Origin of the sequence: Chitinophaga sp. GbtcB8 (assembly GCF_019091455.1) — a bacterium.
In the GTDB taxonomy this organism is placed as follows: domain Bacteria; phylum Bacteroidota; class Bacteroidia; order Chitinophagales; family Chitinophagaceae; genus Chitinophaga.
This window is the reverse complement of sequence record NZ_JAGXJN010000009.1, coordinates 86,350-186,068: the sequence shown is the minus strand read 5'-3', so window position 1 is coordinate 186,068 and position 99,719 is coordinate 86,350. Positions and strand designations below refer to the sequence as shown.

The window sequence follows — 99,719 nt, the reverse complement described above, 5'->3', positions numbered from 1 at the left end:
CTTCCGCACCAGCGTGTACTTGTGATATGGAACACCCCGGCACACCGCATCCCATATTTGTCGAGGTAAGCAGCAATAACATCCCGCACCTGCTGCCCGCCTTTGAATTGCAGCAGCTCGTTCAGGAAGTTATCATCCTTTACCTGTTGCAGGTACTTAATTATTTCCGGGTAGGGACGGATCACATCTGCAACATCCAGCAGCGCCATACCCATTTCAGAAGTAACGTTGTTAGGTACAGACAGAGAAAGTGTGTCTGCTACATTTTTTTCACCTAACCACTCATTCTTTTTTTCATTGATCCATGCTGAAGCATGGATGCCGGCCATGATCACACTCAAATTTTTCTGATCAGACGCAAGCTGCCGCCGGTGCTGCGTATCTTCCAGGATGCAATCAAATACATCCTCTTCTGATTTCGTTTGGATCTTATTTTTTAAATCTGCTAACGATGTCTTACTACTCTGAATCAAATGAGCAACAATTGCCGGATCGTCTCCTGCTTCTGCCAGAATATCTGCAGACGACATACCTATATGGCTTTTAATGGGCCCTGGCTGGTTTTTGTCATTGGGGTCCAGTTTTATAAAATCGCGCTCTATGATGGTAGTAAGCGCGTCTTTTATAAGCGGACCGGAGTGCCCTAAAACACCCAGTAAATTTTGCCGGCCGGCCACCGAAGACAGGCCCATCGTAATATCTACAAACAGCCTTCCGGCAGCGGTTTTAAACATAGCCCGGTTACCTGTTAACATCCAAACAGAGATCCCCAGTGGTTTAATAGGATCTGTCACCATTTGCTGATGGCCCACAGATACATACACACGGTTCTGCTGGTCATTTGCTTCAGGAAGGGGAAAAAAAGTAGTGATTGGCCTGCTCTGGACAATATAAAATGTACCATCTGCCAAACACCATTCAATATCCTGCGGGGCGCCGAAATGTTCTTCGATCTTTCGGCCAATGCGCGCAAGCTGCAGGATCTGCTCATCCGTCAGCGCCTGCTTAGACTGCATCTCGGACGGTATTTCCTGTTGTTCGGTACCGCCATCCTTGAAAGCATAAATAGCTAATTTCTTGGTGGCTATCTTCTTGTCAATCACCTCAGCACTCCGCACTTTATAAATATCAGCATTCACCAGACCGGATACCAACGCTTCACCTAATCCAAAGCTGGCATCAATAGATAACACTTTCCTGTTGCCAGTAACCGGATCCGCAGTAAACAAAATGCCTGCCACCTGCGGGAAGACCATTTTCTGAATAACTACAGACAGATGCACCTTTGTATGGTCAAATCCATTTTGCAAACGGTAGGTTACCGCTCTGTCTGTGAACAGGGATGCCCAGCATTTGCTGATATATTCCAGGATAGCCTTTTTGCCGGTGATGTTCAGATAAGTGTCCTGCTGGCCTGCAAAGGAGGCGTTTGGAAGATCCTCTGCTGTGGCGCTGGAACGTACGGCATAAGCATTTCCTTCACCAAGCTGTTCAAGCTGCCGGGTGATCTCCTTACTGATGCCTTCCGGAATAGTTATTGCTTCGATCAGCTTCCGGATCTTTGCACTGGTTTCACCAATATCTTTCCTGTTATCTGCTTTCAGAACACTCAGCTGGTCCAGCAGTGAATTAAACGTTCTGTTATTTCCAATGATCTCTTTATATGCTTCCGTAGTAACGCAAAAACCGCCGGGCACCTGTATACCCTCAATCCTGGATAGTTCTCCCAGGTTGGCGCCTTTGCCGCCGGTCAGCGCCAGCTTTGTTTTGCCGGTTTCCTGAAAACCAAGTATGTAAGCGCTCATATTTTGTGTATTAATGATTATTTATTCTTGAGATCATCTATTGTTTCATTCATTATTTCAATTGCTTTTAAAAAGTAGGTTTCAAGGACTTTAGTTTCCTTGTTTGAAAAGGACCCTATAAGTTCTTCTGACTTACCCCGGAAGTCTTTGTAAAGCGGCGCAAAAAGCGCCATTATATTTTTAGTGATGGGCTCAATAATAACCTTCCGCCGGTCGTCTTCAGCAAACCGCCTTTTCACCAGCTTTTTCTTTTCAAACCGGTCTATTAAACCGGTAACCGCACCGGTTGTCAGGCCGGTTAAAGTTGCAAGCTCACCAGCTGTCATTTGCCCCTTTTCTATTAAAAATCCTAAATACTTATGGTCCGTCCCCGGAAGCCCCGCCTTCCGGGCAATGCCTTCGTGCATTTGAAGGGAGGAATATGCATATTGCTGGCTCAATCTTCTTATGAGGGTGATTAGTTCGCTATCCATATTTTATCTTATTAAATAAGTATCTTAGTAACAAAGATAATATTTACCGGGAAAGTATCAAACAATTTGGGGAAGAATCTGAAATGATGGGGAAGATTTTGGAATCAACACAGCCATACAAACAGCAGCCACGTAAAAATGCCTATTGAAATATTCTTCAGCATCACCCTTAAATGATGCAATGCATGGGTCAATTGATTTTCTACTGTCCTCTTGGAAATGCCCAGCTTTCCCGCAATCTGGTCATTGGTCAGGTGCTGCTGCCTGCTTAAAATAAAAACCTCCCGGCAGCGCTTAGGCAATTCCATTAAATGTTCATCAATATTATTCCTGAGCTCCAGGTAGCCCAGGTTCTCATCGCCCTGGTTACGGCAAACAAGATCAGCTGATTCTTCCAGCGTGGCGCTGTAGGTAACCGGGATGGCCTTTGCCTGCTTCATATATTTGTATACATGGTACCGTCCTGCAGCGCGCAGGTAAGCGGAGAATGAAAGGATCTGCAGCTGTTCCCGTTTCAGCCAGATGTTCAGAAAAATATCATGGGTGATCTCCTTACTGATGGTCTCGTCTTTCACGTAGCTGTATACCGTGGTGTACACGCTGGCCCAATATCTGTCAAATAACATTGAAAAGGCACTATGCCCACCCTGCAGAATGGCATTCCATAACTCGTGGTCTGATAATGTACGTGGAGACATAAGCGATACTAAATAAAGGTAAAAACTTTGGATTAGATTATAAAATGTTCCAGGGCAGAAATTTTTTTCTTAAACTTATGTGTGTGCCGCCTTAAAAAAGGCTCTTATTAATCAGAGGATCCATAAACTACCTGGATGACAACGGAGGAATACCTTTTATTATATGAAAAGTTCTTAGCCGGGAATTGCACGGAGCAGGAAAAGGAATTGCTTGCCGGTTATCTGGACGGCTTTGAGCTGGGGAAGTTTCCCTGGAAAGAGGAAATGGGCAATAAGGAACAGGTCAGAACAGAGATCTATAACAGGCTGCAGGTGGAAACAAAACCTGCAAAAAGGGTTTTATGGATGCCTGCTGCGAGGAGGATCACCGCTGTTGCCGCTATTCTATTAATAGTGCTCACAGCCGGATTATACAGGTTTTTCTTTCATCCATCTTCACAGATATCTATAGAAAAAAAAATAGCGCAGCATTCCGGTAATGGCATAAAACCGGGAAACAACCGGGCTGTGCTAACATTGGCAGACGGCTCAGAGATTGTATTGGACAGTACAAGGAATGGCCTCCTTACCAGTAAGAACGGTGTAGAGATCAAACAAACGCAGAAAGGCCAGGTGTTGTATACCTGCCTCCTGCCTGCATCCCGGGGCGTTTCCTGGAATACTATTTCCACGCCAATTGGCGGGCAATACCAGATCGTACTGGGAGATGGTACCCGGGCATGGCTTAATGCCGCATCGTCCCTGCGTTTTCCCATCACCTTTGAAGGTGCCGAAAGAGCAGTGGAAGTAACGGGAGAAGTATATTTTGAAGTGGCGCAGGACAAGTCGAAACCATTTAAGGTATCTTTTAACGGCAATACCATAGCGGTACTGGGCACTCACTTTAATGTGATGGCGTATAATGATGAGGCAAAGAGCAAAGTAACGCTGCTGGAAGGCGCAATAAGGATCAGTAACCATACAGGACAGCACGTACTTAAGCCTGGCATGCAGGCGCTCGTGGGGGATTCAAACAGTAACATCACTACCCGTAAAGCCAACCTGGAGGAAGCAGTAGCCTGGAAGAACGGTTATTTTATTTTTGACAATGAAAACATACAAAGCATTATGCGCAAGGTGGCGCGCTGGTACAATGTGACTGTCACCTACCAGGGAAATATGACAGGCAAGGAATTTACCGGGACCGTTTCACGTTTTGAAAATGTATCAGAAGTACTGGGCATGCTGGAAGCAACCGAAATTATCCACTTTAACTTACAGGGAAGCAATATAAAAGTAACTCCCTGAACTTATTCTAACAAACCAAAGGCTAAACATATCTATTGAACAACATGCTGCTACTTGCGGCATAATCAACAATTAACAATTCCAAACAGAACAATGTATGCAATTCTACCTACACTTCAGGGAAGAATGGGGTTTCCGCGTCCCGTTAAAACTCCCGCTTAAGCTAAGGCTCACACTTATTTTTTTCATGGCCGCCTTTATGCAGGTATGTGCATCCGGATTTGCACAAAGCATTACGCTAACGAAAAATAATGCATCGCTTGAAAATGTGCTGGAAGCGCTTAAAAAGCAGAGCGGGTACAACTTCTTGTATAATACACCCATGCTTGCCGGTGCAAAGCCTGTAACTATCTCGGTCAACAATGCGCCAATAGATGATGTATTGAAGCTGTGTTTTAAAGATCAGCCGCTGGATTATACGATCAGGAAGAGGACGATCATTGTAAAGCCCAAAACCGCCGCACCTGCGCCTGCGCCCCAGGCCATAACGGTAAAAGGAAGGGTTACCAATGAAAATAATGAGCCCTTACCTGGTGTAAGCATCGGTATCAAAGGAACGGCAAAAGGCACCACCACAGATGCTAACGGCAGCTATGTGCTGAACGTTCCTGAAGGCAATGAAACACTGGTGTTCACTTTTATTGGCTACGCTACCCGGGAGGTGCCGGTGAATAACCGCACCACACTCGATATACAGCTAACCGCAGAGAACAAGGCTTTAAGTGAGGTAGTGGTGGTAGGTTACGGCCAGCAAACAAAGGCAACCGTTACCGGCGCTATCACTTCCATAAAGAGTGCTGATATCATTGTTACCAAAAATGAGAACGTAATGAATATGCTTACCGGCAAGCTTGCCGGCGTGCGTATTGTACAAAGATCATCTGAGCCGGGAACCTTCAATAATACATTTGATATCCGCGGCCTGGGTGATGCATTGGTGATCATTGACGGTATTCCACGCGATAATATGTCAAGGTTAAACCCTGAAGATATAGAAAGCGTATCCGTGTTAAAAGACGCAGCAGCATCCGTATACGGTGTTCGTGCAGCCAATGGCGTAGTACTGATCACCACCAAGCGTGGCAAAGTGGGCGCCACCAGGATCAGCTACAGCGCTAACTTCGGGCTGCAAACACCTATCGGTTCCCCTAAAAGCACCAGCGCAGCCGACTGGATGACGCTTGCAAATGAAAAGTCCATGCACAATCAAAGCGGGGGAACTTTACGCTATTCTCCCGACGAGATAGAAGCCTACAGGAACGGCACCAAACAAGGTACGGACTGGTATGATGCTGTGCTGAGGAAAAGCGCTCCGCAAATGCAGCATACCATTAGTACAAGCGGCGGATCTGACCGGCTGCAGTATTATGCATCCATGGGTTACCTGTCACAGGAATCCTTTTTACGCAGCAACAGCAATAGTTATAAACGGTATAATTTACGGTCAAATGTTACGGGCCAGATCTCAGACAGGCTGAAGGTAGATGTACAGCTGAACGGAATTTATGATGAGTCAGATAAGAATTATGAAAGTACAGACTGGATCATACGCTCTATGGAAAGGTCAGCCGCTATCCAGCCTATTTATGCCAATGGCAATCCCGATTATTTGCAGAACGGTTTTGTGGACGGCTCCAATCCCGTAGCCATGGCCAATGCGGATGTAAGTGGCTACCGGAAATATATGAATAAATGGTTCCAGTCTGCCGTGAGCCTGGAATATGATGCGCCCTTTATTCCCGGCTTAAGGGCAAGAGGCATGTTCGGTTATGATTACCAGAACGTGGATAATAAAGCCTATAAAAGCACCTATAACCTGTATGATTATGATGATGCGGCCAGCAACTACAAACCGGTAACAAACCAGAGCCCCAGCACCATCCGCCGGGAATACTATACAAAACAATCTATCCTAAGCCAGCTCTCATTGAACTATAACCGCACCTTTAATAACATGCATAATGTAAGCGTGCTGCTGTTATATGAAGGACAGTCCCGCAAGGGCGATAACCTGTATGCCCAAAGGGAATTAGCGCTTCCGCTGGACCAGCTCTCCGCAGGAAATAGTAATAACCAGCTGGGAAGTATGTCAACCAATGCAGCTGATCTGTATGACTACGCCAATGTAGGATACGTGGGCAGGCTCAATTACAATTTTAAAGGTAAATACCTGGCTGAGTTCAGCTTCCGTTATGACGGGTCATCCAAATTTGATCCCTCCCACCGCTGGGGTTTTTTCCCTTCCGGTTTCCTGGGATGGCGTTTTACAGATGAGAATTTCTGGAAAGCGTTAAACATCAAATTTATTGACAACGCAAAACTCAGGGCTTCCTATGGTGTGCTGGGTGATGACAATGCATCTACCTACCAGTATTTAAATGGCTACACCTACCCTGCCGGCGGTAACTACAATGAATTGCCCGGAGGTACTCACTTTGACGGAACTTTTGTGAATGCCTCTGCCAGCACAGGAATAGCAAATAAAAATATTACCTGGTACACTGCTAAAACGTTTAATGTTGGCCTTGATCTGAATACAAAGAACGGTGTGCTGGGATTGGTGATAGACTACTTTCAGCGTAACCGCAACGGCTTGCTGGCCACACGCAGTGTAAGCCTGCCCTCTGTAGTGGGAGCAGCCTTACCCCAGGAAAACCTGAACGGGGACCTTACCAGGGGTATTGACATTGAGATCAACCACCACTACCACATTGGCGAGGTAGATTATTCATTGAGGGGAACATTCGGGTACACACGCACCCGCTTCACTCACCAGGAAGTGGGCATTTATGGCAGCGGTTATGATGAATGGCGCAATAACAATAATGAGCGCTATTCAGATATCGTATGGGGTTTCAAAGGTATCGGGCAGTTCCAGTCTTACGAGGAAATTGCCAACAGCCCGGTTAAGTATGATCAGAACACCCTGCCCGGGGATTATAAATATGAGGATACGAATGGCGATGGTATGATCTCTGACCTGGACCTGCAGCCCATCAGCTACAGCGGCCGCCCGCAGATGACCTTTGGCTTAACCATGAATGCTTCCTGGAAGGGGTTTGATGTTAGCCTGCTGTTCCAGGGCGCTGCAAAGGTTTGGGTAAATTATGTTGAAATACTGGCTGAACCTATTTGGGGATCTAACTATTCCAACGCGCTTGAAATGTTCATGGACAGATGGCACCCGGTTGATCCAGCTGCCAACCCCTATGATCCCAATACACAATGGGTAAAAGGGAAATACGCCTACACCGGCACAGTGCCCAGGGGTAACTCAACATTCGCGTATAGTAACGCCAGCTACCTACGCCTGAAAACAGTGGAGCTGGGATATACCATCCCGGAACATGTGATGAAAAGAATAGGCATCAAAGGTGCACGGGTATACGTAAATGCATACAATGTGCAAACATGGTCCGGGATGAAATTTATTGACCCGGAACATCCGAATGACAGCTACGGAAATGTATACCCCCTGAACAGAACCTATAACGTGGGTTTTAACATCGACCTTTAATAACACTGATCATGAGAACATTCAAATATATCATCTTATTCATAGCGGGTCTTTGGGCCGTTTCATGTACCAAGCTGGATATCTCGCCCACCAACATTATTCAGGATAACACCATTTTTGGCTCTGAAGACGGTCTTAAATCGTATATGGCCAGGATCTACAGCGAGCTGCCGGTGGAAGATTTCCGGTATGGCCCCGAGCGGCTTTTTCATCGCTTTTATGTACTGAGGGTACCTTCTTCCATGACAGGTGAAGCATTGTGCCGGGAAGTGAACGGCTCCATTACCGAAGCCACCTCCTCCGATAACGGGGATACCTGGGGCGATTTTTATGCATTGATAAGGGAGTGTAACTACTTCCTGCAAAACATTGGCAACTATGCAAACAAGTTTTCAGCAGAGAATGTGAATATGTATAAAGGGGAATGTTATTTCGTACGTGCATTTACGTACTATGCGCTGGCCAAACGTTATGGAGGCGTGCCGCTGGTAACCCGTGTGCTGAACTATCCGGATGAGTCCATCAAGGATATTGATATTGCCCGCTCATCCGAAGAAGATACCTGGAACCAGGTAGCCAATGACTTTGACAGCGCCATAGCGCTTTTGCCGGTAAAGAACCAGGCAGGCCGCGCTAATAAATATGCGGCCTATGCTTTTAAGGCCCGTGCCATGCTGCATGCAGGCTCAATAGCCAAATACAATACCAATAACTTAACCAGTGGAGGCATACGTTTATGCGGCATGAATGCCAGCCTGGCAAAAGATTTCTTTACCAAAGCATATGATGCATCACTGGCAGTAGATGGTGGCGGATATTCCCTGTACATGAATGACTGGGCGGCAAATGATCCGGAGGCACAGTACAGGAACTACCTGAACCTGTTTTCCAAACCCACCAGCTCAGAAGCCATTTTTGTGAAGGAATACGGTTACCCGGAATCCGTGCACGGATACGACGCTTACAATGTGCCCGCACAATATAAAGGCGCTAACGGATACTCTTCTGAAACCAATCCTACGCTGAACTTTGTTGAAATGTTTGACGGGATGGACAAGGACGACAAGGGCCATTTGAATGTATACAATCCTGACGGAACGTATAAGTTATACGACAATACCATGGATTTCTTTGCCACAGCAGAACCCAGGTTAAGAGCTACTGTAATACTTCCGGGCGATCTGTTTAAAGGTGTATCCTGCCAGATCTGGAGAGGCATTTATAAAGGCCCCTCCACCACTTCCATCAGCCGGCTTATTCCCGAAGGCAGTACCGTAAAATATGAAAATTCCGGCAGCGCCAATATGCTGGTTACTTCTTCAAGCGGCAGCCAGACAGCCTATACCCTGCATAACGGAACAAAAATGAACCCGGCAGGCGCAAGCGGTATTTTTTACGGCGACAGGACCTGCGCTATGTCAGGCTTTACCATCCGGAAATGGTTAAATGAAAGCTTAACCCAGGACCAGGTGCTTGAGAACAGATCAGACCAGCCCTGGATTGAAATGCGGTATGCAGAAGTGTTATTAACACGCGCAGAAGCAGCCGCGGAGCTGGCATCCCTGGGAACAGCCACCTTCCTGGGCGCTGCATATGATGCTATAGATAAAATAAGAACAAGGGCCGGTGCAACGCTGCTTACAGGCGAAGAAAAATCTTCTGCAAATACTTTCATCAGCGCCGTGCGTAAGGAACGCCGTAAAGAGCTGGCCTTTGAAAATAAGACCTGGTGGGATCTTAAACGCTGGCGGGTTATAGCCACTGAGCAATCAAACACCCGCTGGCGCACATTAATGCCCTTTTACGCAGATTTTGCAGGGAAGTACTTTTTTGACGCGCGGTATGACGAAACCGGCAATACCTATACATTTGATACCAGATGGTATTACCAGGAAATACCGGGTGCTGCTATTTCAACAAGCACCAAGATGATTCAGAATGCAGGGTATTGATCTTTTTCATTCATTCAATTCAGGAAAATGAAATCTTATTATATTATCATCATCAGCATGCTGGGCCTCTTATCCTTCACGGCCTGTACAAAATATGACAATTACGAAAAACCCAGCATGACGCTGAAAGGGGCCATCACAGACTCTGTAACAGGACAGGGCCTGCAAACGCAGCTGGGAGATAACGGGGTGCGCTTCAGAATGCGGGACCTTAGCTACAAGGCCAGCCCTACCCCCTGGTATTTTACCTGCAAACAGAATGGCGAGTTTGAATGCGCAATGGTGCCGGCCGGCACCTACAATGTAACACCGCTGGGCCCTTTTATTCCCCTTGTTTTAACTGACAGCAACGGGGATACTACCCGGAACGGAAGCATTACGGTTGATATTAACGGGAGTGTAACAAAAAACTTCACGGTGGTGCCGTTCCTGGTGCTGTCGTGGATCGGCAAGCCGGTTATTAATAATGATAAAACCATCACCGTGCAGTTTAAAGTGGAAAGAGGTACTACAGATGCCGCTTTTCAGCAGGAATGCACCAACATCTACCTGTATGTAAATTCATCCAGCTTTAATGTAGGGGATAATAATTATGATTCCCGGTATACGGTTGCGGTCAATAATCCCAATGATGTATTGGGTCAAACGCTTACCGTAACCACCCCCGCATTGCCTTACGCCAATACAAATTATTACCTGCGTGCAGGTGCCCGTATTAATTATAGCGTTGAAGGAACTAACCGGTATAATTATAATGAAGCCATTCAGGTGAAGGTGCCTTAGAATTGAAAACGGATAATCATTTTAAAAATTAACGAATGAAAAGAGTGTTGATCTTTTTCCATTGCCTTTGTATTGCTTTTGCTGTTAATGCACAGCAACCCGTACTAAAAGAGAAAACCGCGTTTCAGACCAGCAGCGCCTGGATGCCTGAAATAGATGTGCGCTCAGATGTTGCCATCATCTACGGGGCCAATGACCGGGGCCGCCACACTTTTGAGGAACGCGTACGCTCCTGGCGTGAGCGTGGTTATAATACGCATTTTATGACCGGCATTGCCTGGGGCCAGTATGGGGATTACTTCTTCGGCAAATGGGATGGGCAGCAGCACCTTGGCGTAGGCCAGGTACAGCAGAACGGGGATACTATCTGGCATGGCCATAATATGCCGTACATAGTGCCGGAAAGATCTTTTGTTGAATACATGAAAAAAGGAGTGATCAAAAAAGTGATAGACGCCGGCATCAGCTCCATTTATTTAGAAGAGCCGGAATTCTGGGCCAGGGCAGGTTACAGCGCAGTGTTCAAAAAAGAGTGGCAGGATTATTACGGCTTTCCCTGGAGGCCGCAGCATGAATCAGCGGAGAACACCTACCTCTCCAACAAGCTGAAATACCATATGTATTACAATGCTATCAAAGAAGTATCTGATTATGCAAAAGCATATGGTAAAAGCAAGGGCGTGAACGTAAAAGTGTACATTCCCACGCACTCGCTGGTGAATTACTCCTCCTGGAAAATTGTGAGCCCGGAAGCCAGCCTGGCCTCCCTGCCTGGCATTGACGGGTATATAGCGCAGGTATGGACCGGCACTTCACGGGAACCCGTCTATTACAATGGTGTGCAAAAGGAAAGGGTGTTTGAAAATGCTTTCCTGGAATACGGCTCCATGGTATCCATGACAGCGCCTACCGGCAGAAAGCTGTTCTTTCTTACAGACCCCATAGAAGACTGGCCGCGTGACTGGAGCGATTACAAGCGGAACTATGAAGCCACTTTCACCGCAGAGCTGTTATATCCCATGGTAGCGGATTACGAGGTAATGCCCTGGCCGGAGCGCATCTATACCCGGCCGTATAAAGTGGCCAACAGCGACAGCAGTGTATTGATACCCCGGTATTACTCCACCCAAATGCAGATCATGGTGAATGCATTGAACGATATGCCTTTATCAGCTAACCGCGTTTCAGGCGTGAACGGCATCGGGGTATTGATGGGCAACTCCCTGATGTTCCAGCGTTTCCCTACCCACAACGGGTTTGAGGACCCGCAGTTCTCTAACTTCTACGGACAAACGTTACCCTTATTAAAGCTGGGCATACCAGTGCAAACCGTGCATATGGAGAACCTTGCCTATGCCGCATCATTAAAGGGCATTAAAGTGCTGGTCATGAGCTATTCAAATATGAAACCCATGTCGGCGGATGTACATCAGCAGCTGGCAGCATGGGTGAAGAAGGGCGGCGTGCTGGTCTATTGCGGCCGTGACGATGATCCTTACCAGTCAGTAATGGAATGGTGGAATACCAAAGGCAATCAATACAAAGCGCCTTCGGAACATTTGTTCAGGCTGTTGGGTATAAAAGCGGATGCAGACGGCTCTTTCAAAGCAGGAAAGGGAATGGTGTACATAATGCGGCAGCATCCCAAAGACTTTGTGATGCAGGCCGGCGCCGGCAGCAAATATGTGAACCTTATAAAAGAAGCCTATGAAAAAGGCGCGGCAGCAGGTAAGCTTGAAATGAAGAATAACCTGTACGTGGAAAGAGGGCCTTATGACATCATTGCTGTGATGGATGAAAATACGGACACAACGCCTTACACAGTAAAAGGCCCTGTGATAGACCTGTTCAATCCTGTGCTGCCTGTGCTGAAAGAAAAAGTGGTAACACCCGGCACACAGGCATTGCTGTATAACCTGAACAGGGTAACAAACAGGAAACAACCCAAAGTGCTGGCGGCTGCCGCACGGATCTATAATGAGCAGTCAACAGCCAACAGCTATAGCTTTGTGGCCAAAAGCCCTGTAAAAACCCTGAATGCTATGCGGGTACTGCTACCGGCAGCCCCGCTGGCCGGCGGCACTGTTGTAAAAAATAGCACAGGAGAAACGTTGAAAGACGTAAAAACCGAATGGGACGCAGATTCCGGAACCTATTTCATGGAGTTTGAAAATAGCCCGGAGGGCATTAGCGTGCAGATAAAGTGGTAGGGAGAACATACTCGTTCTCCCCTGCTTTAAGCTGATACTTTTTCGTTTTCCATATAAGCGTACCCGTAGTTTTTGCGGGTAAAACGATCTTTATTCTCCACTTGTTTGCGGCCAGGGTATACGCCACGGCAACCTTTCCGTTGGGATGCGGCATCTCGCCGCTTACATTTGTTAAGTCGCCCAGGTGCGGTTCTATTTTTACTTTACGGAAGCCAGGTGCATCGCTGTCAATACCCAGCACCGTTCTGAAAAATTCAATATTGGGGCTGGCTCCCCAGGCATGGCAATCGGAACGGCTGTTTGGCAGATCGGATATTTCAGCCCAGGTGGTTAGGCCCATTTTGATGTTGTCACGCCACACATCCAGCCATTTGAGGTAATCATTTCCCAAGCCGCCTTTTACCAGGGCCTGGGGCAGGTAATACTTAAAATAAATGGTGCACTGGGTCAGGGAATTATCTTTTAAAAGGTTGTTACATACTGCAGGCAGGTCCTTTTGATCCACCAGGCCGGCCAATATGGCCAGCGAATTGGCATGCTGCGAATACACATCTTTTTCGTTGGTATCCGCATATAATTTCCTGGATGCATTCCAGTATTTGGTCTGGATAGTTTGTTTTAATTGTGCTGCTTTTTGCCGGTAGAGCGCAGCATATGCCGGCATACCCATTCCGGATTCCAGCTCAGCCGCCCATTGGTAAGCCATCAGCAATTGCAGGTCCAGGATGGCCGATGCACCATCGCTGCCTTTTGGGGCCATGGCAAAATCCCATCCTTTCCCTCCTACCCAGTCTATAAAATTCCAATAGGGTGTGCCTCTTAACGAACCATCTGCCCCCTGGTATTTGCTGAAAAAATCCAGCACAGCGCGTTCGCCGGTCAGCTTGTCCTTTAGAAAACTACTGTCTGACCGGTACATCCGGTGATCATGCAGCATACCAATGTACCATAAGGAAAAGGTGGATATGATCTGCGTACTATGCGTAGGCCAGCGGCTTTGCGTAGCGCCTTCTGTTATACGGGAATGGTCCATCAGGTTAATGGCATTACGCGCCAGCCGGTCGTCGCCGCTATTGTAGTAGCTGATCATGGCCTGTATGCGCGTATCCCCTATGTACTGCAATTGCTCATAATAAGGGCAATCCCAATAGGTTTCCATGGCACACAGGCGGGCAGTACGCCATCCTATCTCCAGGATCTTTTTTATTTCAGCATTGTCCGTATTAAAGGCTGCGTTAAACTTAAAAGGATAACCCGTAAATACGCCGGAAAGATCATCTATTACCAACGGCTCTTTTTCGGTATGGATTGTTACCAGGATATAACGGAAGCTCCGCCAGTAAAGGGTTGTATAAGACTGGCCGGTGCTGCCATCGGAGACCAGGCTGTCCTTCCGGCCTTTAAAGTCTTTGCCATCCACATCATTCCGGTTGCCTTTACGGTCGCCGTACTTTTTTACATCATCGAAAAGCGATTCAGCATAGCGCATGGAAATACCGGCATCCCTGCCCTTGCTAAAGTTCAGGTTGATGTATGCGTTGGTCAGGTAGGTTTGATCCAGCAGGAAAGAAACGGTAGTATCAGCAGGAATGGTAATGGATGTTTTTTCTGCCGGAAATGCAGGTGGCAGGGTAATGCCGGTTGTTTTACGCACAAGGGGCAGCCGCTGATAGGTGAGCTCCATCTGGGGCAATGAGGAAGGCACCAGCATCCAGCCATATCCATCACCCCCGCCCTTTAAACGGCCTCCGAATAAATTTGCGGCCTGCGGCCAGCTGCTGTCATTAAAATCAACAGCCATCCAGCCATGAACAGATTGCCGCATATCTACCATTTCACCCGTACTGGCGGCAAAAAAGCCCCAGATAGGCTGGTAGCCTTTATCCCGGGTACATTTCCAGGTATTGTTGGTATTCAGGATCTCTTCACTGGAACTGCTTCCCTGTACAATGAATGCGGTTCTTAGCGTGATCTGCGCCTCCGGGCGGTTATCCGCCTCATTATACACCAGCGCCGCCACTGTATTTTTGCCGGCAACCAGGTAGGGCGCAAGGTCCACCGTTTCATAATTCCAGTAATAGGTATCTCCGCGTGCCGGTCCTAAGGATACCAGTGTGCCGTTTACATACAATTTATAACGGTTAACGGCGGATACATGGATGATAAAGCTGGCAGGTTTAACGGCGAGATCAATATTTTTCCGGAAATAATAAACCCCATACCCGGTGCCCGGGTCATTGGGCGCTGCAATCCAGTTGGCATTCCATTGCCTGCTAACGGGAGATTGGGCGTAGCTGGTTTCAGCCAGTAAAAAACTGCAAAGCGCGAGTACCGCAGAAAAAACTCTATTCATTAATGCGTGGAATTAGAATGAGTTCCCAATATAAGGGTCTGTATATACTCCGCATCCTACACTATCCTGCTACCCTTTGAATAAACCGTTTTTTTTTATGATGATGGCCTTACCGGCCGAACGCAAATATCTGACCTGAATTTCTCCTTTTTAGGCTCAGCAGCTAACCGTTACCTTTAAAAAAGTAACCGGAATAGATGTAGTATTCCCTGCCCCGCTTTTGTTCTGACTGTTAAACAAAGCTTCTAATTCAGCCTGCAGCTCTGAGGCCTTGCCATTTTTTTCAGCAGCTTCAAAAGCATTCATAGTAGGACCGTAATAGTCCCTGAAATTTTTAACAAATTCCGCAGGTGAATAGGGAGCATTAAATGTAAAAGTTTCTTTAGAAAAGCTAATGTTCTCCTTTGTTATACCAGCGCTGTTAAATCGTTCAATCACATTGCTCTCCACACCCCATAACATGGGGCTTACAAAACCTTCCGGCGGCGGCGGTGTATAGGCGGAGCTGATCTTTAGGATCTGTGCTACCAGTGTCGGATCTCCCGGGATCCAGTTTCCCATAACTATTCTTCCGCCCGGGCGTGTAACACGCACCATTTCCCTGGCAACATCAAAAGGTTTTGGTGCGAACATAACGCCAAAAAAGCTCATGACCAGGTCAAAGCTATGATCTGCCAGCATATGCAGGTCAGTGGCATCGCCTTCCTGGATGGTGCAATTGCTAAGCCCTTCTTTCTTAATCCGGTTGTTTCCTGCCTCTACGAGATTCGCTGCAATGTCAACGCCTGAAACCTCTGCGCCCAGTCTTGCTGCCGGTATGGCCGTAGTGCCGTCTCCACAACCGAGATCAAGCACCTTAAGCCCGGGTTTAATTCCCAGGTCAGCTACCAGCGCATCACCGCTTTCCCGCATGGTTTCAGCGATACGGGTAAAATCACCCTTTTCCCACAAAGTTTTGTTTGGATTCATTGTAATGTAATTTTGGAGTTAATAATTCCGGAGTTAAATAAGATCTATTGGCAAGTATGGAATTTGTCCCTTGTTTAGTATCTATGCTACATTTTGTACGATCTAAGTTATACCATAAAATTAACTCAAACCAAACTATTTAAGATCTTTTCATGGTGAGTTGTTAAAAAACCTTTAAAAGTGGCACAGCTGAACCTTAAAATTACCTTATAACTTTCGCAACAAATCTATAGGATCAAGGCTTTCTGTAACTTTCCGCTTTAATTCAGGCGTGTTATGGCGAATGGAAGCAAATCACCGCATATCCTCAATACATCTACGAACCTGCTGGGCTTTTGTTTAATAGTGCTCACCTCTATCAAAGTCATGCATTTTAATAATGGTACCCTCATTGATGATAGTACCGGGGTTGCCGCGCTGTTATTAATGGCCAGCTGCCTGCTTTCGTTCCTGTCCATGCGTGCGGATCATGAGCGAAAGAGCGAACAGCTGGAAAAGGTGGCAGATTATGTTTTCCTGGTTGGGCTGATCTGCGTCAGTGTTACAACCGTGCTGGTATCTTTTAACCTCATTTCATAGTCTCCCCTCTCCTGCTTATTCTTCAATGCGCAGCTGCTCCTATATTGTGCCGTTCCCTCCCCCGAAATAAATAGGTAGAAGCCTGAATATGGTTTGTATAAGAAAGAACTGGGTTCGTATAATAAGCAAAATACCGATCCCTGCACCAGCTACTTTTGGCCCGTCTAACTAAAACAACCGCTATTTCAGCGGTTGTAAAAGTAGGATGAGCAAGAAGATCATATGAACCGGAAAATCATTGTACTATTCTTATTCAGCTTTGCATTAAAGGCTAATGCCCAGGATAACTGGACCTTAAAACAATGCATTGATTATGGCCTGAAGAATAACCGTAACAACACCATTTATGCCAATGAAAAGCGGGCAGCTGATGCAAAGACAAAGGAGGCGCTGGCCGATTACCTGCCGCGGATAAGCCTCACCTCTACGCTGGACAACAATCTTAAGCTGCAGCAAACGGTGATCCCCGCAGGGATCTTTGGGCCTAATGATGTAAAGGTATCCTTAAGCAAGCAATATAGCAGCAACGCTACTGCGCAGCTGGACCAGGTGATCTATGACCAATCCATGCTTACCGGCCTGAAAGCCAGTAAATACAACCGGCAGCAGGCAGACCTTAACATACAGCAAAGCCAGGAAGCCATCATTTATAACATCAGCACGGCCTGGTTCCAGATCTTCGTATACCGGCAACAGTTAGAGCTCCTGCAGGTCAATAAAGACACCTATGAAAAGCAGATAGCCATATACCGTTTGCAGGTAAGTAAAGGCATCGCATTGCAAAAAGACCAGGATAAAGTTACCGTTGACTATAACAATACTATTTCCCAGATCCGTGTGGCAGAAAGTAACCTGCAGCTGGCGCAAAATGAGCTAAAATATGAAATGGGTTACCCTATTAATGAGCCGCTTGCAGTAGATACTTCAGCAGGCGTAAAAATCCCCGCAGCACTCCCTGAAGATAGTGCCGGAACTTTTTCTCCGGCATCACGGGTTGATTACAGGCTCGCCCAGGTGAACATACAGGCGCTGCAAATAGAGCAGGCCCGTATAAGGGCAGAAGCGCTCCCTAAGCTAACCGCCTACGCCCGCTATGGTGCGGTTGGCTTTGGCAATAACCTGAAGGAATCCTATAGTACCCTGCTGCCGTTTTCCGCCGTAGGCTTAAAGCTCAGCATTCCCATTCTCGATTTCTATAAACGTAATGCCCAATACAAGCAGGCAGAGATTAACCGTATTAATGCAGAAGAAAAGCTAAAGCTGTCTGAAGGACAGTATAAAATGGAATATGGGAACAACCGCACCAGGCTCCTGCAGGCGCAGGCCAACGTGGAAAATGACCAGCGGAATATTGCCCTGGCAGAATCGGTGCTGAAGGTCACGGACCTCCAGTTCCAAAAAGGTATCACTGACCTTACTGACTGGCTGAATACGCAACACTCGCTCAGGGAAGCACAGAACAGCTACCTGAGCTCCCTGTACAATTATTACCTGGCTAAGATAGACCTTGAAAAGGCAGCAGGAACATTGAAAACCTTTTATAATTCACTTTAAAGCGCCATGAAACAAAAACTTATAGTAACCCTGGTATGTATCGGTATAACCGGGATGATCGTACTCAAACTGTTTTCCAATAAAAGGAAGATCAATGAGAAGAACCAGCCGGTATCTGTAGAAAATATCCGTATACCCGTAACCGTTGCAACCGCTACGGACAGCATACAACAGGTAAGCATCTTAAAAACCGGCATACTGGCTCCTTTTAAAGAGGCAAAGGTTTTATCGGTAAGCAGCGGAAATGTGCAGCACCTGCGCTTTAGCCTGGGCGACAATGTACGCCAGGGGCAAACGCTGGCGGTTATTGATTCCCGGTTGCTGCAGCTTGACCTGCAAAAATCGGCATCCAATGTGGCCAGGCTTCGCAGCGATCTGCTAACCTATTCTGAATTGCTGACAGGTAATGCTGCAACCCGGGAAAAGGTAGATGAGATCCGCCAGAACTATAATGATGCAGTGAACCAGTCGTCACAGCTGGAAAGGCAGATAGCCGATGCCAGCATCAAAGCACCCACCAGCGGTATTATTGGCGTTAAATCCGTTGAAGAAGGCATGTATGTAAGCGCCGGTACAGAAATAGCTACTATAGTAAACCTCTCTCAATTAAAAGTGCAGGTAAACCTTACCGAAACAGAAGTATACCAGGTAGCGCTGGGTGAAAAGATCAGGCTCACAACAGATGTTTATCCAGATAAGTCATTTTCAGGCACCGTTACTTTTATTAGTCCGCAGGCTAACCAGGCCTACAACTACCTGGTAGAGATCACCGCGGGCAATGATAAAGATGCCCCTTTACGTTCCGGCACTTCTGTTTATGCCGACTTCTCGAGAAAAACATCCCAAAAGATCCTGCTGATCCCGCGGGAGGCATTGAATGCAAGCACACAGGATGCTTCCGTATACGTGGTAAAAGATGGCAAAGCCGTTTTACGCAAAATAAAAGCCGGTAATGAATACGGCAGCTATATCCAGGTTATTGACGGCCTGCAGCCCGGTGAGCAGGTGATCACTTCCGGGCAGATCAATCTAAAAGATGGTTCTTTAATCAATGTCTCAAAATAAAGATCAGGAGTATGTCATTAACCGAAATTGCCATAAAGAGGCCATTATTACTCATAGTTATATTTACAGTCCTGGCTCTTTTCGGGGTGCAGTGTTACTTTAGCCTGAACTATAACCTGCTTCCCAAAATAGAAGTACCTACTGTTTCTGTAAGCACCCTTTATCCCGGCGCCGCAGCAGCGGAAGTGCAGACAACTGTTACCAAAAAGCTGGAAGATGCTTTTTCTTCTGTTGAGGGGCTTGACCAGATCAGCTCCACTTCCCAGGAAAGCGTTTCCATTATCACTATCTCTTTTAAAAATGGTACAGACATAGATAAGGCGGAACGTGATGTGCAGCGTAGGGCAGACCAAACCATTAACGACCTTCCTGATGATGCCGAAAGACCCCAGGTAAACAAAGTGAACCCGGAACAAACTCCGGTTATCAAAGCCGGCGTAACCGCTAACATGCCTCCCCGCAACCTGTACGATTTCGTAGACAACCAGCTTAGACCAGTGTTGCAAAATGTGCCGGGTGTAGGCCAGGTAAATATCATTGGCGGCGATGAGCGCGAGATCCAGGTTAACATTAACCAGGAAAAATTACATTCCTATGGTCTTTCTATTACACAAACAACACAGGCTGTTAGTAATGCCAATCTTTCATTTCCCGCAGGCAGCATTGAAACAAAGAACCAACAGCTCTCCATACGTTACGATGCCAATGTTAGCTCACTGGATCAGCTGCGTAATCTTATCATAAAACAAGCTCCCGGCCAGGGCGCCATCTATCTCAGGGATATTGCGGAAGTGGTGGACGCCACGGCCCAAACCACGGCTATCAATCATATTAACGGGATCCCCTCCATTGGTATACAGATCATCAAACAAACAGATGCCAATGCGGTGGATGTGAGCGCCGGGGTTAAAAAAACATTTACACGCATAGCGGAACAATACAGATCCCGGGATCTGAAATTCAATATTTCATCAGATCAGAGCATTTATACATTACATTCTGCAAACGCCGTAATAGTAGACCTGGGCCTGGCCATTCTGATTGTAGGAGTTGTAATGCTGGCTTTCCTGCACAGTATGAGGAGTTCCATGTTTGTACTGTTGGCGTTACCTTCATCCATTGTCCCCACTTTTATTGCCATGTACCTCTTGGGTTTTTCCCTGAACCTGATGACCTTAATGGCTATGTCTTTGGTAGTAGGTATCCTGGTGGATGATTCCATTGTTGTGCTGGAAAATATCTATCGCCATATGGAAATGGGCGCAGACAAGCGGAAAGCGGCCCTGGAAGGCCGTAATGAAATAGGTTTTACCGCCCTTTCCATCACCCTGGTGGATGTGGTGGTGTTCCTGCCGCTGGCGCTGGCCGGGGGAATGATCGGCTCCATACTCCGGGAATTTTCCCTGGTGGTGGTATTCTCAACCCTTATGAGCCTCTTTGTTTCATTTACCATCACACCCCTGCTGGTAAGCCGTTTCGGTAAGCTGGAAGCGCTGAAGAAAAATACGCTCTGGGGAAAGCTCAACCTGGGTTTTGAGTACTTTCTTAATAACCTAAAAGAATGTTATGGGAAGCTGCTGGAAATAGTGCTCCATAAAAAAAGATGGCTTTTGTCAGGTACTTTGCTGCTGATCATCGGGGCCATAGCACTGATACCCACAGGTTTTATAGGCGCTTCATTTATCCCGAAAACAGACCAGAGTGACCTGATCATCAATATGGAGCTGGAACCAACGGCCACCATCTATAAAACCAACATGCTTGCGCAGCAGGCCGAAAAAATAATTATGCAGCAGCCTGAAGTTGAAAAAGTATTTTCCAGCATCGGGTTTGTGAGTGGAAGTGTAGCCGGTACCAGCAGCAATGCCAATCTTGCAGAGCTTACCTTAACGCTGGTAGACAAGAAAAACCGCCACTTATCCGCAGAAGAATTTGGCACATACATGCAGCAAAAACTAAGCGCCGCTATCACCGGTGTTAAGTTCACCGCATCAGCAACCTCCATAACCGGAAGTGTGAGCAGCGCACCCATACAGGTGGCCATAAAGGGCGTAGACCTCAAAGAGGTACGCCAGGTGGCGGAAGCCTATCAGAAAATAATAACAGCAGTACCGGGCACACAGTTCGTAAAGCTCTCCGTTAAGGACGAAAAACCTGAGATAGATATTAAGCTGAACCGGGAAAAAATGAGCCTGCTGGGCCTCAATGCCAGCCAGGTAGGCGCTTCGCTTCAAAATTCTTTTAGCGGAAATGATCAAAGCCAGTATAAACAGGCGGGCAATGAGTACAATATTCTCGTTAGCCTGGACAAGTTTAACCGCTCTGATGTCAAGAACGTGCGTAACCTGCCCTTTGTTAACGCCGATGGACAAACGATCTTACTGAGCCAGTTTGCAGAAATAACAGAAGCCCTTGGGGAAACTACCCTGCAGCGTATAGACCGCCTGGGATCCATTACCGTACAGGCCAATGTGGCGGGGCGGCCTACCGGAACTGTTACCAGTGAGATCAAGGAGAAAGCCAGGTCTGTAAAAGTTCCGGATGGCATTAGTGTAGCCTACCTGGGTGATTCCAAAAACCAGGGCGATGCTTTTGGCAGCCTGGGGCTGGCGCTGCTTACCGCTATTATCCTCGTATATCTTATTATGGTGGCGCTCTATGAAAATGCTGTGTATCCCTTTGTGGTGCTGTTCTCCATACCAGTAGCCCTTATCGGGGCATTGTTAGCCCTGGCGCTAACGATGGAGACGCTGAACATTTTTACCATTATCGGGATCATTATGTTGTTGGGGCTTGTTTCAAAAAATGCCATCCTGATCGTAGACTTTACCAATAAGCTGAAAGAGGAAGGTTATAGTGTAAAAGAAGCCCTGGTAGAAGCAGGTAAGGAAAGGTTGCGGCCTATATTAATGACCACCCTGGCCATGGTATTTGGTATGCTGCCCATAGCCATTGCAAGCGGCGCTGCATCTGAGATCAAGAACGGTATGGCCTGGGTAATTATCGGCGGGCTTACCAGCTCCATGATCCTTACCCTGTTTGTAGTGCCGAGTATGTATTTCATTATAGATGGCTTAATAGCAAAAAGCGTAAAGCAGAAAGCACAAGCATAGAACAGAGAGCAAGGAACAAAACAGAAAGCACAAGGCACAAGGCATAAGACAAAAAAGCAGAAAGTCATTACAATGGCTTTCTGCTTTACGTTTTACTCCTCCGGATTAAGCGAGCCTCCTGAATAAACCGCAAAAAAGTCCTTTCTGTATACATCTCCCAAAGGAATTTCAGTTGTCCCGAGGTAAATATTGCGATGATCAAATGAATCTATATAGTTTATGTTCACCACGTACGACTTACTGACCCGTAGAAAAAGGCGTGCAGGCATCTTTTGGTGAATGGTCTTTAAATTCATGGCTGTAATAAGCTTCTGGCTGCCGGTATAGATCACCACATAATCTTTTAGTCCTTCTATAAACCTGATATCGCCAAAATTGATCCTGTGAAACCTCCGGTCTGATTTAACCAGTAAAAAATCGGCGGTATTAGCCTCTATAACATTCTTCTCCGTATCATCTGAAAGCAGCTTTTTGTAGATCTCTGCTTTATGGATCGCTTTTTCCAGCCGGGCTTTTTCTATGGGTTTCAGCAGGTAGTCGATAGCATCCAGCTCATAGCTTTTTAATGCATACTGCGGATAGGCCGTTGTGAAAATGGTCAGGGTTTGCCGGGGCAATTGCGCCGCAAACTCCAGCCCTGTAACCATCGGCATTTCAATATCCAGGAAAATGAGGTCTGCTTCGTTCTCTTTTAAAAAATTCAGGGCAGTGGGCGCATTGGAAAACTTCCCCAGTATTTCTATCCGGGATACCTCTTTTATCATTGCCTGCATTTCTTCCCTTGCCAGCGGCTCATCATCTACAATAATACAGTTCATATGGGTATAGTTAATTGGGTGTTATAGGTGGTGGTGGTGGAGCTGATCTCAAGTACATAGTTATCACCGTATAAAAGCTCCAGCCGTCTTTTTATATTTGCCAGCCCCAGCCCGCGGTTCTTCTCATCTGAAAGTATATAACCGGGATCTTTTGAATTAACGCAGCTGAAGCAAAGCTTATCTTCATTTATCCCGAATGTAATATTGATATAGGACGCTGCCCCGCTGATGTCCACGCTATGTTTTACGGCATTTTCTATAAAGATGGTGAACAGGCTGGGAGGTAAAAAGATCCTGTTAAGGGTTGAAGGGTCAATCTTTGTGCTGATGTTAACGGAAAGGTTATCTCTTCTGAGCTTTTCCAGGTCCAGGAAGTTCGACAAAAAATTAAGCTCTGACCGCAGCAGTATTTTTTCATCGTTGTTCTCATAAAGCTGGTAGCGCAGGAACTCAGAGAGCTTCATAATAACCAGGTTCGCTTTATCAGGATCCGTGCGCACCAGCGCCTTAATTCCATTCAGCATGTTAAAGAGGAAATGCGGGCTCACCTGGTTCCGTAATTCACTTAGCTCCATGGTTAAAGTAATATTCCGCAGCTCTGCCATCCTTTCACTATCCCGCATCCACCGCTGGAACAGCTTGATCATAGTGGATACCAGCGTGATCGATACCAGTATAATGGTGCCCTCGTAAGATCCCCGCACAAAGCGGGTTTCCCGGCGGTGAGCCGCTAATTGCTCCGGGGTAAAAATTGCATCCATTGCATAGGACAATGGTATTTCACACGCCACTACCAATAATACCAGAAGCGCCAGGTAAATAAGGTATTGTCCTTTAAAAAAAAACCTTGGCACAAGGATAGTCATGTTGAAATAACACATGAATGTCAGGGCCCCATACGCAAAAAACACCCTGTGATACCTGTAAGCGCCGGCTTCTTCTGAGAATTCGCTGGAAAATAAAAGAACAACCATCATTCCCGTCAATAGCACAACATGGCGTAACAGTCTGTAGCGATCGTCAACGATCAGCCGTATAATTTTTGTATTCCCTGGCTCCAGGTGATCGTTTTTCATGATACTTTAAGAAGAATTTAACTTTAACAAAGATAAAGCGATCTATCCCTGCAGCAATGGCAAATTATACGAAACCCCGCTGCTGTTATACCAAATCTTACCCTAAAAAGGCTTTAGTATAAAATGTAACCCGTTTGGTATAAAAACAAAAAACGGCGATCGTATTATTCCTTCCTTTGTTTTGTGTAGTACTGCAAAACGTTCTCACAACCTGTACAGCATTTATACAATAATTTTTTCCGGCCTTAATCAAACCTTAAAACAAAGGACATGAACATTAGAAAAAGGGTAGTAGTAACAAAGGGTATGCTGATCTTATCTGTAGCATCTTTTTCGCAAACAAGGGACAGCATTCCCACAAAAGCACGGGATAGTGTGAATGTACCCAGGCGGGTAGAAACCTATGCCGCCGACAAGTTTGCGATTTCCCGCCCCCTGAATATTGAATTTACTCATACATCGCCCTATAACTATACTTCAAAAAGAGGGGAAGAGCAGCTCCCTGAAAGCAGGGTTACCGGTTTTGAGCAGATAAAGGTGAGCGCAAATATAAACTTCATAAAAAAACAGACCTGGATGCTGGGCGCCACCCTGGGTTACCGGTATACCGCTTTGGAAGCTGATATTACCAAACCGGCGGTAGGCGGCATCATGCCGGTTGACGATGAGTTCCACTACCTTTTTTCATCGCTCAACTTCACCTATTTTTCAAAGCTGTTCAACAAACGGACCATCTATACTTCCAGCATTCTGTTTGACGGCAGCGATAAACATTTTGAAAGGGTTAAAGGCATGTTTACCGGAACCATGATCCTGAAGGCTAACCAGCGTACCAAGCTGATGGTGGGGTTACTCGTTAATATTGACCCCAGCTCTCAAACTCCGGTATTACCTACCTTTTCCTATGAGCATAAATTCAATAATGGCCTGGTTGTAGATATGATCCTTCCAAGAAGCCTGTATCTCAGAAAGTACGTTTTTACCAATGGAAGAATATCATTGGGCACAGAAATAGACAGAACTTCCTTTTACCTGTACAATATAGATGGTACTGATCAACGGTATGAGTACAGGCAATTAGACTTAAATTCAGGATTAATGTACGAGCATGTGATAGCAAAGTATTTCGTGCTCACTGTAAAAACCGGGATGAAAATAACGCCCTCAGGCCGCGTGTTCAGGAAAGAGGATTCATTCGGGGACCCGGTATTCCAGACCACTCCCGACCCGGCTTTTTATTTCAACGCAGGCATCTCCTTTAACCCTTTCACGGTGCTGGGAATAAAAAAGTAAGGCACATCATGATAAAAGTTTTCAAAACAGATGTAGTATATACGGAAAAGGCGAAACATATCGTCCATGATCTTCTGCAAAAATATCCATACCTGTGTATAAACTTTGACCTGGAAGACGCAGACAAGATCATGAGGATTGAAGGAACGTCCTTTAAGGCAGCTGATATCATTCACTGCCTTAAAGAACAGGGTCATTGCTGTGTGGACCTGCCCATTGATTTAGAGTAGTTTTAATCCAGGGTCAGCTCCAGCATTTCTTTTATTGACAGCACATCATCCAGGTTAGCCATCCCCCAGTCCTGCAATTGTTCCAGCAGCGGCAGCAGGGACTTTCCACGGTCAGACAAAGTATATTCTACTTTTTGCAGTTTGTGGTCATGCTGCACGCGTATAATAACATCATCCCGCTCCAGATCTCTCAGGTGCTCCGATAATATTTTCCTGCTGATATTAGGAATGATCCGGTGCAGGTCATTATACCGCATGGGCCTCTCCGCCAGGTAGCAAATAATGCAGGGCTTCCACTTGGAAGCAAACAATTTCAGGGTGGCGATTACAGAACATTGGTGGTTGAATAATGGAGGCGCTGATTTTTTAACCAGTAACCTTTTCGTAACTTCTTGACTGTGCATAAGATCCCATCTAAATTTGCAATTAAATCTACCGAATTTTATGAAATATCAGCTTGCACAATTGAATATAGGCAGAATGCTGGCCCCACTTGACAGCGAGGTAATGAAAGACTTTGTTTCAAACCTGGATGACATTAATGCACTTGCAGAAAACAGTCCGGGGTTTGTGTGGCGTTATACAAGTGAGGGTAATAACGCCACTTCCACCAGGATCTTTGAGGATGACTACCTGATCGTAAACATGTCTGTCTGGACCGATATGGATGCGCTTTTTGATTATGTTTACAAGTCAGCACATGTTGAAATTTTCAAGCGCAAAAAGGAGTGGTTTCAAAAATTAGATGCCATGCACATGGTCATGTGGTATGTACCTGCCGGCAAAATACCTACGGTGCAAGAAGCAGTGGAGCGCCTGGTTTACCTCAGGGAGCATGAAGCAACGCCCTATGCGTTTACATTTAAAAAAGCTTTCCAGGTTAGTGAGTACATATCATCTATAAAATAGTTATAAAATGCACGCTACCTTCCATACCTTAAAAAAGCAGGTGTAGCGTGCAATGATCATTTTACTTTCTGTTATTTTCTAATCAACGCTGCGTGTTTTCCTTTTTACAAGCCAGGCATCAACAGATAAAACTCCCGCACCGGTAATAACCAGGGATACCAAACCAGCAATGTACACCAGGTTTATTTCATATCCCGGAGGGCCAAACACAGGCCCCTGGGGTGTTAATCCGATGGTTTTAACGGAGCTGAAACCGTAGTGAATATGAATGGTGAACATAGCCACCAGCATGGTAACAATAAGCGGTATGGCGGCGATGCTTACAAAAAGCCCCAGGAAAATGGCCAATCCACCCAGGAGCTCTGTTAAGATCGAGAGCCAGGCCATCATATGAGGAAAAGGAACACCAATCTGGGATAATAGCTTCTCAAAACCCGCCGGCCCCCGGCTTAATTTTGCCCAGCCATGGGCCATAAATCCCAAACCGATCACTAACCGTAAAAATAAAGGAGCCAGCTGCCGGTAGTTCTTACCAGCTATTGAAAAAGTGTTGTTAAGCATGTTTGATAATTTTTAAGTACACGATACTAAACAGCCCAAGGCTTATTCAGAAGCCTGAACAATAGATCCATAAGATATTAAGGCTGGTATCAGATTAAAAACACGCTGTTCCTGAGATAAATGGGAATGGGATTGATCCTGAAGGCAGGAGGACTGCAAAACCGGTGAATGATCTTTTTAAAAAGATCAAAACACGTAAGAAAAGCTATAAAAAGAACCGTGGTTAAAGCGGTAGGAATATTATTGGAAATACGCTCAGGCGAAGGAACGATCCTGCTAAAGCTGGGGCCTGCACACATATCGTGCGCAGTGATCTTTGTGCCCCCTGTACTTTTTTGTTCTGCATGCCCTTTTTTGAGATAGGAGAAAAGCGCATTCCTGACCGGGCAGGAGCTGAGCACTAAAAAGATCAATACCAGCATCAGGCTTGTAAATGAATGCAGGCTTTGACGGATCTTTCCAGGTCCTGTTATTAACTGTGCAGCACGCGATCTTTTCTTATAATAGTACATGCTTATGGTTGGTTGCAGGTATACATTACCCATCAAAACTAGGAAAATAAAATTGTAACAGGCTACCGCTTAAAAAATACCCGTACCAATCAGCCCTTTCACCCTGCGCCTGCCACACTGCTGCAGTGTGAAACCTCAGGATAAAATTTCAATTACAAATTTTAATACTTATTTTTATAAGACCTTGCTCACCGTAAAGGAATGAACCGGCCCTTACGGTACGCTATTGAAAACCTTCATACAATCATTTACGCCAGTTATGATTGTGTAAAACCGTATTCTCTTGCCCTTCTGCCGGATAGATCGTACATACCATACAATAATTCCACTCCGGAAAAGAACGGTGTTATTAACCAATTACTTAACCTTCAACCCATGTGTAAACCAATTAGCCCTCTTACTAAGATTGCAGCACTGCTGTTACCCTTGCTTCAATTGTTCATCATGCCATCCATGGGCCAGGTAACCTGGCCGGCTACCCAGCTTCTGCCCTCCTTTCCTGCAACCGCGCAAACGCAGGACCTGATCATTCTCCGGGAAACCACCTCGCGCTGGGAAGGTGAAGGCTCTTCGCTGGGCCACCATACCGGCCGCTTAGAAACGGATGGCTGGCTTTGCCAAACCGGGATCGATGCGCCTAATGAGCATATGATCTTTGGCCCCTATGATACCAATACGCCGGCCGGCCCTAATGTAGCGGAGTTCCGCATGAAGATCGATAACAACACTGCAAACGACGATTCTGTGGTGGATATTGATGTAAGAAATGCTACGACCGGCCAGATCCTTGCCGCGCAAACCATTACCCGCAGGCAGTTCCCCATAGCCTCCAACTACACCAGCTTTACGCTGCCCTTTACAATGCCGGCAGCTAATCAATCACTTGAGCTGCGCATCTATTGGCGGGGAGCGGCTTATATAAAGGTAGACTGGGTTGGCCTGCAGCAAAACAACTCCTCCGCCGAAATGTACCTGTTTGCTTCGCTGAAAGGCATTGTTAACAGAACACAACCGCGTATCTTTTCTTATGAAGGAGATGCATTTGCAGAAGGGCAATACACCTGGCTGCAGTCATTAGGTTTAAGCTGGTCTGAGCCTGCAGACAAATGGGACCTGATCACTAAATACCGCAGTGAATTATCCGGGTTAATTGTTTACGATCCGGCACAGATCCACACCGTTAACCTGGCAACCGTGCTGGCCAAAGACAGGAAAGCCCTCATAGCCTCGCCGGATTTGCTGTCAAGGCTAACCTCCGCCCCCTATAATTTACCGGTGCTGCTGGATCTGCGCGGGCAGTATAGCAGTAAGCTGCAGGTATACCAGGCAATTTATAATACTTACTGGCCCAATATTGATCACCGTTTATTAATAGGGTTAAACCCGGAGGTGCATAAAGCGGCCATGCGGGAATATGCTACTGCATTGGGCGCCGCAGTTATATGGCTGGATCCCAATGTAGCAGCTGAAAGCACCTTGCTGAACAGCTTTTTATCCTCCATGCCGGCGGGCGCCAACTACATGGGCTGGTGGCCGGAAGAAGCCCCTGGGGTACAAAGGGCCTCCAGCTATGGCATTGCAACCGTTGCAAGTGACTGGGCTACCAACCTCACGGTGCATAGCGGTATGCCCAGAACCGTAAATCTTAAACCGATGCCTCCGAAACCGGCCCTGCAGAATAAGATCTACGTGGCTTTTATATTAAGTGATGGCGATAACTTACAGTATGTAGAGCACCTTATGCGTAAGCTGTGGAGCAATCCTGACCGTGGCGCAGTTCCCATAGGATGGACCCTCTCCCCCGCCATGCTGGATGCCATGCCCGGGGCGCTCAATTACTTATGGCAAAGCTCCACCAATAATGACAACCTGATCTCCGGGCCCTCCGGTTACGGTTACGCCTATCCCAACAGCTGGCCCTCTCAAAGCTCGCTGAACCAGTTTGTGGCTAAAACGGAAGACTATAACAAGCGTGCGGGCTTTAGGGTTATTACCATTTGGAATACTATTACCGGCGGTATAAATCAAAATGTTGGGGAAACCTTTGCCAGTTATGCGCCAACAACGCTTGGCCTTACTGCCCAGAATACAGGCGGCGGGCTTACCATTTACAATAACAGCCTGCCGGGCATGGCGCTTTCCTGCAATTACTGCACAAATGAGCAGGCCATGAAAGATCATATTGCCTCTGCTGCTGCCGGGTGGAATGGCAGCTCACCACGTTTCATTATCATACAGGCGCAGCCCTGGCAGGATGTAACGCCTACCAGCTTTAAGAACGTGGCTAATTCGCTTAATGCAGATTATATAGTAGTGCGCCCGGATCATATTTTTCAGCTGATCCGTGAAGCCAATGGCCTTCCCACTGATCCGGGGCCTGTGCCTTTGGTGAAGCTATTGCAGACCACAGGCACGCACGCCGGCAGGTAAGCACATACAGGCCTGTTCCCTGACTTTATGCCGTAGCCGGATCATAGTTCCGCTTACGATATTCTGTAGGGCGCAGGCCTGTTTTTTCTTTAAAGATCTTGGAGAAATAAAAGCTCGACTCAAAATTAAGCGCTATTGAAATTTCTTTAACAGGCACATTGCTGTTGCTCAGCAGGTCTTTAGCCTTTTCAATTTTCAGCTGCAGGTAATACTGGCCCGGCGATAGCCCCGTGTAATTCTTAAATAGTTTTCTGAACCAGGAATAACCCACATTCAATTCCTGCGCAGCCTGTTCCGGTGAGTAGGGATTGCTGATGTTTGACCGGAATAACAGTCTTGACCGGTTGATGATATTTTCCGCTTCCTTGTTTTCAGCAGTACTTTGCTTTAGGGCAGCATGACAAGCCCCTATCAAATGCAGCACCGCGCCCGATACCAGGGGCTGATAACCGGATCTTTCCTCCCTGGTTTTTTCAATAATGCAATTATAGATATTGAAAATGCTGTCATTAAAACCAATATAAAGGCATGGATTATCGGGCCGCAGGTAACCTGATGTTACCAGGTTGTCAATAATATCTCCTTTTATACCCACCCAGTACTCATCCCAGCCGGTATGGCTATCCGGTTTGTAGCGGTGCCTTTCATTCGGGAACAGCATAATGATAGTTCCGGCCTTAATAATGGTTTGTTTATAGCTATCGGATTCAAAAATACCCTGCCCGTTGGTAATATATATTACCTGGTACTCCTGCAAAACGCGCCAGCTGTTCCAGTTAAAGTTATGATGTGCCGGATGATCTTTAAAAGGGTAATCGTTCGTGGCTTCAATATGCGTGCACCCAGCATTTAAAACCGTTAATCCCCAGCTCTCATCTTCTTTACTAACCGGAAGATATTTATAATAATTGACCATAACACCCCGGTATTATAAATGTATAACATGCTCAAAGGCCCAGGCAGCCACCGTTGCCCGGTACCTGATAAAGCTAATAATGATTTCTGAAGTGACAAGTAAAAATATCAAAAAGTGCAGGCGATTTATCAAATTGTTGATGCTCACTATCCTACTTTTAATACGCTGAATATTTGTTCATAAACAGATCCTCTTTCCACGCATCGCAACCAAATACAAATGATACATATAGTTACGGGGCAATCGCCAATTATCCAGGCCTGATCCATTATTCATTATTAATCTAAAACTACGTTATGCAAAGTAAATTTTTACTTAATACAGGTAAAATGCTGACGGCGCTGCTAGCCGCGCTATTATTTTATCTGCCTTCCACGGCACAAACACCATTCGTACTATCGGCTAATGTGGTGGATTCAGTAAGCGCCGAACCCATCTTAGGCGCATTTGTTATGATCGTGGGTACTCATACCGGTACACAAACAGATACCAAAGGCCATTTTAATCTGAACGTTACTAAAGGAGCCACCCTTTCCATCAAATGCATGGGTTATAATGAGCGGCGGATTGTTGTGGGAGATAGCGGCCCTATAGTGGTTAAAATGACGGCAACATCCGAAAGCCTGAAAGAGGTGGTGGTGCTGGCTTATGGCGCGCAGCGCAAAGCCGATATTACAGCAGCCATTTCACAGGTAGATCTTACTAAGTCGCAGGGAATACCGGCATCCAATATAGGCCGCCTTTTACAAGGACAGGCGCCGGGCGTTGTAGCCAAGCAAACCACCGGCCAGCCGGGGCGTGAGCTGCAGGTGGAGATCCGCGGTAACAGCTCATTGGGCGCAACCAGCGACCCGCTTTATGTGGTAGACGGTTTCCCGGTAGGTACCAGTGTGGGCAACTCTTTAAACTCAAACGATATTGAAAGCATCACCGTATTAAAAGATGCCGCATCCACTTCGGTTTATGGATCAAGAGGCGCCAATGGCGTAGTGCTCATCACCACCAAAAGCGGTAAAAAAGATGGTTATAAATTAACCGTTAGCAGCAATACCGGCATGGCCAATGTGCCCGGTTCCAGGCGGGTACATGTGCTCAACGGCCCCGATTTTGCCCAGTTCCAGAAAGATGTATTTTCTGATAAGATCCGGTATTTCCAGCACCGGGAGCCGCGGCCTGACGAAATTCCGGAAGACTTCAGGAACCCGGAACAAACCACTACTTCTACCGACTGGTATAAAGAGATCCTGAACCAGAACGCGCTGTTTAATGATTATAACATCTCACTCACCAACGGTTCTGAAAAATCAAGCTCCTATATCTCTATGGGTTACCTGGATCAGCAGGGATCGCTGATCAATACAAATTTCACCAGGGTAACCGCAAGGGCCAACCTGGATGGCAGGCCCAATAAATTCATAAACTTTGGCCTGCACCTTTCCAGCGCTTACTCATGGGCTAAGAACAGCGATGCCATTGCAGGAGGTTTTGGCAGCAACATTGTTGACCAGGCACTGTTAATGGATCCCAGGGAACCGGTATACAATGAAGACGGCTCTTTTAACAGCTACATTGGCGGGCATGATAATATTTTCGGGTTCCCCAACCCGGTACAGCGTTTACAGCAGGAGCTGCATAAGCAATACAAAGCCAATCTTACCGGCAATGCTTACATTGATATTAAACCAATAAAGAACATCACCATCCGTACAAACCTGAACGGGATGTTTGATAATATGCGCAATCATGATTTCACCCCGTCAGGCGTAGCCGGCTTTAACAGCGCCCCGCCACGTTTGGCCACCGGCGGTGAATATTATTATAATACCCTGAATTATGGAATGGATAACCTGGTCACCTATAGCCCGCAGTTTAAAGACCATAAGCTGGAGCTGACCGTGGGTCACATCTTCCAGAAGAATACGCTCAATACCGGCAATGCCACAGGCAACCAGTATCCTGACGACCTGGTGGAGTATGTTTCTGCAGCCAACCAGCGAGATGGCAGCTCCGGCATGGAAGCATTTACCATCGAAAGCTTTTTGTCCAGGATTAACTATTCCTTTAAAGGTAAATACCTTTTAACAGCCGCTTTTAACCGCGAGGCCAGCTCCCGTTTCGGCAGCAATAACCGCTGGGGAAGCTTTCCCTCTGCATCCGTGGGCTGGCGCATTTCGCAGGAGAAGTTTTTTCCTAAAACCAAATGGCTGGATGACCTGAAGCTGAGGGCCAGCTATGGTATTACCGGTAATAACAATATTGGTAACTATACCTCGCAGGCAAACATCAATACCAGCAACTATGTGATCGGCAATACAGTAGTACCGGGTGCCACTATCGGCTCGTTCCCGAACGTTAACCTGGGCTGGGAACAGTCAAAACAATTGGATATTGGTGTAGACCTGAGCGTATTGCAGGGAAAGATCACTTTCACCGGCGAGTACTACCGCAAGCTTACCACCAATATGCTGCTAAATGTGGAAGTGCCGGCTGTTGCAGGTTTCGGCAACATCATCACCAACATTGGCAAGCTGCAGAATAAAGGCGTTGAATTTGGCGTAAACTACCGCGACCGGTTTGGCGATGTTACTTTCAATACCGGTTTCAACATGTCATTTAACCGCAATAAGGTATTAGCTATAGACGGCGACCGGAACTCACTGTTAACAGGCGCTTTTTATGATGGTTATAACATTAGCCAGGTGGGCCAGCCTATTGGTATGTTCTATGGCTTCCAGGTGCTGGGTATTTACCAGAACCAGGCGCAGATAGATGCTTCACCGCATAACCCGAACAATATTCCCGGCACCTACCAGTATTTTGATGGGAATGGCGATGGTGTGATCTCTTATGATACACAGGATATGGTGGTGATCGGTAACCCCAACCCCAGGTATACCTGGGGCTGGAACTGGAACGCCGGTTACAAACGTTTTGACCTGAGCATGCTGCTGAACGGATCACAGGGCGGGCAGTTATACCGCGCCGTTGAAATGAACCTGGCCAATATAGATGGTGTGTTTAACGTGCTTACTGATGTAAAGGACCGCTGGAGGTCAGAGCAGCAGCCAGGTACCGGCAAATGGCCCGGATCAAATACCTACTACTTTACCCGCGAATCAAATTCAAAATATGTGTACAGCGGCAGCTATATGTGGATCAAGAACATAACCCTGGGCTACACCATACCGCGGATCAGGAATACTTTTGATGCCAAAGTTTTTCTAAGTGTTGATAATGCATTCCTGTTCACCAGCTACCCGGGCAATAACCCCGAGGTGAACGCAGCAAGGACCAACAATAGCAACGATGTAATAAGCCCGGGCAGGGACGGCGAATCATATCCTGTTCCAAGAACTATATCCATCGGCACACGGATTAACTTTTAATCTTAAAACTGAACGTCATGAAAAATTTATATAAAATATCCATACTGCTGGGCCTTTTGGCTACCGCATCATCCTGTAAAAAATCATTTCTGGATCTGTCGGATCCTACCAAAAAGAACGCTGATAAATTTTATAAGGATGAAGACCAGGTAAAACAGGCTGTTAGCGGTGCATACAGCTCACTGCAGGATCATGTGAACAGCCAGTATATTTTTGCTGAAATGTCGTCAGACAACACCACCATCCAGCTAAACCCATCAGACAGGGGGCAAACGGACCGTGTGGAGGCTTTTGAATTCTGGAACGTAACCGCCACCAATGTAAACATTGCGGATATGTACAATCAATCGTACAACGCCCTTTACAACATCAACTTTGCATTGGCAAAAATTGAAGGCGTTACCGCTATCAGCGATGCTAAAAAGGCCCAGTATAAAGGTGAGCTGCAGTTTATGCGTGCTTATTATTACTTTAACCTGGTGCGTTACTTTGGCGGGGTAGTGTTAATTACTGAGCCCTTAGCCAACTCGTCCGACGCATTTAAAACAGCCCGTGCAACAGAAGCAGAAGTGTATGCGCAGATCATTAAAGACCTTACGGAAGCAGCTAACAGCCTGCCCGAAAAAAGCGCTTATGCTGCTGCGGATCTTGGCAGGGCATCAAAAGGTTCCGCATTAGGCTTATTGGGCAAAGTTTATCTGACCATGAAAGACTATGCGAAAGCTGAAAGTACGCTCCGGGAAGTATTAACGCTGGGGTACTCGCTTGTTGCAAACTATGCGGATGTATTTGCCATCAACAATAAGAATAACATTGAATCCTTATTTGAAGTGCAGTACCAGGGCGGCAATAACCTGGGTGAGTGGAGCAGCTTCATTTATACATTTGCTCCAAGAAATTCTGAAGGCGCTGTAACAGGTTTCCCTACCAGCCGCCCCGCGGGCTGGAACATCCCAACCAGGAACATTATCAGTGAGTTTGAGGCGAATGATCAACGCAAGGCAGTAGCTTTAAAAGAAGGTTATACAAATGCAGCAGGTACCTTTGTGGCCATTCCTTTTGTAAATAAATACAATCACCCGCACACCATTGAAGGCCGTACAGACGATAACTGGCCGGTGCTCAGGTATGCCGATGTATTACTGATGCTGGCCGAAGCCATTAATGAACAACGGGGCCCGGGCGATGCATACCAGTATCTTAACCAGGTAAGAAGAAGGGCCGGCCTTGCCGACCGGACGGCATTAAGCCAGGAGAGCTTCCGCACAGCGATCCGGCATGAGCGCCGGGTAGAGCTGGCATTTGAAAATGACCGTTGGTTTGATCTGAAACGCGCTTTCACCAGCACACAGATGGCAGCCATTTTAAATGCCCACGGGCAGGCGGAAAAAGCATCGCCCACAGTAGACAGGGGCGGTGTACCCTTCACCGCTAACGATTATAAGTTTGATGAATATGAAGCGCTGTACCCGATTCCTGACAGGCAGCTTTTCCTGGATGAGAACCTTAAACAAAATCCCGGTTATTAAATCCCCCGTTATGAAAACATTTCTTACGCTGGCCCTTATTTTTGCAGGTACGCTTGCTAACGCGCAGGGCCCGCAGCTAAACGTAAACTGGAATGAGAAGGTCATGGTTTCAGCATCAACGCCTACCCTGCAGGTGGTTGGCAACCCTATGCTGCGCCGCAAGGCAGCCATGCACGATGGCGCCTTTAATGCCCTGCGCGATCTGCAGGCCGACTATGTCAGGTATGTGCCCTGGTTTCCTTACCCCAGGCTGGCTGTGGCCGAACTGGAAGCACCCGGCAAAAGCGCTACTTCATGGGATTTTAGTTTGATAGACCCCATGACAATAGACTTCCTGGAAAACACCAAAGGGCACACGGTAATGATGAATTTCAGCACCATACCTCAATGGATGTTTAAAACGGAAAAGCCTGTCGCCTACCCCGATGATCCTAACCAGGTAAGCTGGGGTTACGGCGGTGGAAAAGAGCTGCGCGATACTACTTTAAAAGAGCTAACCGGTTATTATGTAAGGCTGATAAGCTGGTACACAAAAGGTGGTTTTACCGATGAACTGGGCAAGTACCACAGCTCCGGCTATCATTATAATTTCCCTTACTGGGAGGTATTAAATGAACCGGACCTGGAACATAACATGTCGCCGCAAACGTATACCAGATTATATGATGCCATAGTAAGCGCCCTGAAACCTTTAATGCCGAAAACTAAATTCGTGGGCCTGGCATTGGCCGCTGAAAGCCCGGGGTGGTTTGAATATTTCCTGAACCCGGCCAACCATAAACCCGGTGTGCCGCTTGATATGATCTCCTATCATTGTTATGCAGGAGCCAATCCCAACCAGCAATTTGATGCATATGAGTATACCATTTTTGACAAGGCAGAAAGTTTTATAAACAGTGTGGCTTATATTGAGAACATCCGCAAGCGCCTGGCGCCGCGCACGCGCACAGATGTAAATGAGCTGGGCACTTTTGTAAGTAGTGAAATGCGTAACCGGCCTATTGATCCATTGTTCTTTAACCTGTCTGCAAGTGTGTATGCCTATTTCTTCATAGAGCTGTCTAAAGCAGGTATTGATATTATTGGCGAATCGCAGCTGGTAGGTTTCCCTACCCAGTTTCCGGATGTAACCATGATCAATTATGAAAACAATAAGCCTAACCCGCGCTACTGGGTTTTAAAACTGATCAAAGATAATATTCCGGCAGGCAGCACCCTGGTGGGTACAAATGTAGCGGCCAATAACGGGAACGATATTTTAGCGCAGGCATTTGTAGTACAGGGTGTAAAAAAGGTGCTGCTGCTGAATAAGCGGAATAAAACGGTCAGCCTGCAGCTACCGGCGGAGTTTACAGGTGCTAAGGTAAGTACGGTGGACAGTGACTCCGGCGATAACGAAGCAATAGCCACTGTGATTAACGGTGAAGTTACCACGTTAAAACCTTTCGCAGTAAAGCTCATTACACTCAATAGATAACAGGTATACAGCCGGGCCGCAGAGCAGCAATACCAATGGCGGATAACCCGGCTGTTTTTACACCAGCCATCAGATAATACATACCAGGATGTTTAGAAAGTTTATACTATTTTCCATTTGCTTTTTAAGCCTTTTAACCATGGCCAATGCCCAGTTAAAAACAATGAAAGCAAACTTTTTTCACCCGCCGGACCGCTATAAACCAGGTGTATACTGGTATTTTATGGATGGTAACATGTCTGCAGCAACCATTACAAAAGACCTGGAATCCATGAAAAAGGCGGGCATCGGGAACCTGATCTTCCTGGAAGTAAATGTAGGTATCCCTGCCGGCCCGGTAACATTTCTGAGTAATGAATGGACCTCGCTTTTTGTACACGCTGAAAAAGAGGCCCGCCGCCTGGGCATTGAAATAACGCTGGGCATCGGCCCCGGATGGACCGGCAGCGGCGGCCCATGGGTAAAAGCCAGCCAGTCTATGCAGCACCTGGTATGCAGCCAGGTTACTGTAACTGCAGGCGAAAACAAAAAAATTGTTTTACCGGTACCCCCGCCTAAAACGCCCTTCTTCGGAGAGGACGGCCTTACACCTGCGGTTAAAAAAGAATGGTTAGCATACTATGAGGATGTAGCAGTTTTAGCTTTCCCCTTAATCACACAGGATACCCTTATAAAAGACTACGAAGAAAAGGCGCTGTACTATCGTGCACCCTACAGCTCCGGTGTGGTTAAACCATACCTGCCCTCCCCTTCCAATATGAACGATGATAAAAACGCGATTAATAAAAGCGGGATCATTGACATCAGCAGCAAAATGCAGCCGGATGGTACGCTGAACTGGCAACCGCCATCAGGCAAATGGACAGTGATGCGTTTTGTGAGCCGCAACAACGGGGCCATTACGCGCCCCGCGCCAGTACCGGGTTTGGGCCTGGAAGCGGATAAGTTTGATACCATAGCCCTGAACCAGCACCTGGAACATTATGTTGGTTACCTGCTGAATAAAATAGGTAAGCCAGATAAAAATGCGCCGGGCGGTTTAAAGCGCCTGCACATGGATAGCTGGGAAATGGGCGCGCAAAACTGGACCGCTTTATTCAGGAAAGAATTTATAAAGAGAAGAGGTTACGACCCGCTAAAATACTACCCCGTTTATGCCGGCAATGTTGTTGGCAGCCTGGAAGAAAGCGAACGTTTTTTGTGGGACCTGCGGCAAACCGCGCAGGAGCTTGTGTTGAAGAACCATGCACAGCATGTAAAAGCTTATGCCAAACGTCACCAGCTATCACTGTCCATTGAGCCGTATGACATGACGCCCACAGCCGATCTGGAGCTGGGCGCCATTGCCGATGTACCCATGGCAGAGTTCTGGAGCAAAGGTTTTGGTTTTAATGCAACCTATAGCGTTATTGAATCCACCTCCATCGGGCACGTAAATGGTAAATCGCTGATACCAGCGGAAGCCTTTACCGCAGAGGGTGAAGGCTGGAAACAGCATCCTACATCTATGAAAAACCAGGGCGACTGGGCTTTTGCAGCGGGCATTAACCGTTTTGTATATCACACTTTTCAGAACCAGTTCCTGGCTGATTCATTAAAGCCCGGCGCCACCATGGGCCCCTACGGCGTTCATTGGGACCGCGGGCAAACCTGGTGGCCAATGGTAAGCGCTTATCATGATTATGTTACGCGCTGCCAATACATATTACAGCAGGGCCGCACAGTAGCCGATGTACTTTATCTTACACCAGAAGGTTCGCCACTGGTATTTGTACCGCCTGCATCGGCCATTATAGGTGATACCATAGGTGACAGAAAAGGTTACAACTTTGATGGCTGCGCACCCGGCCAGCTAATGAAGGCCACTGTAAAAGACCAGCAGGTAGTATTCCCCGGTGGGGCCAGCTACCGCTTATTGGTGTTACCCATTTATGCATCCATGACACCGCAGCTGCTGACTAAAATAGGCGAGCTGGTTAAACAGGGTGCCACAGTGGTAGGCAATCCCCCCTTACGTGCGCCAGGTCTGACGAACTACCCCGCCTGCGATCAGCAGGTTGCTGCTTTAAGCAAAACCATCTGGGGAGCCGCTGTTCCACCGGATGATATGGTACAGCGGAAATATGGCCAGGGTACTATCATCTGGGGCAAAGCTACCAGCGCCAAACCGGATAATCTGTACCCGCATTATGATCTTACAGCAGGTATTCTCAGATCAAAAGGTTTGGCTGAAGATTTTACAGCAAACGGCGATCTGCGGTACACCCACCGTACTGCTCCTGGCTGGGATATTTACTTTGTATCCAACAAAACAAACAGTCCGGTTAAAACAATCGCGCAGTTCCGCACTGCAAAAGGCGCTCCTGAACTATGGAACGCCGTTACCGGTAAAACCAGCCCGGTAACCGCCTTTGAAAAAACAAATAACATCACATCCGTTGCCTTACAGCTGGATGCCTTTGAAAGCGCATTCATCGTATTTGCCAAAGAACATACCTGGCAGTCCAGCGGCATGGAAAATAACGTTTACCTACAAACGCTGCAAACACTAAACGGCCCCTGGGAACTAAGCTTTGACCCTAAATGGGGCGGGCCTGCGTTTACCGTGTTTGATGAGCTTACCGATTGGAGCCGCAACAGCAACGAAGGGATCAAATACTATTCAGGCGCGGCAGTGTATCACAAAAAATTTGATTTAGCTGAAACAACTGAAGGGCCTTTGTATCTTGAGCTTGGAGAGGTGAAGAACATGGCCCGCGTAACCTTAAATGGCAAAGATCTTGGCATTGTGTGGACCGCACCCTGGAAGGTAGATATTTCCGGGGCGGTGCAGCAAAAAAATAACGATCTTAAGATTGAAGTAATTAATCTTTGGGCTAACCGCTTAATTGGCGACGAGAAAAAACCATACGATGGTATTGTTGATGGAAAGTGGCCGGAATGGTTGCTGAAAGGCCAGCCCCGCACCAGTGGCAGGTATACCTTTACATCCACCAGGCAGTATAACGCAAATTCACCTTTGTTAGCCTCCGGTTTAATGGGGCCTGTAAAGATCACCTGTCAGTTAAAAAAGAAAAATTAATGAATAAACGTACGAGTGTAAAAGCCGGCTTGTTCGGTATAGGCCTGCAGGCCTACTGGGATCAGTTCACCGGGTTAAAGGACCGCTTAACCGGTTATATCAATGCAGTGGCAAAGAATATGGAAAGCTTTGACGCAGAGATCATTAACCTGGGCCTGATAGATACCCCGGAAAAAGCATTTGAAGCAGGGAGCACGTTTAAGTGCGCAGATGTGGATATATTGTTCCTATACGTTTCTACCTATGCCCTCTCGGCCACAGTGTTGCCCGTGGTAAGAAAAGCGAACGTGCCGGTTATTGTATTAAACCTGTCGCCGGAAGCAAGTATAGATTATGCCAGTTTTAATAAACTAAAGGACCGCACTGCCATGACGGGCGAATGGCTGGCGCATTGCTCATCCTGCTCCGTACCGGAAATAGCAAACCTGTTCACCCGTTGTAAGATCCCCTTTTACCAGGTAACCGGCATGCTTAACCACGACCCGCACGTTTGGAGCGAGGTAAAGGATTGGATAGATGCGGCAAGGGTAGCGCGTATCATGTATCACAACAGGCTGGGTATAATGGGTAATTACTATAGCGGCATGATGGATATTTACACGGATCTTACCCTGCAGTGCGCCACATTTGGCGGTCATATGGAAGTGATAGAAGTAGATGAGCTCTCCGGTTTGCGCGAATTAGTAACAGCAGAAGAGATAACAGCCAAATTGCAGGAAATTGAAAAAACCTTTGAAGTGCAGCCAGATTGTTCGCCCTCGGAATTGAACCGCGCCGCCCAAACCGCTGTGGCGCTGGATAAGCTGGTACACAAGTATCAGCTGGGCTCACTCGCTTATTATCATAAAGGAAGCGGCAACGCGGCTAATGAAAATACAGTCAGCTCCGTAATAGTAGGTAATTCACTGTTAACAGGTAAAAATATACCCGTGGCAGGTGAGTATGAGATCAAGAATGCACAGGCCATGAAGATCATGGATAGTTTTGGTACAGGTGGTTCCTTCACTGAATATTACGCTATGGATTATAACGACGATGTAGTGCTGATGGGGCACGATGGGCCCTGCCATCCGGGCGTAGCGGAAGGCAGGATCAAGCTTAAACCCTTACAGGTATACCATGGCAAGGTAGGCAACGGCTTGTCAGTAGAAATGTCGGTTTGTTATGGGCCGGTTACCTTGCTGTCAGTAGTAGAAACTGGCGATGGTGCGCTTAAATTGCTGATTGCGGAAGGCGAATCAGTGCCGGGCCCTATTTTGGAAATTGGCAATACCAACAGCCGCTACAGGTTCCCGGGTGGCGCCAGGAGTTTTGTTGAATCCTGGAACAAACAGGGGCCCGCACATCATTGTGCCATAGGCCGCGGCCATATTGCATCAAAGATCAAAAAGCTGGGTGAGATCCTGAAAGTAGCTACAGTGCAGGTTTGCTGAATCGTCATTGCGAGAAGCGGAGCGAGGGAACAGTGTGTAGGGCGACGAAGCAATGACGGGTATAAGATCATGTTAAATATCAAAAAGTCCTGAGGAATGCCGTTTATTAAACAAGTGAATACTATCCGTTCTTTAATATTGTTGACCAGCCTCACATTGAGCGCTTGTGTAGCTAAAAAACAGCTGTCATCAAATAATACAGTAAAACCTTTGTCCGGCCTTGAAGCTGTTTTCACCAACATCCCCGATACCGTGCAAACCAGTATTTACTGGTATTGGATCTCAGATAATATCTCTAAAGAAGGAGTGATCCGCGATCTTGAATCAATGAAAAAGGTTGGGATCAACAGGGCTTTTATCGGCAATATCTGGCAGGACGATGTACCTGCCGGGAAAGTAAAGATCTTTACACCGGAATGGTGGGATATCCTTCATGCAGCACTCAAAAAAGCAACGGAGCTGAATATAGAAATAGGCATCTTCAACAGCCCCGGATGGAGCCAGTCCGGAGGCCCATGGGTGAAGCCGGAACAGGCCATGCGTTATCTTACCACTACCAGCATCATGGTAAAGGGCCCGGCAAAGTTCAGCAGGAAGCTGGATCAACCTGTAAAAGATTTCCAGGATGTAAGGCTGATCGCCTATCCGGCAGATCCGCTCTTTGAAGAAAACATCGCCAATAAAAAAACCGTTCTGACAAGCGCACCAGCGCTGGATGGGTTAAATAAATTATTGGATGGCAATGATACTATCGGCATTGTATTAACACACTCCGCCCCTTACACTATAAACATAACATTAGAGCAGCCGTATACAGTACGCAGCCTGGTAATTGTGCCTAACCGCAACGAGATGAGCCTGAGTGGCGAGCTGCAGGCTAAGATCAACGGAGCTTACACCACCATAAAACACTTTACAATAGACCGCAGCAATAGCCAGCTCAATGTTGGCTTTAACCCTTACGGTCCGGGTGCAGTAGCATTACCGGTTACTACTTCGCAAAACTTCAGGCTGGTGTTGAACAAGTATTCAAACAACTGCGGTATTGCCGAGATCAGGTTATCGCCAAAACAGGTAGTTGAAGATTATATAGAAAAAACGTTTGCTAAAATGTGGCAAACACCGTTCCCTTACTGGAATGCTTACCAATGGGCGCCAGCGCTGGTTGCTACCGGTAATGAAGGGGTTATTGACCCGGCTAAGGTAATTGATATTTCCAGGTACCTGGCGGCAGATGGAACACTTACCTGGGACGTACCTGCCGGTAACTGGATGATAGAGCGGAGCGGCATGACACCCACCCAGGTACGCAATGCGCCCGCATCACCGGAAGGTACTGGCTTAGAAGCTGACAAGATGAGCAAAGAACATATCAAAGCGCATTTTGACGCCTACCTGGGAGAAATTCTCAGGCGCATACCTGCTGAAGACCGGAAAACATGGAAAGTGACTGTGGAAGACAGTTATGAAACCGGCGGCCAGAACTGGACAGATGATTTCATTGAAAAGTTTAAAAAAACCTATGCTTACGATCCGGTACCCTATATCCCAGTGATGCAGGGCAGCGTAGTTGGCAGCGCAGATCAGTCTGACCGTTTTTTGTGGGATGTAAGACGTTTGATCGCAGATAATGTGGCTTACGAATATGTAGGCGGGTTACGGGAAATAAGCCACCAGCATGGTCTGAGAACCTGGCTGGAAAATTATGGTCACTGGGGCTTTCCTGGTGAGTTCCTGCAGTACGGCGGGCAGTCTGACGAGATTGGCGGTGAGTTCTGGAGTGAAGGCATGCTGGGCGACATTGAGAACAGGGCCGCATCATCTGCCGCACACATTTATGGTAAAACAAAAGTATCTGCTGAATCCTTTACCTGTGCAGGCGCTCCATTTTCGCGCTACCCCGCGGTAATGAAACAACGTGCCGACCGCTTTTTCACAGAAGGAATAAATAACACGCTGCTGCACGTATACATTAGCCAGCCTGCTGATAATAAAGCGCCGGGTTTAAATGCTTTTTTTGGAAATGAGTTTAACCGGTTGAATACCTGGTTTTACGATATGGACATCTTTTTAAAATACATCAAAAGGTGTAACATGATGTTACAACAGGGTAAATATGTAGCCGATGTTGCCTACTTCATTGGTGAAGATGCTCCCAAAATGACCGGCACACAGGATCCTAAATTACCCAACGGTTACTCGTTCGATTATATCAATGCAGAGGTGATACAAACAAGGCTTAGCATCAGCAACGGCAAATTAACGCTGCCCGATGGTTTGTCGTACAGCATATTAGTGTTGCCGCCACTGACAACCATCAGGCCCGCACTTTTGAAAAAAATTAAGGAGCTGGTATTAGCAGGAGCAGTAGTGTTAGGACCCAAACCGGCTACATCACCCAGCCTGGAGAACTATCCGGCAGCAGACCAGGAAGTAGCCCGCCTTGCCGGCGAGCTTTGGGGAAACATTGATGGTAATACCGTTAAGATAAACAAGGTAGGCAAAGGAATGATATTAAGCGGCATGGATCTGCAGCAGGCGCTTAACCTGGTGAATGTTAAGCCGGACTTTAAAGTAACATCAACTGATCCGGTACTCTTTATTCACCGTGATCTGAAAGAAGGCCAGGTATACTTCATCTCCAACCAGGAAAACAGCAGCATAAACATACAACCGGAGTTCAGGGTAAGCGGCCTGGTACCCGAATGCTGGGATCCGGTGAGCGGTGGCAGGCAGGTAATTGAACAGTATTCCACAACAGCCGGATCAACTGTTGTGCCCATGCAGCTGGCCCCAATGGAAAGTGCATTTGTAGTTTTCAGAAAGAAAACATCCGGGCCGGTTAATACGCTTGCTAGTACAGCACCATCCCCGGCAGCTATTGCCATTAACACACCCTGGTCTGTAAAATTTGATGAGAAAATGGGCGGCCCCCTGAATGCAGTGAAATTTGATAGCCTTACAGATTGGTCTGTTCACCCGAACGACAGTATCCGTTATTACTCCGGAGCAGCGGTATATCGCAATAGCTTTACATGGCAGGGAACAGGTAAAGCCAGCCAGGTGTTCCTGGATCTTGGTATGGTTAAGGCCATTGCAAAGGTCAGGATCAATGATGTGGAAGTTGGCGGCGTATGGACAGCGCCCTATAAGGTTGATATAACGGCTGCACTTAAACCGGGAAAGAACACCATCACTATTAAAGTGGTAAACACCTGGGTTAACCGCCTTATAGGCGATAGTGAGCTGCCTGTCACTAAACGCAGCACCTGGACCATCCATAATCCTTATAACAATAAAAGCGCCTTGCAATCATCGGGCTTGCTGGGCCCTGTAAAGCTGGAAGTAAAGGACCGGTCCATACCCGGACAATATCAAAAATGATCTATTCTTTTCTCAGGCTTTCCACCGGGTTCGCCATGGCGGCCCTGATAGCCTGGTAGCTGACCGTTAATATGGCAATGGCTACGGATAAGCAGCACGCAAGTGCAAATACCCACCATTGGATACTAACGCGGTATTCATAACTCTGCAACCATTTATCCATACACCAGTAGGATAATGGAGCTGCTATTATAAATGAGATAATAACCAGCTTTACAAAATCTTTAGATAATAAGGTAGTAATGCCCGTTATGGATGCGCCCAGTACTTTCCGTACACCGATCTCCCGGATCCTGTTCTCTGCCATATACGCAGCAAGACCAAATAAGCCCAGGCATGAGATAAAGATGGTAAGTCCTGCAAATAAAGCGGCTAAAGTTCCCTGGCGTTTTTCATTATCAAATTTCTGCGCATAGGCATCGTCTATGAACTTATATTCAAATGGATATTCCGGATTGTATTTTCTGAAAATAGTTTCTGCCTGTGCCAGGTTTTTTGCAGTAGCATTATTCCCGTTCAGTTTTATCTGTATCACCCGGAAGGTCATAAAGCTGCTCTTGGCGCCGCAGATCAATATTGGCCGGGTGGGTTCATAAGGGCTGGTAAGAATAAAATCTTTAATAACCCCCACAATATGCCAGTTAACACCCAGGTCGCTTACTACTTTACCAATGGGGTCTTTGAACTTCATTACTTTCAGCGCCGATTCATTTATAATTAACCCGGTTGAATCCGTAGGAAATTTTTTCAGATCAAAATCACGGCCCTGTACAAATTGCAGCCCTGCCGTAACACCCAGCCCTTCATCAGATAAATACCGGTCAAAGGAGGTTTTGTCATTCGGGTCCTTTCCCTCCCAATCCTGGCCCCAGCCATTGCTCCACCTTTCTGTAAGCGGCGAGTTTGTTTTTGTAATGGATTTAGCAACACCGGATTCCAGCAGCTCATTTTTTATCAGGGTGTAGTTCTTAGCAGTGGTACCCGTCATAAAAGTGTACACAAGATTATCTTTGTTATACCCCGTTTCCCGGTTACGGGCATAGTCTATCTGCTGTTTTACAATAATAGTGCAGATGATCAGAACAATGGCCGATGTGAACTGCAATACCACCAGCACTTTCCTGGGTGTTACCAGTGCATTCGCTTTTTTAAAGGTGCCTTTCAATACCTTAACAGGCTGGAAGGATGAAAGGAAGAATGCAGGGAAGCTGCCCGCTAACAGGCCCGTGAACAGGATGAACCCTATAAATGCCATCCAGGTATAGATATTACCATAGTTCAGGGATAGCTTTTTATCTGTAAGCTGGTTGTAAGCAGGTAAGCTTACCAGCACAATAATAATAGCTACCATACCTGCCAGGAAGGCAATAAAAACAGACTCCCCGATAAACTGGGTGATGAGCGTACTTTTCTGCGCGCCCACTACTTTCCGTATACCTACTTCCTTTGCCCGTTTTTCACTCCGTGCGGTGCTCAGGTTCATAAAATTGATGCAGGCGATCAATAATATCAGCCCTGCGATAATGCTGAATATTTTTATGAATGTGCTGCGCCCCCCGTTGTCTTCCGCGCCATTTGTAAAGCTTGAATACAAACGCCAGCGCTCAAGCGGGTAAATAAACAGCTCCCATTTCATTGTTTTGGCCTCATCACTATAGTGCTGTTTCAGGTCTTTTACTTTACGGTCTATAACAGCGGGGGTTACATTTGGCTTCAGCAGTACATAAGTAGGGGTGCTGTTATCATTCCAGCCATAGTCCTGTCCCTCCTCATATTTTATATAGGACCAGGGCAATAAGTAATCAAACTGGAACCGTGTATTGGTGGGCGGGTCTTTTACCACACCCGTAACGGTGTAATTATCTTTATTCTCGATCCTTATAATTTTCCCTATTGCATCTTCATTGCCGAAGAAGCTTTTAGCGGTTTTCTCCGTAAGCACCACGGAATGCACATCGTTCAGGGCCGTGAGGGGATTGCCCTTCAGCATCGGGAAGCTGAACATCTGCAGAAAACCCGTGTCCACTACCATCCCCGACTTCACTATTTTCTTTTCTCCAACTGAAAAAAGCAAATTACCATATGAATCCGCTCTTACCGTACGCTCTATTCCAGGCAGGTCTTTTTCCAGGGCGCGGGCTGTTGGTGCGGATACCGTATTCCAGCATGCCACCTTACCCTCAATAGGCACACGGTTCCACACCTCATAGATCCGGTCTTTCTTCTGATGAAACCCGTCGTAGCTTTGTTCATCGTATATCCACATAAAAATAAGTATGGCAGCAGCCATACCTACGGCAAGACCTGTAATATTGATGGCCGAAAACCCCTTATTACGCAGCAGGTTCCGGTAAGCGACTTTGAAAAAATTTCTAATCATGATAGATCAATCATTCAGTGAACTATAACAAACAAGATGGCGGAGGACTGCGCGCCAAGATAATGCCGTATATTCATTTGATTGATTTACAATGCAGTAATTATATTATAAATGGGGGTTTGTTCGGTTTTGAAACAAAACCTGTCCGCTTTTGAACACGCGTTATAAGGATCCACTGTGCAGCTTTCAGGACTGAAAGCTGCCCTCAATATTTTCTGTCCACCATTGCTGAACATTATTAACGGCATTGAAGGTTTCCTCCGGTGTTTGATCTACCAGAAAGGAAACAGTGAAGTTTTGATCGTTCATAATTTTTTATTGATGGTTTTAAAATGGCGGCGAATGTGGTTTTTTATTGCTTCTGCAATTTCCATTTTTCCAGCAGCTCCGAATTAAACCCGCCTTCTTTAGGATTGGGTGTTCCTTTTCCTGTAACAATCAGGTTACGCAGGCTGTTGTTGATGTAATTGCTCCATGCATCAAAACAAATCTTGTAGCATTCATAGTCAGGTACTAAACCCAGGTGAGTGAACTGAAGCTGGGTTTTGCCATCCTTTTCCGTGATCTCAAAAATGATCTTTGTATCCCTCCACTCAGTTTTATCCTCCGTGAAATCAAAATAGTTGTCCAATACCAGCCATACTACCCTTTTATAAGGCACGACTTCTGTTAATTTCAGTTTTGTAACATGAACATCTTTAAAGTGATACAAAAACTCCTCATTGAGCTTTTCTGTATTGCCTTCAATTTCTTCAGACCACCAGCCACGGGGGTTGTTAACGGCGTTGAAGACTTCTTTGGGTGTTTGGTCTACCAGGAAGGTAGTGCTAAAGGATGTACTCATTGTCAGAATATATTTTGATGGTTAAAAACTTTACTTAGCAAAAGTATCGTCTAAATATTACATTCCGGGGGTGCCAAATGGAAATTCTGATGGGTTGATTTGGACAGTACAAGTTGTTACCTTTATAAAAAGGAATTGCAATGAAACACCTTACCATCATAGTACCCGAAGGAGAGAATAACCTGAGCAGCATAGTGGGCACCTACAAAATATTTACCCGGGCCAATGAGTACTGGAAGGCAAGCGGCAGGAGTGAATTATTTAAAATTGAATTAGCCGGCATTTCAGATGAGGTGGAGTTCTATGGAGGTCTGTTTGCCGTACGGCCACAAACTCATATTTCCAGTATTAAAAAAACCAATCTTATTGTTATCCCTTCCCTGAATCATAACTATCAGAAAGCAGTGAAGGGTAACCAGCTGCTGATTGACTGGGTAGCGAAACAATATAAAGAGGGCGCTGAAATAGCCAGCATATGCACCGGTGCATTTATGCTGGCTTCTTCAGGCCTGCTGGATGGAAGGGCCTGTTCTACGCATTGGGCGGCTGCGGATAATTTCAGAACCATGTTTCCCAAAGTGAATTTACAGCCGGATAAGCTCATCACAGATGAAAACGGGATCTATACAAATGGCGGCGCCTATTCCTTCCTGAACCTGGTGTTATACCTGGTAGAGAAGTATTTTGACAGGCAAACCGCCATTTTTTGTTCCAAAGTATTTCAGATTGAAATGGACCGCCAAAGCCAATCCGCATTTACCATCTTTACCGGTCAAAAGCTGCATGGCGATGAAATGGTGAAACAGGCCCAGGCATATCTTGAAAGTAACCTGCAGGAAAAAATATCCATTGAACAGCTATCTTCCAAATTTGCTGTTGGCAGGCGCAACTTTGACAGGCGGTTCATTAAAGCCACCGGGAATACGCCCATTGAATATTCGCAAAGAGTAAAAATTGAATCGGCCAAAAAAGCCTTTGAAACCAGCCGCAAAACAATTAATGAAGTAATGTATGAGGTGGGTTATTCTGACCTGAAGGCATTCCGCGAGGTATTCAGGAAAATAACCGGGATGTCGCCGCTGGAATACAGGATGAGGTATAATAAAGAAGCGGTGGTTTAAGCGTGCGCCGGCAGCACTGCTACCCTCCTCTTTTGCCAGCTTACATAAGAAACCGCCAGCACCGCTAAATATCCTAATGCGCCAAAGCTTTGTGCAAGCGGGTCACCAGAGGCTATATGCGCAATGGGCGCAGAAATAAAGATGATCACAAAACCAAAATAAGCCCATTCTTTTATTCTGCTGCTAATGGGCGCTAATAATGCAAGGGCCCCTAAAAACTTAGCCAATGCCACCTCTATCCTGAAATAATCCGGAAACCCTAAATGCCGGCAGATCACTTTTACTTCTTCCCTGGTCATATAATTGTATGCCGACAATATTATCATTCCGGCTACTATGCTGGTAGATACCCAGTAGGTAATTTTAGTTGTTTTCAAAGTCTTAAATTTATTGGTTATAAATAACCATGCTGCAATTAACAGCGCCACTATCATATAGTAACTACTAAGCGTTGTCCGCCGGGAATATCCAGGTCCCACAGGCTGGCAATGTCTTTTAAATCTACGCTAACCGTTTCAACCTTTAGCTTACCTGCTGCCGCCAGTTTAAACATCTCCGGCAATATTTTTTTAAGCAATTCCTGTACTTCAGGTTTTGTCCAGCTACCCAAACCAGAGCCGGTCAGCTGCAGGTCTACGCTTCGTAAATTCTCTGCGGATAATTGAATAAGGTCGCCTGCCATAGAGCCAATAGATACAAACCGCGTTTTATAGGTGAACATGCCCTGCCCCTTAAAAGCGGAGAGGATGAGCTCTGCGGTATGCCCCCATAAATAATCCAGGATAATGTCAATAGGCGTGCGGTTATGAATGGCTTTTATTTGTGCAACAAAGGCTTCATCCTCCTGTTCCAGCGTAATAATTTCATCTGCCCCCAATGCCAGCAGGGACTGTAAGGTCTGTTTATTCCTGCCCGTTACAATTATTCTTTTTGCGCCGTAATATTTTGCTACCTGTACCGCTATTTTCCCGGTAAAACCCGTAGCGCCGTTTATTAACACGGTTTCGCCCTTTTTCATGCATGCCCGGAAGCGAAGCCCCATAGCAGATCCAAACACCGCATTGGGCAGGGCCGCTGCAGTAACATCATCAATACCTGACGGTAAGGGCACCATGCGGTCTTTTTCAATCACGGCTTTCTCTGCTATCATACCGGTTGCGCCAACGGCATACACCCGGGTGCCGTTTTCCAGCACGCCTACTCCATCGCCGCCAATAATGGTTGCCTGCTCCGGATCATTTTGTACTGAATAATGCCTGCCGCTTGCCATTGATCTGTCAAGCTGTTTAATAGCGGCTGCTTTCATAAAGATTAACAGCTCATTTTTTTGGGCTACGGGTTCGGGAAAATCCACGTATTGCGGCATTCCGCCCCTTTGATACATAACTGCTGCTTTCATATTTGATAATTTTTATAATGCAAAGCTACCCGGCAATATACCGGCGGGCAATAACATTTGTTATCAAATACGGGGGCTTTACTTTTCTTTGGCCAGCTTACTTTTAATGCGGCTCAGGTGCACCGTGCTAACACCCAGGTAGGAAGCAATATAATGCTGGGGCACCCGCTGCACCACCTGTGGTTTTTCTTTTACCAGGTTCAGATAGCGTTGCTGTGGGGTATCTTTTATAAAGGAAAAGAACTGTTTCATGTAATCATAGGTGCGCTCAAATACGGTATCTATGATCATCTCCCGGAATACAGGCAGCTCACTTACCTCCGCAATGATCCGGTCTGCATCTTTTTTATGAATGTACCATAACACGCAGGGCTCAATGGTTTCAATGGTTACCGGGCTTGGGTATCCCTTCCTGAAACTTTCAATAGAAGAAACCATGTTATTTTCAAAGAAGAACTGGGTTGTAACATCCTTTCCATCGTTATTAAACCACACACGGATACACCCCTTTTCAATTAAGAACATATTCTTTGGAATATCGCCTTCCTTTAAAACCGCTGTTCTCGCAGAAACTTTCATGCGTTTAAAACAGCCGGTATAGTCGTTCCATTTATCATCGTCAAGCGGGAATTTATTTCTGAATTGCTCAAACATTATTAAATATACAAAAAGGTATTATACGCTCCACCCGCCGGCAAGCTGCTGAATGTCCCACAGGCGCCGGTATAAGCCGTCCCTGCGTATCAGCGCTTCATGGGTGCCGTACTGCAGCACCTGGCCGCTGTTAAGCACCAGTATGGCATTGGCCTTTTGGATGGTGGCCAGCTTGTGCGCAATTACCACAACGGTTTTTTCCTTTACCAGCTCCTGGATGGCCTGTTGAATGTATATTTCGTTTTCAGGGTCCAGGGAAGCGGTGGCCTCATCCAATAATATGATGGGGGCATTTTTCAATAAAGCCCTTGCAATGCTGATCCGCTGTTTCTGGCCGCCGGAAAGCCGGTTGCCCCCTTCTCCGGTGCGGGTTTGCAGCCCCTCCGGCATTTCAAAGCTAAAATCTAATACCATGGCTTTTTCAGCAGCCGCCAGTATCTCCTCCTCACTGGCATCCATACGGCCAAAACGGATGTTGTTATAAATAGTGTCGTCAAAGAGGTATACATCCTGGAAAACCTCGCTGATAAGCTCATAGATCGTATCCGGGCTCATTTCTTTCACATCAATGCCGCCTATCTTAACTGCGCCCGCATTTGCTTCCCAGAACCGCGCGATCAGCGAGGTAATGGTGGTTTTCCCTGAACCGGAAGGACCTACCAGCGCCAGCATACTTTTTTCAGGTAATGAAAAAGATACATCCTGCAATACCGGGTTTTGATCATCATAAGAAAAATGTACCTGCTCAAAACTAATGTCAAATTTTTCCGGAACCCGCTTACTGCCGGCTGTCTGTGCCGGCACAAACAGCAGCTCCAGCACCCTGCCCAGGCTTATGTTCATGTACCGTAATAATACATAGTCCATCATGATGATCTTCAAAGGTTCGTATAAGCGGTAACCCAGGATCAGAAAGGCGATCAGCGTGCTGCCGGAAAGGCCGCCCCCTGCCAGGCGCAGCATACCCAGGTAAACCATTGCCAAAAAGAACAGCTCAAAGAATATGGCAACGGTCAGCAAAAAAGGACCGGGAATGGCTTCTGTGCGTATGCTGGCTTTCCGGAAATCATTCAGCGCCTTTTCAAGGCTGGCAAAACGGCTGCCTGTTAACCCGTAAGACTTAATATGACGGATGCCCTGCACATATTCCAGGAACCTGGCGCCGGTTTCATTACGGGCCTGTATATGCTTTTTACCTTCCTTCACGATCAGCAGATCGGCCATCCGGATCATGCCCCAGCTTAAGGGTAATGCTGCCAGCAATATTAAAGCCATCCGCCAGTCCATCACCAGTAAGAACACCGAAAGAATGATGGTTGTAAATACAGCGCCCAGCAGGGCGCCAATGGTGTGGCCAAATATAATTTCAAAATTAGCCACATCCTGCAGGGCCACAGCGGCAATATCACCGGGATCGCGTTGTTTATAGGTACCCATGGAAAGCTTTTGCAGGTGCTGCCCCAATCTTATCCGCAGGTTAGTGGATAAGGTATAGGTCATCAGGTTGCTGGCTACTATATTCTTTGTTGCCAGGAACAATTGCAGCAGCAGCAATACGGTCATAATTATTACGTAGGTCCATAACCGTTGCAGGTCCGGCGCCGGGGAGAACAGCTCCTCTATGACCAGGAGCAAAAAGCCGGTGGGTATAGCTATCAGGATGCCTTGCAGCAGCTCCAGCAGCAGGCTTTTTCTTACGCGGTCCGGGGCTGCTTTAAAAGTATATAAGAGATTCTTTATCATTTTCTGCTTATTATCTGGTTAGCCGATGGCAAAATGTTTTGTGCGGGTGTGCGCTTCCCACATATTACGGTACAGGTCACAGGTGAGCAGCAGATCATCATGCTGGCCGCTGCCGGCAATGCTGCCGTTTTGCATTACAACAATCTGATCGCTGTTGGTAATGGTGCTGAGGCGGTGAGCTATGATCACCACTGTTTTGTTCCGGATAAGCCGGCCCAGCGCCTGCTGGATCAGCCATTCATTCTCCGGATCGCTAAAGGCCGTAGCCTCATCCAGTACAAGTATGGGTGCATTTTTAAGCATGGCCCTGGCCAGCTGTATCCGCTGCTGCTCCCCGCCGCTCAGGTGTATGCCATTGCTGCCCCATTTTGTATGATAACTCTTTGGCAGCCGGCTAATGAACTCATGACATTGTGCAGCCCTGGCAGCTGCAATTATTTCTTCCTCCGTTTTATCCATACCCATGCGGATGTTTTCATAAATGGTTTGCTCAAACATAAAGCTGTCCTGGAAAACAAAGGATACATGCGCCATCATTTCACTTACCGACACTTCCTTTATATCTGTGCCGCCAATGAAGATGTGCCCGCGCTGCACATCCCAGAAACGGGCTATCAGCTGGCCTATGGTTGACTTGCCGGAGCCCGAAGGGCCTACCAGCGCCGTGATCTTTCCCTGCGGTATCAGCAGGTTTATATGGTGCAGCACCTGCTGGCCTTCATCATAGCTGAAACATACATCCCGGAAACGGATGTTGTAATTTTTATTCAGCTTACCATTTCCCGGTACTTCCTGCTCCTGGCTGAAAAGGATCTCATCCAGCCGTTTTACCCCGTGGCTGATCACGGAGAGCTGTGATCCCAGGCTGCTCAGGGCAAGCAAAGGACGGATATATCCCACCCCCAGTATCAGGAACATAAAAAGCACGGGCAACCCGATCCCGTTCCGGGTATACAGATATAAACCAATGGCCAGCACAGGCAGCGTGGCATTGCTCATAAAGCTGATAAAAACGCCGAATGCCGGAGAGGTGCTTTTGATCCAGCTCATTACCATCTTCCTAAATCCATTCACTGCATTGCGGTAGCGGTCAAAGCTTTCTTCCGTTTGTCCAAATATTTTAACCACTGGCATGGCCCGTATAAATTCAACGGTTACTGCATTCATTTGCTCTAATGAGCGATGGTAGCCTGCAAGCAGGGCCACTCTTTTTTTGCTGAACATCATAGGGATCACAAATGCCAGCAGCACAATAGGGATAGCACTGGCCAGCGCCAGCCGCCAGTCCGTATAAAAAAGATAGCTGAGCGTAATGAAAGGCAGCATTACCGCCTTAATGAAATCCGGTATATTGTGTGCAATAAAATTTTCAATACGCTCTATATCATCCGCCAGTATTTTCTTCAGCGCACCAGAGTTATTCCGGTTAATAAAACCAAGGGGCAGCCTGCCCAGCTTATCGGCCATTTGCCGGCGCAGCTCATAGAGGATGTTGAAAGCAGCAATATGGGAAGCCATACCCGAAGCATAAAGCAAAACATAGGAAACAACGGCATAGATCACCGCCTGTAGCAGGTATCCCTGGATCAGCGGCAGCCGGATGGGCGGCGCCAGCAGCTCCCTGATAATGGCATAGATCAATATATAAGGTACCAGGGACAGCAGCGCATGCCCAAGGGCAAGGATGCCGGAAACCATCAGCATTCTTTTCCTGCTTCCGGCAATCTGTAACAGGCGGGCCACGCCTGATCTTTGTTTATTCTCCATGCTGGTATGTATTAAAGTTTACATGATCCTGTATGCAGCATCATGCTGGCTATAATTGATTAATTTTACAGCTGCAAAAGTGAGCTTTAATACGCCCCGCATTTTTATACAATCGGGAGTTTAATTGGTATAAAAGGGATTTTTTATGGCCATGATGATAAAAGACGGTAACAGTAACTGGTTTGCCATGCACGACATGGTTGATTTTGATGCTCTTACGGCCCGGCTGCCGCTGGTAACTGAAAAACGGGAAAAATTCAGCATGCCCTTTGGAGATATGGAAATGGTTCGCTTGTACCTGAACAATATTTACATTGTATATGGCGATATGCGCCTGCACCGGCAGCATTTACGGATGAAGGTTTTTGACATGCCGGATATGGTAGAGCTGCATTTTTCACTGCGTGGCACCGGCCTTATAGACAACTTTGTGGATGGCAGGAGATACAATTTCAGGCCCAATGAGCACAATATCTTCTATATGCCGGAACTGGATGTGGATGCCAGTTATTGTAATGATGAAACGTACCGGTTCTTTGAAGTGCATTTTACCTCCGCTCATTTTATTAGCCTGCTAGCCAACACGAATGAAAAAATGCAGCGCTTTATAGACCATGTGGTGAACGGACGGGGTGCAAATATGGCCCCTGGCGGGCTGCCTATTTCTTTTGCTATGCGGCAGTGCATACAGGATATTATGAGCTGCCCCTACACCGGCGGGCTGAAGCCGATCTTTTTGCAGGCCCGTTGCCTTGAACTGCTGATCCTGCAGGCAGAAGCATTTGCACAACAGGATACCGGTTATGAAAAAACAGTGCTTAAAACAGGGCGGGATAAAGACTCCATTGTGCATGCGTATGAATATCTTTTATCCCACCTGTCAGATCCGCCTTCACTGCAGCAATTAGCTTCCATTGCCGGCATTAATACATTCAAATTAAAAAAGGGTTTTAAAGAATTGTACGATAATACTGTGTTTGGCTGTTTGAACGAAGCCAGGCTGCAACAAGCCAGGGAACAATTACTGGACGGTGCTCAGATCAAACAGCTGGCCGAAGAGCTGGGCTATTCATCCGTGCAGCATTTCAGCGCTGCCTTCCGGAAGAAGTTTGGCGTTCCGCCAGGCAAGGCCCAGCGCCCCGGCCGCTGCTAAGGTTATGCATTAATTTGGTTTGATACTTCCAGGATTGTAAATGTTCTTCTTCCTGCAGGCACTTTCCAGCTCACTTTACTTCCCTTTCTATACCCGATGAGCGCCGTTCCGATAGGCGACATGATAGAAACCTTCTTTTGCTTTATGTCGGCCTTCTCAGGGATCACGATGGTGATCTTTAACACTTTATTTTCACGCTCCTCTTTAACGGTAACACTTGAGTTAAGCCTCACTACATCAGGAGGCATATCCTCATTATCCACCAGCTTAGCTTTTTTCAATTCGGCGCCCAGCTCCTCTGCATCCTGTTTGTTAAAAGTTGCCTGTACCAATCCATTTTTCAGGTTGGATAGGATCACTTCATAATCATACTTCGTCAGCATAAGCTGCTCTTTTAGCTTTTGCATAGATCATTCATTTTAGCGTTTACAATTACTTTTCCTATTCACCTAAAGCCGTATCAGGCGGTCTTTTCCAGGGGCACGCACATCTTAGTCAAAATAGTGCTCCAATAACGGGCCTTCTGCTCCAGCTCTGCAATCTCCCCAACGTAATTGCCAGGGTGTTTGTAAAACAAAACCTCAGCAGGCGGCTTCCCGTTCTTCAGCTCAAAATGCAGCACCATTTCTTCCAGGTAGTGATCCAGCTTCCTTTCCTTTAGCTCCCCGGTCCTGATAGCGCCGTACTGCTTTCTTACCGTACATCTTTTCACTTCATTCAGGTCTATCACAAAGGATTGGAAAGCCGTATCATTCAGCTGCTTTAATACGATCACCTTACGGTGTACACCGGCAAAACCGATGATACAATCCTTCAGTAATTCCTGGCCGGTAAATGAAACGTTATTATCTATCCCTAACTGGCGAAGCCGTTGAAATAATAGGTTCATCGCTTACATTTTTTTTGTTATTAATACGCACACCCTGCTGCTTATACAGCTGCTTACGAAAAGCAATAACATAAATGAGCATTAAGGGAAAGGTGATATAGGCAATGTTATACCATTTGGGATCTGATACCAATCCCTGTTCCAGTACAATTGCATTCAGCAAAAAGGCCATTGCAGCTACCGTTCTGCTTGCAGCAATCTTTTGTTGATTCCAGCGCATAGCAAGATCATTTAAATGATTAATTATTGGAATAATTAAATGCAGATAAACCCCAAGCCTTTGTGGGATCAATTAGGCTTGGGCAATAGTTTTAAAGGCCTTAAAGCTGGAGAAATAGTACAGGTGAAGACAAAAGGGTAGAAATTCGGGAAATGACCAGGTATAACAATCGCTCATATCGAGTATCACATACTCGATCGGGCGACTTTTAGCTATATGGTATCTATTACCTGTCATTTCTACAAACTTACGGAAAAAACAGATAGGAACAGCTTACTACGCTATCTTTGCCGGCAAATGCATAAACGCTGGCTTTTATACCTCTTTTGCTGCTGCCTGGCCTGCACCAAACCGCGCCCCATTACCCGCGCCTTTTATTTCTGGAAGCAGCGTTACCAGCCAGACAGCACTGAGCTAAATACACTCAATACCCTCCGCGTGCAAAGGCTTTACGTAAAAATGTTCGACGTAACCCTGGCCGCAGACAACCATACAGCCGTTCCCGTAGCCCGCCTGGACCAGCGCAGCCCCTTCCCTGCCGGTTTACAGGTAATACCTACCGTATTCATTGTAAACGATGTATGGAAACAGGTGAATGCAGATACCCTGGCCCGGCAGGTGGCGCAGCTGCTGGCACAAACCAGCCCGCAGCAGGCAGGGGAAGTGCAAATAGATTGCGACTGGACACGCAACAGCAGGAACGCCTATTTTGCATTCCTGCAATCCCTTCGCCGGCAACCCTTTATGCAGGGCAAACAGCTTTCCGTAACCATACGCCTGCACCAGGTAAAATTCCTGGCTACCAGCGGCGCACCACCGGCAGATAAGGGCCTGCTGATGTGTTATAACATGGGCAACCTGCGCCAATATGGCGGCCACAACTCCATTCTTAATATGAACGACCTGGAATCCTATGCCGGCGGTAAAAGGATAGCGCATTATCCGTTACCTTTAGACCTGGCTTTGCCATTGTTCAGGTGGAGCGTATTATTCCGTCACCGTTCCTATGCAGGCCTGCTCCGCAACCTGGAGGAAAATGATTTCAGCAACCATCGTATTTTTAGTAAAAATGGGGAACAATTATACACCGTGTTAAGGGATACCATCGTAAAAGGTTATCCCTTACATGCCGGCGAAGAAGTACGGTATGAAACCTGCCCGCCCGCACTGCTTTGGGACGCCGCCGGGTACCTGGCTAAACAACGGCAGGATTATAATCCCGTAGTTATATTTTATCACCTGGACGAAAACGAGCTTAATAAATATGCATTACCCGAACTGGAAAAAACTTATAGTATTCTTCGTTAGCCTGCTGGTCTGCTTCTTTGCAGAAACCATTTACGTGTTTTCCTGCGGCCCTGAGCCGGACCCCTATGATTATTACACCAATTTCTATAACCCGAACCTTGCCGCCGGCAAGGGCTTTGAGCCCTTCTACTATACTTCCCTGGCACAATATTATGGGGTGGATGAGCCGGAGCAAGCCGCCAACCTCCGCGAATGGAGCACCTTTTTTTCCGGTAAGAGCGCAAAGGTAACGGATAAGGACCTCCTGGAATTTATTTACACCTACTCCCGTCCGCAAATGACGGCGCTATATACCAGCATTGATAAAGGAACGCCGCTGCAGGCGCCGGACAGCGTAAGCAATAATACGCTTACCCGTTACTTCATCAGCAGTAAGGACAAGGAAACGCTGGGTTACCTCATGTTCGCTAAAAGATGCGAGGTATATACCAATATCACCGATGCGTGGAACCCGCCAACACCGGATTACGCCGCCATGATGCGCCTGGCCCGCAACAGCATACAGCTGTATAACGCCTGTAAAGATCCGTTCATTAAGGAAAGATTTGCCTACCAGGCCACCCGCATGGCGCATTTCAGCAAGTCATACGAAACAGCTATTCACTATTATGATTCACTGGCAGCGCCACTGCCATCCAATTCCCTTATTCACTATAAAGCGCTGGCATTAAAAGCAGGCGCTTTGCTGCGCACAGGCAAAAAAGCGGAAAGCGTATACCTGTTCTCCCGCGTGTTTGAAGCAGCGCCTTCCCAGCGCACCCTGGCCTACCTGAACACCGGCTGGGCTGAAGCTGATAAAAAAGCGGTGCTGAAATTATGTACCAGCAATACGGAGAAAGCCACTGTAGCTGCCATGTACGCAGCAAGGGCCGTAATCCTGAACCTGGACGGTCTGCGGGAAGTATACCGCTTTGATCCCACTGCATCCATACTGGATGTGCTTTTGGCCAGAGAAGTGAATAAGCTGGAAGATGGTTACCTGCAAAATGCCATTAACATTGACGCCAATAAGATTAACTACTGGTACACTGAGAACAGTCTTAAAGCAGATGCGGTAAAAGCTATGCAGCAGCTTACAGACAGCATTGCCGGCCAGGGTAAGGTAAAGGAGCCGGCCCTGTGGCAGATCACATCCGCCTACCTTTCCTTTATGACAAAAGACTATGCCGGCGCCCATACCCGCCTGGCAGCCGCAAAACCCAACATACAACGGGCCGACCTGCAGGATCAATGGGAAATTGTACAGCTGCTGGTGAACATTAATGAACAGCCCCGCATAGATAAAGCTTATGAAAGCAAGCTGCTGGCTTCTTTCAAATGGCTGGACTCCAAGCTGCCCAAAGGAAAAGAAAACAGCTCCTATTGGGATTATCCGGATGACAATAGCTGGGTGAACGCTTCCTTTTACACCCGCATGTACCGCAACCTGCTGGATTATATTATTGCGCCGCGTTATGCCCGGCAGCAGGATACCGTGCGCCTGTCCCTCATCCTCACAAAAAGGGATGAGGTAGATCCTACCTATTTCCGCTGGAACGGCACAAGCGGAAAGGATTTTATTGCAGATAGTATGTCCACTACACAGCTGCTTTCCTTATCCGGCCTGTATAAAAGCAAAAACAAAACGCCTTTTGAAAAATATCTCTGTGATCAGCTGCCCCTTACAGAACAGCAGCTTGGAGAGGTTATTGCTATCAACTACGTACGCCAGCACGATTTCCCCAATGCCGTTACCTGGTTCAAACGCAGCGGCAGCACCCGCCGTTCAGAGCTGGTGTTTGAGGAACAACTGCAGGATTTCGGGTATGAGGAGCAGGACTCCATCCGCCATGGCATTAGCCAGCTGGAATATGCTACCCGCATGGTGGAGCTGGAAAAAAAGATGCAGGCTGCAAAGGTAGCGCCGGAAGTGTATTTTGAATATGCAACAGGGCTGTTCAGCATTTCCTATTACGGCCATTCCTACCAGTTCTCTGTAAGCTACCGCCCCAGCACCTGGTGGTATGAGCCGGCACATGAAACATCACCCTTCCTGCGTGAATACTTTGGTTGTTACCGCGCAGAGGAATATTATAAAAAAGCAGCTGATGCGGCCACTGACCCGGAATTTAAAGCCAAAGCCTTATACATGGCAGCGCGCTGCGCGCAAAAACATGCGCAGTTAAGCGGCAAAGAGGAATGGTGGTACCCGGCTACGTATAAAAATCCGTATTTTCCAACCCTGGTAAAGGAGTACCGGCATACCGCCTTTTATGAAAGCATTGCAGCGGAATGCACATACCTGCAGGATTTTGTGAAAAAGCAGCCATAAAAAACATTCGTTCACCTAATCTGTTATCCATTCATGAAAGTTTTGGTCATAGAAGATGAACCGGCCCTGCAAACGGCCATCCGCCAGTACCTGGAGCAGCAGGGATATATCTGTGAAACCGCGCCTGACTTTCCCCAGGCCATGGCAAAGGTGAATGATTACGATTACGACTGCATTGTGGCCGACATAGGCCTGCCCAAAGGCAATGGCCTGGATATTATCAAAGAATTAAAAGCGCTGGAATCAGAAGCAGGTATTATTATCATTTCCGCCAAAGATTCTTTGGAGGATAAGCTCAGTGGCCTGGACCTGGGCGCCGATGATTACCTGACCAAACCCTTTCACCTGTCAGAGCTGAATGCCCGTATCAATGCCATTTTGCGGCGTAAACATTTTGATGGCAACACCAATATCCATTTCAATGAGATCCGCATAGCGCCAGGCTCCAAAGCGGTTTTTGTAAAGGATACTCCCCTTACGCTTACCAGCAAAGAGTACCAGCTGCTGTTATACTTCATTGCCAACCAGCGCAGGGTGGTTACCAAAACTGCGCTGGCCGGCCACCTCTGGGGCGATGCCTATGACCAGGCAGGCTCCTACGATTTCATTTACTCACATATCAAGAACCTGCGCCGCAAGCTGCTGGAAGCCGGCGGTGAGGATTATATTAAAACCATTTATGGTACCGGCTACCGCTGGTCTGATCAATAAACCGGGGCTGTATGAGACCGATGAAGTTACTTACGCAAACCACCATTTATTTCCTGCTGCTGGTATTACCGCTGCTCACCATCAGCACCTTTTACCTCTTTTCCCAGTTCAATAAAGAGATCGGGCATGAAATAGATGAAGAGCTGCTGAACGATCAGATCCAGTGGCTGCGTTATATGGACACCGTAAGCGTTCACAGCCCGGTGTTCCGGCTCTCCACCCCGGAGTTCAGCCTGCAGCCCGTAACACAGCCCGCGCAGGCAAAACCTGTTCTGGAAAGCGTAATGCTATACCAGGATATAGAAGGAAAAAAAACACCTTACCGACAGCTTACACAGGTATTAAGCATCCACAATAATTCTTACCTGTTAACCATCCGCAAATCATTAATAGAACGGGATGATCTTATAAAGAACATCTTCATTGTAATGCTGATCGTGTTTGGCGGCCTGCTGGTTTTCATACTGCTGCTGAACAGGATGCTGAGCAAGCGCCTGTGGCGGCCCTTTTACCAGTCGCTGGAAAAATTGCATGGCATTGAGCTCAAGAAGATGGAAAGCGTCAGCTTCAGCCCTTCCTCCATCAAGGAATTTAACCAGCTGCATACCGCACTAACGGCCATGATAACACGCATACATGCAGATTACCAAAGCATTAAAGAGCTAACGGAAGATGCAGCCCATGAAATGCAAACACCCCTGGCCATTGCAGAAAGTAAGCTGGAGCTGCTGCTGCAGGATGAAACCCTCAGCGATGCACAGCTGCATGCCATTGCCCAAAGCAGCGAAGCCCTGGAACGCCTGGCCCGCCTGAACCACTCCCTGCTGCTGCTGGCTAAAATAGAGAACCACCAGTACGATACCTCCCAGCCGGAAAGCCTGCAGCACGTTACCAAACAATACCTGGGCCTGCTGGATGAGCTGATAAAAGATAAAAAGCTTACACTGGAAACACAGCTTACCCACGATACCTCCTGGCAAATGCCCGCAGCGCTGGCAGATATGCTGATCAGCAACCTGGTAGGTAATGCTATCCGTTATAATTATACCGGCGGTAAAATAAAGCTGCAGCTGGATGATCAGCAGTTCACCATCAGCAACACCAGCAGCTGGCCGGCCATTCCGCAACAGCAGCTTTTTCAGCGTTTTAAAAAAGGCGGCGCTGTGCTGGACAGCTCCAACGGCCTGGGGCTGGCCATTGTAAAAAAGATCTGCGATACCTATAATCTCCCGATCAGCTATTACTTTGAAAATGGTGTGCATACATTCACCATCTCCAGATTCTCTACAAATTCCAAACCTTCCTTTGCAGCATAGGAATACTATGCAACAACTGTTATACACTATAGTCTTCCTGTGCAGCGTTTTTGCAGCACAGGCGCAGATCATTGCAAAAGACAGCGCTACCAGACAAGCCCCGGCTGACACTGTTCCCGGTTCGCCGAAACCGCAGGTCAGGAACATAGCGGAGGTAGTGATTAGCTCCACCCGTACCAACAGCCGCCTGGAAGACCTGCCCATGAAAGTGGAGGTGCTGGGGCAGGAAGATATGCAGGAAGAAAGCGGCATTAAACCCGGAAATGTGGCCAGCATCCTGGGCGACCTGTCGGTGATCCATATCCAGAACACCTCTGCCGTAAATGGTAATAACGCCATCCGTATGCAGGGGCTGGATGGTAAGTACACCCAGCTGCTGCGTGATGGTATGCCCGTATATGAAGGCCTGAGCGGCAACTTTGGCGTGCTGGCCATTCCCCCGCTGGACCTGAAGCAGATCGAGATCATTAAAGGTTCCATATCCACCCTTTATGGCGGTGGCGCCATTGCAGGCATGATCAACTTTATTGCCAAAACACCGGGTTATGAGCCGGAGCTGAATGTATTGCTGAACCGCAGCACCCTCAAAGAAAATAATGTAAACACCTATTACGCGCAACGCTGGAAAAAAACCGGCCTTACCCTTTTTGCCGGCGCCACCGTACAAAATGAAAGTGATGTTAATAAAGACGGGTTTAGCGATGTGCCCCGCTTACGGCAGTACACGCTGCATCCCCGCTTTTTTTATTATATAGATCCTAATACCACGCTGGTAGCAGGTTATACCGGCACCATTGAAAAACGCGCCGGTGGCGATATGCAGGTACTGGCACATGGTATGGATAGCCTGCACCGATATACAGAAACCAATAACAGCCACCGGCACAGCATAGACCTTCAATTTACCCGCAAGCAATTAGGCGGCGGCACCCTTACCGCCAAAGGAGTGAACAGCTATTATCACCTGGATAATACTGAAGGCACATTTGCCTTGCGCGGTAACCAGGGCAACCTGTATGCAGAGGTAGCCTATAACAAAAAGAGCGGGCGGCATAACTGGGTGCTGGGCCTGAATGATACCGGCGAAAAATATAAACGGGCCGGTGGCGACAGCAGCCTTATTAATAACTACACCTACAACACTACCGGCCTGTTTGCACAGGATGGTTTTAATATCACCAGGCAGCTAATGATGGAAGCAGGCCTGCGCATAGACTATCATAACGTGTACGGCTGGTATGTGCTGCCGCGTTTAGCCGTTGTGTACAGGCCCATAGATGCCCTGTCAATACGCCTGAGCGGCGGCACTGGTTATAAAACACCAGCCATTTTTACCAGCCAGACGCAGAACATTGCCTACCGTGACCTGCTGCCGCTTACCACCGGCATGCAGTCAGAAAAAAGCCGGGGACTTAATGTAGACGCAAGTTACCAGACCTCACTAGGCCCGGTGGAAATAACCATAGACCAGGCATTGTATTATACCTACATCAAACATCCCATTATGCCCGTTGCGCAGGCAGAAGGTAAAATATTACTGCAAAACCAGCCCTATGAATGCAGGAGCCTGGGCACTGATACGTATATACGTTTTAGTTATGACAACATAGAGCTGTATGTAGGTTACAACCATACTACCTCCAAATACTCAGATCCGGCCCATACCTTTGTGCCCTTTGCCCCGCGGGATAAATTTGCAAGCACCCTGGCTTATGAGATCCCGGATAAATGGCGCTTTGGTATTGAGAGCGCCTGGATAGGCCATCAATACCTGTATAATAACCAGCTGGCGCCCAACTACTGGTTCTGGGCCGCCATGATCTCCCGCCAGTTTGGCGATCACTTTACGGTAGTGCTGAATGGGGAAAATATTTTTGATGCCCGCCAGGGTAAGCGGGAGGCCTTATACACCGGCAGTATTACGCAGCCGCAGTTCCTGCCGTTATGGGGGCCTATTGACGGCCGTACCATTAATTTCTCTGTTAAATATACCCTGTAAAAGGTTTCATCATTATCTTCATTTCCGCCAATGCAGGTACAGCGGCACGCCCGGTATGGGGTTTGCAACAGGCACACTTATTTCAGAGATCAAACTTAAACCGCAGCAAGCTAATTGAGCAGGCCCCTGTCAGAAACAATCCTTTCCCAAAGGATTGCATTTTTCCTGATATAATTTACTAATTTTAGCCCCTGATTGATAAACCAGTAACCAGTAGAGCAGTACAAACACCGAGAGGGCCACTCGTTGTTATTCAGTTTACCCCCCTTAAATTTATTAGAATGTCCGATCAAGCACACCAGCGAGGCAGCATGACTATACCGCAGGAACAGGATACCACAGAACATTGGCAAACCAATGATGTAGAAGCCTTATTAACCTGTTTGGACGATATTGTATTTGAATTAAATGAACAGCGCATATTCAAACAGGTTTGGTGTAAAGATGAATCCCTGCTGTACCTTCCCAAAGACCAGATCATTGGCCGCCATATGAACGATGTGCTGGGCCCGCAGAGTGAAATGTTTGCGGTTTTGATTGACACACTGTTTGCTACCGGTGTTTCCCAGGAAATAGAATATGAAGATCAGCGCCCCGATGTAGATAACTGGTACCGGCTGCGGGTTAATCTCATTAAAGGCGGCGCAGCGGGCAGCGGCCGGCGTATTATGGCCGTGATCAAGGATATTACCCAATATAAGCTCACCCACCTTGAGCTGATCCATGCAAAGGAGCAGGCAGAAAAAGCAGCGCGGGAACGCGGCGAGTTCCTTTCAGTAATGAGCCATGAGATCCGTACCCCCCTCAATGGTATTATTGGTATTGCCAACCTGCTGGAAGAAACGCCGCAGCATGGTAACCTGGTACGCAGCCTGAAATACTCCGCAGATCATTTGCTGACGCTGATCAACGATATACTTGACCTTTCCAAGATAGAAGCCGGGAAAGTGGAGCTGGAAAATGTTCCCTTTGATCTTAAAAGCCTGCTCAGGGATCTTGAGAACAATTATCAGCCCCTGGCCCAATCCAAAAAGGTACGCCTGCACATGGTCATAGATCCGCTCCTGCCGCCCAGCCTTTGCGGCGACCCGTTCCGGCTAACGCAGATCCTCAATAATCTTATTAACAACGCCATTAAGTTCACACACGAAGGCAGCATTTTTATAGAAGTAAAGCTGTTAAGCCAAACAGCGGCAAAAGCCACGGTGAGCTTTTCTGTAAAAGATACCGGCATCGGTATTCAAAAGGATATGCATAACCGTATCTTTGAAAGCTTTGTACAGGCGCAAAGCGATACTACCCGCCAGCATGGCGGCACGGGGCTGGGGCTGCCCATTACCAAAAGCCTGGTAGAGCTGTATAACAGCAGCATAACCATTGACAGTGAACCCGGTCTCGGCACTACTTTCCGGTTTGATATTATCTTTGACCAGCTGCCCGCTGTTACACGCACCAGCATAGTATATAATGAAAAACAATTGTGGGACTGGCTTAAAAATAAAAAGCTGCTGGTTGTAGAGGACAATACCATTAATGCAATGGTGATCGTGTACCAGCTGCAAAGAACAGGCGCAGCAACCCTTACTGCCGTTAATGGCCGTGAGGCCGTGGAAATGATGCAGCAGCAACACTTTGACGGCGTACTGCTGGACCTGCACATGCCGGAAATGGATGGGTATGATACCATTCCCCATATCCGCCAGCTGCAACCGCATGCCTTTATTATTGCCCTTACTGCTGATGTTATACCTAATGTAACAGACAAGCTAAACAGCCTGCAGGTACATTCCATCCTGCATAAACCTTATGATCCATCTGCCTTATACCGCACGCTGGCCAAACTGGCCGGCTTATAGATGCTTTATTTCTCCCCCTCCCACCTTATCTTTGCCCTCTTATTAATCATTAATTATTAATTACAATGACGTGGAGTGAACGCGATCAGCAGGTGATCTGGCATCCGTATACACAAATGCAAACAGCGCCTGCGCCCATTGGTATTATACGCGGAGAAGGCGCCTCTTTATTTGATGAAGCAGGCAACAGCTACCTGGATGCTACCTCCAGCTGGTGGGTAAATATACACGGGCATGCACACCCGTACATTGCGCAAAAGCTGGCCACACAGGCCATGCAGCTGCAGCATTGCATATTTGCAGGTTATACCCACCCTGCTGCCGTGGAGCTGGCGGAAAGATTGTTACCCGTATTACCCGGCCGGCAAAGCAGGGTATTTTATTCTGATAATGGTTCTACCGCTATAGAAGTGGCGCTGAAAATGGCCTTGCAATACTGGGAAAACAAAGGTTTCCGCAAGCAAAAGATCCTGGCATTCCACCATGCTTACCATGGCGATACTTTTGGCGCTATGAGCGTGAGCAGCCGCAGCGTATTTACCGCTCCTTTTGACGACCTGTTATTTGAGGTGCATTTTATAGATACCCCCACATCCGATAATCTTCCGCAGCTGAAAGCCGCCATTGAAAGCCTGGGGCCGGAGAGCATTGCAGCTTTTATATTTGAGCCCCTGTTACAGGGCGCCGGCGGTATGCTTATGTATGAAGCCGAAGCGCTGGATCAGCTGCTGTTATACTGCAAACAGCAGCAGATCTTACTGATAGCCGATGAAATACTGACCGGTTTTGGCAGAACCGGAAAGAACTTTGCCATGGAAAACGTAACCACCACGCCGGACATCATCTGCCTTTCCAAAGGCTTAACCGGTGGCGCCCTGGCGCTGGGTGTTACTACCTGCACGGCTGTTATATACGATGCTTTCTTATCAGAAAGCAAGCTGAAAACCCTTTTCCACGGGCATTCCTTTACGGCGAATGCACTGGCCTGCACGGTGGCGCTTGCCAGCCTGGACCTGTTCCTGCAGCCGGAATGTGCGCAACAACGGGAGCGTATACACGCACAGCATCAGCAGTTCCTGCAGCGTTTGGCCGCAGTAGGAACGGTAAAGCATACACGATTACTGGGAACTGTTTTAGCTTTTGAAATAATCACCCCCGGGCAGGATGTTTATACCAACCAGCTGGCAGATGAGCTGCACCGCTTTTTCCGCGCAAAACGGATCATGCTGCGGCCTTTGGGCAATACCCTTTATATTTTACCGCCGTATTGTATTACAAATGAAGAGCTGGGAAGAGTGTATGAGAGTATACTGGAGTTTGTGGGAACAATGGGTTGATGTGCAGATATGTAAATGTGCACATATGCAAATGTGTAAAGAAAATCAGCTACTTCGCTTCAATTCATTTGCACATCTGCATATCCGCACATCAGCACATTAAGATTTCACCGGTACTTCTACCTTCGTCTTATCCCATTCTAATACCAGCTTGTTAGCCGGCAGGGTAATGGTTAGCTTTTCTACCGGGGCACTGAGTGTAGTAACTGGTACCGTTACGTGCAGTACGTCGTTTCCTTTGATCTCCTCGTATTTATACGCGCCCCATTGTTTCAGTGAGCTGTTCAGGATGAATGTCCATTCTTTTTCGCCGGGAATGGTGAACAGGGTGTAAGTACCAGCCTTTACAGGTTTGCCGCCAAAGCTGGCATTTTTTGCAAAAGTAATTTCAGTAGCTTCATTAGCGCCGGTGCGCCATACTTTGCCATAAGGTTCCAGTTGACCAAAGATCACGCGGCCTCTCTTAGAGGGTTGGCCGTAGCTGACCTTTACATTTTTACCTTCCGCAGTAACACGGGGGCTTTTGGGTGCATCCTGGGAAAATGCCACGCTGCTGGTGGTAGCAAGGATGGCCAGGAATAAAAAGATCTGTTTCATATAGATTATTGATTTTAATGGCTTAAAAACCGTGCAGGAAATTACAGCTATTCAATAGATATGGAGATACCATTCATCCCTTTTTTGAATCTCTCCATCTTAATTATTACTTCATTTTCTCACACCTCGCCTTCAATTCCGTCAGCCCCTGCTCTACCTGCGGGCCCATTAAACGGTCGGCCATAAAACCGCGGAGCTTCCACCAGGGTTTCCAGCCCAGCTTTGTTTCCATATACCAGTGTATAACAGTACCGGTGCCTTCTTTGGAGGGTTTTATTTCCAATCCGCCCATCATAGGCCGCATATCTTTGAATAACATGTTATAATAAACACCTTTATCAGGCTCACTGCGCAAAACGGTTAGTTTGCCGGAAGCGGCGTCATTGGCGCTGGTCCAGCTGTACCAGGCATTTTTTCCTTGTGAAGGGTTGGAGAATTGCAGCGTATTCACTGCTTCTAATTTGGTCCAGGGGTTCCATTCCTGCCAGGTTTTAAGCTCGTTGATCTGGCTGTATACTACGGCTACCGGGGCATCAATTACACCGGAGCGCTCTACCACTGCCTTGGAAGGGAATAACAGCGAAAGCAGGAAGATAAACACTGCAAAGGTAAAGACACTGATTATTAATAGTTTGATAAAACGCATGTACGAAGTTACACACAAAAAGCTAAAGGCAGAAAGCTAAAAGCTACTTACCTTAGCCAGCTGTTGCAGGCCCCGTTCAAAATCGCGGCCTACCCACTTATCCATCATCAGGCCAAGGAATTTACGGGCGGGGTTCTGCCCAACCGTCATTTCCATACCCCAGGTAACGCGGGTGCGCTCCCCTGCCGGCTCAAAACGGAAATAACCTTTGCTGCTGCCCTGTTCCATAAAATTGATAGAAGTAGCTATAAATTCATACGGGCGTGATTCTGTGATCAGTAAGCTGCCACGGCCCACATTACGCTTTTTACTTTCCCAGCTGTAACCCGCGCCGGCGCCGCTTTCCTTTTCACCATATACAATTTTCATCTCAGGATCCAGCTGGTGCCAGGGCGACCAATGCTCCCAGTTACGCAGGGTATCCACCTCGCGGAATACCACGTCGGGCCGTGCGATCATCACCAGGGATCGTTCAATTTTTAAACGGGCAGGCAGGTAAAGGGAAAATACAAAGAGGCCCAGGATAAGAGCAGCCAAAGCACCCAGAATGATGTACAGGACTTGCATGTATCCAATTTAAGAAAAAAAAGGCAGAAAAGGTGGAGTTGTTAACGGCTACTCCCACTTAAACACTTTAATGGTAACCGCGTAAATAATAACACCCCACAAGGTAAGCACACCCAGCTCTGTACCTACGTTCCATAAGTGCTGACCCTCAAAGGCTACCTTACGGAAAGCATCATTCAGATAGGTAAGCGGCAGCGCGCGGCATACCGGCTGCAGCCAGCTTGGCAACGCATCTATTGAAAAAAATGTGCCTGCCAGCAGGAACTGCGGCATACTGATCACATTGGCAATAGGCGGTATAGTGCTCTCATTACGGGCTACGCTGCTTACCAGGAAACCAAATCCCATAAACACCACCAGCCCGAATAAAGACAGGAACAGCATTTCCACGAAAGTAACCGCCCCATGTACCAGCGTAAAACCAAATGCAAAATGTCCCAGGCCAATGATCACAATAGCGCCCAAAAGCTGGAACAGCAGGCGGGATAGTGTTTCGCCCATTATAATGTAAGCCCGTTTAACCGGGGTAGCAAAAAAGCGTTTCAATACCAGTGTTTGCCGTAAGCTGAAGAACAGAAAAGCAGTACCAAACACCGCCGCGCTCAGCAAAGAAAAGCCAAGCATGCCGGGTAAAATAAAATCAATGGTCTTATAAGCGCGGCCCGGCACTACAGCACTGTCTATATGCGCTACAGAAGGCCGTTTATAGAACCGGTCATCAATGCGGTTAATTACATCCGTTAATATAGACTGGAATACCTGGATCTTATCTATACCCGCGGTGGAAGAACGCACCTTTACCTCGTACGCCGGGTTAGCAGCCGGCCCGGTATTTTGGGTGATGTGCACAATAGCCGTTATCCGGCCTTTGATCATATCATCTTCCATTTCTGCGGCCGGCTCGTTGATCAGCTTTATGCTTTTTACAGCAGCCAGGCCTTTGTAAATATAGCTGGCCGTATCAGTGCCCGCCGCTACGCCCACCTTTACAGTTACCACGCTGTTCCCGATAAAACCAAATACCAGGATGAACGCCAGGGGAAACCCAATGGTGAAAGCTACCGTGGAAGGACTGCGGAGAATAGCCCGTAAGCTGGCTTTTGTAATTGCCATCATGGCCTTCCATTGACTGTACTGCACTGCCATAAATAAGAAACTGCTTTGAAAAATTTGGTAAAACTAAGATTGTTTTGCCCATTTCCATAAAAAATCCCGGAACACTGCCCGGGATTTAATTATATTTTAAGATGTGCAGCTGCACATTATTTGATCATCACATCAAAAGGCAGCCTTGCCTGTACCTCACCATCCATCAGCTGCAGGCGTTTGATCTGCTGGTAGATGGTATAGTTGGCGCCCAGCTCTTTTTTCACCATGGTTTCGCTGGTTTCGCCGCCAATGCTTTTCAGCAGCCTTTCCAGCGGCTGTTTTACTTCCGGGTACTCACGCAGGCGGTAAGAGGATATTTTGGCCATCTTTGCAGCGCTGGCAATGGCATCATTAATACCACCCAGCCGGTCTACCAGTCCTAACGACTTCGCCTGTACGCCGCTCCATACACGTCCCTGCGCAATGCTGTCCACTACAGACTGGCTTAGCTTGCGGCCCGTTACCACACGCGATTTAAAGGTAGCATAAATACTATCTACCCCTTTTTGCACAAATTTCCTTTCTATATCCGTCATAGGGCGGGTAGCGCTGCCCAGGTCAGCATACTGGCCGGTTTTCACACCATCGAATGTAACGCCCAGCTTATTCTTAAAGAAGCTTTGCAGGTTCATCATCACTCCAAATACACCAATAGAGCCTGTTAAGGTATTAGGTTCTGCAAAAATGGAATCTGCCATACAGGAAATATAATATCCGCCGCTGGCAGCATAATCCCCCATTGATACGATCACCGGTTTAGCTTTTTTAGCCAGCACCAGCTCGCGCCAGATGGTTTCAGAAGCCAGTGCGCTGCCGCCGGGCGAATTCACCCGGAACACAATAGCCTTAATGCTTTTATCCAGCCGCAGCTTGCGTATTTCCTTTATATATTGCTCGCTGCTGATGGTCACATCGTCGCTGCCATCACCGCCTACAATATTGCCCTGTGCATATAATACCGCGATCTTATTATCGCCGGAGGTGGATTTATAATCTGCCGCGCTTTCATATTTTGTAAGCGATACAAAATTAACATCCGCATCCTTTTCCAATCCTATCCGGGAACGCAGCGCTTCCATTACCTGGTCGTCATATTTCAGTCCATCCACCAGCTTATAGCTAAGTGCATCCTGCGGGTTCTGGATCAGTCCTTCATTGGCGTAACGGTGTAAGGTGGCGGTATCCAGCTTACGGCTTTTACCAATATTGGTGAGGTAGTTGCCATACAGCTGGCCCAGGTAAGCGGAGGTTTGAATGCGGTTAGCTTCTGTCATCTGCGTTTCCCGCAAAGGCTCCGTAGCGCTTTTGAATTTGCCGTCGTAGAAGATCTCCGGATGTATTTCCAGCTTTTCCAAAGTACCTTTCAGGAACATGATGGTAGAGGAGAAACCGGCAAAATCCAGGCCACCCTGGGGATGCAGGAACACCTTATCAGCGGCGGATGCCAGGTAATAGGCCTGCTGGGTCATACCTTCCCCATACGCATATACGAATTTGCCTGACTTTTTAAAGGTAAGCAGGGCGCGGCGCAGCTCCTCACTGGTAGCAAAACCATTAGGGTTACCGTCTGTTTTCAGGTAAATGCCTTTAATATTATCATCGTCCGCTGCATGTTCCAGGATCCGTACCACGTCGTATAAACCGGGTATTTCATTGGCCTGGCCCTTTAACAGGGAATTAAGCGGGTTGGAAAGCTTTTGCTCATTGTAAGCCTGGCTGGTTTCAAGCACCAGTACTGCGTTGGGGCTGATCACTACCTTTTCAGGCGATACTGCCTTGCCGATCATGACCATTAATACAATCACGCCGATCACTGCAAATACAATAAATGCCAGGAGGGTCGCTAAGAAGATTTTTAGAAAGCTACGCATAAAAGTTCGGATCAATTTTGCCGGGTGATTTGCCTATAGTACGCCCAATTGTTGTAAAGGCCAATTCCAACTGTTTTTTCAAAAATAAGGAATATGGTTACTTTTGCGCCGATAAATATACATGAATACAGCAATATTACTTATAGGTGGCAATTTGGGAAACCGCCCCGCACTGCTTCAACAGGCCGTACAGCTCATTGAGCAGCAGGCCGGTAAGGTGGTAAAATTATCTGGCCTGTATGAAACCGCTCCCTGGGGTAATGTGCAGCAGCCGGACTACCTGAACCAGGCCTTGCAGATCTCCACCCCGCTGGCCGCCCTGCCCCTGCTGCATACCCTCCTGAATATAGAACGTGAAATAGGCCGCATCCGCCAGCAAAAGTGGGGCGCCCGGGTAATAGACATCGACATTATTTTTTATAATGAAGACGTTATTTCCCTGCCGGAGCTGAAAATACCGCATCCCCGCATGCAAAACCGCCAGTTTGTGCTGGTACCGCTGAATGAAATACTGCCGGATTGGGTGCACCCCGTTTTCCAGCAAACCGTACATGCCCTGCTGGCCGCCTGCGATGATGAGCTGCAGGCGAAAAGAGTTAGCAGTTAGCTGTTAGCTGTCCGAAGCCAGTACTGCAAGGGAAAACAAGTTTAATCAATTGAACCATTATAAAACATTAATTGGCAATAACATCAGCAATAAGGCACGGCTATTCATTGATCTACAGATCACTGACTGCCAATTGCCAACTGCTAAAAGCTAACAGCCAACCGCTAAAATGAACTACCGCTTTATAACCATAGAAGGCAACATTGGCGCCGGCAAAACCACGCTGGCACATATGCTGGCGCAACATTTTAACGCAAAACTGATACTGGAAGAATTTGCAGACAATCCCTTTTTGCCTAAATTCTATGAAAAGCCGCAGCAGTACGCCTTTCCCCTGGAGCTGTTCTTTATGGCAGAGCGCTATAAACAGCTGAAAGATATGCTGCAAACACAGGACCTGTTCAGCAACCTGGTAATATCCGACTACCTGTTTGTAAAAAGCCTGCTGTTTGCCAAGATCAACCTGCTGGAAGAAGAATATAACCTGTACCAGAAACTTTTTGATATTATTAACCCCCAGCTGGTGCAGCCGGACCTGCTCATTTTCCTCAATGCCCCTGTTCCCCAATTGCAGGCAAATATTAAAAAACGCAACCGCTCCTACGAGCAGCAGATAGAAGACAATTACCTGCAGAAAGTACACAACATGTACACCCAGTACCTGAAACAGCACCCGGTACGGACCCTGATGATAGATACCACCAAAATTAATTTCCTCGCCAACCCCACCGATTTTCAACGGATCCTGGATGCATTGGAGAAGGAGTATGAAGTAGGGGTCAACTACTTGTAGATGCTGTAGGCATTAAGCTTTTAGCTTTTAGCCTGCATTGCTTTAGCCGCCACAAACCCGCTCGTCCAGGCATGCTGAAAATTAAACCCGCCGGTAATACCATCCACATCCATCACTTCTCCTGCAAAATAAAGGTTAGGCTGCAGCTTACTTTCCATGGTGGCGGGATTGATCTCCGTGAGCTGCACCCCGCCGCAGGTTACAAATTCTTCCTTAAAAGTAGTTTTCCCCTTTACGGGCAGCTCCATAGCTACCAGGTTTTTCACCAGCAGCTGCTGTGCTTTGGCCGGCATATCGGCCCAGCGCACAGTTTCGTGTATGCCTGCCTGTTGCAGCAGGAACTGCCATAAACGCTGGGGCAGCTCAAAGGGATTTTTATTATACATTTTTTGTCCGCCCAGGGAATGGCGCAGGTCCTGCATTTCCTCCCGCAGGCTGTTCTCATGATAATCCGGCACCCAGTTAACCAGGGCCGTGAAAGTGTATTGCATTTGCTGCAGCTCCCGGGCGCCCCAGGCCGACAAACGCAGTACTGCCGGGCCGCTCAGCCCCCAATGGGTGATCAGCAAGGGCCCCTGCTCCTGCAATTTGGAGCCCGTTACCTTTACCAGTGCTTTGGGTACACTTACGCCCATGAGCGCCGTAATAGGATGGCCCGGCATATTTAAGGTGAACAGGGAAGGCGCCGGTGCAGCTATGGTGTGGCCGGTAGCTTTAAGCCAGTTAAACTTATCGGCCTGCGCATACCCGCCGGCAGCTATACACAGGTAATCAGCATCCAGCGCAGGGCTGTGCTGCAATTGCACCTGCCAGCGGCCGTTTGCAGTGAGCTGCAGGGCCGTTACCTCCTGCTGCATCAATATTCTTATTTTATACAGGTCCGCCTCCCGCAGTAAACAGTCAATAATGGTCTGGGAGCTGTCTGTTACCGGGAACATGCGGCCATCGGTCTCTGTTTTAAGCTCCACTCCCCTTTCTGCGAACCAGTTAATAGTGTCCGGCACAAAAAAATGGCCAAAGGCTTTTTTTACAAAGTGCTGTCCCCGCGGGTAGCGCTGCGCCATATAACCAATATCCGGCGCCGCATGCGTAACATTACAACGCCCGCCGCCAGACACCTTTACCTTGGATAACAGCTTACCCGTTTTTTCGATCAACAGCACTTCCAGCTGCGGGCACAACCTGGCCGCATTCACCGCGCAGAAGAAACCCGCCGCGCCGCCGCCGATAACGATTAGTCGTTTATTCACTATAAAAAGTTTATTAATCACAAATTAAATGCAATGGAGATTTCACACCTTCTCATAAACGGCATATTGCCCTCCCGCACTACCCAATTCGTAATTCGTAATTGTCAATTTGTAATTATCTTAAAGTTTTCTTAAAATTCCCATCCACCCTCCACTTTCTCCGCCTGCAATAATAAGTAAACCACCGTTATTCTTATATTGTATAAATTGTGCCGCATATTTTTGGTTATTATTCGTGTTTTAAAAAGATATTTCATGCAAAAATTACGCGCCCTTATGCAGCCGTTACGTGCACGCTGGTGGATCCCCGCCTGTGGTGTGGTAATGCTGGTTAGCGCTTTTTCTTTTTTTCCGGCCGATGACTGGAGCGCCCGTATAGTGAAGGCCCTGGACGATTTTGCCAGTCGTTACCCGCAGCAGAAAGTGTACCTGCACATGGACAAAGATTATTATGCAGCCGGGGAAACCATCTGGTTCAAAGCCTACATTACCTTACAGGGCTTACCGGATACCAGGGCCACTAACCTGTATGTGGAGCTGGTAGACCAGAACGGCGCCATTGTGCAAAAACGCTTATTTGCAGCCGGTAATGCCGGCGCTGCCGGTAACCTGGACCTGCCGGAAACCCAGAAACCAGGTATGTACCAGGTACGGGCCTACACCGCCTGGATGCTGAACTTTGATCACGCCCTGCTTTTTTCCCGCAACATAGAAGTGTTTGACCCGCAGAAGCGGAACAACCCGCCACCCCGCGACAGTACTGCCGTTACGGCTTTTGCCGTACAGTTCTTCCCGGAAGGAGGCGATATGATCATTAACCAGAACAACACCATTGCCTTTAAAGCCATTGACCAGAATGGTTATCCCATAGCCGTTGCCGGTAGTGTGCAGAACAGCAAGGGCGCTAAAGTGGCTACGCTGCAAACCATACATGATGGTATGGGCCAGTTTGACCTGCAGCCTGCCAGCGGCAAAGAAACATATAAAGCCGTGGTAAAAGCCGCCAATGGCCAGGAAAAAACCTTTGACCTGCCCGCCGTAAAAACCACCGGCGCCGGTTTAAAAGTGTACAACCGCGGTGCACGCGTATTTTACCAGGCCATGATAGCCAACCTGGCTGATACTGCGTATGACGATCTGCTGCTCATAGGCCAGATCAACGACCAGCTGGTATACAAAGCGCCGCTGAAAGTATCTGACGGCCGTATCAGCGGTTTTGTGCCCACACAGCAAATGCCCACCGGCATTATGCAGCTAACGCTGTTTGGCAAGGGCGGGCAGCCTTTATCAGAACGCCTGGTGTTCCTGCGTCAGAACGATCTGCTGCCCCTGCAGCTGGAACTGCCCGCCTTTAACAGCGAAGAACGTGCGCCTAACAGCGTAACCCTGAAGGTGCCGGATTCACTGGAAAGCATTTTATCGGTAGCCATCACAGATGCCGACCTGGTAGTAAAAAACAATGATGAGAACAACATTGTGTCCAACCTGTTGCTTACCTCTGACCTGAAAGGTTATATTCATAACCCCGCCTGGTACTTACAGGATACCGCTAAAGCCCGCCTGCAGGCGCTTGACCTGGTAATGCTCACCAATGGCTGGCGGCGTTTCAGCTGGGAAAAAATACTGAACAAACAATACCCGGATACCCGTTATCCTTACGAACAGGGCATTCTGCTGAAGGGCACGGCCTTTACCAACAACGGCCGCTACCAGCTGATGAACGGGAAAGTGGATTTCATTATCAAACAGATCACAGATAGCTCTACCTCCATTGTATCTGCCCCTACTAACGGCATGGGTGAGTTCAACCTGCCCGGCCTGGCTTTCCTGGATACGGCGCTGGTATATTACAAGGGCAATGACCAGCAGCAGCGCTGGAAAGATGTAACGGTAAAATTCAACACGCATTTCTTCGAGAACAGTGTGCCGGTTACAGATCCTTTCCCCCTGCGGCTGCCCCCTGCTATTGATTACAATACGCTGAAGAATTATCTCTCAACCGCTTATGATGGCAACCGGGTGAACCGCTCCATTAACAGCCGCGCTATTTTGCTGAAGGAAGTAAATATCCGCGAGCGCAGGATCCCCAAAGAGGAGACCATGGATAAAAAGTATGCCTCCGGTATGTTTGCCGGTGGCGATGGTTATACGTTTGATATGACCAAGGAGACGAGCAGCTATATGAACATTTTCCAGTACCTGCAGTCCAGGGTAGCCGGCTTGCAGATCACCGGTAACCTCAGCGATCCCAGCCTTAGCTGGCGCGGTGGCCGCCCCTCTCTGTACCTGAACGAGATGCCTATAGATGCCAGCATGATCAGCAGCATACCGGTGACAGACATTGCTATGGTAAAAGTATTCCGCCCGCCGTTCATGGGTGGTTTTGGCGGTGGCGCTAACGGGGCCATTGCAGTGTATACTAAAAAAGGCGGTGAGGGTAACGACAATACCGTGAAGGGTTTTGAGCTGTACCGTAAACCCGGTTATGCAGTAGTAAAACAATTTTACTCACCGGACTATAATGTGCATAAAGACGTGCATTCCCTGGCGGATAAACGCCTTACACTGTACTGGAACCCGGATCTGCCAATAGATACCACTACCCATACCGCCACCATCAAGTTCTTCAACAACGACTTCTCCAAACATTTTCGTGTAGTGGTAGAAGGTATAGGTGCAGATGGTACGGTAGGAAGAGTGGAGCAGGTTTATTAATTTAGTCCATGGCCGATGGCAGGCATCGGCCATGGACCTAAAAAATTAGCCGAATGGACTACATCCCCTCTATCGCAATTGACATGGATGAAACTATTGCCGATCCTATTACAAAAGCGCGGGAATGGTATTACCGGGATTATGGCAGGGTATTTTCCGAAGAAGAACTGCACGGCAAAACCCTCTCTGAAGCCCTGCCCGTAGATCATGCAGGAAAAATACTGGAATACCTGAACACGCCCGGTTTCTTCCGCGACCTGGCTATTTTCCCCAATGCACAGCGGGTTATAGAAGAATTAAATAAAAAATACCGGGTATACATTGTATCAGCCGCCATGGAGTTCCCCAACTCCTTAAAAGATAAATATGACTGGCTGATGGAGAATTTCCCCTTTCTTACCTGGCGTCAGTTCTGCCTCTGCGGCGATAAAAGCCTGGTACAAACGGATATGATGATCGATGATCTCATCCGCAACTTCAAATATTTTAAAGGCAAGCCATATTTATTCACCGGCCACCACAATGTACATATACAAGGATATGAACGTATATTGAACTGGGAAGATGCGGCCGCGAAATTATTATAAGCATATGCATAAACGCTTACTGGTAGCCTGCATATGGTTGTGTTGCTGCTTACCTGCAGCTGCACAGCAACTGCGCCCGGGCTTTAACCCTAAAGAATATGAGCAGCTGCTGCGTGTAACGGCCCTGCAGGCCGATACGCCCTGGACAAAGGTTGTGGTGCCTTACCCGGAAAACTGTAACCTCGTATACCGGTCGCCGGTAGTGGGAATGGAAAACCGCTGGGACCTCTGGCTCTGGAACAACCAGGTAGCTATTATCAGTATACGCGGCACCACCGGCACCGCTACTTCCTGGCTGGAAAACTTTTATGCAGGCATGATCCCCGCCACCGGCGTCCTTCATCTGAACGGCAGCACCAACTTTCATTATAAGCTGGCGCAGGACAGCAGCGCTTATGTGCATGCCGGCTGGATGCTGGGCATGGCCTGCATAGCCCCGGACATTGTAAGCAAAATAAAGGCGTACTATCAGAAAGGCATACACGAATTTATTATCATGGGTCATAGCCAGGGCGGCGCTATTGCCTTCCTGCTCCGCTCCTACCTGCAATACCTGGATGATCCTGCTTTCCCGAAAGATCTTGTGCTGAAAACCTATTGCAGCGCAGCACCCAAACCCGGTAACCTGCGTTATGCATATGACTATGATTTCATAACCCGCGATGGCTGGGGCTTCCGTGTAATAAACCCGCGCGACTGGGTGCCGGAATCACCTTTTTCCCTGCAAACCACCAATGATTATACCGCCGTAAATCCTTTCCGGAATGTTAAAAAAGCCTTGCGCAAACAAAAACTCTTCATCCGCCTGGCAGTAGGTTATATGTATGGCCGCCTGGACCGGTCTACTAAAAGGGCCAGCCGCCGCATGCAGCGCATCCTGGGTAAGATGGCATATAAACAGGCCAGCAAAACGGTAAAGGGGTATGAGCGCCCGGATTTTGTGAACAGCCACAACTACACGCCGGCAGGCTCCCCCGTGATCTTATACCCGCAGCGGGGTTATGATGAAAAATTTCCTTTTGACGGTAAGAATGTATTTACACACCACATGCTGCTACCGTATGTGTACCTGTTAAAACAGAATTATAAGCTGGATTAAAAAAAGAATGATCAACTACCAGTTTTAACACCGGTAATTGATCATCCATAAACAAAACAAACAATCAATCCGCCTTAAAGTTATTTGCTGCTGCCTATCCTGCCGCCACCGCCACCAGGACGGCCTTCGCCACGTTTCTTCTTCATTGTTTCCAGCGCATCTGTGTACTTCTTGTACTGATCATCACTCAGGAAACCTTTCACTTTAGTGTCGCGCTCATCAGCCAGCTTTCTAAAAGCTTCCCGGTCAGGGCGGCCGCCGCCGGCACGGGCATCTTCACGCAGCTTATCCATGCCTTTATAAAATTCAGTGTAAGCATCGCCTAATTTCGTTTTCTGGTCATCCTTGAGGGACAGCTCAGGTGATAACTTGTCAACGGTTTGCTTCACTCTTTCCTCCACAGTACGCCGTTGGAAATTACCCTGTGCGTTGGTGGTTACATAACCGGCAAATAAAAAGGCCAGCATCAACAGAATCCTGTTCTTCATAATGGTAAGATTTATATTGTATAAAAATGACGTGTTCTAATGGCTACAGCAGAGGGATACAGGTTAACGGTTGATGCGCCGATGCATGCTATCGCGCCGGAAAAAAGGCGCTGACATACGGTAAATGACCTGGTGCACCAGGGTATCAAAACCCGGCCGCTGGGCGGGGTCGCACAGGTTACGTACCTGCTGAAAATGATGGAACGTTTGCAGGTCTATGGCTTGTTGTTTTTGCCCGATGATCATTGCTGCATTATTCAGCACGGAATCCGGCACATCCGGCACATACAGCAAGCGGTAAAAGCTGTCTTTGGCATTCCGCATATCCGCCAGCAGGGGCTTCATTTTTACCCAGTGCTGATCGCGCAGCTGCTGGTAGGCATTTAACTGCTGTTTTGAAAACCCTGCTTTTTTCTCCAGGATCTCCATCATTCCCTGCCTGCCTTTGCCATCCCGCACGAAGCGGTTACCCTGCGGCTTCATGTTCACGAAAAGCAGCAGCATGCCAAGGTTCGTCAACAATAAAACCCCAACTATGATCAGTAATACTTTATTTTTCGCAATCGCCATTTGTTATTGTTTATTGTTAACCATTTCTACTCCGCCTTATCATCATCATACACCGTGGGTACCTGCAGCCGGTACTCATCTGCAAACGCCTGCAGGGTAGCCTGGTCCGTACCGGACACCGAGCTCTCAAACTGGCGTATCACGATAATACTGTTCAGCAGCAGTATAATACAAAGGCCTATGATGGCAATGGAAGGGCGGGCTATCCAACCCGTGGCGCGCTCCCAGGCGCTGCTGCCCTTTTGCTGCAGCCGTGCCTGTAAGCGGGTGAAGAAGAATTCACCTGCTCCGGCCCTGCCGGCGCCATCCAGGCTACGCAGGGCAGCTTCTGTTTCTTCCTGATGATGTTCCTTTTTCACGGTTATGTTTCTATTTAATTAGACGATCATTTTTCAAAAAACCTTCGCTATTCACCGGAATAATATTTTTCCAATAGTTTACGAAGATTTGTTTTTGCGCGGTGCATAAGCCCTTCCACGGTAGCGGCGTTCATATCCATTACCTCGCCAATCTCCTTTGCGGGCAGGCCTTCCAGCTTGCTAAGCACAAACACGGCCTTTTGCCGGTCCGGCAGCTGATCCAGGGCTTTGAATAACACCGCTGCTCTTTCTTTATTATCCAGCTGCACACCGGGGTGATGAAAATCCGGCACTGCATTATGAATGCTTTCATCTTTATCGCCAAACAGGCTGTACACCCTGCCCCAGCGTTTTTTACGGTTCCTTTTTTTTACATGATCCAGCGCTTTGGTTACCGCAATACGATACAGCCAGGTAGAAAGCTTTGCATCTCCCCTGAATGAACCGATGGATTGATAGACCTGTACAAATACTTCCTGCGCTACATCTTCCGCATCAGCCTCGTGCTGCACAATACCCAGCACAGTGTTGTAAACCATATCCTTCCAGGTTTCCACCAATTGCCTGAAAGCAGCCTGCTCACCTTTTTTAAGCGCTTCCGTTAAATACTGATCAGTGAACCTGTCCAAATTGCTCAATTAATGATAGATAATTCTTTAGGCCTTAAGGCATACCAGGTCCGCCCCTGCCGGGTCCCATACCAGGTGCACCACCAGGCGCGCCGCCGGGCGGGCGCCCGAACATGCCATCCGGGCGGCGCATACGCTCACGCTCCGGTTCCTGTTCTGCCGGGGCCTTGCTGCCTTTATAATTTTTTATCTTATAAGTAAATGTAAGCATAAAGTACTGTTTCAATACCTGCGACTGCACGTCCTCAACATACGTTTCCGTAGGCGTGCGGGTAATGCTGCGGTTCTGGTTCAGCAGGTCAAAAATGGTTACGCGCAGCTCTGCCCGTTGTGCCTTCATGAACTTTTTACCCGCACCAATATTCCATAACCAGTACTGCTGGTTAAAACCATCTGTTAACCCACTGTACAGCTGGTTATTCAGATCACTGTTAAATACCCAGCCGTTCTTTGACAATAAATTCAGCCGGAACGAAGCGGTATGGGAAAAATAGGTATTGTTCAGCGTAGGCTGTATGCTGTTCCTGAGATCATTGAAGTTAGCGGAGTATGCCAGTGTAAAATCCACGTACTCGCTAACGTTGCTGGAAAATACTGCACCCAGGTTATAGTTATAGCTGTTGGAAAGATTGGTAACGTTATTTATAATACCTGGTGTGCGGGTATAGGTGAAGCCTGCATTCCAGTTCAGGTTTGTTTTAATAGCCTGCACCGGCACCCCAAAGGTTAAGAAAGAGCGTACGCTCCAGTAACCATTCATATTCACAGGTTTGGCCAGCTGAGAACCTTTGAACAGTGTAACCGTTGGCGTTATCACGGAGTCCTTGGTGGCAATGTAAGTAGCATTGGTTACATAGTCCTGCGTATTCTGTAAGAACACGTTGGCAAAAAGGCTAAGGCCTTTGTCCGGCCGGGTATAGCTGTAGCGGGTTATCAGCTGGTTGCTGTATTGTTGCTGCAAGGCTTCATTACCCGTGGAAATAAACAGCGGGTTGCTGTTATTGATCACATTCTGCAGCTGCCCGATGGAGGGCTGGCTGGTAGATGACCGGAACATAACGCGCAATGAATGGTTAGCATCAAACTTATAGCGCAGCATAGCATTGGGCAGCAGGTTGCTGAATGTTCTGTGCACATTGGTATTTAAGGGAAAGGTTTGATCACTGTTCAATTCTGAATACTGGTAAGATACCCCTAAGGACAACATCTTATCCCGGTTGCCATAACGGTAGGTTAAGCCGGCATTCTGTCTGTTATAGGTGTTCTCAAACACGTTGGAAAGGCTGGTATCCGGCAGCACATATTTACCCGTGAACTCATCAAAGTGAAAAGTTTCCTGATCGGCATTGTTCTTTGACCATGACGGGTTATAGTTCACCTGCAGCTGGCTGCTTTTTCCCAGCGGCTCCGTATACGCGATGTTGGCAGATACCTGGTAACCGTTATTCTTTGGGTTAGACTGCTGCAAGGTAGAATCATTTACACCGGCCTGCCCCTTATAGTAAATATTATAGGCCTGCTGATTACGCTGCCCGTCTTTATCATTGGCGCTGAAGTTAAGCCCCATTGATATAGTGCGGCCCCTTTTACCAAACGCATGGCGGTACAGGATGCCGTTATTGGTATTGTACCCGCTGGTGTTGCTGGTTTGCTGGTTATTAGACCGGCTGAGCAAGCTGGTATCTGAATAAGAGTTTAAACCATCGTTTTGGGAAAAAGCGTCATACTTCTGAAAGCTGACGCCTGGTGTAAAGATCAGCATGTTGGCTGAATCTATCTTATACTCCACACGCAGGTTCACACGGTGATTGTAATTACTGTTATTTGTGATCTGCGTTTCATCATAAAACAGGCTGCTGTCGCCGGTCAGGTACGTTTGGCGATTGGTAAGCTGATTGTTGGAATTATTGGTATTGTTAAAAAAGTAGCTGCCATTCACCGTTACCTTTTTGCTCCACACATCTGAAAAGTTAACCCCAATGGAATTGGTTTTGGTAATACCCGCCTGCGAGCCTACCAGGAAGTTGCCGGCATTACCGCCGCCACCTGCTCCGCCGCCGCGGCCACCACCGCCTCCACGCCCGCGGTTACCGCTGGCATTACTTACCACCCCCAGCAGATCCTGCGTGGCAAAATTCTGCTGGTTCACGTTATTGGTTAAGCCAATAAGGGAAATACGGCGGTCGCCATTGAACAGGCTTACGTTGCCGCCTGCAGAGTAACGGTCGTCTGTTCCATACCCGGCAGATATTTTCCCAAACTGCGAGTTGCGCATTTGCCCGCGCGTAACAATGTTAATGGTCTTGTAAGAGTTACCATCATCAAAGCCGGTGAACTGTGCCTGGTCGCTCAGCTTATCAAACACTTCTATTTTATCTATCACTTCAGAGGGCAGGTTACGCAAGGCCAGCGTAGCATCTTCCCCAAAATATTCCTTACCATCCAGCAATACTTTTTTAACGTCTTCCCCATGTGCTTTCACGGTTCCATTCTCTACGGAAATACCCGGCATTTTCTTTACCAGGTCTTCTGCAGTAGCATCCGGGTTGGTTTTATAGGCGCTGGCGTTATAAGACAGGGTATCGCCTTTTTGCTGTACCGGCGGTACAATAGCTTCTATGGTTACGCCTTTTAAAGTGGTAGAGCCCCTGCTTAGCAACAGAATGCCCAGGTCCTGCGCATCAGCGCTAAGCCTAATGGTGCGGTTTACATTCTTATAACCCAGGTAAGAAACCGACATTTTATAGGACTGCGCCTTTAAATGCGGAATGCTGAAGGCACCGGTAACATCTGTAACGCCGCCTACTATCTGGGTAGAGTCTGTTGCAGCAACCAGCCTTACCGTGGCTCCGGGTATGGGGAATTTTTCTTTTCTGTCCTGTAAAACGCCCTTCAACTGCAGGTCCTGCGCCAGGGCAGCCTGTGTTACAGCTAATGCAAAAAAAACCAGCAAGGCGATACGTTGTATCATTGTATTCATTGAAATGATTATACCTTATTGGACGACAAAACGGGGCAGAACCTTTGCGGCCTGCATAAAAAAGTTGGCAGTAAGCAGCGGGCGGTTGGCAGTCAAAAAAGGCGGTTTCGTCGGATGAGGAGTATTCCAGGCTGATTAAATAGTGGCCGGGGAGAACTTATACGGGCTTAACAGCTGATTAACGAATAAGGGATTTTTAAGTTTTATGTTTGCCGGGTAAGTAATTCATAGCAATTAAAATTTTTCGCAGCATAGTTACTCATCCCGAAAGGGAAGGGAACATTATCAATCAGGGCGCAAAAAAGGGGTACCGTTATCGGCGCCCCTTCGTTGTTTTTAGGGGAGGATATCCAACACCTAAACATTTACATAAACAAAAGAGGCGCCCACAACAGGCACCTCTTTATTTATAACACTGTAAACACTCTACAACTTTATTGCTCCAATCTCTCAATCACAGACCGTGAACCGTGGTCCGAAGTGGACCGTCCTCCGCAAAGAACTAATCTTTCAGCTTATGCAGGAACGTTGACAACTTAAACAACAGCTCATCCTGCAAACCGGCCCGTAGCTTGGCTTCCTCATCCGTTACACCTAAGCGGCGCAGACGCTGGTAATGGACGTAAGAACCACCGATGATCTCCAGGCACTCCTGAATCTTCTCTTTAGTTTCCAGCTCTTTGGCGCGTTTATCAAATTCCTTTTTAGTCAGGATCTTATCCACGAAATAAAAATTGTCTTTATCCTCAATCCAGTCGTGCCCTTCGCGGTGCTGCGGCTTGTACACTTCCAGGTAACAGGCATCCAGGCGCAGGAGCTTACCAAACTCAGTACGTATATCTATTACCGTTGGCTGCTCCGCTGCGTTGTTGGCCAGCTTCTTTTTAATAAAACGGCTGATCTCCACGCCCATTTCACCGCTGCTCATCAGCACCTGGTTCAGCTCAGAATATTCCAGTCCTATGCTAATACGGTTGTAGCGGTTGCCGGTCCTGATCTTACCAAATAAACGCGGGTTGCCCTGTTCATCAAACACAATATCCTCAACCTGCATTTTGCTGATGGTGCGGTAGTTGGGCAGGTAACCTTCTTCTGCCGGCGTAGCCCTTTTGGCAGGCGCCTTGGGAGCGGTCTGGCGGTGGCTGAACTGTACGAAATCATCTACAAAACGCAGCTGCTGTTTTTTAAGCTTGGTATACATTTCATGCGTATTGTACTCCGGCATTTTGCTCAACACCAGCAGCTCATTCCAGCTGTCAAAATGCTGTACTTTTTTCAGCTCGTCCAGCACATCTACCGGGCCCATATTACGGCGGTACAACAGCTCTGCCACTAAAAAGATGGCATATTCATGCACGGTATAACCGAGTTCCGGCAACACATCATACGGACTGCGTTTTTGATCGCGCGCATGGTTCAACACTTCAATATCTGACATAACCGGTGCTAATAAATATGTTCTGGCTGCTGAACGCAGCTTTTTGCTTACATAGTTCAGCAGGTGATCAGTCACCTGGGCATTCTTTACAAAATCATGCAAGATCTGCACAAAGCGTTTGGAGGCAGGCAACCCAAACTGCGAAAGGATGTCGTTCTCCATATCGCCTACTTCTTCTTTTCCCGGTTTTACCTGCGGGTCCAGTTGCTGGTAACGATGATAGTATTCCTGCAATTTCAGTTTTAGCTGATCCATATATCTATATTATTTTATTTTTTACAATTGTTTAACAACCTGTAAGTGATTGCATACCAGCCATTTACGGCATACGTAATCAATTACAGCATAACTGTTTTAACTTCAACAGGTTAGTAAGTAATGGGTTAGTGAGTTGCTGGGTGCATTATCCGGAGACGGCAGGTGTAGGTATAGCCCCTATCTCCCTGATATTCAACTAATAATAGAAAAGCCCAGCCTGTTCGCCGAGCTAGTAAGTAGATTTTGCGAATGCAAATATAAGCAATTCCGGGACAACCAGCAAGCAATAGTGTCTTTCCCGGGGATGTTGTACTTTTACTACCTATGGCCGGCCAACATCCAATTGTATTCACCAGCGGGGACTATGCAGGGCAAAAAGTGAAAGAAGTACACTTTGGTCCTATCATTACTACCGAGACTATTTTCCCGGATGGCCTGTCGTCCCAATGGCATTACCATTCCAATCCTCATTTTTCACATATTCTTTCCGGAGGCAGTAAGGAGATCCGTAAGAACGGCTCCCAGCAGCAGGCCGCTGGTACGGGTTTGTATTATTACCCGGGTGTGCCGCATCAGAACATGGATTACCGTGCCGGCACCCGCATTTTTAATATAGAGCTGGAACCTGCTTTTTTTGAACAGTATGAGCTGCCTGTACCCTGCGCTTCCTTTATGGAAAAGGAAAGCATGGAGCTGAATACCGGTGGTTTAATGAAGCTGTTAAAAGAGCATTACCGCCAGGATGCAGATACCCTTATTGCTATGGACCAGCTGTGCATACAGCTGCTGCAAACAGGACAGCCCACAGAAAAATATTTCCCTGAATGGGCGCAGAAGATCAGAACAGCGCTGCAGGATCAATGGAATGATCCGCTGACCTTATTGCAGCTGGCGGAACAATTACAGCTGCACCCCGTTACCATCTCCAAACATTTTTCAAAATACTTTCGTTGCAACTTAGGCGAATACCGCCGCAGATTAAAAGTGGAGCGTGCTTTATCCCTCATACGCAGCACTCCCCTTTCCCTTACTGAAATAGCCTACAGCTGTGGTTTTGCAGACCAGGCGCATTTCACCAAAACCTTTCAGCAGGTAACAGGCCTGCTGCCCAAACATTACAGGCACCTCTGATCCCACATTTTTTTTACAGGCTAACTACATACAATTTTGCGCAGCGCGCCTGCTGTTATTTTGCATTACCGTTTAACCAATAAACAGAAACTGTGCAAAGTGCTCTAATAAGGCCGGTACAGCCGCAGGATAATGCAGCAATGGCCGCCATCATCCAACAGGTGCTGAAAGAGTTTAATGCTCACAAACCCGGTACTGCCTATTTTGATCAAAGTATACATGATCTCTACAACTCCTTCCGCGCACAGGCAGCCGGGTATTGGGTTATAACAACGCAGCAGCATTTATGGGGTGGTGGCGGTATTTATCCTACGGAGGGCTTACCTGCCGGTTACTGCGAACTGGTAAAGCTATACCTGCTGCCCGCTGCAAGAGGCCAGGGATGGGGCAAACAGCTTATCACACAATGTTGTACGGCCGCTGCCGAAAAAGGTTACACACATATATACCTGGAAACTATGCCCGAGCTGCACACCGCTATTCCCTTGTACGAAAAAATGGGATTTGAATATTTAACCGCACCACTGGGCCAGTCAGGCCATTACAGCTGCTCCGTGTGGATGGTAAAAACATTATAACAACTTTTATGAGAAACATGAAGAAGGTTGTACTGCTATTAATGATGGCAGTAACAGCCATGACCACTGCTGCCGCACAGGCAACAAAGCTGCACCGGTTATTTGAAGATTATCAGCAGGAATACCAGCAGCTTTTTCCGCTGGATGCCACCTTTGCCGGTGACCACCGCTATGATGACCAGCTGCCAAATGATATTTCCGCACCCTTCCTGGCAAAAGAGCATAGCTTTTACGAAAAATACCTGCAGGCGTTACATACTATTCAGCGCAGCAGCATAAATACGGCAGACCGCATCTCGTACGATGTGCTGCAGGAAATGCTGGAAACCGGCCTGGAAAAGAAAGATCTGCGGCTGGAATACATGCCGGTTAATCAATTCACCTCTCTGCCCGCGCTCATGGGGCAGTTAGGTACCGGCACTTCTGCACAGCCTTTTAATACCGTAAAGGATTATGATAACTGGCTGAAACGGCTCACGGCCTTTGTTCCATGGATAGATACCTGCATAGCTAACTTTAACAAAGGCATACAAACCGGTTTAGTGCTGCCTAAGATCCTGGTTATAAAAACCATTCCGCAAATGACTGCGCTGGCAGCAACAGATACGGCCAAGAATGTGTTTTACCAGCCATTAAAACACCTGCCGGATTCCTTTGCCACAGCAGATAAGCAACGCATACTACAGGACTATCAACAGGTACTTACACAGCAGCTGCTTCCGGCTTTTAAAAGGCTGGCAGATTACCTGCAAAACACTTATCTGCCTGCCGCTACAGACAGCGCAGGCCTGTCGGCCCTGCCGGGCGGCGCAGCCATTTACCGCTACTATATACGCTTCCATGCTACTACGGATGAAAGCCCGGAAAGCATTTACCAGACCGGCTTACGGGAAGTGGCGCGTATTACGCAGCGTATGGAAACGCTGAAAGTGCAAACCGGTTTTAAGGGCACTTTGCAGGAGTTCTTTCATTACCTGAGAACAGATCCTAAGTTCACGCCTTTTACCACACCGGAACAGGTGCTGGATGCTTACCGCCATATTTATGAAAAGATAAAACCACACCTGCCCGCCCTGTTTGAGCTATACCCTAAAACACCTTTTGAGATCAGGCGGTTTGAGGCTTTCCGTGAAGCGTCGCAGGCCGGGCCCGCATATGTGCTTGGCTCCGCAGATGCTACGCGTCCTGGTGTGTTCTATGTACCTGTGCCGGATGCTACCAAGGTGAATGTTACTTTCTACGGGCTGGAGGTAAATTTTATTCATGAAGCCATTCCCGGGCACCATTTCCAGATATCGCTGCAGCAGGAAAATAAGTCGCTGCCGGCTTTCCGCCGTCAGCCTTCCTTTAAGGGTTTTGTTGAGGGATGGGCCCTGTATTGTGAATCACTGGGCCCCCTGCTGGGCTGCTACACCGATCCTTACCAGCAAATGGGTGCGCTGAATAACGAAATGCACCGCGCTATACGGCTGGTGGTGGATGTAGGCATCCATACCGGTAAAATGACGCGCGAGCAGGCCATTGCCTACATGATGGCCCATGAGCCGGTGAGCGAACCCATTGCCATAGCCGAAATAGAGCGCTATATGGCCTTTCCCGCACAGGCGCTTACCTACAAGATCGGGGAATTAAAGATTCAGGCATTACGAAAAAAATACGAGCGACAGTTAGGCCCGGCCTTTAACCTGCGCAGCTTCCATACTGCCCTGTTACAGCAGGGTGATATGCCGCTGAATGTACTGGAAAGTTACCTGGATGAATGGGCTGCCGGGCAGGCAAAAAGACCTAAGTAAGATAATATTTACCTGTATATAAGCTATAGATAAGCCATCTCTTATAAGGGATGGCTTATCTATGACTTACCTATGGCTTATATATAGCTTATATATGGGTTATCTATTTTCTGGAATCGAATTGTCTTATACTATTGCCAGGAAGCAATCAAGATAACAGCTCTTTTATGCAGTATCAGGATGCACCCTTTTCTGTTAACGCCGGCATTCTGCGCAGCTCCATTTTTAGCCATTCTATGGCCTGGTTCTGTAAGGTATTACCAGCCTGGCCCTGCATGAGCTTTAATCCCAGCTTTCTACCCGCATGCTCAAACAGGGGTTTATCAGTGGTAATGCGCCATAAAACATGCGGTTTGGTGCAGATCAGGAACTGGCAGTCCCAGGTAAGATAAAATGGCTGATAGGCATGGTTGGCAAGGGCGCCGGGGCTATCCGGCCCCTGGGGCAGATCTTCTTTCTTTTGCAGGGGCTCTGCAAATAACCAATACCAGATATTCTGCAGCTCGTGAATGTATTCCACCACCCGCACCTTATCATAACCCGTGAATTGCAGTATATAGCGGTTATCGGCAGCAGCTTTAAGGAAAACGGGCAGGCCGTGGTGTACTTTGGTCCAGTTATTAAAATCCTGGGGGCGTACCAGGTTAAAACCCAGCTTGCTCAGGCGGGGCGCCTGTAAGCGTAAAGGTTGCAGCTGATCACACAACGCCATCAATATAGGATAGTGATGTTCTGAGATCCTGATCACCTCCTTTCCCAGGGCAAAATAATTGCCCATTCTAACCTCCTCTAATTCAACTGGCATAGCCCTTCTTTTTCCGTAAAGCTAATATTTTTAGCAAAAAACTAAAAAATGTAGTTTAAAGGAGGGGTGCTGCTATAGCGGAGGGACTAGAAATCATAAATTTTAAATTCCGGGGAACTACCACTTAAACCCTGGTAACTGGAAAAATCAACGCCCCTTGATTTATATTCTCCCGCTTCTATGCCTGATCGTACCAAGTCCTCCTTATCATTGATATTGGCCAAAACGGCTGTTATGTAGTCTTTTCCATCCGCTACAATATGACCTGGTGATTCGGCTACATTTTTGGGATTATGCCATTCGCATTCTCTATAGGGTTTATTGTTTTCTGAAGGCTCCCAGGCGTCAACAACCGTTGCCCTTTCTATGTCATTTACGTCGGCTATAAGCAAAAATTGATGATCCCCTCCTGCCCATGACATAAGCCAAATATGCTTACCCGGGTATTTGAAATTTGTTTGAAACATAGCGACAACAGCATGCTCCATGCAATTCCCTGCACCCATAATAATAAATGGCAAGACATCTTTTAAACGTTGTTGTAAATTGCGGGGAGCATCATTAAAGGCTGTCCTGGAATCACTTCTGTAACCACGGTTTGATGCGATAGACATTCCGCCCAAAGTTCTTTTGTAAGATGCCCCGTTATTTTCTTTTATATCCTTCCAGACATTTCCTCTTCCATGAGAAAGTGTTTCTTTTGTACTCTTTAATATTTCTGCAGGGTTTCTTTGAATGACTTCTTTTGTGGAAGCAAATATTCCCTGTAACGGGAAAACCGCAGGCATGGATACGCCTTTCGATAAATTGTTAGCAGCAGCCTTACTACTATAACCTCGATATGAACCGGCTGGTTGTTTTTGTGGCATAGTCAGGGATTTTGAGGGGTAATATCTTTCAAAGTACATATAAAAATACGTTGAAAAATATCCGTTTTAGCTTTGGGCCTGGGAAACCGGAATATTTTGCTAATGGCAGCAAGGTTAACAGCATTATAATTAATGGCGTTTGCAACCATTTCCATTGTTAGCTACAGGATACAGGAGAAATTAAAAACGGGAAGCCTTTTTTAAGACTTCCCGTTTCGGGTGGATGATGGGGTTCGAACCCACGACCCCTAGAAGGACAATCTCGTGCTGTTACCAGCTCAGCTACACCCACAGCTTCATTTTGCGGACTGCAAAGATAAGTGAAATCATTCTCAATTTCCAAATAGCTGCCTAAAAAATTTCTATCCTGCCAGGCTCCCTTAACAATCCGCCGCTATTTGCTCATTTTTCCCTTTCTTTGCGCTCTCTTAAAACTGTGAGTTTACAATGTCTATCTACCTGATTCCGTTCATCTCCGCTTTCATAGGATGGTTCACTAACTGGATCGCCATTAAAATGCTGTTCCATCCCCGGCAGCCTATGAAACTGGGTTTTATGACCCTGCAGGGCATCTTCCCCAAACGGCAGCGGCAGTTTGCCGAAAAGCTGGGTAAGCTGGTAGCAGATGAGCTGTTATCATTTGAGGATATTCGCGAAAAGCTCACCGACCCCCAGAAGATCAAAAATATTATACCCCTGGTAGAAGATCACCTGGAACATTTCCTGCGCGTAAAACTGCCGGAAGCCATGCCGGTGCTTTCCATGTTCATTGGCGACAGCACCATTAAACAGATCAAGGATGTACTGGTAAAAGAGCTGGACACCCTTTTCCCCATGATGATAGCCCAATACCTGGACAATGTAAAAGACGAGCTGGACCTGGAACGTATTGTTACCGACAAGGTAGCCGCTTTTTCTTCTGATAAGCTGGAGCAGATCCTGCAGGGAATTATGTCGCGCGAGTTCCGTTTTGTAGAGATCATTGGCGGTGTGCTGGGTTTCCTGATCGGGATGCTGCAGCTGCTGATGGCGTAAGCATAACATACCGCGCACTACAGCGCTTATCCCTATTATTTGAAATACTGCCGGATGGCTGTTTCCGGCAGCCCGGCGCCCGATAATTGTTAATTACTGTTAAGACCTTTTACCGCTGTTTTTATAGGTTTCCTCGGCTAAAATACCCCATTCGTCATATTAGGCAAAGCGGCATATAAATTACCAATAATTTTGTGCCGGCATCGAACCCAAATCACCTGTTAATATTTTCACACTACAATTTAAGACCAACGAGAGCGATGAAACAATGGTACGTTTTACTGGCCGCAGTTCTGTTAGGACACGCAACCTTACATGCGCAAATACCAATTATGCCCGCTACCGGCGGCAAACAGGGAGCAGCAGCAGGCGCCCGTGGCAGCGCTAACGGCCAGCGGCAAATGCCCCAGATCGGACATGTGTATGGTAAGCTGGTAGATGCTGACTCTAAAAAACCTATTGGTTATGCGGCAGTAGCCCTGCTGAAACTGCGCGATTCCAGCGTGGTAACCGGTATGCTGACCAAAGAGAACGGCGAATTTAACTTTGAGAACCTGCCTTTTGGCACCTTTAATATGCGCATTACCTTCATGGGTTATGGCAGCATTTATAAAAAGGTGGCCATCAGCCCCCAGACCATAGACCAGGACCTGGGCAACCTGAAAATGCGGCCGGATTCCAAGCTGCTGGGCACCGTGGAAGTTACCGGGCAAAAAAGCGCCTTTACCATGGGTATTGATAAAAAGGTGTTTAACGTAGACCGTAACCTGGTAAGCGTAGGCGGCACTGCGCAGGATGTGCTGAAGAACGTACCGGCCGTAAATGTGGATATTGACGGGAATGTAACCGTACGTAATGCCTCCCCCACCATTTTTGTGGATGGCAAACCCTCTACCCTTACCCTGGACCAGATACCGGCAGACGCTATTGAAAGCGTGGAGCTGATCACCAACCCCTCTGCCCGGTACGATGCAGAAGGCATGTCAGGCATCCTGAACATTGTGCTGAAAAAGAACCGGCGTGCAGGCATTAACGGTATGGTAACCGCAGGTATTGGCACCGGCGATAAATACAATGGCGGCGGCAACATTAATGTGCGCCAGGGAAAGGTGAATGTATTTGCCAACTACATGGTGAATGCCAACCGCAACTGGGGCAATGGTACTACAGACCGCACCAACTACCTGAATGGCGATACCAGCTTCCTGAACCAGCAAAGCAACAGCCGCAGCACCCCTACTTTCCAGTTTGGCCGGGTGGGTTTGGATTATTACCTGGATAACCGCAACACCATCTCTGTTTCACAGAACATTGTAGACGGTAATTTTAAAAACTACGAGGACCTGCGCAGCACCTTTAATAAAGGCGATTCCCTGAGCAACCGTATTAATAACAACAAGTTCGGTTTCCGCAACTACACTACTGCGCTGGATTTCAAACATACTTTTGCAGAACCTAACCGGGAATGGTCGGCCAGTGTTAACTATAACTACAGCACCAACAACCGCAACGGTGATTTTAATACACAGCCGCTTACGCCCGACGGGTTGCCTACCGGGCAGGCTGCTTTGCAGAACAACCACTCTGACGGTAAAACCACCTTTATTACCGCGCAAACGGATTATACCGATCCTATTGGTAAGAATGGTAAAATGGAGCTGGGTTTAAAAACCACTATCCGCAATTACACCAGTGTTTACAATGTGTATGACCAGGATAGCATTACAAAGAACTACACCTTTAACGATCTGCTGTCTAACGACTATAAATACAAAGAACAGATCTATGCAGGGTATGTCAACTACTCCGGTACTGTTGGTAACTTTGGTTACCAGGGCGGTTTACGTGTGGAGCAGTATGTTTACTCCGGCGAGATCCCCAGCGAAGGCATGAAGTACAAGCCTACCAAAGCCACACCGGGTTTCTTCCCCAGCGTATACCTGTCGCAGAAGTTCAAGAACGACCAGGAGCTGCAGCTGAACTACAGCCGCCGTGTAACCCGTCCCAACTTTTTTCAGCTGATACCTTACCGCGATTATACTGACCCGCTGAACCAGCGCGAGGGTAATCCGAACCTGAAACCGGAGTATACCAACAGCCTGGAATTTTCTTACGCTAAGAACTGGAAGAACAGCAATTTCCTGGGTTCCATTTACTACCGGAATACCAATAACCTGCTGTCTACCATCAGCGTGCCTTTAGGGAAAGATACCCTGCTCACCACTTTTGTGAATGCGGATAAGAACAACTCTTACGGCGCCGAGCTGACCGGTAAAAAAACCTTCTTTGGCATATGGGATGTAACGGCCAACGTGAACCTGTACCGCACGGAAATTTCCGTAACACAGGATAAAGAAGTATTTAAGAACAGCAACTTTAGCTGGAATGCAAAACTCAATTCAGAGACCAAGCTGCCGGCTAACTTTACGTTGCAGATCAGCGGTAACTACCAGGCGCCAACCATAGCCCTGCCTAGTAATGGTGGTGGACGTGGCGGCGGAGGCGGTGGCTTTATGATGGTGCCCACCTCTGCCCAGGGTACTATTAAAGGCTTCAGCAGTATAGATATAGGTTTAAAAAAGGATTTCCTGAAGAAAAAAACAGCCTCCCTTACCCTGGCCCTTTCCGATGTATTTAATACCCGCCAGTATGAGCTGAACCAGGTAGCGCCGGCCTTCTCGCAAGACTATATCCGTAAGCGTGAGTCGCGCATACTGCGTCTTACTTTTGCTTACCGCTTTGGCAAATTCGATGCGCAGATCTTCAAACGTAAGAACACAAAAACAGACCGGGATAATATGCAGAACATGCAGGGCGACCAGTCGTTCTAATGAATAATTAAGAATTAAATAATTAATATAGGAAGCAGGAGACCATCTCTCCTGCTTCTTTCATTATAGCAGTCACACATCCCCCCCTCCGGCCACTCATCATAAATCGTTCAAGGTTCCCCCTTAGATGAATATTTTTACGGTATTAATGCTATCATTCCACCTGATCATGAACAGTCGCTTACTACTCGTATGCGTATTGTTGTGCGGCTATTACCATGCTTTAGCGCAGGACAATACCCCCAATGCAACCATTAAAGTTTCCGGCAAGGCGCTGGACGGGGCTACCGGCAAACCGGTAGAGTATGCGTCTGTAGTGCTTCTGCACAAAGCCGATTCTACCGTAGCTTATGGCATGTACACCCAGCCTACCGGCAACTTCAGCTTTACGGCTGTAAAACCCGGCGACTATGTGCTGCGCATTACCTTCATGGGATATGAAAAAATGGAGAAAGAGGTACGTGTTACGGCACTGAAACCATCCACCACAGTTGGTACCCTGCGTTTGCATACAGCCGGCAAAGTATTATCTGCCGTGGAAATAAAAGCAGAAAAACCAGCTTTCAGCATGCAGATAGACCGGCAGGTATTTGATGCCGGCAGCATGGTAACCGCAGACGGCGGCACCGGTACCGACCTGTTAAAGAACGTGCCCGGCGTAGATGTGGATATTGACGACAACGTAACCCTGCGCGGCAAAAGCGTAACCATTTATGTGGATGGTAAACCCTCTCCCTTTGGCGATGCCAAAACAGCCCTGCAAATGATACCCGCAGAAACGGTAGATCATGTGGAAGTGATCAGCAACCCATCCGCCAAGTTTGAAGCCCAGGGCGGCGGCGGCATCATTAATATTGTGCTTAAAAAAGATAAGGCTGTTGGGTATAACGTGATGTTCAACGGCGGGGTAGCCACCCGCGGACAACTGAACGGCAGCGTGAACGGCAGCCTGCGCATACGGCGCTTTAACTTTTTTGCCAATTACTATGGCCGCTACGGCTCACAGACAGGCAGTGGTTTCAGCAACCGCCATAACCTGGTTCCGGATAGCAGCAATACCGCCTACTTTACACAAGCTAACAATAGCCATAATAGTGATGGCTCCCATGGCGGGCGCCTGGGCCTGGATTATTACCTGGATAAATACAATACCGTATCCATTTCTGAAGGTATTAACTTCAGCAACGGGAATAGTGAAAATCATATCCTGCTTAATTACCTGGATGCAGATAAACAAAACCTGCGCACCGGCGACCGTAATAACAGCAGCCATTATTTTAACCCGACCAATAATACCAACTTTAACTTCCGGCATACCACCAATAAGGAGAACGAGGAGCTGACCGCTTATGTAAGCTATAGTAACAACAAGGGCAATAGTAACAGTGACTACTATACGCTGTACCAGAAACCCGGCAGTGCAGAAGATCCTGACCGGCAATCCAACACAGGCCTTAATCACAACCAGTTCTGGAATGCGCAGTCGGACTATACCACGCCCATGGGTAAAAAAGGTAAGTTTGAAGCGGGTGTAAAAGGTACTTTCCGGAAAATAGATAATGATTACACAGCCCTGCTGTTTAATTATGATACGGACCAGTTTGAGAAAAGCAACAGCCTTTCCAACACGTACTCCTACAAACAAAATATTTATGCGGGTTATGTGAATGTGTCCAGCGCTATTGGTAACCTGGGTTACCAGGTAGGCGCCCGTATAGAGCAGGCCCAGTTAAAAGGATATTCTTACAGCCAGAATGCTGCAGTGGATAACAGCTTCTTTAATGTATTTCCCAGTGTGTTCCTGAAGTACAACCTGCCTCACAACCAGGACCAGAGCCTGGTGTTCAACTACGCTACCCGCGTGGATAGGCCGGATTTTAATGACCTGCTGCCTTATATTAATAACTCTGACCCGCAGAACATACGTACCGGTAACCCGGACCTGCAACCTTCCCTCACCCACAAGTTTGAGATGAACTATTCGCAATACTATCCCAGGTCGCGCGATTTTATGAACACCGGTGTATATTACTCTCAGGCCAATGATGATATAGACCGCCTTAGCATACTGGACACCATTACCGGCATTACCACCACCAAACCCATGAACCTGGCCAAAGACCAGGACTGGGGCGGCAACGTCACCTACCAGCTGCACCTTTTCCGCTGGTGGGATGTAACCAGTAACCTGAACCTGGAATATAGCAAGCTTACAGGATCCGGCAGCTTCAGCACGCTTACCAATGAATACCTGACCTACGGCGTGAATGTAAACAGCACGCTTCGTTTTCCGTCCCATTTTAATGTACAGCTGCAGGGGCATTACCGCTCTCCCCGTGTATCGCCGCAAGGCACTACCAAAGCTATGAACGGTATAGACCTGGGCCTGCGCAAGGAGTTCCTGAAGAATAATGCACTAGCTATTTCCCTGAATATTTCTGATCTGTTAAATACCCAGCAATTCAGCAACCACTATGAAACGGATGCTTTTATACAGGACTATGAGCGCAAACGCACCACACGTTTCATTCGCCTGAACCTGCGCTACCGCTTTGGGAAGATGGACCCGAATATGTTTAAGAAGAAGAAGCAGACCGAAGAACCGGAAGAGCCCATCATTCAGAATTAGGATCTTTTTCCTGAGAGCATCGGTACAAAAGAGAAGTTATCAAAGGTTTCCTGCTCATAATCATTATCGCCTGTTTTGGTGATACGGATCATGCGCTGGATCTCGCTGCCGCCTACCGGCACCACCATCTTACCGCCAATTTTCATTTGCTGCAGCAGTTTGGGAGGTGTTTGCGGCGCAGCCGCAGTGATCAGTACCTTATCAAAAGGGGCAAAAGTGGGTAATCCTTCATAACCATCCCCATAAAAGAAGCGGATGGTGGGGTAACGGGATTTAAATGGGAATTGTTTTACCTGGTCAAACAGCTTTTTTTGCCGTTCTATGGTGAACAGGTTGGCCTTTAGCTCGCCTAATACGCAAGCCTGGTAGGCACTGCCTGTACCTATTTCAAGTACCTTTTCAAAAGGTTTTACTTCCAGCAATTGGGTCTGGTAGGCTACGGTGTAAGGCTGGGAAATGGTTTGCCCCTCGCCTATGGGGAATGCCCGGTCCTCATATGCAATGCCTTCAAACGCGGTGTCTAAGAAATAATGCCTGGGAATGTTGTTGATAGCCGCTAGTACATTTTCGTCTGTGATGCCTTTCTGCCGAAGTGTGTCTACCAATTGTTTCCGCAATCCTTTTTGTTTGTAAGAATCGTCGTACCGCCTCATAGCCGCAAAATTAACCAAACCGGTCAATTTTCAATGGGGTGTGGATTACTTGTTTGAGTGGAAAGCAGAAAGCAGAAAGCTCAAAGCCAATGCAGGGTACGCTTCCAGGAGCTTTTAGCTTTATGCTTTAGGCTTTTAGCTTTTTTACTAACATTAGGAATGTCCACAGCAGGGGAAATACGTTTTTTCCTCTTTATATTTGGACCTCAAATAAAACAGGATCATGGATACTAATATCGAGAACAAGGTAAACCAGTGGCTACAAGGCGGTTTTGATGCCGAAACCGTGGCCGCCGTTCAGCAATTGCAGAAAGGCAACCCCGATGAGCTGGCCGACGCTTTTTACCGTAGCCTGGGGTTTGGCACCGGCGGGTTACGCGGCATTATGGG

General features: G+C 47.4%; 77 protein-coding genes and 1 tRNA gene. 40 read left to right on the top strand and 38 right to left on the bottom strand.

Annotation, left to right across the window (positions count from 1 at the left end; all coding sequences use genetic code 11):
* From KVT36_RS11375 to KVT36_RS11365, 3 genes are all read right to left on the bottom strand, one after another.
* Positions 1 to 1,805, bottom strand: a 1,805-nt coding sequence (locus KVT36_RS11375) for a phosphoenolpyruvate synthase (protein WP_217603612.1), incomplete at its 3' end; no start/stop codon positions are given.
* A gap of 17 nt (positions 1,806 to 1,822) precedes the next feature.
* A complete protein-coding gene (locus tag KVT36_RS11370; RefSeq protein ID WP_217603611.1) occupies positions 1,823 to 2,278 on the bottom strand; it encodes a MarR family winged helix-turn-helix transcriptional regulator in 456 nt (151 codons plus the stop codon).
* Positions 2,279 to 2,382: 104 nt separating this feature from the next.
* Positions 2,383 to 2,976, bottom strand: a complete 594-nt coding sequence (locus KVT36_RS11365; RefSeq protein WP_217603610.1) for an RNA polymerase sigma factor — start codon at positions 2,974 to 2,976, stop codon at positions 2,383 to 2,385.
* A 135-nt stretch (positions 2,977 to 3,111) separates the two neighbouring features.
* Here KVT36_RS11365 and KVT36_RS11360 point away from each other — a divergent pair, with 135 nt between their 5' ends.
* The 5 genes from KVT36_RS11360 to KVT36_RS11340 all read left to right on the top strand — a co-directional run bounded on the left by KVT36_RS11360 (position 3,112) and on the right by KVT36_RS11340 (position 12,725).
* Entirely contained in the window at positions 3,112 to 4,263 is a 1,152-nt protein-coding gene (locus KVT36_RS11360; RefSeq protein ID WP_217603609.1) for a FecR family protein, read from the top strand.
* A gap of 97 nt (positions 4,264 to 4,360) precedes the next feature.
* On the top strand, positions 4,361 to 7,780 hold the full coding sequence (locus tag KVT36_RS11355) for a TonB-dependent receptor (protein WP_217603608.1): 3,420 nt from the start codon (positions 4,361 to 4,363) through the stop codon (positions 7,778 to 7,780).
* An 11-nt stretch (positions 7,781 to 7,791) separates the two neighbouring features.
* Positions 7,792 to 9,732, top strand: a complete 1,941-nt coding sequence (locus KVT36_RS11350; RefSeq protein ID WP_217603607.1) for a RagB/SusD family nutrient uptake outer membrane protein — start codon at positions 7,792 to 7,794, stop codon at positions 9,730 to 9,732.
* Positions 9,733 to 9,759: 27 nt separating this feature from the next.
* Positions 9,760 to 10,515 carry a DUF3823 domain-containing protein gene (locus tag KVT36_RS11345; protein WP_217603606.1) on the top strand — a complete coding sequence of 252 codons (756 nt, stop codon included), beginning with the start codon at positions 9,760 to 9,762 and terminating at the stop codon, positions 10,513 to 10,515.
* A 35-nt stretch (positions 10,516 to 10,550) separates the two neighbouring features.
* Positions 10,551 to 12,725 (top strand): hypothetical protein, encoded by a 2,175-nt coding sequence (locus tag KVT36_RS11340; protein WP_217603605.1) that lies wholly within the window; start codon positions 10,551 to 10,553, stop codon positions 12,723 to 12,725.
* On the opposite strand, the gene KVT36_RS11335 is transcribed toward KVT36_RS11340, so the two are convergent.
* Positions 12,703 to 15,078, bottom strand: coding sequence for an alpha-L-rhamnosidase N-terminal domain-containing protein (locus KVT36_RS11335; protein ID WP_217603604.1), 2,376 nt, complete (start codon positions 15,076 to 15,078; stop codon positions 12,703 to 12,705). The genes KVT36_RS11340 and KVT36_RS11335 overlap by 23 nt on opposite strands.
* A 156-nt stretch (positions 15,079 to 15,234) precedes the next feature.
* Complete coding sequence (locus KVT36_RS11330) at positions 15,235 to 16,047, bottom strand: class I SAM-dependent methyltransferase (RefSeq protein WP_217603603.1); 813 nt, start codon at positions 16,045 to 16,047, stop codon at positions 15,235 to 15,237.
* A gap of 276 nt (positions 16,048 to 16,323) precedes the next feature.
* On the opposite strand from KVT36_RS11330, the gene KVT36_RS11325 reads away from it, so the two are divergent.
* The 4 genes from KVT36_RS11325 to KVT36_RS11310 all read left to right on the top strand — a co-directional run bounded on the left by KVT36_RS11325 (position 16,324) and on the right by KVT36_RS11310 (position 22,358).
* The gene (locus tag KVT36_RS11325; protein WP_217603602.1) at positions 16,324 to 16,626 is read left to right on the top strand and encodes a hypothetical protein; all 303 of its coding nucleotides are present in this window, start codon (positions 16,324 to 16,326) and stop codon (positions 16,624 to 16,626) included.
* 222 nt (positions 16,627 to 16,848) lie between these two features.
* The gene (locus KVT36_RS11320) at positions 16,849 to 18,180 is read left to right on the top strand and encodes a TolC family protein (RefSeq protein ID WP_217603601.1); all 1,332 of its coding nucleotides are present in this window, start codon (positions 16,849 to 16,851) and stop codon (positions 18,178 to 18,180) included.
* Positions 18,181 to 18,186: 6 nt separating this feature from the next.
* The gene (locus tag KVT36_RS11315; protein ID WP_217603600.1) at positions 18,187 to 19,245 is read left to right on the top strand and encodes an efflux RND transporter periplasmic adaptor subunit; all 1,059 of its coding nucleotides are present in this window, start codon (positions 18,187 to 18,189) and stop codon (positions 19,243 to 19,245) included.
* A gap of 11 nt (positions 19,246 to 19,256) precedes the next feature.
* A complete protein-coding gene (locus KVT36_RS11310; protein ID WP_217603599.1) occupies positions 19,257 to 22,358 on the top strand; it encodes an efflux RND transporter permease subunit in 3,102 nt (1,033 codons plus the stop codon).
* A 92-nt stretch (positions 22,359 to 22,450) separates the two neighbouring features.
* On the opposite strand, the gene KVT36_RS11305 is transcribed toward KVT36_RS11310, so the two are convergent.
* Entirely contained in the window at positions 22,451 to 23,176 is a 726-nt protein-coding gene (locus KVT36_RS11305) for a LytTR family DNA-binding domain-containing protein (RefSeq protein ID WP_217603598.1), read from the bottom strand.
* On the bottom strand, positions 23,173 to 23,937 hold the full coding sequence (locus KVT36_RS11300; protein ID WP_217603597.1) for a sensor histidine kinase: 765 nt from the start codon (positions 23,935 to 23,937) through the stop codon (positions 23,173 to 23,175). The genes KVT36_RS11305 and KVT36_RS11300 overlap by 4 nt, the downstream gene beginning before the upstream one ends.
* Before the next feature lie 585 nt (positions 23,938 to 24,522).
* On the opposite strand from KVT36_RS11300, the gene KVT36_RS11295 reads away from it, so the two are divergent.
* Both KVT36_RS11295 and KVT36_RS11290 read left to right on the top strand, forming a co-directional pair.
* Entirely contained in the window at positions 24,523 to 25,545 is a 1,023-nt protein-coding gene (locus tag KVT36_RS11295; RefSeq protein WP_217603596.1) for a DUF6268 family outer membrane beta-barrel protein, read from the top strand.
* An 8-nt stretch (positions 25,546 to 25,553) separates the two neighbouring features.
* Positions 25,554 to 25,775 carry a hypothetical protein gene (locus KVT36_RS11290; RefSeq protein ID WP_217603595.1) on the top strand — a complete coding sequence of 74 codons (222 nt, stop codon included), beginning with the start codon at positions 25,554 to 25,556 and terminating at the stop codon, positions 25,773 to 25,775.
* Positions 25,776 to 25,777: 2 nt separating this feature from the next.
* Here the strand turns inward: KVT36_RS11290 and KVT36_RS11285 are convergent, their stop codons facing one another.
* Entirely contained in the window at positions 25,778 to 26,179 is a 402-nt protein-coding gene (locus tag KVT36_RS11285; RefSeq protein ID WP_217603594.1) for a helix-turn-helix domain-containing protein, read from the bottom strand.
* A gap of 40 nt (positions 26,180 to 26,219) precedes the next feature.
* Between KVT36_RS11285 and KVT36_RS11280 the strand changes: the two genes are divergently transcribed.
* Entirely contained in the window at positions 26,220 to 26,684 is a 465-nt protein-coding gene (locus tag KVT36_RS11280; protein WP_217603593.1) for a DUF3291 domain-containing protein, read from the top strand.
* 78 nt (positions 26,685 to 26,762) lie between these two features.
* Here the strand turns inward: KVT36_RS11280 and KVT36_RS11275 are convergent, their stop codons facing one another.
* Together KVT36_RS11275 and KVT36_RS11270 are read right to left on the bottom strand one after the other, a co-directional pair.
* The gene (locus KVT36_RS11275) at positions 26,763 to 27,245 is read right to left on the bottom strand and encodes a DoxX family protein (protein ID WP_217603592.1); all 483 of its coding nucleotides are present in this window, start codon (positions 27,243 to 27,245) and stop codon (positions 26,763 to 26,765) included.
* Between the two features lie 89 nt (positions 27,246 to 27,334).
* Positions 27,335 to 27,757: a hypothetical protein gene (locus tag KVT36_RS11270; RefSeq protein ID WP_217603591.1), complete on the bottom strand. Its 423-nt coding sequence runs from the start codon at positions 27,755 to 27,757 to the stop codon at positions 27,335 to 27,337.
* A gap of 375 nt (positions 27,758 to 28,132) precedes the next feature.
* Here KVT36_RS11270 and KVT36_RS11265 point away from each other — a divergent pair, with 375 nt between their 5' ends.
* A complete protein-coding gene (locus KVT36_RS11265) occupies positions 28,133 to 30,187 on the top strand; it encodes a GxGYxYP domain-containing protein (protein ID WP_217603590.1) in 2,055 nt (684 codons plus the stop codon).
* Between the two features lie 25 nt (positions 30,188 to 30,212).
* On the opposite strand, the gene KVT36_RS11260 is transcribed toward KVT36_RS11265, so the two are convergent.
* The gene (locus KVT36_RS11260; protein WP_217603589.1) at positions 30,213 to 31,103 is read right to left on the bottom strand and encodes an AraC family transcriptional regulator; all 891 of its coding nucleotides are present in this window, start codon (positions 31,101 to 31,103) and stop codon (positions 30,213 to 30,215) included.
* A 296-nt stretch (positions 31,104 to 31,399) separates the two neighbouring features.
* Here KVT36_RS11260 and KVT36_RS11255 point away from each other — a divergent pair, with 296 nt between their 5' ends.
* The 6 genes from KVT36_RS11255 (at position 31,400) to KVT36_RS11230 (ending at position 45,394) form a co-directional block, all read left to right on the top strand.
* Positions 31,400 to 34,489, top strand: coding sequence for a TonB-dependent receptor (locus KVT36_RS11255; protein ID WP_217603588.1), 3,090 nt, complete (start codon positions 31,400 to 31,402; stop codon positions 34,487 to 34,489).
* Positions 34,490 to 34,506: 17 nt separating this feature from the next.
* Entirely contained in the window at positions 34,507 to 36,018 is a 1,512-nt protein-coding gene (locus KVT36_RS11250; protein ID WP_217603587.1) for a RagB/SusD family nutrient uptake outer membrane protein, read from the top strand.
* A gap of 10 nt (positions 36,019 to 36,028) precedes the next feature.
* The gene (locus tag KVT36_RS11245; protein ID WP_254639952.1) at positions 36,029 to 37,495 is read left to right on the top strand and encodes a glycosyl hydrolase family 39; all 1,467 of its coding nucleotides are present in this window, start codon (positions 36,029 to 36,031) and stop codon (positions 37,493 to 37,495) included.
* Between the two features lie 163 nt (positions 37,496 to 37,658).
* Positions 37,659 to 40,577, top strand: a complete 2,919-nt coding sequence (locus tag KVT36_RS11240; protein ID WP_254639951.1) for a glycosyl hydrolase — start codon at positions 37,659 to 37,661, stop codon at positions 40,575 to 40,577.
* Positions 40,577 to 42,010, top strand: a complete 1,434-nt coding sequence (locus tag KVT36_RS11235) for an arabinose isomerase (RefSeq protein ID WP_217603585.1) — start codon at positions 40,577 to 40,579, stop codon at positions 42,008 to 42,010. The genes KVT36_RS11240 and KVT36_RS11235 overlap by 1 nt, the downstream gene beginning before the upstream one ends.
* A gap of 96 nt (positions 42,011 to 42,106) precedes the next feature.
* On the top strand, positions 42,107 to 45,394 hold the full coding sequence (locus KVT36_RS11230; protein WP_217603584.1) for a glycosyl hydrolase: 3,288 nt from the start codon (positions 42,107 to 42,109) through the stop codon (positions 45,392 to 45,394).
* Between the two features lies 1 nt (position 45,395).
* On the opposite strand, the gene KVT36_RS11225 is transcribed toward KVT36_RS11230, so the two are convergent.
* The 3 genes from KVT36_RS11225 to KVT36_RS11220 form a co-directional block, all read right to left on the bottom strand.
* On the bottom strand, positions 45,396 to 47,774 hold the full coding sequence (locus KVT36_RS11225; RefSeq protein WP_217603583.1) for an ABC transporter permease: 2,379 nt from the start codon (positions 47,772 to 47,774) through the stop codon (positions 45,396 to 45,398).
* Positions 47,775 to 47,960: 186 nt separating this feature from the next.
* Positions 47,961 to 48,083: a hypothetical protein gene (locus KVT36_RS32995; RefSeq protein ID WP_256449958.1), complete on the bottom strand. Its 123-nt coding sequence runs from the start codon at positions 48,081 to 48,083 to the stop codon at positions 47,961 to 47,963.
* Between the two features lie 43 nt (positions 48,084 to 48,126).
* The gene (locus tag KVT36_RS11220) at positions 48,127 to 48,618 is read right to left on the bottom strand and encodes an SRPBCC domain-containing protein (RefSeq protein ID WP_217603582.1); all 492 of its coding nucleotides are present in this window, start codon (positions 48,616 to 48,618) and stop codon (positions 48,127 to 48,129) included.
* Positions 48,619 to 48,758: 140 nt separating this feature from the next.
* Here KVT36_RS11220 and KVT36_RS11215 point away from each other — a divergent pair, with 140 nt between their 5' ends.
* Positions 48,759 to 49,739, top strand: coding sequence for a GlxA family transcriptional regulator (locus KVT36_RS11215; protein WP_217603581.1), 981 nt, complete (start codon positions 48,759 to 48,761; stop codon positions 49,737 to 49,739).
* Here the strand turns inward: KVT36_RS11215 and KVT36_RS11210 are convergent.
* From KVT36_RS11210 to KVT36_RS11190, 5 genes are all read right to left on the bottom strand, one after another.
* Positions 49,736 to 50,116, bottom strand: a complete 381-nt coding sequence (locus tag KVT36_RS11210) for a DoxX family protein (RefSeq protein ID WP_217603580.1) — start codon at positions 50,114 to 50,116, stop codon at positions 49,736 to 49,738. The genes KVT36_RS11215 and KVT36_RS11210 overlap by 4 nt on opposite strands.
* Positions 50,117 to 50,169: 53 nt before the next feature.
* Positions 50,170 to 51,138 carry a zinc-binding alcohol dehydrogenase family protein gene (locus KVT36_RS11205; RefSeq protein WP_217603579.1) on the bottom strand — a complete coding sequence of 323 codons (969 nt, stop codon included), beginning with the start codon at positions 51,136 to 51,138 and terminating at the stop codon, positions 50,170 to 50,172.
* Between the two features lie 78 nt (positions 51,139 to 51,216).
* Positions 51,217 to 51,792: a Crp/Fnr family transcriptional regulator gene (locus KVT36_RS11200; RefSeq protein ID WP_217603578.1), complete on the bottom strand. Its 576-nt coding sequence runs from the start codon at positions 51,790 to 51,792 to the stop codon at positions 51,217 to 51,219.
* Between the two features lie 21 nt (positions 51,793 to 51,813).
* The gene (locus KVT36_RS11195; RefSeq protein WP_217603577.1) at positions 51,814 to 53,535 is read right to left on the bottom strand and encodes an ABC transporter ATP-binding protein; all 1,722 of its coding nucleotides are present in this window, start codon (positions 53,533 to 53,535) and stop codon (positions 51,814 to 51,816) included.
* A gap of 18 nt (positions 53,536 to 53,553) precedes the next feature.
* Complete coding sequence (locus tag KVT36_RS11190) at positions 53,554 to 55,302, bottom strand: ABC transporter ATP-binding protein (RefSeq protein WP_217603576.1); 1,749 nt, start codon at positions 55,300 to 55,302, stop codon at positions 53,554 to 53,556.
* A gap of 145 nt (positions 55,303 to 55,447) precedes the next feature.
* Here KVT36_RS11190 and KVT36_RS11185 point away from each other — a divergent pair, with 145 nt between their 5' ends.
* Complete coding sequence (locus KVT36_RS11185; protein WP_217603575.1) at positions 55,448 to 56,455, top strand: AraC family transcriptional regulator; 1,008 nt, start codon at positions 55,448 to 55,450, stop codon at positions 56,453 to 56,455.
* 2 nt (positions 56,456 to 56,457) lie between these two features.
* On the opposite strand, the gene KVT36_RS11180 is transcribed toward KVT36_RS11185, so the two are convergent.
* Genes KVT36_RS11180 through KVT36_RS11170 form a run of 3 tightly spaced genes read right to left on the bottom strand, consistent with a single transcriptional unit; the run spans position 56,458 to position 57,564 of the window.
* Positions 56,458 to 56,862: a GreA/GreB family elongation factor gene (locus tag KVT36_RS11180; protein WP_217603574.1), complete on the bottom strand. Its 405-nt coding sequence runs from the start codon at positions 56,860 to 56,862 to the stop codon at positions 56,458 to 56,460.
* A gap of 53 nt (positions 56,863 to 56,915) precedes the next feature.
* On the bottom strand, positions 56,916 to 57,344 hold the full coding sequence (locus KVT36_RS11175) for a hypothetical protein (protein ID WP_217603573.1): 429 nt from the start codon (positions 57,342 to 57,344) through the stop codon (positions 56,916 to 56,918).
* On the bottom strand, positions 57,301 to 57,564 hold the full coding sequence (locus KVT36_RS11170) for a hypothetical protein (protein WP_217603572.1): 264 nt from the start codon (positions 57,562 to 57,564) through the stop codon (positions 57,301 to 57,303). The genes KVT36_RS11175 and KVT36_RS11170 overlap by 44 nt, the downstream gene beginning before the upstream one ends.
* A gap of 297 nt (positions 57,565 to 57,861) precedes the next feature.
* Here KVT36_RS11170 and KVT36_RS11165 point away from each other — a divergent pair, with 297 nt between their 5' ends.
* The 7 genes from KVT36_RS11165 to bioA all read left to right on the top strand — a co-directional run bounded on the left by KVT36_RS11165 (position 57,862) and on the right by bioA (position 68,402).
* The gene (locus tag KVT36_RS11165) at positions 57,862 to 58,872 is read left to right on the top strand and encodes a hypothetical protein (RefSeq protein WP_217603571.1); all 1,011 of its coding nucleotides are present in this window, start codon (positions 57,862 to 57,864) and stop codon (positions 58,870 to 58,872) included.
* Positions 58,829 to 61,183 carry a PA2169 family four-helix-bundle protein gene (locus KVT36_RS11160; protein ID WP_217603570.1) on the top strand — a complete coding sequence of 785 codons (2,355 nt, stop codon included), beginning with the start codon at positions 58,829 to 58,831 and terminating at the stop codon, positions 61,181 to 61,183. The genes KVT36_RS11165 and KVT36_RS11160 overlap by 44 nt, the downstream gene beginning before the upstream one ends.
* 33 nt (positions 61,184 to 61,216) lie before the next feature.
* Positions 61,217 to 61,894, top strand: coding sequence for a response regulator transcription factor (locus KVT36_RS11155; RefSeq protein WP_217603569.1), 678 nt, complete (start codon positions 61,217 to 61,219; stop codon positions 61,892 to 61,894).
* An 11-nt stretch (positions 61,895 to 61,905) separates the two neighbouring features.
* A complete protein-coding gene (locus KVT36_RS11150) occupies positions 61,906 to 63,210 on the top strand; it encodes a HAMP domain-containing sensor histidine kinase (protein ID WP_217603568.1) in 1,305 nt (434 codons plus the stop codon).
* Positions 63,211 to 63,217: 7 nt separating this feature from the next.
* Positions 63,218 to 65,209, top strand: a complete 1,992-nt coding sequence (locus KVT36_RS11145) for a TonB-dependent siderophore receptor (RefSeq protein ID WP_217603567.1) — start codon at positions 63,218 to 63,220, stop codon at positions 65,207 to 65,209.
* Positions 65,210 to 65,490: 281 nt separating this feature from the next.
* On the top strand, positions 65,491 to 67,065 hold the full coding sequence (locus KVT36_RS11140) for an ATP-binding protein (protein ID WP_217603566.1): 1,575 nt from the start codon (positions 65,491 to 65,493) through the stop codon (positions 67,063 to 67,065).
* A 65-nt stretch (positions 67,066 to 67,130) separates the two neighbouring features.
* Complete coding sequence (bioA, locus tag KVT36_RS11135; RefSeq protein WP_217603565.1) at positions 67,131 to 68,402, top strand: adenosylmethionine--8-amino-7-oxononanoate transaminase; 1,272 nt, start codon at positions 67,131 to 67,133, stop codon at positions 68,400 to 68,402.
* Positions 68,403 to 68,501: 99 nt separating this feature from the next.
* Here the strand turns inward: bioA and KVT36_RS11130 are convergent, their stop codons facing one another.
* The 5 genes from KVT36_RS11130 to sppA form a co-directional block, all read right to left on the bottom strand.
* Positions 68,502 to 68,999 (bottom strand): DUF2911 domain-containing protein, encoded by a 498-nt coding sequence (locus KVT36_RS11130; protein ID WP_217603564.1) that lies wholly within the window; start codon positions 68,997 to 68,999, stop codon positions 68,502 to 68,504.
* Between the two features lie 106 nt (positions 69,000 to 69,105).
* Positions 69,106 to 69,645, bottom strand: a complete 540-nt coding sequence (locus tag KVT36_RS11125; protein ID WP_217603563.1) for an SRPBCC family protein — start codon at positions 69,643 to 69,645, stop codon at positions 69,106 to 69,108.
* Positions 69,646 to 69,681: 36 nt separating this feature from the next.
* Positions 69,682 to 70,212 carry an SRPBCC family protein gene (locus tag KVT36_RS11120; protein WP_217603562.1) on the bottom strand — a complete coding sequence of 177 codons (531 nt, stop codon included), beginning with the start codon at positions 70,210 to 70,212 and terminating at the stop codon, positions 69,682 to 69,684.
* A 48-nt stretch (positions 70,213 to 70,260) separates the two neighbouring features.
* On the bottom strand, positions 70,261 to 71,328 hold the full coding sequence (locus tag KVT36_RS11115) for an ABC transporter permease (protein WP_254639950.1): 1,068 nt from the start codon (positions 71,326 to 71,328) through the stop codon (positions 70,261 to 70,263).
* Positions 71,329 to 71,474: 146 nt separating this feature from the next.
* Positions 71,475 to 73,232, bottom strand: a complete 1,758-nt coding sequence (sppA, locus tag KVT36_RS11110) for a signal peptide peptidase SppA (protein ID WP_217603560.1) — start codon at positions 73,230 to 73,232, stop codon at positions 71,475 to 71,477.
* Positions 73,233 to 73,353: 121 nt separating this feature from the next.
* Here sppA and folK point away from each other — a divergent pair, with 121 nt between their 5' ends.
* Both folK and KVT36_RS11100 read left to right on the top strand, forming a co-directional pair.
* A complete protein-coding gene (gene folK, locus KVT36_RS11105) occupies positions 73,354 to 73,839 on the top strand; it encodes a 2-amino-4-hydroxy-6-hydroxymethyldihydropteridine diphosphokinase (protein ID WP_217603559.1) in 486 nt (161 codons plus the stop codon).
* Positions 73,840 to 74,008: 169 nt separating this feature from the next.
* Positions 74,009 to 74,632 carry a deoxynucleoside kinase gene (locus KVT36_RS11100; protein WP_217603558.1) on the top strand — a complete coding sequence of 208 codons (624 nt, stop codon included), beginning with the start codon at positions 74,009 to 74,011 and terminating at the stop codon, positions 74,630 to 74,632.
* A 20-nt stretch (positions 74,633 to 74,652) separates the two neighbouring features.
* Here KVT36_RS11100 and KVT36_RS11095 read toward each other — a convergent pair whose 3' ends face one another.
* Positions 74,653 to 75,882 carry an NAD(P)/FAD-dependent oxidoreductase gene (locus tag KVT36_RS11095; protein ID WP_368670018.1) on the bottom strand — a complete coding sequence of 410 codons (1,230 nt, stop codon included), beginning with the start codon at positions 75,880 to 75,882 and terminating at the stop codon, positions 74,653 to 74,655.
* 255 nt (positions 75,883 to 76,137) lie between these two features.
* On the opposite strand from KVT36_RS11095, the gene KVT36_RS11090 reads away from it, so the two are divergent.
* From KVT36_RS11090 to KVT36_RS11080, 3 genes are read left to right on the top strand one after another with little or no spacing between them, the layout of a single operon-like run.
* Positions 76,138 to 78,597, top strand: coding sequence for an MG2 domain-containing protein (locus KVT36_RS11090; protein ID WP_217603557.1), 2,460 nt, complete (start codon positions 76,138 to 76,140; stop codon positions 78,595 to 78,597).
* Positions 78,598 to 78,650: 53 nt separating this feature from the next.
* Positions 78,651 to 79,184, top strand: coding sequence for a 5'(3')-deoxyribonucleotidase (locus KVT36_RS11085; RefSeq protein WP_162277693.1), 534 nt, complete (start codon positions 78,651 to 78,653; stop codon positions 79,182 to 79,184).
* Between the two features lie 4 nt (positions 79,185 to 79,188).
* Positions 79,189 to 80,283 carry a lipase family protein gene (locus KVT36_RS11080; protein WP_217603556.1) on the top strand — a complete coding sequence of 365 codons (1,095 nt, stop codon included), beginning with the start codon at positions 79,189 to 79,191 and terminating at the stop codon, positions 80,281 to 80,283.
* An 80-nt stretch (positions 80,284 to 80,363) separates the two neighbouring features.
* On the opposite strand, the gene KVT36_RS11075 is transcribed toward KVT36_RS11080, so the two are convergent.
* From KVT36_RS11075 to KVT36_RS11050, 6 genes are all read right to left on the bottom strand, one after another.
* Complete coding sequence (locus KVT36_RS11075) at positions 80,364 to 80,771, bottom strand: hypothetical protein (protein WP_217603555.1); 408 nt, start codon at positions 80,769 to 80,771, stop codon at positions 80,364 to 80,366.
* Between the two features lie 63 nt (positions 80,772 to 80,834).
* Positions 80,835 to 81,341 carry a periplasmic heavy metal sensor gene (locus KVT36_RS11070; RefSeq protein WP_217603554.1) on the bottom strand — a complete coding sequence of 169 codons (507 nt, stop codon included), beginning with the start codon at positions 81,339 to 81,341 and terminating at the stop codon, positions 80,835 to 80,837.
* A 26-nt stretch (positions 81,342 to 81,367) separates the two neighbouring features.
* A complete protein-coding gene (locus tag KVT36_RS11065) occupies positions 81,368 to 81,700 on the bottom strand; it encodes a hypothetical protein (RefSeq protein WP_217603553.1) in 333 nt (110 codons plus the stop codon).
* A gap of 47 nt (positions 81,701 to 81,747) precedes the next feature.
* Entirely contained in the window at positions 81,748 to 82,329 is a 582-nt protein-coding gene (locus KVT36_RS11060) for an RNA polymerase sigma factor (protein WP_217603552.1), read from the bottom strand.
* Between the two features lie 34 nt (positions 82,330 to 82,363).
* Positions 82,364 to 85,300 (bottom strand): outer membrane beta-barrel protein, encoded by a 2,937-nt coding sequence (locus KVT36_RS11055; RefSeq protein ID WP_217603551.1) that lies wholly within the window; start codon positions 85,298 to 85,300, stop codon positions 82,364 to 82,366.
* A gap of 511 nt (positions 85,301 to 85,811) precedes the next feature.
* Positions 85,812 to 87,002, bottom strand: a complete 1,191-nt coding sequence (locus KVT36_RS11050) for a hypothetical protein (RefSeq protein WP_217603550.1) — start codon at positions 87,000 to 87,002, stop codon at positions 85,812 to 85,814.
* A gap of 327 nt (positions 87,003 to 87,329) precedes the next feature.
* On the opposite strand from KVT36_RS11050, the gene KVT36_RS11045 reads away from it, so the two are divergent.
* The 3 genes from KVT36_RS11045 to KVT36_RS11035 all read left to right on the top strand — a co-directional run bounded on the left by KVT36_RS11045 (position 87,330) and on the right by KVT36_RS11035 (position 90,507).
* The gene (locus KVT36_RS11045) at positions 87,330 to 88,136 is read left to right on the top strand and encodes a helix-turn-helix transcriptional regulator (protein WP_217603549.1); all 807 of its coding nucleotides are present in this window, start codon (positions 87,330 to 87,332) and stop codon (positions 88,134 to 88,136) included.
* A gap of 92 nt (positions 88,137 to 88,228) precedes the next feature.
* Entirely contained in the window at positions 88,229 to 88,714 is a 486-nt protein-coding gene (locus tag KVT36_RS11040; RefSeq protein ID WP_368670017.1) for a GNAT family N-acetyltransferase, read from the top strand.
* Positions 88,715 to 88,731: 17 nt separating this feature from the next.
* Positions 88,732 to 90,507, top strand: a complete 1,776-nt coding sequence (locus KVT36_RS11035; protein ID WP_217603548.1) for a DUF885 family protein — start codon at positions 88,732 to 88,734, stop codon at positions 90,505 to 90,507.
* 175 nt (positions 90,508 to 90,682) lie between these two features.
* Here the strand turns inward: KVT36_RS11035 and KVT36_RS11030 are convergent, their stop codons facing one another.
* The 3 genes from KVT36_RS11030 to KVT36_RS11020 form a co-directional block, all read right to left on the bottom strand.
* A complete protein-coding gene (locus KVT36_RS11030) occupies positions 90,683 to 91,312 on the bottom strand; it encodes a hypothetical protein (RefSeq protein ID WP_217603547.1) in 630 nt (209 codons plus the stop codon).
* A gap of 86 nt (positions 91,313 to 91,398) precedes the next feature.
* A complete protein-coding gene (locus tag KVT36_RS11025; protein WP_217603546.1) occupies positions 91,399 to 92,181 on the bottom strand; it encodes a hypothetical protein in 783 nt (260 codons plus the stop codon).
* A 218-nt stretch (positions 92,182 to 92,399) separates the two neighbouring features.
* Positions 92,400 to 92,473, bottom strand: a tRNA-Asp gene (locus KVT36_RS11020).
* Between the two features lie 155 nt (positions 92,474 to 92,628).
* On the opposite strand from KVT36_RS11020, the gene KVT36_RS11015 reads away from it, so the two are divergent.
* The 3 genes from KVT36_RS11015 (at position 92,629) to KVT36_RS11005 (ending at position 98,676) form a co-directional block, all read left to right on the top strand.
* Positions 92,629 to 93,216 (top strand): DUF445 domain-containing protein, encoded by a 588-nt coding sequence (locus tag KVT36_RS11015; protein ID WP_217603545.1) that lies wholly within the window; start codon positions 92,629 to 92,631, stop codon positions 93,214 to 93,216.
* Positions 93,217 to 93,476: 260 nt separating this feature from the next.
* Positions 93,477 to 96,047 carry an outer membrane beta-barrel family protein gene (locus tag KVT36_RS11010; RefSeq protein ID WP_217603544.1) on the top strand — a complete coding sequence of 857 codons (2,571 nt, stop codon included), beginning with the start codon at positions 93,477 to 93,479 and terminating at the stop codon, positions 96,045 to 96,047.
* A gap of 169 nt (positions 96,048 to 96,216) precedes the next feature.
* The gene (locus tag KVT36_RS11005) at positions 96,217 to 98,676 is read left to right on the top strand and encodes an outer membrane beta-barrel protein (protein ID WP_217603543.1); all 2,460 of its coding nucleotides are present in this window, start codon (positions 96,217 to 96,219) and stop codon (positions 98,674 to 98,676) included.
* On the opposite strand, the gene KVT36_RS11000 is transcribed toward KVT36_RS11005, so the two are convergent.
* The gene (locus KVT36_RS11000; RefSeq protein WP_089912025.1) at positions 98,673 to 99,329 is read right to left on the bottom strand and encodes a protein-L-isoaspartate(D-aspartate) O-methyltransferase; all 657 of its coding nucleotides are present in this window, start codon (positions 99,327 to 99,329) and stop codon (positions 98,673 to 98,675) included. The genes KVT36_RS11005 and KVT36_RS11000 overlap by 4 nt on opposite strands.
* Positions 99,330 to 99,552: 223 nt before the next feature.
* Here KVT36_RS11000 and KVT36_RS32990 point away from each other — a divergent pair.
* On the top strand, positions 99,553 to 99,719 hold a 167-nt coding region (locus tag KVT36_RS32990; RefSeq protein WP_256449960.1), incomplete at its 3' end, for a hypothetical protein.

Bases quoted from the DNA above. Each gene is read 5' to 3' on its own strand.
- KVT36_RS11055 (WP_217603551.1), bottom strand. From the start codon at position 85,300: ATGATACAACGTATCGCCTTGCTGGTTTTTTTTGCATTAGCTGTAACA.
- KVT36_RS11090 (WP_217603557.1), top strand. From the start codon at position 76,138: ATGCAAAAATTACGCGCCCTTATGCAGCCGTTACGTGCACGCTGGTGG.
- KVT36_RS11275 (WP_217603592.1), bottom strand. From the start codon at position 27,245: ATGCTTAACAACACTTTTTCAATAGCTGGTAAGAACTACCGGCAGCTG.
- sppA (WP_217603560.1), bottom strand. From the start codon at position 73,232: ATGCGTAGCTTTCTAAAAATCTTCTTAGCGACCCTCCTGGCATTTATT.
- KVT36_RS11130 (WP_217603564.1), bottom strand. From the start codon at position 68,999: ATGAAACAGATCTTTTTATTCCTGGCCATCCTTGCTACCACCAGCAGC.
- KVT36_RS11010 (WP_217603544.1), top strand. From the start codon at position 93,477: ATGAAACAATGGTACGTTTTACTGGCCGCAGTTCTGTTAGGACACGCA.
- KVT36_RS11045 (WP_217603549.1), top strand. From the start codon at position 87,330: ATGGCCGGCCAACATCCAATTGTATTCACCAGCGGGGACTATGCAGGG.
- KVT36_RS11295 (WP_217603596.1), top strand. From the start codon at position 24,523: ATGAACATTAGAAAAAGGGTAGTAGTAACAAAGGGTATGCTGATCTTA.
- KVT36_RS11215 (WP_217603581.1), top strand. From the start codon at position 48,759: ATGAAACACCTTACCATCATAGTACCCGAAGGAGAGAATAACCTGAGC.
- KVT36_RS11085 (WP_162277693.1), top strand. From the start codon at position 78,651: ATGGACTACATCCCCTCTATCGCAATTGACATGGATGAAACTATTGCC.
- KVT36_RS11150 (WP_217603568.1), top strand. From the start codon at position 61,906: ATGAGACCGATGAAGTTACTTACGCAAACCACCATTTATTTCCTGCTG.
- KVT36_RS11270 (WP_217603591.1), bottom strand. From the start codon at position 27,757: ATGTACTATTATAAGAAAAGATCGCGTGCTGCACAGTTAATAACAGGA.
- KVT36_RS11220 (WP_217603582.1), bottom strand. From the start codon at position 48,618: ATGAGTACATCCTTTAGCACTACCTTCCTGGTAGACCAAACACCCAAA.
- KVT36_RS11115 (WP_254639950.1), bottom strand. From the start codon at position 71,328: ATGATGGCAATTACAAAAGCCAGCTTACGGGCTATTCTCCGCAGTCCT.
- KVT36_RS11225 (WP_217603583.1), bottom strand. From the start codon at position 47,774: ATGATTAGAAATTTTTTCAAAGTCGCTTACCGGAACCTGCTGCGTAAT.
- KVT36_RS11230 (WP_217603584.1), top strand. From the start codon at position 42,107: ATGCCGTTTATTAAACAAGTGAATACTATCCGTTCTTTAATATTGTTG.
- KVT36_RS11030 (WP_217603547.1), bottom strand. From the start codon at position 91,312: ATGCCAGTTGAATTAGAGGAGGTTAGAATGGGCAATTATTTTGCCCTG.
- KVT36_RS11285 (WP_217603594.1), bottom strand. From the start codon at position 26,179: ATGCACAGTCAAGAAGTTACGAAAAGGTTACTGGTTAAAAAATCAGCG.
- KVT36_RS11235 (WP_217603585.1), top strand. From the start codon at position 40,577: ATGAATAAACGTACGAGTGTAAAAGCCGGCTTGTTCGGTATAGGCCTG.
- KVT36_RS11080 (WP_217603556.1), top strand. From the start codon at position 79,189: ATGCATAAACGCTTACTGGTAGCCTGCATATGGTTGTGTTGCTGCTTA.
- KVT36_RS11160 (WP_217603570.1), top strand. From the start codon at position 58,829: ATGCATTACCCGAACTGGAAAAAACTTATAGTATTCTTCGTTAGCCTG.
- KVT36_RS11025 (WP_217603546.1), bottom strand. From the start codon at position 92,181: ATGCCACAAAAACAACCAGCCGGTTCATATCGAGGTTATAGTAGTAAG.
- KVT36_RS11120 (WP_217603562.1), bottom strand. From the start codon at position 70,212: ATGCAAGTCCTGTACATCATTCTGGGTGCTTTGGCTGCTCTTATCCTG.
- KVT36_RS11360 (WP_217603609.1), top strand. From the start codon at position 3,112: ATGACAACGGAGGAATACCTTTTATTATATGAAAAGTTCTTAGCCGGG.
- KVT36_RS11185 (WP_217603575.1), top strand. From the start codon at position 55,448: ATGGCCATGATGATAAAAGACGGTAACAGTAACTGGTTTGCCATGCAC.
- folK (WP_217603559.1), top strand. From the start codon at position 73,354: ATGAATACAGCAATATTACTTATAGGTGGCAATTTGGGAAACCGCCCC.
- KVT36_RS11070 (WP_217603554.1), bottom strand. From the start codon at position 81,341: ATGGCGATTGCGAAAAATAAAGTATTACTGATCATAGTTGGGGTTTTA.
- KVT36_RS11300 (WP_217603597.1), bottom strand. From the start codon at position 23,937: ATGGATGCAATTTTTACCCCGGAGCAATTAGCGGCTCACCGCCGGGAA.
- KVT36_RS11310 (WP_217603599.1), top strand. From the start codon at position 19,257: ATGTCATTAACCGAAATTGCCATAAAGAGGCCATTATTACTCATAGTT.
- KVT36_RS11145 (WP_217603567.1), top strand. From the start codon at position 63,218: ATGCAACAACTGTTATACACTATAGTCTTCCTGTGCAGCGTTTTTGCA.
- KVT36_RS11320 (WP_217603601.1), top strand. From the start codon at position 16,849: ATGAACCGGAAAATCATTGTACTATTCTTATTCAGCTTTGCATTAAAG.
- bioA (WP_217603565.1), top strand. From the start codon at position 67,131: ATGACGTGGAGTGAACGCGATCAGCAGGTGATCTGGCATCCGTATACA.
- KVT36_RS11170 (WP_217603572.1), bottom strand. From the start codon at position 57,564: ATGCGCTGGAATCAACAAAAGATTGCTGCAAGCAGAACGGTAGCTGCA.
- KVT36_RS11290 (WP_217603595.1), top strand. From the start codon at position 25,554: ATGATAAAAGTTTTCAAAACAGATGTAGTATATACGGAAAAGGCGAAA.
- KVT36_RS11265 (WP_217603590.1), top strand. From the start codon at position 28,133: ATGTGTAAACCAATTAGCCCTCTTACTAAGATTGCAGCACTGCTGTTA.
- KVT36_RS11255 (WP_217603588.1), top strand. From the start codon at position 31,400: ATGCAAAGTAAATTTTTACTTAATACAGGTAAAATGCTGACGGCGCTG.
- KVT36_RS11190 (WP_217603576.1), bottom strand. From the start codon at position 55,302: ATGGAGAATAAACAAAGATCAGGCGTGGCCCGCCTGTTACAGATTGCC.
- KVT36_RS11100 (WP_217603558.1), top strand. From the start codon at position 74,009: ATGAACTACCGCTTTATAACCATAGAAGGCAACATTGGCGCCGGCAAA.
- KVT36_RS11335 (WP_217603604.1), bottom strand. From the start codon at position 15,078: ATGAATAGAGTTTTTTCTGCGGTACTCGCGCTTTGCAGTTTTTTACTG.
- KVT36_RS11260 (WP_217603589.1), bottom strand. From the start codon at position 31,103: ATGGTCAATTATTATAAATATCTTCCGGTTAGTAAAGAAGATGAGAGC.
- KVT36_RS11015 (WP_217603545.1), top strand. From the start codon at position 92,629: ATGTCTATCTACCTGATTCCGTTCATCTCCGCTTTCATAGGATGGTTC.
- KVT36_RS11240 (WP_254639951.1), top strand. From the start codon at position 37,659: ATGAAAGCAAACTTTTTTCACCCGCCGGACCGCTATAAACCAGGTGTA.
- KVT36_RS11355 (WP_217603608.1), top strand. From the start codon at position 4,361: ATGCAATTCTACCTACACTTCAGGGAAGAATGGGGTTTCCGCGTCCCG.
- KVT36_RS11140 (WP_217603566.1), top strand. From the start codon at position 65,491: ATGTCCGATCAAGCACACCAGCGAGGCAGCATGACTATACCGCAGGAA.
- KVT36_RS32995 (WP_256449958.1), bottom strand. From the start codon at position 48,083: ATGAACGATCAAAACTTCACTGTTTCCTTTCTGGTAGATCAAACACCG.
- KVT36_RS11155 (WP_217603569.1), top strand. From the start codon at position 61,217: ATGAAAGTTTTGGTCATAGAAGATGAACCGGCCCTGCAAACGGCCATC.
- KVT36_RS11075 (WP_217603555.1), bottom strand. From the start codon at position 80,771: ATGAAGAACAGGATTCTGTTGATGCTGGCCTTTTTATTTGCCGGTTAT.
- KVT36_RS11200 (WP_217603578.1), bottom strand. From the start codon at position 51,792: ATGTTTGAGCAATTCAGAAATAAATTCCCGCTTGACGATGATAAATGG.
- KVT36_RS11330 (WP_217603603.1), bottom strand. From the start codon at position 16,047: ATGAATCCAAACAAAACTTTGTGGGAAAAGGGTGATTTTACCCGTATC.
- KVT36_RS11325 (WP_217603602.1), top strand. From the start codon at position 16,324: ATGGCGAATGGAAGCAAATCACCGCATATCCTCAATACATCTACGAAC.
- KVT36_RS11035 (WP_217603548.1), top strand. From the start codon at position 88,732: ATGAAGAAGGTTGTACTGCTATTAATGATGGCAGTAACAGCCATGACC.
- KVT36_RS11205 (WP_217603579.1), bottom strand. From the start codon at position 51,138: ATGAAAGCAGCAGTTATGTATCAAAGGGGCGGAATGCCGCAATACGTG.
- KVT36_RS11305 (WP_217603598.1), bottom strand. From the start codon at position 23,176: ATGAACTGTATTATTGTAGATGATGAGCCGCTGGCAAGGGAAGAAATG.
- KVT36_RS11005 (WP_217603543.1), top strand. From the start codon at position 96,217: ATGAACAGTCGCTTACTACTCGTATGCGTATTGTTGTGCGGCTATTAC.
- KVT36_RS11365 (WP_217603610.1), bottom strand. From the start codon at position 2,976: ATGTCTCCACGTACATTATCAGACCACGAGTTATGGAATGCCATTCTG.
- KVT36_RS11175 (WP_217603573.1), bottom strand. From the start codon at position 57,344: ATGAACCTATTATTTCAACGGCTTCGCCAGTTAGGGATAGATAATAAC.
- KVT36_RS11050 (WP_217603550.1), bottom strand. From the start codon at position 87,002: ATGGATCAGCTAAAACTGAAATTGCAGGAATACTATCATCGTTACCAG.
- KVT36_RS11280 (WP_217603593.1), top strand. From the start codon at position 26,220: ATGAAATATCAGCTTGCACAATTGAATATAGGCAGAATGCTGGCCCCA.
- KVT36_RS11165 (WP_217603571.1), top strand. From the start codon at position 57,862: ATGCATAAACGCTGGCTTTTATACCTCTTTTGCTGCTGCCTGGCCTGC.
- KVT36_RS11180 (WP_217603574.1), bottom strand. From the start codon at position 56,862: ATGCAAAAGCTAAAAGAGCAGCTTATGCTGACGAAGTATGATTATGAA.
- KVT36_RS11345 (WP_217603606.1), top strand. From the start codon at position 9,760: ATGAAATCTTATTATATTATCATCATCAGCATGCTGGGCCTCTTATCC.
- KVT36_RS11000 (WP_089912025.1), bottom strand. From the start codon at position 99,329: ATGAGGCGGTACGACGATTCTTACAAACAAAAAGGATTGCGGAAACAA.
- KVT36_RS11350 (WP_217603607.1), top strand. From the start codon at position 7,792: ATGAGAACATTCAAATATATCATCTTATTCATAGCGGGTCTTTGGGCC.
- KVT36_RS11315 (WP_217603600.1), top strand. From the start codon at position 18,187: ATGAAACAAAAACTTATAGTAACCCTGGTATGTATCGGTATAACCGGG.
- KVT36_RS11195 (WP_217603577.1), bottom strand. From the start codon at position 53,535: ATGATAAAGAATCTCTTATATACTTTTAAAGCAGCCCCGGACCGCGTA.
- KVT36_RS11340 (WP_217603605.1), top strand. From the start codon at position 10,551: ATGAAAAGAGTGTTGATCTTTTTCCATTGCCTTTGTATTGCTTTTGCT.
- KVT36_RS11125 (WP_217603563.1), bottom strand. From the start codon at position 69,645: ATGCGTTTTATCAAACTATTAATAATCAGTGTCTTTACCTTTGCAGTG.
- KVT36_RS11250 (WP_217603587.1), top strand. From the start codon at position 34,507: ATGAAAAATTTATATAAAATATCCATACTGCTGGGCCTTTTGGCTACC.
- KVT36_RS11245 (WP_254639952.1), top strand. From the start codon at position 36,029: ATGAAAACATTTCTTACGCTGGCCCTTATTTTTGCAGGTACGCTTGCT.
- KVT36_RS11370 (WP_217603611.1), bottom strand. From the start codon at position 2,278: ATGGATAGCGAACTAATCACCCTCATAAGAAGATTGAGCCAGCAATAT.